This is a genomic window from Calothrix sp. NIES-2098 (assembly GCF_963875125.1).
Taxonomy (GTDB): Bacteria; Cyanobacteriota; Cyanobacteriia; order Cyanobacteriales; family Nostocaceae; genus Aulosira.
In genome coordinates this window covers 5,558,432-5,673,774 of sequence record NZ_CAWNKJ010000001.1, presented here as the reverse complement: position 1 = coordinate 5,673,774, position 115,343 = coordinate 5,558,432, and the positions used below count along the sequence as shown (strand labels likewise).

Sequence of the window (115,343 nt, the reverse complement as noted above, 5' to 3'; positions counted from 1 at the left end):
AATGCATCCACCCGACCCCTTAGTGTTGCCAATTCTGCGGCAAAGTTCTCTTGTAGTGTTTGCAGTTTAGCTAAGTCTTCTTTTGTCACTAAATCGGCTGTACCTGTGGCGATAAGTTCGTTGACACGATTGAGACAAGCATTTAAACCAGCAGCAAATTCATATCTTGTCATTGCGCGATTACCCCGGAATGTACCATTGGGATAACCTGCTATACAACCGTAACGTTCTACTAAAGATTGCAATGCCTGAAAGGCCCAATCTGTAGGCTGCACATCTGATAGTTGAGATACTGAGGTAACTTGAGACATTGACTGTTGTTGCAGGAAATTCTCAGTCTCTTGTTCTACATCAGCTGCAACAAGCGGCTCGCTAATTTCACCCGCCACTGCTGCTGCACTCAAAAATAGCATTGCACCGCCAACTGCTGAACTAGCCAGCAGAGACTTCCATACTTTCCGCATGTTTCCCTCACACCTATTGATAGTAAATGGCTACACTACCATGCTTTGAATTCAAGCTTATTAAAAACTATTCTCAATATAATATCAGGAAGCTGAGAATTTTTTTAAAACTTTCAGTCAGGAAACTATCATCAATCAAATAACCAAAATTTTGGATGTGATGGCTTACACCCCGATTGCATGAGAATGAGAATTATTATAATATGAGATTTAGAATCAATCTCATTGTCAATAGGCATTTTAACGAAGACAGCGCCAGCTAGTTTTCGGAGGGGAAAAACTGTGGTTCGCACTCATATAGAACCTAAAAAAGGCAGAACAAGAAGTGGTATTCTGCCTCTAATTGTGCTGTCGATATTATCAATAGCTAGTTGCAACCAATCGTTAACAGATCGGAAAGCAGCTTCCCAAGATTTACCATCTGCGAAAAAAACCAAAATAGTAACGACATTTTTACCGATATATTGGTTTACTAAAGCAGTAGCTGGAGATGCAGCAGAGGTAGAAATTTTAGTGCCGCCAGGTACGGAAGTACATGAGTATCAAGCCAAACCCGAAAATGTGAGAGCGATCGCTACTGCTAATGTATTAGTCAAAAACGGTTTGGGGCTGGAGAAATTTCTGGAAGAAACTGTCAAAAATGCCCAAAATCCCAAATTAACTGAAATCGACAGCAGTAAAGGTATAAAATCAATTGGTGCAATTTCACCCATTGTCAACACTGCTAAAAATGAAAAAGACCACGACCACGAACACGAACATACTGAGGGTAATCCCCACATTTGGCTAGATCCTGTTTTAGCAAAACAACAGGTAACAAATATTCGCGATGGGTTAATTGCAGCCGATCCTCAAAATCAAGCTACCTATGTGTCTAATGCAGCAGCTTATATTCAAGAATTAGATACCTTAAATAGGCAATTTCAGCAGACTTTGCAGAAAAATCCTAACTGCACCTTTGTCACTTTTCATGATGCTTATCCATATTTAGCTCAACGTTATAACCTCAAGCAAGTTGCAGTAGTAGAAATTCCTGAAGATCAACTCTCTCCAGCAGACATACAAAATGTAACTAATGCCGTCAAGAAATATCAGGTTAAAGCCTTATTGAGCGAACCAGGAACAGACAATAAATTACTAAAAAATCTCTCCCAAGACTTAAAGTTGAATTTGCAAACACTAGATTCCTTAGAAAATGGCGATCCAGATCCTCAGTATTATTTCAAGGCAATGAAAGCTAATTTGCAGACTCTGGAAGCAGCTTGTAAGTAAGTCAATCTAGTGATAGAAGAAATAGAGCACTTTTTATTCGTAATTATTAAGCATTTACCACTTTTATTTACTCATGATAAATGACAAGCAAGAAATAGCATCACCTATTTTAAAAGTAGAGGGATTAACTGTATATCAAGGCAGTTACCTAGCAGTGCGAGATGTTTCTTTTGAATTATTACCTGGGACAGATACAGCTATCGTAGGGCCTAATGGTGCAGGTAAAAGTACATTAGTAAAAGCAATTTTAGAATTAATTCCGCATAATGCAGGCAAGATTGAAATATTTGGTCGCCCAATGCAAAATTTAGGGCATCTACGCCATTTATTGGGCTATATGCCACAAAATTTTATCTTTGACCGCAGCTTTCCAATTTCGGTTAGTGAGTTGGTAGGATTAGGATGGGCTAGGATTCCCAGAGAAAATCAGCCTAAAAGTTCATTATGGAAAAGGTGGTGGAAACAAGATCGGGAAAAATCAGTAGCAGTGGTGCAAGCTTTAAAGCGAACTGATGCTTACCATTTGCGACATCAAGCTATTGGGACTCTCAGCGGCGGTCAGCTCAAACGGGTATTATTGGCTTACTGTTTAGTCACACCCCGAAAACTTTTAGTACTAGATGAAGCATTTGCCGGAGTAGATGTACAAGGTGCAGCAGATTTTTATCTCTTGCTCAACGAGCTAAAGCGTGAGGAAGGTTGGACAATATTACAAGTTTCCCATGATATTGATATGGTTAACCACCATTGCGATCGCGTTCTTTGTCTCAACCAAACAGTTGTTTGCACTGGTAAACCAGAAATTGCCCTTTCACCCAAAAACCTCTTAGCAACCTACGGCCCTGGCTTTAGTCGTTACCAGCATCATCACTAAAGAAGTAGGCCGTTGCAATGAAATCTAACTAGCATGAGTCGTCATTTGTGATTAATGAAAAAAATTACCGAGTAATCTGTGATAAATAAAAAGCTAATAAGTTAAAAAGCTTACAAATGAATTTATTCACTGATTGCCAGATAACTTGGCTCGCGATCGCCAATACGCAAGATTTGGTGAGTTTATTACAATTCCCATTTATGCAGCGTGCGATCGCGGGTGCTGTTTTAATGGGAATACTTGGCGGTTTGTTAGGCAGTTTTGTCACTTTACGCCAGTTATCTTTTTTTAGCCATGCTGTCGGTCATGCAGCATTAGTAGGTGTAGCGCTAGGTGTCTTACTACAATTAAATCCTACGTGGATGTTACTGCCATTTACCCTAGTTTTTGGTGTGATTGTTCTCTACTTGATCGACAAAACCGATTTAGCAAGCGATAGCGTACTCAGTATAGTTCTTTCCGGAGCCTTGGCGATCGGTGTTATTCTCACAAGCCTAATCAAAGGCTATCGCGGCAACTTGATGGGAGTGCTGTTTGGGGATATTCTCGCTATTGATGCCACAGATTTAATATTGACACTGCTTGTCTTAGTAAGTAGCAGTATATTCTTACTCTCAACCCTAAGACAGCAAATTTTGTTGACTTTGAACGCAGATGTAGCCCAGGTACAAGGTATTCCAGTTCAGTTGTATCGTTATGGTTTTGTAATCTTGCTTTCATTAGCTGTGGCTGTAGCCATTAAGGCTGTCGGCGTTTTGCTAGTCAACGCTTTTTTAGTGATTCCTGCTTCTACTGCCAAATTAATGAGTCACCATTTTACCCGTTTCTTAGTATTTTCAGTAACGATTGGTTCTATTACCAGTCTTGTAGGCATGATAGTTTCGGGTATTTTTAACTTAGCCTCTGGGCCTAGTATTGTTCTAGTTCAGTTTCTGGTGTTCGTGGCTGTATTCCTCTGGATCAAGTTGACGATGAAAGTAGCCTAAAAAATTTTTGCTCACAATACTTGCACAATCATTCTATGTTTGCTACATTAATTAATCGTGGCAGAAAAAAGCCCAGCCGGGATAGCTCAGTCGGTAGAGCAGAGGACTGAAAATCCTCGTGTCACCAGTTCAAGTCTGGTTCCTGGCATACATTACAGCCAAATATCCTTTCTGGCATAAGGCATAACTGGCATAAAACTGGCATAAGGAAAACCCTTGTGCCAGTGACTATTTTAGGGGTGTTCTACGTCATCCGTTCGGGTGTGAATATCCTCACATCAGCTTTGCGATAGCGCATGACCCGCGAAAACCTTATGCCAGTTTATGTCAGATGGTTTGATGGACAGCACAGGCACTTGTGGGGCAATGGAACAGATAGATAAGTTATTCTGATATCTTAGATACTAGAACAATGTTTTTGTTTATAACCTGTTCTGAGGGCATCCATCAGGGGAACTGGTAAATATAGTGTTCCCCTATAAGTGGCGCTTATCTTTATGAACGAAAGTCTCCAGCAACAGGTTTCACGTGTAAGTCAGTAGCAGCATTCCGCCTGCCAGTATCATGCTTTGCAATGGTCTTTGGCGCGTTAAACCACAAGTTACCTCTGTTATCTACTTCAGCGATTACGTCGATGTGCCCAACCGTACACCATGTAGTAGGAAGGATAAACTCTACTTTGTCGCCAACTTGCGGATACCATCTCTCTGGCTCAGTTTGTTCTGAAGCATCTGAACCTTCACTGAAGCATGACTGAAGCATTGTCTGAAGGATAGAACCATTGCCCTGTATGGATTCTGAAGGGTCTGAAGCATTTTCAGTAGTTACGCACGTAGGGAAAATATTTTTTTGTTCTAACAGACAACCTGTTTTTATTTCTATATCAATTGGATGTGCTAAAAATGCTTCAGATGCTTCAGTTTCCTTGTGCAGCAAGGATTCCATGCTTCGGGAATGCTTCAGTGATGCTTCAGTCCCCATGTATAATGCTTCAGACATCAACTCACTGGGCTTAAGAGCAGCATCTTCACTTGCTCTCAGTCTGATGCCCCATAGACAATTTTGTCCTTTGGTGTTTCTACCCTTTCGCACTCCCCAACCTAAGAATGTGAGATGTTCTTCCAGTTTTTTGGAAAAAGCTTTATGTGACTTAGGTTGTCTATGGGTCTGTTCGCAAAATGCCCCATATCTGCCATATAGAGTGTGGGTTCCAAAAAAGATATCCTCCCCTTTTTCTAATTCCCTTGCGTTAGCCCCTATTTGGACGTAGGACAGGCTTGACTGTACCAGATGTTCATTTATGAAGTCAGCCACGCTTTCTTCGCTTATATGGGCTTCCCAGTCGCGGAGTAGTGATGTTTGCCCTTTGTGCTTCAAAACTCGCTCTATGGTTTCCTCTGGGATGGTCAACAGGTAGTTAGTCCATGCTGGTAATTGGGCAGAAAGTTTAGCTCTTAACCTGCTATCTCTTTGTTCAGCAGGTAGTTGCTTATTGAAGTAGACAAGAATAGCTCGACGTAAGACGCTTTTTAGATTGTCGCCAGTGAAAGCAAGGATATTCATTGTTGCTGCTACCAAACCTTCAAAGATAAAATCTCTAGCATCCTTGCCCTTGCGTTCATATCTCAATGCACCCTCTCCAGTGGCAGAGAGAAAATTCTGTAGCCTGCCATTGTACTTGTCAGCATCGTCAAACATCAAAAGACGCTTACCTTTGGCATTGCTAGGTTCAAAGTTGTTCTCACAGAATGCTGGCAGTGTACTGTTGTGGCAATTTCTCCTGCCTACCAACTCTTGAAGTAATGCCGCATAAGTGCCCTTGCCAGTGCCAGGTTCCCCTATTAAGAATAAGCATTTTTGTAGGGTGTACATCCCCTTGAGTACAGCGGCAGCAAAACAATTGAGTATCTCGATATCACCCTTATTGCCATCTACCCAAAAATCAAAAGTGTCTTGGATGAGTGACCAGTCAGTCGCGCCAGGCTCATATTTTCTGGGCAATGACCATGTAAAGCGATTATTGGGGGAATGGTTAATAAATTCGTTATTGGAAGTGAGAACACCATTACTAAAGGGTATGCCATCATCCCATGTTGCGTTACCTTGCCATCTGAGACATAAGCGTAAAGTGTTACGCACTTCCTTGATAAATGATGCGCTGCTTTTCTGCTGATAAGTGTCCTTCACCTTGTCATATATAAGTGCATCAGCCTCATCATCATTAGCTTGACTCCATGCACCAGGCAATTCTTTTTCGTATATGAGCCATGAGCCAACACTGTAATCATACGCAAGGCAATCTTTCATTTGTCCAGACAGCGCATCAGCCACTTCTCCAGGCTCTAGTTTGTCATTGCGCTTGCTGTTGGATGCTTTGACATCAAACCGTTCAATGTACTCATCAAGAGTGAGCGCTCTTTCTAACCTTGCCCTCATCTCATCAACGCCATTCTTGCTAATAAAATCGTCCATCCCCTTACCTTCTGATACTTGCCATTGTCCTGTGGCTATTAGGCACTCAGCGCCAGCGTCAATAATGAGTTTCGCTAACTCTATAGATGCCTTGTGAACGTTGGGATTATCAGCACAATCAGCATCAAAAGCAATAATGAAACGCTTGATACCCATGCTTATTAGATGCTGAAGAAGTGGAATGAGTACCTTGGTTTCCTCATCGCGAGACTTCACTTTTGTTCGCCCATTCCATACGCCAGCTACTGATACAACTGGTAATCCAACACTTGCTGCTTTGATAGCCTTAAAATGCCCCTCGGTGATGATGCGGCAATTAGGGAAAGTTGTGTATGGGTTAAACTCTCCATGTGGTACTGATGGGATAAACAAGTCTGGTGTTTCACCTTTAGGCGATTCATACTTGATGTCTTTACCCTTGTTATCCTTCCTTGGTTCATCTCGTTTAAATTGCTGAGATTGCGAATTCTTCCCTATTATCCATCCTGTTCCTGGCTTACCTTCTAAGTCTCGGTTAGCGCATAAACAGTTCTCTTCTATCCACTTAGCTGAAATATCTCGTAGTGCTGCTAATGCTTCTACATCAGCGCTATAACCCTTTATCCGTCCAAGCAAGTCTGTAATGTATGCCATGTTCACCTTTTCTCGTTTGGTGGGTGAATGACATCTATGCCTGTGTGCCAGAAGGGGGGAAAGGTCATCCCCTTGATGACATCTACATCATTGAAGTGTTAACATCCCTATTGTGTATTGACGATGTTAACGCTTACAATAGTAGGCATAAAGTCATTTTATTTTCCTTCCCTAGGTCGTGCTGGTAACACTTCCTAGGGAAATTGCTTTATTAGGGTATCTGGGAGTGGTCACTATGTCTATCTTTACGAGTGACTAGAACTAGTCATTAGCAATAGACTTGATATCGATACCCAGTGCTGAAATCTTCTCTCTAATGGACTCAGCAAGCACCTTAGCCTTTGAATAGCGCGGATTTTTGGCTATGTCCTTTTCATTGATTTCCTGTTCCCACTGCTGAATCTCAGCATCCAGTTCAGCCAAGAACAAATACAAATCATCCAACTTTGGGGCAATGCTGGCTGGTACTCTTACCTGCTTGGTATCTTCCCCGTACTTTTTAGGTCTGCCACCTATACCTTTTCTGCTTCCTGGCTCATACGGTTTTCTCGGCATGACTGTTACTCTTGGGAATTTTGCGATCGCAATAGAAGCTGTGACTCGGTGTTTTCTGGAATCCTTATCTAATGCATATATTGAGTTTATGTGACAAAACTCAAGCCGTCAAGGGATGGTGGTATATTCAGTTTTCACTAATACTCAATATCCTTGCTAGTAAATCTTTTCCGTCGTTGTACTGTGCGCCACGATAACCAAGTACATCCTTAATGATTTTGCTATCGCTGTAGCCTGCCTCTTTCAAGGCTTTTACGGCATTTTTCAGCCCGTCTGAAACTGGTAAAATTGGCTGAACTTCTTGCTGTGGCGTGGTTTCAGTTTTTTCAACTGGTAAAAAAGGTTGTGGCACTGTTACCACCTTGTACCCTGATAGGTCTGGTAGCTGGCACGGTTCATCATCCACCATGCAACGGTACTTACCAGCCTGTAGCCATTGCACAAGTGACTCATCTTTCAGCTTCTTGGCATGAAGTACCGCGAACTTACCTAACCTTATATAGCGGAAATTGCTTCTCACCGCTCCATCACCTTCTATCCCCAGTGCTGTAACGCTATCGCTCTGGGATAGGGCAATAATGAACATCTTTGGCTTACGTCCTCTTCTGGCTATCTTCCCTAACCATTCGGGGGCAATAGAGCATTCATCTTTTAATATTGGGAATTCCTCAGCAATGATGCATAAATCCTTCCCTAGGTTGGCTTTGTCTCCATGCTTGGCACGTGAAACTATTCTTTCTTGCATTTCCCATAGGTCTTCATTCATTGAATTAGCAATAGTCTCGAAATCACCACCTTTTCCTATCACGTTTAAGCCTGTCCATTCATCGGGTGATGCATCTGGGTCATAGACTTTCACCTGTGAATTGTTCTGCTGTGCTAGCCATTGAGCTAGTGTGCTTTTACCTGTGCCAGTGTCGCCAATAATTAAGCAGTGTTTGCCAGCTATCGCTGATAAAATATCAATAGTCCTAACCATGTCAATTGTTGAATTATTCTCCTTGGTTGCCTCTACCGTGATAGCGGATAGGGGCATTCCATTTAAGGGCATAGCATCATAAAAACGCTCAAAGTGCTTTACACCTTGCTGTAATTTTTCGCATAACCAGACGATACCCTTGGCTGCAAATTTGATGATTGATAGGGATGTGTCTACCGCCATAAACGCTAATCTTCCACACATCCAGCCAGTGAAACGCGCCATCTGTCCAGCACTGGGAAATGGTTGATATACCCATGCATGACGCTCCATTCTTTGCATTGGAATATCAAGGTGAATAAGGTCGTTGTTGTCGTGGTTCATATTTGATATTTATTGATAGTTCAAAAGTGATTTGTGGCAGGCTGTAAAACAAAAAATATGCTGCTAGGAGACAGCAGCAAGCAGAAATACTCAAACGTAGGTGGGTCATAACTTTGAGTGTTATACCCCTGGCTGGATAATGACATCGAGTAATGGCATTTTGGATGACATTCAATATGTCATTAAATATGTCATTGTCAGATGCCATTATCGTCAGCAGGGTATCCTATCTTTGGTTTTGCAAGCAAAGTATTTCTTTTGTAAGAATATCAATCTGGGTAGAGATAATTCTTGCTTCATCCTGCCGTTCACTTTTACCCTTTGATGATTGATTGCTTAGTAATTTATGAAGTCGTCCACTTAGTCCATAAAGTTGGTAAGATTTCACTTTTAAATGTGCTTCCTTCTCAGAATTAGGCAGAGAAGCTAAATTTCCGTAATGTTCTGCTGGAGGATAATAACCGTTCATATTAATGGTTGGGGTTTGTAGGACTTGTACCTGTTAGGAATGCTGCTAATTGTTCCACTGGTGCTTCATAGATATGTTTGTCACCATTGGGTTGTGTTTCTTCCACGATTACGTGTTTATCATCTATCAGGTAATCGTCGGTGTATTCAGTGTTCATTTGTTATATTCTTCCTTCACTTGCTAACGTTTCCAACCATTTCACTCCCTTGATGAACAGGTTGATAGAGCAGTTAAAATCATTAAGGTCTTCTTGAAGTTGTTCATCACCTTTAGCTTCACAGTTGCCAAATGACAATTGGACGAGTTCCTGAAGTTGTTTGTTGGCTTCTAGCGCTTGTTGAATAATTTCTTGACGTGTCATGGTTGTGTCCTTTTGTGATGTGTCTTGTGTGTAAATGAGGGTAGGGTAGCGACTAACTTGTTAAAAATATTCCCAGTTTTCGTCAGTCAATTTATCAGCCATTGCCGACCATTCATCAGGGTTATGTTTGTGTTCTGGAAATGATGAATGGGCATCTCTGATAATGGTATAGATGAGTCTTCTGAACTCTGATGCCCTTTGAAACTTACTACCAGGTGGTAATGTTTCTATCAAAAAGTGTTGACCCGTCAGCATTGAGTCTTCAAGGATTAGTGCATTCATAAAACCACCCTGTAACAACGACCGCCTGCTACAAAATCGCTCTTCCCTGAGTGAAGGGAAGCATATTTATTTCTGGCTACTTTGACGTAAATACCGCCACTACCATCACTGGCAATGCAAAACATCGCGTACAAATCCAGTGAATCGAAGGAAGTAGGTGCAGTGTCTATCTTTGCGGGAATATCCAAGTCTTGTAGTGAACCAGCGTTAGCAGTGGGAAGAGTACCGTATTGTCTACGGACTCTAGGCTTTTTCTCTTGCTTTGCACTGGTAGAGCCATTGCCGTTGAGGGCAAGTTCTTTGGTTGTGTCCATATCAGGTGTATCAGGTGTATCTAGCGTATACTGTAGCTACACTCGATATGTTCTGTCAACGAGGAAATAGTATAGATATGGTAAACACTAGCAAAAAAGTGATGGCTAACAACCCGAAAGTCAGTGCCACGGTGGAATCTGAGGTAAGAGACTATCTTGCAAAACTTGCAGCAGAAGAGGACAGAACCATCAGCTACATAGTGGCTCGCGCTCTTACTCAGTATGTTGAATCGATAAAAAAGGAGCGTGGCGAAAAATAACAGATGCTATACCCCTATTCCTAGAATGCCATCTCGATATGTCATATTTAATGACATTTGATATGACATCAATAATGACATTCACTTATGACATAAAACTCAGGATAGGGGTATACCAATATCGCTCACATCACCCAAATATCTTTTAGCAATCATATTAGGAGAATTGCCTACCCACTTGGCTATCATGGTGCTGTCTACACCTGCTCTTACCATCAAAGTTATCGCTGTATGCCTCATCTGGTAAGGATTCCGATATTCAATATCGTCTAATGATTCTAATATTTTCTTCCATCCCCTGTTAGCAAAATTGTGCCAGTCCATCGGCTTACCTTCTTTACTAGGAAATACCAGGTCATCTGGCAAACTTTTTTCTGTTTTGATGCTCATCAAAACACTTTCTATTTGTTCGTTCATTGTGATAGAACGTTTCTTTTGTGTTTTAGTACCTGGCTCAATTTCTCTCTTGGCAGTGAGTTTTTGTTGAAAGGTTATTTTCCCGCCCTTAATGTGCTTCCATTGCAGTGCCAATGCTTCCTCTGGTCTACAGCCAGTGAGAAATAAGAATTCTATCAATGGTGCGTAATAGCTGTAATAATCGTGTTTTTTGAACGCCTCAATGATGGCATCCCGTTCCTGTCGAGTAAATGGATTGATATCGTCGTTGTTGCCGGAATTTTTGGTTCTCGGTATCAGTCTCTCTAGTCCATTAAACGGATTGCTTTGTAACTTCCCGTTCGCCACACCCCAATTGCAACAGGCTTTAATCAGCTTCAATTGTTTATCAAGACTGCTGGTAGATGTTCCTTTGTGGTCACTCACCAACCAGTTAACGATGTCCACTGCTTCCTTAGCCAGCTTGTAAGGGCATTTACTTAGTTTGTTTTTGATGAGTCGATAGTCAATCAAGCTATTGGACTTCAGTGTCTTAGACTTAAAGATTGTGAAATCTTCAAACAACGTCAGCAGATTTACTGCATTAACTGCTTCCCGTTCAGCCACTATCCGCTTTGCCTCCTCCATGTCGTCTAGGGCATCCTGAGCAGTTCTACCCTTCAGCGCCAGTGGCTTGTACTTGGTGAGTGTTGGGTCAAAATGTCCTGTAAGGCAGTCCTGATATACTTTTTGAGCTATCTCTACGGCTTTAGCAAGTGACAGTTTATCGGTGTAACTTCCGTTTGGGACTGGGTTAAAAGCATATCTTTTACCCTCAAAGCTGAATCGGAGGATTATTGAGCCGTTGTTGTCGCGGGGAGTAATTTGTCTCATACCAGTACCCTTGCCCATCACTTCTACGTGATTCTGGCATAAAGACTGGCATAAATGCTAGTGCTTGTGAACTACTTTTTGAAATGGATGTAGACTGCACAAGCTTTTTGGACGATATTTAGCAATGACTGAAAATCCTCGTGTCACCAGTTCAAGTCTGGTTCCTGGCATTATAGTCAAAACCCCTGCTGGCTAAAGCTGTCAGGGGTTTAAAGTTTCTTCAAAAAACCTATTTCAGCTTCTTTTATGGGTGTAAAGATGGTGTAATTAAATCTCATGTTGGATATTTTTGGACAAGGCTGGATAAATTATTGGGTAAATTTAGAGTAACTCAGACTTTCATAAATTAGTTGAACACCCAATATGCCTAAGCTATGAGCGCACTTGTCTTTGGAAGCCAATTAAGTTTCCATGTTACTTTACTAATGCCTGAATAATTTTCGGCAACATTTTTCACTATTTTAACTTTCATCTTTTACACTATATTGGCTTAATGTTGTATAGTTTCCTCATTGCTGAATCGGTGTGCTAGCTTCTTCATAAACTATAAATAATAAATCAGTTTTATGAGGTAAGGTCAAATAAAAAATTCTCGAAAATTGATAAAAAAATTTTCTCTAGTTCACGGAAATCTGGACGCTACTTGCTAACTGCGGGTTTTCTTTTGAAGTACATCCCAGGAAACGCTTTTAGTAGTTTCTCCTAGGAGAGTCCCGCTATAGCAGAATCCTGACGCCGCTACGTCGCTACCCCTACACTAACTCCAACTCAGTGGCTCCTCAAGCTGGGAAATACTCTTTATCTTTATAGTTATTTTATTTGAATAATTTATTTCTTGAAAATTGGTTATTTAGTAGCTTGACTATTGATGAGCGATAGTCTAACAGCGTGATTTTACGTATATTCCTTACTACCTTACTCAAAGTTCAGTATTTGTAGCATTTCCAGCATTTTAGGCAAGCCTTAATTACTGGTATTAATCAATAAAAAATCATAATAAATTGGTTGTTATCAGTATATATTCTGAAAAAATATAAAACTATCAGTAGAAGCTCTAATAAATTAATAATATAAAACCTCTGAATTAATTAAATCAATGAAGATTGAATTAAAAAGATTTTTTTTAATAAAGCTTATGCCATAATCCATTTAACATCTATCTCTATACACCGTACATAAGCTCAGAAAATCGTCAATTTCAAAGAATAACTCTATTTCTAAAGATGATTCTGCTGGTTAAGCTTTTGAATTAATGGTGTTTCTATCTCAAATTAAAAAATAAATTCCAGAAATTTCAAGCTGGATAATGAGTGAGCATAGGATACAAACTAGTATGGATTTTTAAGGGTGTACTACCAATTAAGGAATATTAGTTCTGCCAAAGAATCAGATAAGGCAATATGTTTTCTCAAAAAATAAATTTTCCATCTTTACAATCTCATCTATCTATAGTTTCTCTGCTTGATTTCGTTTGTCAAAAATATCCCTGCCAAGTGGCGCTGGTACTAGAAGATCGGCAGTTGACTTATGCAGAGTTATACCAAAAGGCAGAATATTTATCTAACTATTTGATAGCGCAAGGCCGATTAAAACCTAACACTTTAATAGGGCTGTGTATAGAGCCTTCTTTTGAAATGGTCATTGCTATTTATGCTATTTTGAAAGCAGGTGCAGCTTTTGTTCCCCTCGATCCAGATTTACCTCGTCAACGGCTTAGTTACATGATTGTTGATGCGAAACTAAGCACAGTTTTAACACAACAAAAGTTTGCATTTGATATTGAGCCTGCTCTACGGCAAAGTGGTATTGATGGGCATATTTGTTTTTTGGATACTCCTGTTGTCTGGCAGCATTCACCTGCACCCTCTACACCATCTCAAATAGTACAGCCTGAGCAATTAGCTTACATTATTTATACCTCTGGCTCTACAGGTGTACCAAAAGGAGTCATGCTGACCCATCAAGGGTTACTAAATTTAGCCTTAACAAGCTGTAGTACTTTTGACATCAAACCTGGATTGCGTTTACTTCAGTTTGCCTCAATTAGCTTTGATGCCGCAGTTTGGGAAATAGTAACAGCACTATGTGGTGGAGCAACTTTGGTTTTGGGTGCAAGAGAGCAAATGCTTCCTGGGCAACCATTAGCAAACTTTATAGCTAGACACAAAGTACATTGGGTAATGCTGCCGCCTTCTGTGTTATCAACGCTAACACAGTTTCGTGACCAATTACCTGATTTACAAATGGTGGTAGTAGGTGGTGAAGCTTGCCCCATATCACTTGCCAAAGCATGGGTTTCACCTTTGTTGGGAAAAATCAATACATTCCTCAACAAGACCTGCCCAACAGCACTTGCTCAATCATGGGTTTCACCATATACTCGATTTTTCAATGCCTACGGGCCAACGGAAATAACAGTTTGTTGTACCATTTACGAATTTCAACCAGAAGATAATACTGTACCTATTGGTTATGCATTACCAAATGTGGAACTCTACGTTCTTGATGAAGAACTGAAACTTTGTAATAAAGGTGAAAAGGGTGAATTATACGTAGGTGGTTTAGGAGTAGGCAAAGGCTACCTCGACAAACCAGATATCACAAATGCTCGTTTTCTAGATAATCCCTTCGGTTCGGGCAAGATCTACAAAACTGGTGATATCGTTTACGAAGACATCCATTATCCAGGACTACTACATTATGCTGGCAGAACTGACAATCAAGTCAAAATCCGAGGCAAGCGCATAGAAATCGAAGCCATTGAAATGTTACTTGCCCAACATCCTGGCGTAGAAGCGAACACAGTTAAAGCAATTAAAAATGTACAAGTAGAAAACGGCAATGTGCCAGAAAACTATGGTATTTCAATGCTTGTTGCTTATATTGTTCCCAGAACTGGACAATTTTTGACTGAAAAGCATCTGCAACGCTTTGCGGCAGAACAACTTCCAGATTATATGGTACCTGCGCGTTTTGTCTTCATTGACGAATTGCCTTTACTACCTAACCGTAGTAAGGTAGACCGAAATGCTTTACCGGAACTACCACAAACATCTTATTTCATCCCTAATACTATAGATAACGCTGTTAAAATCGCAGCGATTTTTGATCGAGCTTTACAGTTGCCTGTTGGGAGTTGTACTCCTCACAGTAATTTCTTTCATATGGGTGGTAACTCACTCTGCATAGCCCATATTTTATATGCACTCGAGCGCGATTTTAATGTGTCTATTCCTTCTCGCTTAGTTTATGAATACCCTACACCATCAGATTTAGCAAGACTCTTAGAACAATATAAACTGAAAATTAACGATGTAGCTGATGATAGACAAGTTGACTTACAAGCAGAAGCTAGACTTTCTTCAGAGTTGGATACATCTATTTGGCAACAAACACCACAACATAAATATGAATGTGCATTGATTACAGGTGCAACAGGTTTCCTAGGGGCACACTTACTGCATGAATTTCTTCAAAAAGACAGCTACCAAAAAATCTACTGTATAGTGCGAGCAGAAAGCGATACAGTAGCAATGGCAAGGCTGCATACAACCTTTGTTAAGTATCACTTACCAACAGCAGGGTTAGCACAAGTATATGCGATCGCGGGAGATATCCAGCAGCCACAGTTGCAATTACCGAAAGCTCTATTTGACAAATTGAGTGAAGAAGTCGATCAAATCTATCATGTAGCGGCTGACACTAATTACATCAAACCTTATTCTGTAATTAAAACATCTAATCTAGATGGTACTGCCAACCTGATAGCTTTTGCCGCACATCGGCGTCACAAAATTCTGCATTACCTATCTACCCTAGCTGTTTATGGGTCAGTAACTACATTATTAAGTATGAACGAGGTTGCAGAGGATTTCGATCTAGACCTGAGTGCACCAATTATGGCCGTAGAATCTGGCTATGTACGTGCAAAATGGGCTGCCGAACGCATGGTAATAGCAGCAAGAGAACAAGGATTAGCCGTCTCTATTTACCGTCCTGGTTTCATTTCTGGACACAGACAAACAGGCATTGCTAATGTCAATGACACATTCTACCGTTTTATTACAGGTTGCATTCAGATGGGTATGTACCCAGACTGGCCCGAGAAATATTGGACTCCCGTACCTGTTGACTACGTTGCTGCCGTCATCGCTCATCTTTCTTTAAAACCAAAATATATAGGTGGTAATTACAACATTGCTATTCCTCGGGAAGATGAAGTCAGCAATGTGCAGATATTTGAGTTAATTGACGAGTTGGGCTATCCCTTACAAAAAATGTCACCCAAAAACTGGTTGAATGCGCTCTCAACGTTATCATCAGTAAATTCCTTGTATCCCCTAACCTCCTTCTTCCAAGAAAAGGTGTATCAGAATCGCAGCACGATTCTGGAAGTACACCATCGAACTCCTATATGGAAAGTAGATAATACAATTAACGCCATACAAGATTCTGGCATCCAATGTCCAAAAATAGATAAGGCTTTGATTAGCCAATACTTACCTAACTTTGTGAAAGGGTTATCAACAGAAGCTGTAAATGCTAGTACACCATTTCTAGAAATAGCTTAATCATATTGGTGTGTTGTAGCCTTCTCAAGACTGATATCAGGTCTTAAGAAGGCTTACTCTTTCAGTCTATAGTTAATCACTTTTGCCACTCAGCTATACGTTGATTGTCACAAATAATACCATTTAACAAAATTCCTAATACACTTAACTCCCCAACTTTTCTAGCCTGCCTAAATGCATCAAATTCCAAGTGAAAGGGTATAAATGGGAGCATCTCACTTTTTAATCGATACGCTAAAAAGATGTTGCTATACGAATAAAGCCTGATGAACCAGGCTATAAGTGTTTATAGCTTGGGTCGTCAGGCTTCGTCTGTAGAGCCAGTGGCTTTTACTTTTAGCCTCTTACCGTCGATCGAAACTAAGATTACTTACTATATCTTTTGAAAAATAAAATTCTTGATTTGATTGAGTAATAGCAAAACTGGGAATTCTAAACTTATAACATCTTAATGTCATATCTACTGATAAGGGTATTGCAATGCTGACTTCTCCCTTGATGATGCCAAATTACGATCTAAACGAAATTCTCCATGAGGGAGATGATACGGTTATTTATCGCGCAACATCGCAAATTGACAAACAGTCTGTAATCTTAAAAATCCTTAAAGCAGAGTATCCATCTTTAGATGCAATTACTAGTTTAAAACATGAATACAAAATTACAGAAAATCTTAATTTAGAAAGTGTTGTCAAAGTTTTGAGGCTAGAAAACCACGAAAATCGTTTAGCTCTAGTATTTGAAGATTTTGGCGGAAAATCACTTAAGCAAATACTTAGCACTAAGAAATTAGAGTTAAATAGTTTTATGAGTATTGCATTGCAAATGACACAAGCTCTAGTATCAGTACATACTCACCAGATAATTCACAAAGACATTAAACCAGGCAACATTATTATTAATCCTGAAACAGGGATTGTAAAGTTGACAGATTTTAGTATTGCATCACAGCTAAATAAAGAAACAACACAATTAGCTAATCCCCAGCAATTAGAAGGTACTCTAGCCTATATGTCTCCGGAGCAAACCGGGAGAATGAATCGTAGCCTCGACTATCGGAGCGACTTTTATTCATTGGGAGTTACCTTCTATGAAATGCTTACTGGACAATTACCTTTTCAAAGCGACGATCCACTGGAATTAATCTACTGCCATATTGCTAAACAGCCTGTAGAGATTGAGGAATTAAATCCAGAAGTTCCGAATTCAATTGCAGCAATTGTTTGGAAATTAATGGCAAAAAATGCTGAAGACCGTTATCAAACAGCAAAAGGACTTTTAGCTGATTTAGAAATTTGTGCAGAAAATTTAAAAACAACAGGCCAAATCATTAATTTTACACCTGGTCGTTTAGATGTTTTAAGCCAGTTACTGATTCCTCAAAAGCTTTATGGTAGAGAAACTCAGGTTAATTTACTTTTGGATGCCTTTGAGCGAGCCAGCCAAGGTGGCTGCGAACTGATATTAGTTTCTGGTTATTCAGGAATTGGTAAATCTTCTGTAGTTAACGAAGTTAATAAACCCATTACTCGCGCTAAAGGCTTTTTCATTAGTGGAAAATTTGACCAGTTTCAACGAAGTATGCCTTATGCATCCTTAATTCAAGCTTTTAGCGGATTAATGCGACAACTTTTGACAGAAAATGTTACTAAACTTGAAGATTGGCGTAAGAAAATTTTAGCAGCTGTAGGCTCTAACGGACAAGTTATCATTGATGTAATTCCTGAAGTGGAATTGATTGTAGGCAAACAACCACTTGTAGCTCAATTAAGTTCATCAGAATCGCAAAACCGCTTCAATCAAGTCTTTAGTGAATTTATTAGCGTTTTTACTAAAAAAGAACATCCTTTGGTTATATTTTTAGATGACTTACAATGGGCAGACTCAGCCACATTGAAGTTAATGGAACTGTTGATGACTGACCTAAATAGTAAATATTTACTTTTAATAGGAGCTTATCGAGATAATGAAGTTAATTCCACACATCCATTAATTCAAACGATAGAAACAATTAATAAAAAAAATATTAATATTAACAACATTTTTCTAGAACCTATTTTACTAAATGATGCTAAGAATTTAATTACTGATGCATTAAATGAATCGCCAGAAAGGTTAGAAATACTAGCGAATTTACTTTATAACAAAACAGGTGGAAATCCTTTTTTTTTAATACAGCTATTACTAGTACTTTATCAAGAAAAGTTGCTAAAGTTTAACTTTACAACCTCATCATGGCAGTGGAATATAGATGAAATTCAAACAATTGGCATTACTAACAAAGGTGTAGTAGAACTGGTTGCTAGCAGAATTCAAAATTTACCACAATCTACACAAGAAATTTTAAAACTAGCAGCTTGTATAGGCAACAGATTTTCTTTAGATGTACTTTCTATAGTAAGCGAAAAATCTCCTGCCAGTAGTGCTAATGAACTTTATTACGCCTTACAAGCTGGTTTAATTTTGCCTTTAAACGATGCTTACCGTATACCTTTAGTATTTCAACAAGAAGATTCAGTTACTACAAGTTTTGATAGCAGAAAAGTTGGTTATAAATTTTTACACGATCGGGTTCAGCAAGCTGCCTATTCTCTAATTCCAGAAGATAAAAAACAGACAACTCATTTAAAAATAGGTCAGTTACTACTACAACAAACATCATCTGAAACCCTTATAGAAAATATTTTAGATATTGTTAACCAGCTTAACTTCGGCTTGGATTTACTAACTAAACAATCTGAAAAAGATGAACTAGCCAAACTTAATCTCATGGCTGGGAAGAAAGCTAAACAAGCCACAGCTTATGAAACTGCTACTAAATACTTAAATATAGGTTTGGGACTGTTAGCAGCAGATAGTTGGCAGAAAGACTATTCTTTGACACTCAATTTATATATTGAAACTACAGAAGCAGAGTATTTAAACGGGAATTTTGAACAATCAAATAATTTAGTAAATTTTACTCTAAAGCAAGCCAATAATATTTTAGATAAAGTTAAGGTATATGAAATAAAAATGCTAACTTGTATGGCAGAAAATAAAATGCCAGAAGTTTTAAAAATTGGTGTAGAAGTACTCAAAGAGCTAGGAGTAAAATTACCACATCAACCAACGCAATTAGATGTAATTTCAGCAGTAATTCAGACAAAATTCACATTATTAGGTAAATCAATAGAAGATTTGGCTTTGTTGCCGGAAATGTCCGATCCTCATAAATTAGCAGCTATGCAAATATTATTACAAATTGTTCCTGCTGCTAGTCAGGCTGGCTCTTTGATTTTTGTACTTGCTGTATTGGCAATGGTGAGATTATCTGTCAAATATGGTAAATCGCCTGTTTCAGCTTATGGCTATGTAGCTTACGCTTCCATTGTATCTGATAAATTTAGTGAGTTTGACACAGGATATAGATTAGGAAAGTTAGCAGTAGAGTCGGTTGCAAACATGAATGCTAACTCACTAAAAGCAACTGTTTACTTTGTATTTAATGGTACAATTAGGTTTTTTAAAGAGCCTGTTAAAGATACCATAGCTTCTCTTATAGACGGAATGCAGAGTGGAATAGAAATGGGGAATATAGAAAATGCTGGCTATTGTGCAGCGATCGCAGGCTACCATTCATTACTTTCTGGGGAAAGCTTAGAATTAGTAGACAAGAAAATTTTGGGTTACATCGAGTTGATGCAGAAGCTGAAACTTGAAACCTTAGCAGCAGCTACAAGCATTTTTAGACAAGCAGCTTTAAATTTACAAGCTATTTCACCGAATAAGTCTACTTTAATTGGCGAAGCATTCGATGAGATAAAGATGGTAAATGAAGTAACTAAAAACTACTCTTTTAAAGGTTTTTATTATGGTTGTAAGACAATTTTATGCTATTTTTTTAACGAATATGAATTAGCTGTAGAAAATGCAATAAAAGCAGAAGAAACTCATGCGAACAATGCAGGATTATTAATTTATATTGCCAATAATTTTTATTATTCTTTAGCTCTCTTAGCGCTCTGCACTCATGCCTCACTAGATAAAAAAAAGCAATATTTAAAGCAAGTCGAATCCAATCAGAAGGACATGCAAAAATTTGTTAAACAAGCACCATGCAACTTCAAACATAAATATGAATTAGTTGAGGCTGAGAAAGCACGAGTTTTAGGTAATATACAAGTAGCAATAGATTTATATGATATTGCTATTACAGGAGCAGAAGAGAATGGTTATATCCAGGAAGAAGCCTTAGCAAATGAATTAGCAGCACAGTTTTATCTAGGTTTAGGTAAAGGCAAGATTGCCAAAATGTATATGACCGAAGCCTACTATGGTTATATAAGTTGGGGTGCCATAGCAAAAGTACAAGATTTGGATGAACGCTATTCCAATTTGATAATTCGTAATGAAATAACTAAAGATACAGCAATAGATGTAACCAGAACTATTGCTACTGCAAAGATTAATTATTTAGACAGCAAAGGTCATAGCAATGGTATTTTAGATTTAGTTACGATAATTAAGGCTTTGCAAGCTATTAGTAGCGAAATAGTTTTAAATAAACTGCTAGATACCCTTTTAAGCATAATTCTCGAAAATGCTGCGGCTCAAAAAGGGTGCCTAATTCTGCTGAAAGGCAATGAATTATTCATAGAAGCAATCAAAACTACAAAAAATTCTTCTATCATTCGGCAATCAATCTCAGTTAATGATAGCCAAGATATTCCTGTTTCTATTGTTAACTATGTTGCTAGAACAGAGGAACCGTTGGTATCCAACAATGCTCTGATTGAGACGATTTCTCAATCAGATCCTTACATCCGACGCTATCAACCACAATCAATTTTGTGCGTTCCTATTTTCTATCAAGGTAAATTTATAGGAATCTTGTATTTAGAAAATAATATTGCAACAGGTGTATTTACTAGCGATCGCGTTACCATTTTAAATCTCATCACATCGCAAGCTGCTATTTCTTTAGAAAATTCTCGACTTTATCAGCAAGCACAAGACTATGCCAAGCAATTAGAAATCTCTCTTTCTGACCTCCAGCAGATGCAATTACAATTGGTGCAGAGCGAAAAAATGTCTACATTGGGTGGTTTGGTATCAGGGATAGCACATGAAATTAACAACCCAATTGGTTTTATTACTGGTAACTTACAACCCGCTAGTGAGTATGTCCAAGATTTATTAGAACTAATTGATTTATATCAAAAGCACTATCCTCAACCTATGGCAGAAATTACAAAAAAAATTAAGGCCATAGATTTAGAGTATGTACGAGAAGATTTGCCCAAACTCATTGCTTCCATGCAAGAAGGTATCAATCGCATTTATGATGTGAGTGTAAGCTTGCGTACTTTTTCTAGAGCAGATACTCAAAAACCAATTACCTGCAATATTCATGAAGTGATTGATAGTACGATTTTAATTCTTAAGCACCGTCTGAAAGCTTCAAACATTCGTCCTGCTATTGAAATAGTCAAACAATATGGCGATCTACCGCCAGTTCAATGTTTTCCTGGGCAACTTAGTCAGGTATTTATGAATTTGATTGCCAATGCTATTGATGCTTTGGAAGAGTCAAATATAGGACGGAGTATGGATGCTCTGAAAGCAAATACCAATTGTATTACTGTAATTACTAAGGCCAGTGAAGACCAGAATAACATTACGATTCAAATTAAGGATAATGGCCCGGGAATGACAGCAGAAGTCAAGCAGAAGATTTTTGATCATTTGTTTACTACCAAACCCGTAGGTAAAGGAACAGGGTTGGGATTAGCTATTTGTTATCAGATTGTGACAGAAAAACATGGTGGAATAATAGAATGTATTTCGTCTCCGGGAGAAGGTGCTGAGTTTATCATTCAGATTCCCATCAAGGTTTTAAATCAAGTAGAAAATCAGCATCAGTTTCATTGGAATTAAATATCAATACGGTTCAGATCAGAATAATTAATCGCCGATCTACGCTGATAAATCTAGATATTTACTTCGTTTTTGATGTCAAGTTCAATTAACTGAACTGTCTTGAATGAAATACTAAGTAATAATGTTCAAAAAAAAGGATGAAAATTTTTCATCCTTTTTATTTCACCCAACCCCGACAATGGCAATGAGCGATGTTTCAAACTGCCTTCAATGCCATAATCTGAATGATGAAAATTCGGTGTGCGGCTGGTGAGTAATCGGCGACATTACTCTACCTTTGACCATTGTTTCACCACAGTTAACAATTCTTACAATGCTTTTTGCTGCAAGCTTTCCAAGTTATCTAAAATTAATAACGCCGGTGTTTCTCCCAAAGCAGCAGTCTGCCCATCAAAGTGGACAATATCAATCGCTGGTAGGCGTTCGTATTCTAAACGGGCGACTAAATTATCCAAAGTCGCTGGACGCAAAAATTATACCTCAATTTTTCCTGCTGCTTCTTGAGCGATCGCATCTAAAACCGCCTTGGCTTCTCCACGGGGGTCAATAAATCCCCCATCACTGGGACGAATATCTTCCAAGCCTTTGGCTGTTAAGGGAGATGTAAAATTTAGTCTGTTGGTTTCTTGGTCATCAAGCCTGACAATAACTCGATGAATATCCGGAGAACGCAAATTTAATTCCTTTTAAAATGTTGATTTTCAAGTATGGACTCATGCCCATGCAAAAAACCTACACTTGTGAGGAAGGGGGAATGGGACAAGGGGGATGAGGAGACGCAAAGACGCGAGAAAATGACAATTGCCCAATGCCCCATACCCAAACCCCTGTAAGTTAAGATCGCCAAAAGTAAAACCTAAATATTACTGTTGAAAAATCGCGCAAAAGACCAGCTAGCGTGGAAAATATTGAGAGTGTTACCCAAAATTATGAATAATTTCCCTGCGATCGCTCAAGCAGATGCATCTCTACATAACTACAATCCAGAAACTACTGACAAAAGGATAGGGAGTGATTTTGATTCCCGGATGATGCGGCGGTGTTTGGAACTCGCCCGTCGCGCTTTGGGACGCACTTCACCCAATCCGTTAGTGGGTGCAGTGGTTGTCAAAGATGGGGAAATTGTGGGTGAAGGTTTTCATCCCCGTGCTGGCGAACCTCATGCGGAAGTTTTTGCTCTCAGAGCAGCAGGCGATCGCGCTCGTGGTGCTACTGTTTATGTAAGTCTCGAACCCTGCAACCACTACGGGCGGACTCCGCCTTGTTCCGAAGGATTAATCGCCGCTGGTGTCGCAAAAGTAGTGGTGGGTATGGTAGACCCGAATCCACTAGTAGCGGGTGGTGGTATTGCTCGTTTACGTGCAGCAGGTATAGAAGTTTTAGTCGGAGTAGAAGAAGCAGCCTGCAAAGAACTCAACGAAGGTTTTGTACATCGCATTCTCTACAAACGCCCTTTAGGTATTTTGAAGTATGCTATGACTTTGGATGGCAAAATTGCTACTACTTCCGGCCATAGTGCTTGGGTGACAAACCAAGACGCCCGCAGTGAAGTTCATCAACTGCGGGCGGCTTGTGATGCAGTAATTGTTGGCGGAAATACCGTGCGGCAGGACAATCCTTATTTAACCAGCCATCGGGTAGGAGCGCATAATCCCTTGCGAGTCGTGATGAGTCGCCATCTCAACTTGCCAGAAAATGCTCGCTTATGGCAAATATCTGAGGCTCCTACTTTGGTGTTGACAGAGGTAGGTGCTAACCCTAATTTTCAAGAAATTTTACGGCAACAGGGAGTGGAAGTGGTGGAGTTCACGTCACTCACACCAGATAATGTAATGGCGCACTTATATGAACGGGGTTTTTGTAGCGTCTTATGGGAATGTGGGGGGACTTTAGCTGCAAGTGCGATCGCGCAAAAAGCGGTGCAAAAAATTCTTGCCTTTATTGCTCCGAAAATCATTGGTGGTAGTTCTGCACCCACGCCCGTAGGCGACTTAGGTTTTACCACTATGACCGAAGCTTTACCCCTGGAAAATGTTCGTTGGCGTGTAGTGGGTTCTGATTGCTTGATAGAAGGTTATTTACCCCGATAAACTTCATCTTCAATTGTTCAGAGCGATCGCTTTTAATTACGGACTAATGCATTGTGACAAGCGATCGTTAACACTGTCGCTCGTAGGCCAGATCGCGAATTAAGGAGAGCCGAGATTGAATATAATCACACAGAAAATCGGTTTCACTTGGTTCTAACAGCGTTTGGGTATTAGTCTGTTTTACCAACCATTGCACTAAGTTAGCATCGTCTAGCTGTAATAGAGTCTTGGTATGGGCGGTTTCAACCACAGACCAAAGCTGACGCATAATTTTAGGAGTCATCAGACCTCAATTTCAGTATTAGCTTAACTGTCTTCAGATTACACAATTCCGATAACAGGTTACGACATGAATGTCGAAGCTGAGACAAGTATTATCAAAAGCTTAATAAACTGATTTATAACTTTATGTAGTTTAAGAATTAGCTATCACAATCGGCTGATATCTCTAATAATTTGACTAAGATTTTAGGGTATATATACTTAAAATATCCTAAATCCCGCTTTTTTAATTGGAAGAAAAAATAATATTATTCTGTTCGCTCAGAACTTCGGAACGCCAGGGCTTGACCCCTTAGTTAAACACGCATTGCATGATTTCATTTCAACTCCTTGATGGCAAGAGATGTGTCTGTGCCAAAAATGAAATCAGAAAAATTAGTGTAATTAATTTACATTTATTAAATGATTTCTATGCCCTTAGGAGGAAGAGAAATAACAAAATTCCGTTTTCTTGAGGAGCAGTATAACAAATTACTTTGTAATTTTGCAATATTTAGTTAATAGTTATTACTAACACCACAATTTTTAGCTATTTCTCAACCTCAAATCTAGTTAATCTTTATACTCTACCCAGCTGTTAGGTGTTTCGGAAACACGGACTTTGAGTTCCACATCTATTGGTAAACGCTTCTTAGTTTGATCGTAAATATACTTAGCAATCATCTCAGCAGTTGTTTCGTATTCTGGCGGTAAGACTTCGTTGAGAATGCTGTGGTCGAGTCCTCCTTTAGTTACATCTTGTTTAGCCCAACGTAAAGTTCTAAAGTCAGCTACCATAACCGGATGTGGGCAGTATTGTGAAGAGTACAACTGCGATGATTTTGCTTCAAGTCTCACCTTATAGGTATGTCCGTGCATCCGACCACAAGGGCCATCATAATCTTTGATGTAGTGGGCGCTATCAAAGGTGAATTCTGTGACTAATTTCCATTCGGGCATTTTGACATCACCTCTTGGTCGATTGTGAGATAAATACTCACGTCACCATATCTCATGAAAAACCTTAACAAGATATTTTCAAGTATTGCTTAATTCTTGGGGGCATGACTATGAGATGGTTTGCCAGATAAAGCATCGAAAAGCGCGATCGCTCTTGGAGTTAGGGTAGCATTGAGTGCGATCGCGCTATTATTTCCAGAGTAATTAACTAAACCTTGGCAACTCAAACAAAATTATGACTACATCTTTGTAGTAGCGGCTGTTCGCTTACGTTTCGCCCACCAACCTAAACCTAAAGCTAGCGCTGAACCACCTATCGTCAGAGGTTCGGGAACAGATTTCTCAATCCCAACTGTGAAACCGTGCCAGTACTCCGGATTAGGAGTAGTCCAACTGATTGAGGATATGTTTCCTAAGAATTGAATAACTCCATGTCCTTCGCGACCTTCCAACACGTTTCCTGGTAACTGAGCTAAGGTGCCGTTACCCCAGTATCCTTGACCGACACTCAGGATCTTGAATGGATTCTTAAAGTTGTACTGTACTGGGACTGAATACTGTCCCATACTAACAATAGCCATAACAGGATTTAAAACTGACTTAGAAAACTGAATCTTATTTACAGTGTTATTACCACCTTGCAGCGTGATAATATCGCTTGCAGGAGGAGCGTTAGATACAGTTGCGCTGATATAAGGTGTAGGCGGATTCCAGTAATTAGTTCCTCCCGAAGTTTGGGCAAAGGCAATTTCGCCATTGTAGTTGACTGAAATTGGAGACTCCCCAGCAGGGGTGATAGTACCCTGTGCAGATCCCGGATTACCTGCGGTTGCTGATGTCCAATCTGTCCAAGCGATAGTTGCGGCTGAAGCGGGTTTAGCACTAACAGCAGCAACACAGAGGGCAACACTAGTGCTAGCAATGGCCAGCTTTTGAGCTAATTTCATCTAATTCTTCTCAGGGAAAGTACAAAATTAAACTTTTGCGATCGCCAGACTCCACGCTTAAGCATTGGTAGCGATCGCCAGAGAATTCACCCATGAGTTGAGGAATGACTAAATTTAAAGTAATGAATAACACTACTTTACGCTAGTGCATTCACTGTCAGCATTTGTTATAGTTATGCGTTATTTAATTGATATCCTCCTAAGCAGTAGTTGATGAACTACTGCCTTCCAAAAATCCAAATTAAACAACCTATCTCACAAGCTAAATGCCTTTTATTCTCTAATTATCGTAATATTGCGGTAGGTGTTAGTGTAATATCTTACTATATTTAGATATTTCTGGTTTATCAAAAATACAACTTATACTTAAATTCTTCATTAAAAAAAACATATTTCATCCTTTGCTCTCTAAGGATGGAAATCTTCCAAAATAACGCAGAGTCAGATTTTTGATTGGTTACAGTAATTTTACTCATAATCCTTGCTAGTTATATAGTCAGGCGATCGCACGGGCAATAGAGAATAAAATTAGCAGGAGTATTGGTTTTCATGATGCCAACCTCACCTACAACCCCCCAATCTAAGCTCGCATCTTCACAATTTCCTCAGATTTAGTTGCTAAAAATACACCAGTAGTAAAACAAAGACAAAAATCACCCCGACCATTGCGCCGGGTTTTCTTGATTGTAGGTATTTTATGGCACAATCTCCTTGGGAAGACAAAGACAAATTTCTTTACCCTCACAGTCGCTACTACGGTCAATTTAACCCAGAGAATCTGGTGTTTAATGCCAATCTCCAAAGATTTGCTCAACAAGTAGGCTATATCACCGCATTAGAAACATCTGGTAAACTTTCTCCAGAGGAAGCTTATAAGCAAATAAAAGCGCTTTGGAAACAGTTGAAGCGTAGTAAACGGCAACTTAACATTGGTGACAATCCATCACACAACTGAAGATTGTTAAGGAGCATCGCTAATATCTGTATATTTACTGCATTAACTCAAAATCTGTGTTAAATCCAGGACAAAACTTAGTAATACATCCTCTCCTGACAAGCTAGTAGGAGATTGTAAAACTTCAACTTCCTGTCCTAGATGATAAATTTCTACTCGTTGGTTTTGGGGGTCAATTAACCAACCTAAACGCACGCCGTTTTCAATATACTCTTGCATTTTGTGTTGCAGTATCTCTAGGCTGTCTGTAGCCGAGCGTAATTCTGCTACAAAATCCGGTGCAATTGGTAAAAATTTAGTTGGATCTGGATTCAATGCTGTTATGCGTTCTCGCTTTACCCAAGATGCGTCAGGCGAACGATTTGCACCATTGGGGAGTGTGAAACCTGTGGAAGAATTAAAAAGCTAGGCCTGTACCATCAGCATCGGCCCAATTACCTAAGCGCTGCGTCAGTCGGCTATTGCGATTTCCGCTTTCCCATCCTGTTGGTGGCATAATTATTAATTCGCCTTCATCTGTCAACTCCAGACGTAAATCTCGATTATTTTGACAGATTTAGAAGAACTGCTCATCTGTTAGTTCAATGGTAGGATAGAGGTTGAGAATTACGGCATTCATACTTATACCATTTGGATTTTAGATTTTGCTCGCAATCATTTTTCAAATTGGTATTAGAATCTCAATCTTGCTAAGTGTAGCCTAACATTACATCTCCAAAGAAACACAAATTAGCAAAACAGTTAATTAATCTCCAAAAATGGGAAGCTGAATGATAAATTCTGCACCTTCGCCAGGGGAAGAGAAACACTTGAAAGTACCATGATGGGCTTCTGTAATTATTTGATAACTAATCGATAGCCCCAAACCCGTACCTTTACCTTCTGGCTTTGTGGTAAAGAAAGCTTGAAAAACTTTTTGTTTTACCGATTCGGACATTCCCGGCCCGTTATCAGCAATACAAATTTTGACTTGCTCATCGTCTGCTGTAGTAGTAATTGTGATGACATTGGGATTCTCTTCTACATAAGCATAAGTTTTTCCTTGATTAGACTCTTCCAATGCATCAATAGCATTCGCTAGCAAATTCATAAATACCTGATTTAATTGACCAGGATAACAAGCAACTTGAGGTACATTTCCATAATTCCGCACCACATAAATTTTGGGACGGGATGGATTAGCTTTCAGGCGATGGGATAAAATCATCAGCGTAGTTTCAATTCCTTCATGAATATCAACTGCTCTTTTATCTAAACCATCATTGCGTGAGAAGTTGCGTAGAGATTGCATGATATCGCGGATGCGATGGGTTCCCACCTTCATTGAGGAAATCATGTTTGGCAGGTCTTCTAGCAGGAAATCTAAATCTATAGACTCAATTTCATCGATGATTTCTATTGGCGGTTCGGGGAAATACTTTTGATAAAGATGCAGTAAATTAATTAAATCCTCAATATACCGTTTGGCATGAGTTAGGTTAGTAAAAATGAAGCTAACAGGATTATTTACTTCATGGGCAACTCCTGCTACTAGTTGACCTAAAGAAGAAATTTTTTCTGTATGTACGAGTAAAGTTTGAGTTTGTTGAAGTTTTAAAAGCGTTGCTTCTAAGTCTTGGGATTTTTCTTGTTCTTTAGCATAAAGGCGGGCATTTTTGATGGCGATCGCAGCTTGGGAAGAAAGAATTTTTAAAAGTTCTAACCGTTCGGGAGTAAATGCTCCAGTTATCAAATTATTTTCGAGATAAAATATACCGATAAACTTCCCTTGATAAAAAATAGGTATGCATAATATCGACTTACATTCATGCCGCTGAATGTATGGGTCTTTATTAGATATGGGGTCAAGTTTTGCATCTCTAATGACCAAGGGTTGCTGAGTTCTCGCTACATAGTTGATCGCTTTCTTCGGCACCAATTCGCTATCTTCAACCGGAGTTGATAGCAAAATAATTTCCGAATCTTCCATGCTGCTATCAATTGCTTCTATAAATAATTGATTATTTTTAACTAAAATTAAGCAACCTTTTTGGGCACCAGCATTTTCTAAAATGATATGTAGAAGGGTGCGCGGTAAACTTTCTAAGGAGATTTCATTATTAATTGCCTCACACGCTTTGACTACTGTAACTATATCTAGATTGCCACCAGTGTTGGTGGTAGCGTGCGTGCTGATGGAAACATCAGTTTTTAATTTTCGAGAGATGCTACCTGTGGTGGCGATCGCACTGGCACTGCGTAAAATTAAATCTGGGTAGCGCTTTTCTAAGTTTTTGACTTTGGCGGAACTACCCCAACGGTTGTAACCGTAGTAAGCCTCAGTCATGTAAAGTTGGGCAATTTTTTTCTTACCTAGTGACAGGTATAATTCTGCGGCGCGTTCGTTAGCCAGTGCTTCTTCTTGAATGTAACCGTTTTCAGCAGCTCCAGCAATGGCGCGATCGTAGTAGTCCATCGCTTCTAAATACTCTCCCAGCGCCCAGTGGTACTCAGCTTTGATTAAACAAAATTTGTGTTTGTGATTCATGGGCGCAATATCTGCCCATTGCTTCAGCTTCTCTTGGTTAGCCATGACTCGCAACCACAAGGTTTCTTTTTCTGGACTTGAGGTTTGAGATAAGATAGCAAGCTGGGTGAGAGAATCATAAAAATGAAAGACTGGCACCATAAAAGATCCAGTCACCCCATCTAAGTATTCCTTCCCTAGAGAAGCAACTTCTGCTGCTTGTTGATACTCTCCAAACAAGTAGCAAAGAATCAATTTGTTGACGTATAAAGTGCCGATCGCATAGCGGTCGTTAGCCTTTAAATGTAAGGGCAGCATGATGTCTTCGTTATATGCCACACCTTGCAACTTTCCTGGGAAAGGCACTTCACTGAATAGGTTTAATACAGATTGCCGAAATATTTTGAGATAATTATGGGCGACTTCTTGCTTGATTTTATCCAAAGCTTCGCTGTAAGTTGCCATCTCTGATTCTAAGACTCTCAGTTCTTTGCCAAGGAAATAAGAAAGAGAGCAATAATTGTAGGCACAGTAAGCAGAGTATTCTAAATCTCCAGTTTCCAAACCACTGTGATGTGCTTCTAGTAAGGGTAATAGAGATTCCTGAATATGATGCTTCCACGGCTTGACGAACGGGTAAACCATATTAAAAGTGCTAGTTTTCAGCGCTTTACCCTGGTGACGCGATAGTAAATCTAATGCCAATTGACCAGCGCGATCGCCTGTATCAATATCCCCGATGACTCCACAGAGAATCACTCCATACCAAGCATAGGCAAGAGTTGATTCTGGGGCATTGCCGTATTGTATTGATAGCCGCACCTGCTTAAATACAATTAAGGGCAGTAACATTGGTACTGCTTGATATACAGCCGCCGTGACTGTGGCAATAATCCGCATAACTGCGAGAATTTGCGGATCGGTCATCTCTGGTAGGTCAATTAAATCCGCAAAACTCCTTTCTGCTAAAATAGCCTGAGTTGCTTGCAAACTCTTGGTGATATCTGCTTGGCTAGGCGAATCGGGAAATTTAACACCCAAAAGTTCTAGAACAGTTAATGCTGTTTTGATAGCTTCCGGCTGTCTACTCTGCGCTACATAAGCCTGAATTTTTACTTCATAGATTTTCACTCGATCTAGTAGAGTGCGAGTATTTTGCAATACTTGACTCGCTAAACTCTCCATTAACTCATAATCGCCACCTAGATATGCTGCTTCTGCGGCTTCCACTACCAAGGCTAGAGTCAAGTCATATTCACTCAGCCAGCTATCGGGTGGGAGGAGTTGTAAACCTGTGGTTAAATATGCGATCGCCACTAGATAAGCGGTTGAGGCTTTAGCTTTTCTCCCAGCCAGCAAATTTAATTCAACTAGCCGTTGCTTTTGGTCTGGGTCTGTAATCAGGCTAGCACCCACATTTAATTGATTAATAATATTAAAAATATTTTCCTCCAATTGTTCGGGAGGTGTATTTTGCAATAACTGCTGACCAATTTTCAGATGGGTAACTTGTTTCTGGTCATCAGGAATTAGAGAATAGGCGGCTTGTTGGATGCGATCGTGTAAAAAGCGATAGGTGACATTCGATTTATCAAATCCTAAATCAGCTAACTCTTCGTTAGCAAATAGTAGAGGTATGCGGTATTCATTATTCAGCGGTAAAATTAGACCCAATTGCAAAGCTGGTTGTAATGCTTCGGCAATGTTTTGTAGATTCTTGATGCTGACTGTTGTCAATACATCTAAATTAAAGCGATTGCCAATACATGCAGCTAGTTGTAGCGCTGTTTGCGTAGCTTCTGGAAGCTTCTGAATATTTTCTGCCACTAATTCAATCACATCTCGATCTACAATATTAACATTTTGAATTTGCTCAATATCCCAAAACCAAATTCCTCGATTGAAATCAAATTTCAGCAAATTTTCTTGATAAAGTGCCTTAAGTAATTGATTTAAAAAGAAAGGATTTCCCTGAGTTTTTTTAAATAAAAGTCGCGCTAATTGGGTAATTTTTTCAGAATTGCCTAAGGTATCTGCAACCATCTGACAGACATGAGTAAATTCTAATGGACGTAAAATAATATTGTTAACAATCGTGTTTGCTTGTTGAATTTCTGCCAAGGTTTTTAGTAATGGATGACTGATGCTGACCTCGTTATCTCGATATGCTCCAATCAATAGCAAATATTGACTATCTGGGTTAGTCATTAACACCTGAATTAATTTCAGCGAAGCAGAGTCAGCCCATTGTAAGTCATCCAAAAAAAGTACTAAAGGGTGTGACTGTTTTGTAAAAACTTGAATAAAAGATTGAAATACTCGATTAAATCGATTGAGGCTTTCTGCTGCACCTAATTGAGGAAGAACTGGCTGTTTACCAATAATTAATTCTACTTCGGGAATCACATCAACGATCGCTTGAGCATTGCTACCTAGTGCTTGCAGCAGTTTTTCTTTCCACATTTCCAAGCGTTCGCTATTTTCAGTTAGTAATTGCTGCATTAAAGATTGAAAAGCCTGAATCACAGAAGTGTAAGGGATATTCCGTTTAAATTGATCGAATTTACCATTAATGAAATAACCCTTCTGTTTAACTATTGGTTTATGTACCTCATTTACTAGAGATGACTTACCAATCCCAGAGTAGCCAGAAACCAACATAATTTCGCTCTTACCTTGGCTAACGCGCTCAAAAGCCGCTAACAAAGTCGAGACTTCTGTTTCTCGTCCATATAATTGTTGGGGGATGAGTAATTGCGAAATGCGATCGCGTTGTCCGGGGATAAAATCAGGAATAGCACCGCTAACTTGCAGTTGCTCAAGACAGAATTCTAAATCCGCTAATAATCCCAAAGCACTTTGATAGCGGTCTTCAGCATTTTTCGCGATCAATTTCATCACAATAGCGTCTATCGTTGTCGAAATCTCTGGATTCAACTGCGTAATTGGTGTCACTGGCTTGGCAATATGACAGTGAACCATCTCTAGTAAATCGTCAGTTACAAAAGGCAATTGACCAGTCAGCATCTCATAAAATGTCATCCCCAACGAATAAAAATCGCTGCGATAATCGACAGTGCGATTCATTCTCCCAGTTTGCTCAGGAGACATATAAGCAACAGTTCCTTCCAATTGATGAGGATTAGTCAGTTGCGGAGTTTCTTTATTTAAATATGAGGCAATACTAAAGTCAGTAATTTTAACAATTCCAGTGTGGGGATTAATGATGATATTTGTAGGTTTAATATCTTTATGAATAATGCCTTGCTGATGTAACGCTAACAATGCCTTTGCTAATTGCACAGCAATCTTGAGAAAAGTAACTTCACAAAGCTGCTGCTGAGAAAGAAATTCCTTAAGATTGACGCCATCAAAATCTTCCGCTACTAACGCCAAACGGTTTTGGTAGCTTTCTAAGCGATAGATTTTAACAATACCTTCACAATTAAGATTTTCTGTAGTTTTATATTCGTGCTTGAAGCGAGTAATTTGCTCAAGAGAGGGATAATCAGCCTTCAGAACTTTCAAAATCACAGACTGCTGGGTGTTTTGCGCCCTAGCCCGGTAAACAATTGTGTTAATTCCTTCAGATATAATTTCTGTTAAGTCATAACCTGGAATAACCGAAGTTAACACTATCGTTTCTCCTTTCCCTAAACTTAAGCACTCACTTCATATATTTCCCAATCGGAAAGGCAGAATATAATAATTTACATTCATTTACAGAAGAAATTATATAATCTTTTAGTAAAGTAAAATTTATTAGCGCTAATAGGCGATTTTTCAAGTTAAATCATTTATTACTCCGTATTTTGGCATAAAATCGCTAAATATACGCTTTAATCACTAAAAAAGTCAAACAATCAGAAAGAAAAACAACAAAATCTCCGCTAATGTCATAGGTATTTCCACTCTGAGTTTTTACAACCAGAACGACTACACCGAATTGAAAAAGCTAATGGTAGAACAAGAAAGCTATTATCAAATTAATTTCTACTAGATGAGTAGTCAAAGACTATATTTACTCTTCACTACTCATTGTTTTCTGCTAATAGATTTTTATTAGATACTTGAATAAATAAATTGAATATGCATAATAGTATATAAGAACAAAAGTACTATTAAATAGTTAATGATAGAAGAATTTGTCATTCTGGGAAAATGGTGGCTTCCTAGCAACCCTGCGATTGTAGTTCCAGGAAAATTAAGCTTTTCACCTGAGAGTGGTGCAGAACTAGAACTAATTGGTTCCTTTTATAATTCAGAATTTCAAGAAATAGGTCAAGCAAGAGACTTTATCACGTCTGATGCAGAGAATTCCTTTTGGGATTCAACACTACTAGAAAGAGGAGTAGTAGTTGAATTTATTAAACCCCAAGAAACAATTATTCTTGGCTTATTAGAAAATAATGAAGAAATTACTCTGTATAACTGTTCTGGTAGGATCAAAAAATTCGAGTTCTTCAAAGGTAGAGCTATTGTTATATTTAATGTTAGGTATATCTTTAAAAAAATTCACTTTCAAGAAGAAGAAAGTATTAAATTAAAGTCTATTTCTGTTGAATATGCTTATTTGAGAGAGTGGATAGGCAAGTCTGGCATAAAAGCTATTATACCTCAAGAAGAAAACAAACTCTGGATCACATATCAACCACCTTCAAGTATTTCCTTGGCAAGAATTAATGATTTAGATGTATCTATTACTTTTTCTCGCATAAATCTCAACCCCTTTGATGTTTATTTGGGTGCAACTTACTATCAGGCTAATATCGAGCAGAAAACCTATTTGACAATAAAAAATAATTGTAATCAACCATTAGATAAATGTATTGAATTACTAATCCATTTTAGAGATTTATTAAGCTTTGCAATCTCGAAGCCATCATCAATAATTTCCATAACTGCAAATGTAGATGTTAATCATCCAAAGAATACAAGCCATGATGACGGAACATTTATGACAGAAGAGGATGTTTTGGAAAGCCAGATTATTATAATGTTCGGTCTCTGGAATTCTGGAAAGCACTTAGATATAAAAGTAACTCCTTATGAAATGCTATTTCTATTTACTGATGTGGGAGATAGATTTGGAGAAATTTTTATAGAATGGCTAAATAAGAGACAAATATACGAGCCAGTCTTTAATTTGCTGATGACCACAATGTATACTCCTGATCTCTATTTAGATTATGGTTTTTTAAATATAATTCAAGCTCTAGAGGTGTATCATGGCAACAAATATAAAGGTACGTATCAGGATGATAAAGTATACAAAAATGGTATCTACAAGAAACTTTTAGAAGTTATCCAAGAATTTCCAAGTGATAGTAGTGATAATCAATATGGAATTACTAATGATTTTAGACAAGCTTTGAAAGGAAAGCTCAATTTTCAAAACCAAGTTAGTCTCCAAACAAGGCTAAATGAAATATTGGCAGATATTTCACATTTACTTCCTGATAATTTTATAGGCAGTGATAATGATAAACAAAACTTTGTTAGTAGAGCTTCTAATACTCGTCATGCACTAGCACATCATAATAAAAAACAACGAAAGAAGGCTGCAAGAGGTAAAGAACTATCTCAACTTTTTCATACACTAAGTGTAATACTTCATATTTCTTTGTTAAGAGAATTAAATTTTACAGACGATTTAATAAAAGCTCTGATAGCTCGTAACAGACAATATCAGAGAGAATGGCAGTCACCGCAAAAATTAAATTAGCATATTACAAAGTTTTTACTTTTCTGGAGAAGCCATGATATTAGTTTGTGAATAAGCCAGAGTACAAGTAGTGCATAGTACTTGTAGTCTATCCACAGCAGAGTGATAATTAACGCTGTTGATTTTGCTGCAAGGGTGGAGGACATTATGAGGCAAGATTTTCAAGAACTGGCTGAACTATACAAAAACGCGCTTCTCAATGATGTACTCCCTTTTTGGGAAAAACACTCGATTGATTGGGAGCAAGGTGGCTATTTTACTTGCCTCGATCGCACAGGTAAAGTGTATGACACAGATAAATTTATTTGGCTGCAAAACCGCCAAGTCTGGACATTTTCTATGCTTTACAACCAGCTAGAAAAACGCGAAAACTGGTTGAAAATAGCTACTAATGGTGCTAATTTCCTTTCTCAGCATGGCAGAGATGCTGATGGTAACTGGTATTTTGCCCTCACCCGTGAAGGTCAGCCTTTAGTACAGCCCTACAATATCTTTTCTGATTGCTTTGCAGCGATGGCTTTTAGCCAATACGCCCTCACCTGCGGTGAAGATTGGGCTAGGGATATAGCAATGCAAGCTTATGACAACGTTTTGCGCCGCAAGGATAATCCCAAAGGCAAATATACCAAGACTTACCCAGGTACACGCCCGATGAAATCGTTGGCTGTACCGATGATTTTAGCCAATCTCACTCTAGAAATGGCATGGTTGCTACCTAGCGAAACCTTAGAGAATGTCTTGGATATGACTGTTCAGGAAGTGATGAGCGATTTTCTTGACCAAGAACGGGGGTTGATGTACGAAAATGTTGCGCCTGATGGTTCGCACATTGATTGTTTTGAAGGTAGATTAATTAACCCCGGTCACGGGATTGAAGCGATGTGGTTCATTATGGATATTGCCAACCGTCGTCAAGATGCGAAGACAATCAACCAAGCTGTTGATGTAGTGCTAAATATCCTAAATTTTGCCTGGGATAGTGAGTATGGCGGATTGTATTACTTTATGGATGCGGAGGGATATCCACCACAACAACTGGAATGGGATCAAAAGTTGTGGTGGGTTCACCTGGAGTCGTTGGTTGCATTGGCAATGGGCTATCGCTTAACGGGGCGTGACGCTTGTTGGGAATGGTATAAAAAAATGCATGATTATGCTTGGTCACACTTTGCAGATGCCGAGTATGGTGAGTGGTTTGGCTACCTCAATCGGCGTGGAGAAGTGCTATTAAACCTCAAAGGCGGTAAATGGAAAGGTTGTTTTCACGTACCGCGTGCGCTGTATCTTTGCTGGCAACAATTTGCTGCATTAAGTTCGCAGACAAAGCGATCGCATTCATAACCAAAGAGATCGGGTTCTCTATCAACGAGTACTCATCCATAGACAAGGCGATCGCATTCATAACCAAAGAGATCGGGTTCTCTATCAACGAGTACTCATCCATAGAGAACGCGATCGCATTCATAACTAACCCGATCGGGTTCTCTATTAACGAGTACTCATCCATAGACAACGCGATCGCATTCATAACCAACACGATCGGGTTCTCTATCAACGAGTACTCATCCATAGACAAGGCGATCGCATTCATAACCAACTTGATCGAGTTCTCTATTAACGAGTACTCATCCATAGACAAGGCGATCGCATTCATAACTAACCCGATCGGGTTCTCTATTAACGAGTACTCATCCATAGACAACGCGATCGCATTCATAACCAACACGATCGGGTTCTCTATTAACGAGCACTCATTCATAAAGAAAGCGATCGCATTCACAACCAAAGAGATCGGGTTCTCTATCAACGAGCACTCATCCATAGACAACGCGATTCCATTCACAACCAATGAGTTGAGTGTTGATTGTTGACTGTAATTAATTTTGTGTGGTTACACGAATTTGAGCAGAATTTTGCTATTGAATAAGAATTACTGCCTCTTGTACTTTGGTGGAAAGGGCTTTTTCCAAACCTTGCTCAACTTTGGCTATCAGTTCGTCAAAAGCCTCTTGATTCGCTGTCAGTTGTTCTCGCAGCACCTTTTCTAACTCCGGCTTAATTTGCTGGCACATATCATCAATTTTTTTGTCGCTCAAAAAACTAGAACGCAGCCAACCTGGAACATCAACATTTGTCTTGATTGCTTCTTGGACACCCTTACGATTTAACTCCATTCCTGCTGCCATAACTGAAGCACCATATACTAATGCGATCGGCCATGTAAAATGTCCGGTTAATATCAAAGTAATAATGCTGGCAAGAGTTCCCCCACCAATGATTACGTTAACAATCAACGCTACTGTGTCAGCCAGAATCGCATCGCCAATTCTAAGTTCTGGATTAACAAAAGCTGGGTCAATGCTATCCTCAAATCTTAAACTACTTCTAGGAATTTGAAACTTTCGGCAGATAGGATCGGTTTGAGCGGCTAAATCTGGTTGGATTTTATTATTAAACCAATTAATGCATTGTTTGTTAATTATCTGCTGCGCGATATTGCCTTGTAGCCACTGTTCTGCTCGATTTGTCATTGAAATTTCCAGATCGGCTAAAGTTTTTATTTTGTTCTTCTGCCAGTCTTTTACTCCTGGTCGAACTGCGTTTTCAATCAAACTATTTGCAAGTGGCTGAGTTAACAATTCAATTAACTCTGGAATATGTCTTTCAATTAAGTTTTCTAGTTTGTTTGATTCAATTAGTTTGTTAACTTCTTTTTGGAAAGCAGTAGCCCGTAAATCCCATCTACCTACACGCGCTAAACCCAATGCAATACAACGTTCTGGCTCCGGATCTGGACGCAGGAGTGTTTCTGGTTCGGGAAAGATTTCTTGACAGATTTGGTGTGTAAATTTCATCCGAGATGCACCACCTGTCATCAGCAGAATTTTTGGTACGATTCCTTGTTTATCTAGCTGTTCTTTCGCCTCTTTGACTGCTTCGCGAAATGATTGCATCCAACTCTTTTGTTCTAGTTCAGGCAAAGGTTGATGCAAGATTTCCTCCATAATTGATTTGTTAACTTGAGGAATAAAATATATTTGTTCGTTGATAGATTCAAATCCACGAGCAAAAGATTGAGCATCACTATATAGTTGTTCGTTAGAAAAGTAATCTTCTTTAGTTTTGCGACAAGCAAGTTCACAACGCGCTTGGTGATGAGGATATTCTGCAAAGACTTTTTCTAATAATGCTTTTTGCTCGTGTTGGGCAAGAGTGCGTTCAAAGATAGCCTTATCAATTAATGATGCGCCTAAAGTATTGCTGCCAAAATCTATGGGGATTTCTTGTAAGCTTTTAACTAAGGTAAAATCTGTGGTCGAGGAGCCAATATCGACAATTAGTACTGAAGAAAGTAGTTTTTCATATTCTAATTTCCCGGCTTCTTTGGCTTGCATAAAAGCAGCTCGCGATTCGGGGACAACATTTAGTAGATCGATGCCTGCCGATCGTAGTAGCTTTTGATATTCTGCGCGATCGCTCGCTGACCATCCAGAAGGACAACCCACATAAAAATAAGTATTTTCTCCACCTTCAATTTGTTTACTTTCTTTTAAAAGGTGGTAGTAAGTGGCAACAAATGTGCTAATTGTCTCTTGATATTTGGGGTCGTTATTTGGTTTTTGCTTGAAAGAAATTGCTAGTTGGGTAACGCCAGCTTGAATTAAAGCTTGTTCTCCTACAAGATAACCCAATCTAGGATGCCAACCCAAAGCCGTAATTTGGTTTTTCTTATTATTAATCTCTAGCATTTGGGGAGGTTCAATGCTTTCTACTATCGCTTTTGCTACAGCTGTTTCACCGTGTCCCAAATCAAAACCAATTGTCTCTAAAATTTCCATAGTCTTATTGTCTGTTATTCTCTAGCCTGGGAATATGCTGGCTCAATGACTCGACCGCGCCGCAATAAGCGATCGCCTTTTAACAATGCAGGTGTTAAAGTTACGTAATCTTTGGTGTCAGGGTCGATACTTGGCTCAAAGTCAAAATAATTGCGATCGCTTTGAGGGTCGTTAGCTCGGTAAATTTGGGCGCGAATGCCCTGTTCCATTAAAATTTGAGGTAGAAGTTGCGCTAGTGCGATCGCCATTTGGGGTTTATTTAGAAATGATGCGCCCATGAGCTTTTGTAGAAAACCTAATAACTCTGGAACTTCTTCTATACCCAGATCGCCTTCTTGCTTGTTTCCTTCTTCAAATCTAGCGACTGCTAGGTCAATGGTATGGAGAGCATCAACAAGGTTATCTAAAAGAACTTTACTATCAACTCGCAGGACAGCTTGAGGTAATTTTAATATCTCTTGTGAGGTGGAATTGCCTTCTTGATTGTTTTTGTCGAGTTGCAGCACAACTTCCAATCCCAAAAGCACAGAAGCTAGTAAAATAGCCATCCATGCACCTGGTGTAGTTTTACTTAAATAAAATAACCAACCTAAAATGCCTATATATAACAGTGCTTTTAATAGTTTCAGAATGGCTCTATTCGGAGAAAAGTTGGGAATTGGGCGATCAATTTGCTGTGTTGAAACGGTTTGAGCAAGGTTAGCCGCAGCCAAAGTACTAATAGACTGGCGCAGCATATCTAAGAAAAAAGCAGCCAAACGGACTTGAGTTAAATTTAGCTCGCTAATATAAATTCTTTCAAGATTATCAAGTCGGGTTTGAACCAGCTTAACTACTTGTTCAATACTGTTTGTGTTTTCAATATCTATCTGGAGTTGGTTGCGTTCTTCACTAAAAAGCGTAGTAATCTTTTTCATATCATTTTGTTTAAAGGCAGAGCGCAGAGAGCAGAAGAAATTATTACTCTACAAGGCATTTTAGGTTTAATCAAGTCTATCTACTTGGCAGAGTAATTTAAATGAGCTTTATTAAGACAAAGTTAATTTGGATATTAATCTATTACCCCTACTCTGGGTATGAAAAATAAGTTATATCAAATATTATTTTCGTGCGTGTAAGTTTTGTAATGCGCTGATGTTAAGGTTATTTTTCCGCAATACTTATATATTTACCTGTAATCTTTTGATTTTCTCAAAAGCATTTTCTGTCAAGTGCAGTTATTTATATGTTTATCTACACAACTACATAATACACCTGCAATGACTGACTGGACATCGCCCTCTTGGGGTAATGCTAGTACTTGCGGCAGATTTGAAAGCTGCGACGAGGATTTATCGCATAAATAACAGCAAGGTTTAGGGTTTACCGAACTAATAATTTGCAGTTTTCTACACCTAAAATTATAGCTTTAATTAGGTTCGGTAATCATCATTAAATAATGTGTTATTAGCCGAACTAACACTAGGTTTTACAAACAATACTATAAGAATCAAAGCAAGGCAAACAAAGACTACTGCTAAGAAGGAAATTGATATGTTAGTTCGTTACAACCCCTGGCAAGAATTAAACGCTATCCAACGCCAACTCAATAGCTTGTTTGAAGATACAAGAGTACCATCCACAGTGTTTGAAAAAGGCTTGGTTAGAGTTCCGGCTGCTGAATTGCAAGAAACTGAAGATGCTATTCATCTCAAGCTAGAACTTCCAGGACTAGATGCTAAAGACCTAGATATTCAAGTGACTGAAAAGGCTGTTTCTGTAAAAGCGGAACGCAAGACAGAAAACAAAACTGAGGAAAAAGGCGTTACCAAAACCGAATTTTACTATGGTAAATTCCAACGTGTAATTCCTCTACCTGCGCCAATTCAAAATGACAAAGTACAAGCAGATTACAAAGATGGCATTTTGAATTTGACATTGCCTAAAACTGAGCAAGCGAAGAACAAAGTTGTGAAAGTAAATCTTGAGCAACCTGCTGCTTAATGAGTTGTAATAAGACTACATTCTTCGTTAGATAATGTGACATAGCTAAAAGCCCGGTCAGTCTTAGACCGGGCTTTTTTTTATATAATTCATGGTTTAGGGTGTAAGGCTTGCTAGATTTACAGCGAGCATTCAGCAAGCGTTGTCTACCAGCAACAGATATTAAAGTTACGTCTGGCTAAAGCCTAGACTTATTTAGCGATCGCCTATTTTTAGAGTGTAACTCGGTTATAACAGTAGCGATGTCTTTGACAACCTCTTTGGGGAACGCACTGGGAATAATGAGCAAGGGAATTGTTGTCTTTCTTAATAAGCTGGAAAAGGAGATACGATTTGGGATGGACGCTGCATATTGTTTGTATCAGACACGCAAAAAATTTCAGGAGCAATGTCAAGGATTTTCCTTCAAGCGATTCTTGTATAACTCCTTGATACCTCCTTGGTGGATGATTTTAGAACGCGATCGCAGATTTTGCGCGTTATACCGCGACCAAAATATTCTTTTAAGAAAGGGTATGGTCGTTTGGGGACAAATAGTTCAAGCAAATAATTTACTTTTTCAGCCAGGAAAGTGGGATCATCCAGCAGTTATCGTCTGTAGTCCTGCTCCAGTATTTGATAGTAACCTCAAGGAACTCACAAGAATCGCCAAAGACCTTTATGAACTGAAAGATAAAAAGCTTGAGCATCCAGAGATGGCAGATTTCGTAACTTTTGCTGAAGTCATTACTAATGAAATGGACTGTCTATTTAATATCGAAATTCCCGACTCATTAACATTTAATCAACTCGTATATTTCACATCGATTATGGTATATCGAAAACATCTCCCTGGAGGATATTTAAAATCTCCTTGGTTTCCTATTTTGATAGCTCCGGAAAAAACTCCGGCTGCGATGATTTTGCCATCAAAATATTGGTTCGCCGAACTACGGCAGATTTGGTATGCTGAGTAAAAAGGCTATAAAATAAATGCTAGAGGTAGATAAAAAGGAAAATTGTATAATGTCATCTCTAGCAATTAGTACTGTAGTTAAAATGATGGAATCTTTACCAGAAGATGTACAAAATAAAATTGCAGAACATCTTCAAGAATATATAAAAGACTTACAAGATGAACTTCAGTGGGAAGAGTCATTTAAAGCAACTCAACAAAAGCTTGTGACAGCTGCTCAACGTGCTAAACAGGAAATTGCTGAGGGGCTTGTTCAGCCAATGGACTACAACCAGCTATGAAATCCGCAACTCTCCCTTCATTTTGGGCTGGTTATCGGTCTCTAGATGAAAATATTAGGCAGAGTGCTAGAAAAGCCTATGAAATTTGGAGAGAAAATCCATTTCACCCATCTTTACATTTCAAATGTATCAATGACCAGGAGAACATTTGGTCTGTCAGAATTACACGTAGTTATCGAGCTATTGGCATTTTAGAAAGCGATACAGTGACATGGTTTTGGATTGGTAGTCATGATGATTATGAGAGATTCTTCGGATAAGGTAGTGCAGCTTTCATACCTTACTGTCAAGTAAGAAAGATTTGCGATCGAGTTTGTTTTATCCAATGTATTTCCAGTCTTGCCATTTACTATTATTGGCTTAATTTTGATAGTTATGTCTGCGCGATCGCTTTGGAGGTCGCATCGAGCAAAACAATGGGTACAAACCATCGGTCTAATTTTCAATGTGAGGGTTGAAGAACGCTCTATCAAAGCTCGAAATCGAAAGCTATACCAAATTGTTGTGAGAAGCTCTCATCAAAAGACAAATCGACAGCAACACCTACTCTTTACTAAAAATTGGTAGTGTATTGCTGTTATTTGGGTTGGTTTTCGGTTTATTTATTATGTTTAATGAATTAAAAGATTGCGGTATTACCTTAAACTCAAATCATCCTCAACTTGGTGCAAAATCTTGATGTTATCTTTGAAGCGAAATACGTATGTTGGTACTAAGTTACGGTCAGCCGTAGTACCTGAAAATTAATAAGATTGTTTCCTTGACTACGTTACAGTCGCAATGACTTTACTATGTTTGATTGCAACTTGGTATGAATATAACAGCGTTAGCAGTTGATAGTTTTGACTAAATAAAGAGCCTGTATATTGTTAGAGTTTTATGACAATAAATTCCCGATCTAACTTATTCAAAAAAGACGACACCTGATAACTTGTGAGTTCTAGAAGGAATTAAATTGTGCATTTAAGCCGATTCAAGCACCCCTGGCGGAATTGGTACGAGTTGAGGAGTAGATATGCAGGTTCCTTGCCTGTACCAAATCCCTTCAACCTCGAAAGCTTCAAATTGAGTAGTCAAGATTGCCCAAGCTTGCTCATTTAAACCGGCTGAGTAAGTCCAAGTAAATTGGCAGTCATGGTGTAATCTTTGCTCTAGTTCAGCCAAATCTTCCGGTAGCCAAAATTTGGTCATTACCCGTTGAGTTGCAATCTCTGGGGGAGTTTGCAGCATCTCAACCATTGGCTGATTCACAATAATCTGCTTGCGGTTATCTTGTCTGACGATGCTGACAGGACGCTCGTTATCAGCAGCAGCAACCATGCGATACAACAACTCATCAGGGAGGTGCAGCTGGCTGCAAAACACTTTACCGTCAGTCTGTAAGATACGTTCGGCAGTTTCGGAAGCTGTAGGTGGTTGGCTCGCCATCCATCCGAAGAACTCGATTGGTTGCTTACAACCACGCCATTTGATCCTTACCTTACCGTTAATTTTCGCCGCTGTCTCACTGAGTTCCTCTCCGTAGCTTTGAGCTAGCTGTGTAGCATCGCGTTTGGTTGGGGCCAGAATTGACAAGCCATCATAGGACATTTTATAGTTCCAACCCGGTAAGTTGAGAATTTTAAGAATACTCACACTCATCTGCTTTTACACTTTCAGCAACTCTATATACTTTTACACCCTTAGTATTGTGATACACGGACGCTTCATAGGTTCCTTGCCAAATCTTCATCCTTTCTTGTTCTGGGATAGCTAAAGCCGAGGTGATGATAGCAAAATCTCCAGGTGTTGGTAAGACTTCTCCTTCAGCCAGCGCTTGTAAATTCTTTACTCCGCAGCGCTTGAGCTTTTTCATGTTCAACCTGACTAGATCGGCAATTGTTTTAGGTACTTCTGGAAGAGTGTTTTTTGCACTAGAACTTGTAGTTTTACTGAGCCACTCCTGAATCATCTCTTCTATGGCATCGCTTTGAGATATACCTAAGCGAGCACAAATACTTTTGAACTCTAAGGCTAGTTCTCGTGGAATATAACCACTGACCTGCTTGTAATCGTCGGAACGCCTTCTGTCAGCCATATATATGTAGATGTTAAATAATATTACTTACTTCACCTTCTCTCTTTGTGACCCGAAAAATCAAGGCATATTTTTATGTCTTTTTTAAATGACATGTAAAGAAACAAAAAAGTCTTTTACTGCTTAGGCATCAGTTAACTTCACTATCTTGACTTTATTTAAAGCTGTGCTTTGACGATCAAGCTACTAACAAACTGATAACTCAAACCACGTAGAGACTTTACATCTAAATTTCTCTACATAGTTCTAACCTTTAAGTTTGTACTTAATAACATATTGTGCGATCTAATCTTTAAATATTAGTACCAAAACTCATTTGTTCAAAGCTGAAGTTTTGCTACTAACAGGTAGGAATACTAAAATAATTAAGATTAATATTATAGAGCTATGAAGGTGATTCTATCTCGATCTACTTCAATCATTTTAAGTAAGATCTCATAACCGTCATTTAATTTCATATATCCAACGCTCAAATAACTAAAAGGTTTGTGTGCGATCGCTTACTACCCTTACTGTTTTTTATCAAATCTGTTTTTGGCTGACATCGATCCGCATACGCTGTATAACTTGATTTTAAATGGCTGACGCGTTCAAAAATCCTTCACTACAGAGATGTTACGCGATTTACAAAGCGGCTATCCTAGGCGATCGCAAAAACTGCAACACTTATACACAGACCAAACAGGCAACTTAAGCTACGATATCCCCTAATTCCTTTTGGGACGTTACGTGGGGAGTAGGGCAGGTTAAATTATGAATACGATAGAAAATATCAAAACCCAAAGCACAAACAATCTCACTGCTATTGCTGAACAATTTACATTTCAGGGCAAAGTAAAGAGTATTCAAGCATTTGGCAGCGGTAATATTAATGACACTTTTCTAGTAACGCTGGATAGTTCGCAAGAACAGCATTTTATTCTGCAACGTATTAATACACAAGTGTTTCGTCAGCCGCACTCGATCATGCAGAATATGTGTACTTTTACAGGGCACGCTCGCAAACGGCTACAACAAAACCCACTCAATCGCCGTTGGGAAATTCCTCGCGTACTTTTTACCAAGGACGCACAAGACCACTGGATAGATGCAGATGGTGCCTTCTGGCGGGCGATTAGCTTTATTGAAGGTTCGCAGTCTTTTGACACGATACGCGATCGCTCGCAAGCAGGCGAAGTCGGCTATGCTTTGGGGATGTTCCACAATTTGATCGGCGATTTACCACCAGAAAAACTCGCTGATACCTTAGAAGGATTCCACATTACACCGCGCTATCTCCAAAATTACAACGAAGTTCTGGCGAAAACTTCTGTACAAAAGACTCCTGAAGTAAATTATTGCTTGCAGTTTGTGAGCGATCGCCAAATCTTTGCATCTATCCTCGAAGATGCTAAAGCTACAGGTAAGTTACCTCTGCGTTTGATGCATGGCGATCCTAAAATCAATAACGTATTATTTGACGCTATAACCCATCAAGCTGTCAGTGTTATAGACCTGGATACTGTGAAGCCAGGTTTAGTACATTACGACATTGGCGACTGTTTGCGCTCTGGTTGCAACCCGGTTGGGGAAGAAACAGAAGATTGGGAAAGTGTTGGTTTTGATACTGATATTTGTCAAGGCATATTGCAAGGCTATCTCTCAGTAGCTAAAGCCTTTCTTACCGAGAATGACTATGCATATATGTATGATGCCATCCGTTTGATTGCCTTTGAGTTGGGACTGAGATTTTTTGCAGATCATTTAGCAGGCAATGTCTATTTCAAAGTCAAGCACCCAGAACACAATCTTTATCGGGCGCTGGTGCAGTTTGCGCTAACAAAAAGCATTGAGTCTCAAGAAAGTGCAATTCGCGCCATTATTCAGGATGTAAAATGAACAATCAGTCATTTTCCCTGCAACCTTTTCCTGCAACTGGGCAACTGCTGAAGATCAAAATTGCAGGTAATATTGCCCGAAATGTCAATAAACTGACTATTCAATATACGCTGTTTGGCGATATTGAAAAAATAGCGCTTGCTTCTCCATCAGCAACACCATCAAGGAAACACGAACTTTGGCAAGAGACTTGCTTCGAGTTTTTCCTTGGTATCAAGAATTCTCAACGTTATTGGGAATTCAACCTTTCCCCCGCCGGAGATTGGAATGTTTACCGCTTTGATGGTTATCGTCAAGGAATGCAAGAGGAAGCAGCTTTCTCCACACTCCCGTTTATTATTCAGCAACAAGCAGATAGTTTAGAACTGACTCTAGATGTCGATTTGGATAAAATTATCCTGCAAGAGCAAGCCTTGGAAGTTGCAATTACCACCGTCATTAAACAAACAGATGTTGAAGTAACTTATTGGGCATTAAATCATCGAGGTGCTGAGGCTGACTTTCACCGACGGGATAGTTTTATTTTGGAATTATGAGCTGAACTTGATACACTCAAAACGCGATCGGACTCAATCATTTCGCTTCAGCCTGTGGATGTTCTCACTAATATTAAACCTGGCCTTTTGGCTGCTGCTGAGACTGCTACCTGCTGAAGCTACCTACACTCTGCGCGGCTTCTGGAGTATACTGGCTCTTCCTTGCTTCGGGTTGCTGACATTGATAATTTCTTGGTTGGCGCTCAAGAAATTGCCAGCTACATCTTTGTCCAAAACCTGGCAAAGCCTGATTTATTTACTGCACTTTCCTGCTTTGCTGTTTTTGCCGTTTTACCTAATGGGTTTTTGGCTAGGAATCTTCGCTGGATTCATTGGCCCCGATCTGATGAGAGAATACGTTTCTCCTAGCGGACAGCGCTCAATCACCATTGAGCGTCAGGGGATAATCTGTAAGCATGAGGTTTATCTCAATCGCTTTCTGGTAATGCAGCGAGTGGGTAGCTTTCGCATTGGTACAGCTAAGTGTCGCCGCAGCGCTAGTGCAGCAATTACTTGGAAAGCAGATGAAACTGCAATTGAATGGCAATATAGCGATCGCCGGGGAATCATCTCATTGCCTGACAATTAACAATATCACTTTCTATATATTTTCAGTAACTTTTGTTACTTTTAGCTTAAAAACCGATTATCGTGCCAAACTGCTGCGGTTTCCTACATCTTGACAACAGTCTGGTTTCATTGTTCTGTCCGAATGTAGTTGCATTCCTTAATCTAGGATTCTACGGATAATTAAAAATTAATCGCGAACAATTATTACAATACAAACTTATTACTGAACCAAGACAAAAGAGAAAATCACCTACTTTATCTTTTACCGATGTGTCTCCCGCCACTGAGTAAAAAAAGTATCCTTAAACCCTCAAGAAAACTATGATAAAAAATCGGCAGATGCATGGTAAGTTTTAAATCCATCGTCCTCGCTTAGAGCTTTGCCTTATGCATCTGCACTATTTACACCCCCAACACCTTGAGGAATTAGTCAAGAGCAGTGGCATAAATTTACACATTGCGAAGCTCAATTTTTTATCCCTCCAAGGAATCAACGCCTATGAATACCTGTTGATTTCTGAGTTACTTCCCCGCACCAATACCGGAATGGTGAAGAATGCCTGGTTGCAGCGTTACGCCCATATTACAGAAGGCGGTTGGTGGTGTTCGGGACTAGATCCGCTAAATGATTGGCAAACGATGGAATGGGGATGCTTTAAGCCAAATCAACCCCGGATGAATCAGAATGGTAAGGCTATCAAGTACGAACATCCCCCCAGCACACCAACGCGTGTTTTTTGTCTGCGGGTTCCCCTATCTGTTTGGCAGCAAGTCGCCCAGCGTTACAATCTCTCCATACCCAACAATATCAGTACTGGTTCCAATGGCGAAGCTGTAGGGTTTTGGCAATGGGTGCTGGAACAGAACATACCTATAATTGTTTGCGAGGGTGCAAAGAAAGCAGCGACACTATTAACACAAGGATACGCTGCGATCGCTATTCCTGGAATTACTAGCGGTTATCGAGTAGTTAAAGATGACTTTGGTAAAGTGACTCGTCGCCAGCTAATTCCTGACTTAGGCATTTTTACTATTAAAAAACGCACCTTTTATATTTGTTTTGATTTTGAAACTAAACCCAAAACCATCGCCGCAGTTAATAACGCTATTTCCCAACTGGGTTTTTTATTCCAAGAAAAAGACTGTCCGGTAAAAGTTATTGAACTTCCGGGAATGGAAAAAGGCGTTGATGAATTTATCGTTGCTAAGGGTGCAGGTAGTTTCGAGAAAGTTTATCGTCAAAGTGTTGATTTAGAAGTTTACTTAGCTCAAACCAAACCCCATACAGAGTTAACTATTCCGGCTACACTCACTGTTAATTCTCCTTATTTAGGTGAAATACCTTTTCCTACCTCTGGATTAGTAGGAGTAAAATCAGCAAAAGGCACGGGTAAAACTACCGGATTAAAAGCTGTTGTCAATCGAGCTAAAACTAGAAATCAACCAGTTTTGTTAATTACCCATAGAATTCAACTAGGAAGATTTTTATGTGAAAAAATTGGCATCAACTGGGGAATCAACAACGGTTCGCATGAAGAAAATCTTCATCAATGCCCCATGCCCAAATCATTCGGTTTATGTGTTGACTCGATCTGGAAGCTAAATCCAGAAGATTGGCAAGGTTCGATAGTTATTTTAGATGAAGTAGAGCAATCTTTATGGCATCTACTTAATAGTAATACTTGTAAACAAAAGCGCGTTAAAATTTTAAAAATCTTCCAACAGCTTATTGCTACAGTTTTGACAACTGGAGGATTAGTTATTGCTCAAGATGCCGATTTATCTGATGTATCCCTAGAATATTTACAGGGACTAGCGGGAATTAAATTAACACCTTGGATAGTTTTAAATCAATGGCAACCCCAGCGAGGATGGGATGTAACTTTCTTTGATTCTCCTAACCCAACGCCGTTAATTCATCAATTGGAATTGGATTTAATTGCCGGACGTAAATGTTATGTTACTACCGATAGTCGAACTGGGCGTTACAGCTGTGAAACTATTGAAAGGTATCTCAAAGAACGTTTAGAAAAATTACGCCGACAATTTCCAAAAACTCTAGTTGTGAGCAGCCAAACGACGAATACGCCTGGACACGCAGCAGTTGATTTTGTAGCCGCAATTAATCAAAAGATTCCGGAGTATGACACAGTATTTGTTACTCCGAGTATTGGTACAGGAATTAGTATTGATGTTCAACATTTCGATAGGGTTTATGGCATTTTTCAAGGTGTAATTCCTGATTCGGAAGCACGACAAGCATTAGCAAGAGTACGAGATGATGTACCACGTGTTGTTTGGTGTGCGAAGCGAGGTATTGGTTTAATTGGTAGTGGTAGCACTAATTATCGCTTGCTTTCTTATTGGTATCAGGAAAATCAAAAAGATAATTTAGCTTTGCTCAGTCCCCTACATAAAATAGATGTAGATTTACCATTAGTTTTTGACCCCATCCATTTACGCACCTGGGCAAAGTTATCTGCTAGGGTAAATGCTTCTATTCGTCTTTATCGCCAATCTTTACAAGAAGGTTTAATTGCCGATGGTCATCAGATATGGGCAAGAAGCAATGCAGTACATAATAATATTATTCGAGATTTACGCCTAGCATTTTTAGCAACCGATCCGCAAGATTTAGCTAACCGCCGCAGATTAATCTTAGAAATTGTCAAAGTCCAAAAAGAGTGGGCAGAAAAACGCCAAAAAGCTAAAGAGATTAAACGTAAAATTAAAGAAATTAAGCAGCAGAATCAATTAGGATCGGCCGCTGCTGTAGCTAATGCTAGAGATATTGATTATGTGGAATACGAACAATTATTAGCCAAACATTCCCTGACTCAGGATGAACGTAACGCTACCCAGAAATATATTCTCAGACAAAGGTATGGTATAGCAGTTACGCCCCTGCTGAAATTACAAGATGATAAAGGCTATTATGGGCAACTATTAACTCATTATTATTTAACCCACGAAAGCGAGTATTTTCACATTCGCGATCGCCAGGAGTGGAATCAGCAATTATATTGGGGTGATGGTCAAGTTTTTCTTCCCGATTTAAAGACCTACACCTTGAAAGTTGAGGCGATGCGAGCCTTGGGAATGGTAGACTTTCTGGAAGTAGGACGAGAATTTATGGAGAACGAGCCAGATTTAATCTTAATGAAAAATTTGGCTGTGCAAAATAGCAAACATATTAAAAGAGTGTTGGGTATTAACGTAGGAAGCGAAACCGAAAATATTTCCGCAATTAAAATACTCAGCCGACTGTTAAGTTTATTGGGATTAAAGCTGAAGAGAGTAAATGAAGCGTATCAAATCGATCTAGAAACCCTTGATGATGGTAGGCAAAAAATCTTTGCAATTTGGCAGCAACGAGATGAGTTAATGTTGACTCATCTCAGAAATATGGGAGATACCGTGGTTGATATTTCTTCAGATTGGCAATTATTGGTTCATGCAAATAAACAAAAAATCTTGCACTAAGACTTTAGAGACTTCTAGAAAATAAATTATCTAATTTACTAAGGTAATATTTGCCTTTCTCTCCCTGCTCCCCTTCGGGTGACGCTCCTTCGTCGCTCTAAGCGAAGCTATGCCGAAGGCTTTACGCTGCGCTAACGCCACTTTGCCAACCCTGTGGGAAGCCGCTTTGCGTCTACGTGACGGGAACCGCCCGCCGAAGGATGCCCGAAGGGCTGTAGACGGCAAGTGGACTCACCTGCTCCCTGCCTACGCAGCGATGGGATATTTTTTTAATTGGAAGTCTCTTAGTCCTGAGTCCGAAGCAGTTGGATGATAGCCAAAATTAATAAATCTGGGTCAATCGGCTTAGATAAATGTCGCTGAAATCCTGCTTCTAAAGCTTGTTGCTGATTAATTTCACCAGCATAAGCTGTCAGGGCGATCGCCGGAATTTTACCTCCGCGTTCTTCTGGGAGGGAACGCACCTGTTTCAGTAAAGTATAACCATCTACTTCTGGCATACCGATGTCACTTACCAAAATATCTGGCTGAAATAATTCTACGGCTGTCAAAAATTCTGCGCTGGATGCAACTGTCATGACTTCTGCATCGTACTCAGCCAACAAGAATTCGATTAAATCGCGGCTGTCTGGTTCATCATCAATGGTTAATATTTTAATTCCTGCGAGATTGAATGCATCTGCGGACAGTTCCTCAACCCGATCGCTCTCTGGTTCTACGTGCAATAAAGGTAATCTAACTGTAAAGGTGGCTCCCTGTCCTTCCCCCGGACTGTCTGCGGTGACTGTTCCCCCATGCGCTTCGATTAAGTGACGCACGATCGCTAACCCTAACCCTAGTCCACCATATTTGCGCGTGACAGAAACATCTTCTTGGCGGAAAGATTCAAAGATATGGGGGAGAAATTCTCGATTAATACCTTTACCTGTGTCAGCAACGGTAATCTGTGCTTCTTTGCCTACTCTTTCTAGCCAGATGTCTATCTGTCCGCCACTAGGGGTAAACTTGATGGCGTTGGAAAGCAAATTCCAAACTATCTGCTGAAGCCGAACGGCATCGCCGGATACTTGCCCAATATTCGGTAGCACTGGATGAATCAAAATCGATTTGGCGACTGCGGCGGTTCTCACTGTATCTATGGCAGCTTCAATCACAAATGCTAAATTCACCGGGTCAGCATTTAAGCTGAGTTTACCACGCAGAATCCGAGCAATATCCAACAGGTCATCAATGAGTTGGGTTTGGAGGTTGGCGTTACGTTCAATTGTGGCCAAAGCTTCAGCGGTTTTACTGTCATCTAGCTTGCGACTTTGCAGCAACTTTGTCCAACCCAAAATCGGGTTGAGGGGCGAACGTAACTCATGGGAGAGAATCGCCAAAAACTCATCTTTAATCCGGTTCGCTTTTTCCGCTTCATTACGGGCAACTTGTTCTAATTGCAAAATGCGATCGCGTTCTATTTCCAATTGCTTTTGATCGTCAATGTCAGTACAAGTACCGAACCATTTCACTATCCGTCCTTGTTCATCTTTCAGTGGTAAGCCTAAAATTAAATGCCAACGATAGCTACCATCACTGTTGCGTCGGAAGCGGTATTCATGTTTATAGAAAGTGCGATTTTGGATAGCATCTTCCCACAATTCTTGAGATAATTGCCGATCGTCTGGATGCACTGCGGACAGCCAACCAAATCCCAAGGCTTGTGCAAATGTCAATCCAGTATATTCACATAGGTTCTTATTCACATAGTCACATTCACCATCAGCATTACAAGTCCAGACGAGGTGAGGGATTGCTTCTGCGAGGTAGCGGTAACGGGCTTCACTTTGGCGAATAGCTTCCTCAGCGTTTTTGTAGTCAGTAATATCGCGGGAAATACATAACAGTTGTACTACTTGCCCTGCGGAGTTGCGTATGGGGGTCAGCACCACATCCCACCATTTTGGCGTCCCTTTGGCAGTGGGACAATAGCCTTGAAATCTGCCCAATTCCCCTACTTTAGCTGCGGCGATCGCCTCCTCAGCCATTTGTCTAGCGTCGTCTTGCCAAAAACAGCGCCATTCACTGTTAAGCAGAGGTGTGAGATCGTCGATTTCTAAAAGACAGATACCGCCTGGATTTATGTATAAGAGTCTGCCATCTAAGTCTAGGACTTTGATACAGTCGCTACTGCTAGCCAGCATCCGTTGGTTAAATTCTTCACTTTGGCGTAATTCTTCTTCGGCGCGTTTGCGATCGCTAATATCTAAGTTAATACCACTCATTCGCACAGGTTGGCCGCGATCGTCAAAAGTGATGCGCCCTAAGGCTAGTAACCAGCAAATACCCCTTTGTGGGTGAACGATGCGGAATTCGCAGTTAAATTCTGGCAGACGTTGCTCTATAACCCGCTTGACTTCGGCATCAGCACCTGCGCGATCGTCTGGGTGCAGAGCATTGTACCAATCTGCATATTGAATTTGACTTTTACTGGGGTCAAACCCATATAAATCATAATTTTCTGGCGACCAGATAATTTTACCTGTGTGAATTTCCCAATCCCAAGAGCCAGCATGAGCACCCGACAACGCCAGTCGTAGCAGTTGTTCGTTGTCTTGCAAAGCTGCTTCAGCGTGTTTGCGAGCTGTGATATCCATTGAGAAGCCAATCATGCCCACAGGACAGAGATCGCGATCGCGTAGTAAGGAGAGTGAGAGTAGGACAGTTATGAGTTCGCCAGATTTGCGCTGCACAGTTACTTCTACTTCATGCTTACCTTTGGCTTTCAGGGGCGCAATTACCTGATTTTCCAGAACACTGAGCATTTCTGGTTGTGGATAAATTAGCTGAATATGCTTACCGATTGCTTCTTGAGCAGAGTAACCAAAAACTCTCTCAGCGCCTTGATTCCAACTTGTGATGTAGCCATTGAGATCGGTGGAGATAACACTATCATGGGTTTGGGCGAGAACTTGAGCTTGTAGTCTGAGTTGCTCTTCTACGTGCTTGCGTTCGGTAATGTCTAAATCTACACCTGCCATGCGTACAGGTTGCCCTGTTTGGTCGTAAAACACTTTACCTTGACTGAGTGCCCAACGAACATCACCATTGGCATAAAGCACTCGAAATTCAATTTTGTAGTCTGCACCTGTAGTAATGGCAGCATTGATAGACTCAAGAACGCGATCGCGATCGTCTGGGTGTATTCTAGAAATAAACGTTGCATAAGTACCATCAAACTCTCCCGGTGCAAACCCAAACAAAGCTTCTAAGTTGCTAGACCATTGAATTTGATTGGTGAGAATATTCCAGTCCCAAGTGCCCATGCGAGCAGCTTCTAGAGCTAATCGCAGGCTTTGTTGATTGTCTTGTAAAATTTTCTCAGTTCGTTTGCGCTCTGCTAGTTCATCTTGTACCTGCTGTAATGCTTGTTGCAGTTGATTGCGTAACTGCATATTCTCAATAGCTGCATTCACTGCTACTCGCAATCCATCCGCAGTGATGCTCCCTTGGACTAAGTAATCTTGGGCACCAGCTTTAATTGCTTGAACTGCGATCGCTTCATTTCCCTGCCCTGTGACTACAATTACAGGTAAGAACAACTGGCCTGTCTTGAGTTGCAGTTGGCTCAGAAATTCTCTCCCATCTAAGTCGGGTAAGAAATAATCCACCAATACAATATCTGGCTGGTGTTGCTGCCATAAATCTAAGCCTAAATGCCCCAATTCTGCTTGGACAAAGTGATAGTCATACTCCCGATCTTCCCGTAAATATCGCAGATACAGCTCGCGGTCTTCTGGGCTATCATCAACAATCAAAACAGTCCGTTGTTGCTGGCTCATGACTACTTTGGCAAATTATGCAGAAAATGAATCATATCAGCGCAATAATGCGCGAATTAGGAGAATTTTGCGCTAAAGAACACGCTTTACTGAAAATATCTACCTCTAAAGTCCTGACAGCATCAGGATATTATCATATATACACCCTCAGCAGGTGTCACAGCTTTGCGTCCGACAATCGTCTTCACAGGCTCGAAAAATGGGTGTCACCCCCCATCCTTAATGACATCGGAAATGATAAAAGTACAACCTTGGTAGAAGAGTTTCTGTCGTCTATAATGAGCCTTTATTCACATCTTGCATTCTAGATAAGAAGAGACATGCTGCGTGCAACTGGCATGTGACTTCCCAGCGTTCAGGCTGATTGCAAGATTTACTTTCTATTTTAAATATTTATGAATGCCGAAGATTTTTTAACTCAGGGATTAAACAAAAACTTTCAAGGAGACTATCAAGGAGCGATCGCCGCTTATACTCAAGCAATACAACTTAAGCCGGATTTTGCCGAAGCCTACTATAACCGAGGGACGATCGTTAGCAGCGAACTTAAAGATTACCACGGTGCGATCGCAGATTTCGATCGGGCTGTAGAAATTAACCCTGATTTTGCGGAAGCCTACTGCAATCGGGGTAACGTGCGTTTCTTATTAGAAGATTATGAAGGAGCGATCGCCGATCATAACCAGGCTGTACAAATTAATCCCAATTTAGCTGAATCTTACCATAGTCGGGGTAAAGCCTATTTTGCCCTAGGCGACTATGAAACAGCGCTGCTAAATTTCCACAATGCAATTAAAATTAATCCACACTTATCTACTTATATTAATGTTGATATTGCCAATGCTTACCATAACCGCGGTGTAGCACGTTGCGATCGCGGCGATAATCAAGGAGCGATCGCGGATTTCAACCAAGCTTTGCAGTTAAACCCAAATTTCGCCGCCGCCTACACTAATCGCGGCAATGTTTATTATATTTTGGGAGAATATATCCAAGCTGTTGCCGATCACGACCAAGCATTACAGCTAGATGTCAATTTGGCGGAAGCTTATCATAACCGGGGAAATGCGCGTTATGCTCTGACAGACTATCAACGCGCCATTGAAGATTACAACAGAGCCTTAGAATTAAATCCCCATTTTGCCGGAGCTTATTATAATCGCGGTTTGGTCTATGCTCACCTAGAAGAGTATCAGCAAGCAATGACAGACTTTAATCAAGCGATCGCCTTAAATCCTGATGATGTGCAAGCATATTACGAAAGAGGTTTAGTAAGCAGTGCTTTGGGAGATTATCAAGGGGCAATTGCCGACTATAACCGCGCATTGCAAGAAAATCCCACTCTAGATTTAGTATACGGCTTAAGAGCCAATGTGCGACGCCGCATGGGAGATTATCAAGAAGCAATTAAAGATAGTACAAAACTCCTGCAACTCAATCCCTTGATGGCTGAGGGATATTGCGATCGCGCGGCGGCTCGTCGGAGTTTAGGTGATTACCAAGGGGCAATTAAAGATTACGATTGGGCATTGATGTTTAATGCCAATTTAGCCGAAGCTTACTATGGTCGAGGTATTGTTCGGGAAGCCTTGCAAGATTACCACGGAGCCATTACCGATAACACTCATGCCATAGAAATTGCACCTAACTTTTCTCAAGCCTACTGCAACCGAGGCAACGTCCGCCGCCAAATGGGCGACGAACAAGGAGCAATTGCCGATTACAACCAAGCGTTACAAATCAATCCCGAATTAGTAGAAGCTTATTACAACCGAGGTTCTCTGCGCTATGCCTTAGAAGATTACGAAGGTGCGATCGCAGACTATACCCAAGCATTACAGCTAAATCCCAACTCCGCCGCATTTTATAGCGATCGCGGTAACGCTCGCTATGCCATAGAAGACTATCAAGGGGCGCTAGAGGATTATAATCAAGCAATAGCGATCGAGCCTAGTTTTGCTGAAGACTGGTTCAATCGAGGCCGTAGCCGTTCTTGGTTAGGTGAATTAGAAGAAGCCCTCAAAGACTTAAACCAAGCCTTACAACTCCAACCGCATTGGACAGAAGCATACCTAGTACGCGCTGATGTTTACCGCAATCTCGGAGATTACGAAAGAGCAATTGCTGATTTCCAAGAATCCGCTAACCTGTATTACAAAGAAGGTAACATTCAATATTACCGAGAAATTCTCAATTTAATTGCAGAACTTGAGTAGTTTGTAGTTAGGATTTTAGTGCTTGAAAATTTAGGACTAAAGTCCTGAATAAGAACTTATGTCCCTACTTCCCAAACGTTGATGATTTTTTAATTTGGAAGTCCCTTATACTCGCCGTAACTTCCATAAATAGCTAGAAATTAAATTCGTAATAATATGAGCAATAATTGGCACTAATAAATTGCCAGTAATCAGAGCGCCATACCCTAATATTAGCCCGACAATAGTCGCCCACAGCACGTAAGGCCATTGTTCCGAACCACTCAGGTGTAAAACGCCAAAGCAAAGACTGGATACAATTACAGCTACATGATCGGCTCCTAAGGCTGGTAGCATTACACCACGGAATAATAATTCTTCACTTAACCCCGGTAGTAAACCTAGCCAAATTATGTCTGGTAAAACTAAAGGCTTGAGTACCAAATCTAAATAATAATCTGCACTTTTACGGTAAGGTGGCACAAAGCGATAAGTTAAACCACTCAAAACAGTAATAATTAATCCTAACCCTATCCCCACTAGCAAATCATTTCCATCCCAGTTCCAAGCAAATAGAGAAAAATTACCGAAGCGCAACCATAATTTCGCGACTATCCACAAAATGATAGCAGTCGCTCCCATCGCCCCCAGTACTTGGATGCGTGTTAAGTATGGAATTTCTGGTTCTTGTTTTTGTTGTTCTACCACGGGTGTTTAGAGGAGGGAAGGGGACAAAGAAGCAGGGGGAAATGAAATGCTTGACTTTTGACTTTTGACTCTTGACTAATTATTTAAGTTGCTGCAACGAATTTATTTGCGGACGTAGAACAGATGGATTCACACCTGCTTTGTGTGCTGCTAAAACACCTACTGCTTCTAAATATGAGTTTACCTGTATGGGCTTAATCCCTAAAGGTTGAGGAGGAACTTGGATTTGAGTTTGATTTTCCTCCACAGTGATAATTTGGCATCGCTTCTGATTTAAGCTCAGAATTGCACTACTACCACAAGCAGTTGCTGGTATTATTGCAGCATCGATTTGCTCTGCCCAGATATCTTCTGGTAGATATTGGACTGTTCCTTTCTCTATGATAAATTGCGGTGCGCGACTTAAACCGACAAGTACGCACGGTAAAAAAGTATAACCTAATTCTTCTGCGGCAGAACGGGGAGATAAATTAGGATTTGGGGGTGCTGAGGCTAAAGCTGGAGAATGGGCGCAAGGAATTTTAAAGGTACGCACGATTAAATGGCTAATTACCGCTTCTGCACCTGCTAGGGGATCTACGCCTTTACCTTGGCGGTAGTTTTCTACAGCTTCTTCTTCCATATCATCGGGGAAACGTGCAACCACTGCGATCGCATCTGCGCCAGCTTGTTTAATTAATACTTCTGCTGCTCTTAATAAACTATCGGGATTCCCAATTGTTCCCCAACTAATTCCCGATGGCGAAGTGCGTAATTCTATATTTAATGGCGTATCTGTAATTACATAATCTGTCAAAGTTAACCCAAGGGTGGCCCTGGCTGCATCCGCTACTTGTAGGTGTCGCAGCCGCAATTCCGGCTCTATGCCCTGGTCTAAAAGCAAACCTATTTTATTACTATGCACCGGACGCAATCCCCAGCATCCAGCGGCAAATTTGTCAAGTCCGTAACCTTCAACATAGAAAGTATTAAGTAGATTCCAGTACAAACTTGCGCCATTGAGGACATTGGGATGAGTGATGAGGCGATCGCACACCTGTGATATAACTCTGGCTACTGGTAAAGCATCCCCAGCATAACCTCCGATTGCTGCCCCTACACCAGTTGGTACAATTAAAATAGCAGTATATGGACGTTGCATACCAATTCCAGAGTGCTGAGTAGTCAGATTAGTCATTAGTAGCTTAACTTTTGTTTCATTTTTAACTACTCAGAACTCATTACTAATTACTCTGCACTTGTTGTAGTGACAACAGCTTCCACAGTAGCCTTTTGCTGTTCTGTATCCACAGAGGTAATTGCCCAACGTAAAGGTTCACCCTGTTTTTGTAATTCTGCGGTAATTGCTTGCTCTAACTCTGTGGGAGTTTCTTGAAGGTCGATTTCTGCGGTAATAAAATGAGTTGTCATTCTCGCCTATCCTCGTTATTAGTGCTTTCTAGAATAGCTGATAACAGCATAAAGGATGAAGTATTAAAAGAGAAATTTCATCCTTTAGCCTTGATACTTCATCCTTTAATTAGTCTTTGCCAAATTGCAGTTGATAAAGTGTATCTTCTTTTTCTGTTTCCACTTTTATATCAGACAGAGGTCTAGCGACACAAAGCAACACGTAACCTTGTTTTTGTAAATCTGGACTAACGCCCATACCATCAGTTTGATCGACAGATCCGGAGATAATTTTACCTGCACAAGTTGTACAAACACCTGCATGACAAGAACTAGGTAATTCTAAACCAGCTCGGTCGGCAACTGCTAAGATAGTTTCATTTTCAGGGACTTGTAAAGTGTGACTCTTGCCTTGATGGATAACTTCAACGGTGTATGTTTTGGACATATACAAATAGGAGTGTAACTTAACTAACAAAGGAAATATTTTATCTGATGAATAGACACACAACCAAGTCGAGAAATGCCAACCCAAGAATTATTTTCAAATAGATTTATTGGCAAAAGTAGCTATACAGTGATAATTATAAGTCCTAGCCAGACCAAAAACTTCAAGTAGGGAGACTTATTAGCAGTTGATACTGTCGATAAAGACTTGTAAGCTAAAATTCTCCTGAAATATAGGCAGTGATTATAAACACTAAAACCATCTGTGGCTAATATTTGGAGTCTAGAATGTTGGAATCATATCGTCAACACGTTGTCGAAAGAGCCGAATTAGGAATTCCCCCCTTACCGTTAGATGCAAAACAAACTTCAGAACTGTGCGAATTACTGAAGAATCCGCCCAAGGGGGAAGAAGATACATTATTGCATTTATTGCGCGATCGCGTACCCCCTGGAGTTGATGCCGCAGCTTACGTCAAAGCAGGGTTTCTCACAGCCATTGCCAAAGGTGAAACAAAAAGCCCCTTAATTTCACCCATCCAAGCAGTAGAATTACTGGGAACGATGGTAGGCGGCTACAACGTGCAATCTTTAATTGAATTGCTGCAAACTCCTACCACCTCTGTCTCAGAGTCTTCCGAAACCCCCTTGGTGATGGGGGGACAAGGAAAAGAACCCATTGCCGCTTATGCCGCCAACGCCCTCAGCAAAATCCTGTTGGTGTATGATGCTTTCCATGATGTTTTGGAACTATCAAAAACCAATCCCTACGCCAAGCGCGTGATAGATTCTTGGGCGGAAGCTGAATGGTTTACCGTTCGTCCCCAACTCCCCAAAGCAATTACCGTTACAGTTTTCAAAGTTCCTGGGGAAACCAACACCGATGACTTATCCCCCGCCACCCACGCCACTACTCGCCCGGATATTCCCTTACACGCCTTAGCAATGCTAGAGTCACGGCAACCGGGAAGCTTAAAAACCATTGCCGAATTAAAGAAAAAAGGACATCCCGTTGCTTACGTTGGGGATGTAGTGGGTACAGGTTCATCCCGTAAATCTGCTATCAACTCGGTATTGTGGCACATGGGCAATGATATTCCCTTTGTGCCCAACAAGCGCGCAGGGGGGTATATTTTAGGTGGTGCGATCGCGCCTATTTTCTTTAATACAGCTGAAGATGCCGGTGCTTTGCCGATTCAGTGTGATGTCACCCAGTTAGAAACAGGTGACGTGATTACCATCCATCCCTACAAAGGCGAAATCGCTAACGAAGCCGACGAAGTCATTTCCACCTTCACCCTCAAACCTGATACCATTCTCGATGAAGTCCGTGCAGGTGGACGCATTCCTTTATTAATAGGACGTACCCTCACCGACAAAACCCGCCAAGCACTAGGTTTAGAACCCAGCACCTTATTTATCCGTCCCCAAGCACCTGAAGATACAGGTAAAGGCTACACCCTCGCCCAGAAAATGGTAGGGAAAGCTTGCGGTTTACCCGGTGTCCGTCCTGGTACATCTTGCGAACCCATCATGACTACCGTTGGTTCTCAAGATACCACAGGCCCCATGACCCGCGACGAGTTAAAAGAACTCGCCTGTCTCGGTTTTAGTGCAGATTTGGTGATGCAGAGTTTCTGTCATACCGCAGCTTATCCCAAACCAGTCGATATCAAAACTCACCACGAACTTCCCGACTTTTTCGCCCAACGTGGCGGCGTTGCCCTACGCCCTGGTGATGGTATCATCCACTCTTGGCTAAACCGGATGCTGCTACCCGACACCGTAGGAACTGGCGGCGACTCTCACACCCGCTTCCCCTTAGGTATTTCCTTCCCCGCAGGTTCTGGGTTAGTAGCCTTTGCCGCAGCTTTGGGTGTCATGCCTTTGGATATGCCAGAGTCAGTTTTGGTAAGATTCAAAGGAGAATTGCAACCAGGTATTACCCTCAGAGATATTGTTAACGCCATTCCCTACGTCGCCATTCAAAAAGGATTGCTAACAGTAGAGAAAGAGAACAAGAAAAACATCTTCTCTGGGCGGATTTTAGAAATGGAAGGCTTGCCCGATTTAAAAGTTGAACAAGCCTTTGAATTAACAGATGCATCAGCAGAACGTTCTTGTGCAGGTTGCACAATTAAACTGAGTACAGAAACAATTGCCGAATATCTGCGTTCTAACATCACGCTGTTAAAAAATATGATAGCCAGAGGCTACCACGATGAGCGTACTATCCTCCGCCGCATCGCCAAAATGGAAGAATGGTTAGCCAATCCCGTATTACTTGAAGCTGACGCAGATGCAGAGTATGCCGAAATAATTGAAATTGATTTGAACGAAATCAAAGAACCAATTGTTGCTGCTCCCAATGACCCTGATAATGTGAAATTATTATCAGAAGTTGCTAACGATCCGGTGCAAGAAGTATTCGTTGGTTCTTGTATGACAAATATCGGCCATTATCGCGCAACTGCGAAAGTTTTAGAAGGCGCAGGTGAAGTAAAAACACGCCTGTGGATAGCACCCCCAACCCGCATGGATGAATACCAACTCAAAGAAGAAGGTGTATATAGCGTTTTTGGTGCAGCAGGTGCTAGGACAGAAATGCCAGGATGCAGTTTGTGCATGGGTAATCAGGCGCGAGTTGCTGATGGCACAACTGTATTTTCTACCTCTACCCGCAATTTTAATAATCGCATGGGTAAAGGAGCAAGAGTGTATTTAGGTTCCGCCGAATTAGCCGCAGTTTGTGCATTGTTAGGACGCATTCCCACAGTGCAGGAATATCTTGATATTGTGGCGAAGAAAATTAATCCTTTCGCTGACAATTTGTATCGTTATTTGAACTTCGATCAAATCGCCGGTTTTGAGGATGAAGGGCGAGTAATTACTAAGGAGCAGCAGGCTTTATTGGTATAGTTTTATCAGGGTGGGTGTAATACCCACCTGACTGTTATTAGCAGGGTGACAATGCCAGCAAAAGATCTCTACCATGATGCAGTCAAAAATGCCTTAATTAAAAATGGGTGGATAATTACAGCCGATCCTTATCCAATTAAATATGCAGAAGTTAAGCTGTTTGCGGATCTTGCAGGTGAAAAAACCATTGCAGCGACTAGACAAGGACAAAAAATTGTTATTGAAATTAAAAGTTTTCTCAGTCGTTCTCCTATGCGCGATTTTGAAACTGCATTAGGACAGTATCTCATTTATAAAGCTTTACTTACTATTGACCATCCTGAACAGAAATTATATTTAGCTATAGGTCAAAAAATTTACGAGGATTTCTTTCAACAAGTCGCCATCAAGTTTATTGTAGATAAGTATCAAGTATTACTATTAATTATTGATTTACAGCAAGAGGAGATTATTCAATGGATAAACTAACCCATTATCAAAATTTAATCAAACAAATCCTCACCGAGTATGACAGAATTTCATCACAAGTACCCGATCCAGATATAGATGAGGTATTAATGTTTGACGATCAAAGAAGCCAATATCTTTGGTTTAATATTGGCTGGAAAAATGATAAAAGAGTCAAGGCAATTTCGGTTTATGTTCGCATTAAGAATCAGAAGATTTATATTGAGGAAGATTGGACTGAGGAAGGAATCGCTACTGAGTTATTAAGGGAAGGTGTACCGAAAGAGGATATTGTTTTAGCTTTTCACGATCCAGAAACTCGTAAATTGACTGAGTTTGCGATCGCTTAAAAAGCTAAGTTTGATGACGAAATAAGTTTTTTTACATTAATTTAAGTCAAAAGGTTAAATTATGTGCAGTATCAAATAGAATTTAAACCCAAAGCTATTAAAGATTTAGCGCAACTTTCCACCGATATTAAAGAACGGATAATTTCTAAAATCGAAGCGATGCAAGATAATTTGCAAGGCGATGTTAAACACTTAACTAACTTTACTCCAGAATACCGATTACGAGTTGGTGATTATCGAGTTTTGTTTGAAATTGAAGAACAAACTATAATGATTTATAGGGTGAAACATCGCAGTAAGGCTTATGAGTAAAAGGATAGGCTCAAAATGATTGAATTACATCCAGAATTTATCTCAAAAAATGGTCAGAAGGAATTTGCTGTTTTGCCATACGAAGAATTTTTGCAAATTCAAGAATTATTAGAAGATTTAGAAGATTTGAGAGATTTACGCGAAGCTAAAAAAGAAGAAAAAGACAATCCTTCTGTACCTTTAGATGAAGTCAAGAAGATATTAATCTTTTGAAGATGGAAGATGCAACATTCCGTTATAAGAAATTTCCTTGAGATAATTTAGGTATGCTTACGGCAACAAGGTAGTCATAATTGTGATTAGATGTCCGCAGACTAAAGCCTAGAGATTGATTAAAAAAGCCCACCCATGCGAGCTTCAATTTTCCATCTATCTTATTAAGCTTGCAATTCAAAATTTAATAATAACTATACACAATTAGTATCATTGCAACCGAGAGCATCCTTAAGCTTACGCTTCAAATCACTAGAAATAGGTAAATTGTCAATTTCATCACACAATTTGGCTTTAGGCTCATTTCTCCTACGCTCTGTATATATTCCTATTAAAAGACCATCAATACCATATTTACCTATAGCATCTGCTACTAATCCTACTATTCCGAGAGCTGCTATACCACCAATCATCCCAAAAGGCCCGCCCAATGCTGCTAAAGCTGTTGTTATTGCAGCACCTCCTGCAAGCCCTGTAGCTGCCATTGTTACTACAAGTAAAACTCCAGGTAAACCCAAAGCTGCAACCTTTCTAACTACTTCATCCATAAATGATTAACTCATTGATTAGATTTAAGAATAATTTTATACAGAGCTATTAAGAACAACATTAGTAATTTTGCTTAAATAAAATGAGATGAATCTAGTTGAAACCTCTTATATGACACATCAACTCTTTCTTTCATACTGAAGAGGGAGAAATGTAGCTCCAGACTTCGGACAAGAGTTAGGAGAGAGGTCAATTTGTGCGATCGCATTTAGGAATTGAGGAATGCGATCGCTTTCAACTATATTATTCAATTTCCCAATCTTCTATTTTTAACCCTTCAACTCTGGCAAATTCTTTAGTATTATGAGTCACTAAAATTAAGTCATGAGACAGTGCAATAGAAGCAATTAATAAATCATTATAGCCAATAGGAGTACCAGCATTAGTTAATTGAGCGCGAATCCTACCTGCATTTAAAGCTGAAATATCATCTAAAGGTAAAGAAATAAATACTTTTAAAAATAGTTTTACGTTTGTCCATACTAGGTCAGGATTATCACTTCTCATCGCTCCATAAAACAACTCTAGTTTTACAATTGAACAAACCGCAATATCTTCTAAATCCGTATTTTCTAGTTTCCGGCGAATAATCGAGTCTTCATTGAGATATTTAATACATACATTTGTATCTAGTAAATATCTTATGACAATTTAAATTCTTCTAAATCATCAAAAACGCCTTCAGAATCTATGACTAAAGGAGTCTCTTTCAAACATCCTGAAGTTTCTTCAAAAAAATTAGCAGGCCAACCTTTTCCTTTAGATTGATTTTCCGGCTGAGAATCACTAACGGATTGTAAAATTACAGTAATAGTTAAATCAGCATTAGTGACATCCACAGGAATATCTAAATGTAATATTCCATCTTGTCCAACATGAGAGTTTATAGTTATTTGTCGCATAGTATTTAATTAGGTTAGATCAACGGATTTCTACTAAACATATAGCTGATTGTATTTTATATAAATAATTGTGATTAGGAAAAGGGATGAGAAAAATCAATACTTGCTCAAGAAATATAGCTTTAACACACCTTCTACTTATGTAGCGATCGCACCCTTACCCCAAAAAGTGCGTAGACGTAAAGCTTCTTGTTGCTAGACATCGCTTCAATTTTCAGCAATAATCCATTCAACTAAAATTATTCCTCTTCTGAATCTTCCCAGAACAGCCTGACAAACTCCTCAGATGCAGCAGGCTCAATTTCTTGAAGAGCCTTGCGAATTTTTACTACCGTATCACCTGGTGGATCTGCAATTTCATTTACCCAGCCAAAAACACTAGAACGATTGACTCCCATCACTACAGCCAATCGATTTTGAGTAATGCCATAAATTTCTAGTACCCGTTTGAGGGCTTTTCCTGCTTTTCCCATACCTCCGATTTTGTCAGAGGCTTATAAACAAGTAAATGTTCGGAGCTACGAACAAAATGTTAAACTAATTATGTTCGTAGTTCCGAACATAAACTTTTAGGTCAAATATAATGAACAAAAGCACTCTACCTTCTATACAACCAGACTCAGACAGAGAACCTGTGAGTGTCCTCGTCATCGGTTCGCGTCAGACTGTTACTAATACTATTCACACACTTTATAGACTGGGTTTTGCTGAGATTAACGACTGGAGTCCACTGTTAGCGGCTGCTGAACCAGGAAAAGTGATGAAAATTTTAACTCGCAACGTTTCAACAAGCTGATTATTGTATTGCTAATTAAGCAGCGATCGCACTTCTCAATTCCCAAGTGCGATCGCTTTATACTGAAGTATTCTTACCTCAAAAGAAAACACAAGATACAGTGGAATGAAATATATTAAACGTCACGCTAAAGGGATAGAACTCTTTGTCGAGGTTGCTTTCTTAATAGCCTTATTTATTTTTGGACTCTTCCTCGATTATAAATTAGCTGCTTCCTTGTTCTGGCAGTTTTACTTATTGATGGCTGTGTTAGCCCTAATCTTACTGTTGCCAGTATACTTACAATCTCGGCGTCAACAACAATTGTGGCTTTTCCTCGGGTTTAATATTAGTCTATTAGTTCTGCACTTTTTGACTCTCACTCCTGTAAAACCCTTCACAAAGTTTTATCTCGATATTAAAAATGGTATGACAATTCCGGAGGTTCAAAGCTTATTTAACCAGCGTTTTCCAAAAGGGGGAAAATTTCGCCAACCGGAATGGGAACTACGTTATGGACATAATAGCGTGCTGGAAAATCGTGACCCTGCTGAAAAAGGCTTTGTAGCTATACCTGACCAGAATCTACATTACATTCTTGACCTAAGCGATGGTCGTTACAATGCGGAATGGGTGACTGTTTATTTTAAGGATGGCAAAGTGGTAGGAACTGAGTATTCGCCCGATTGATTCTGATTTATCGAACTCATGTTAACAATTTAGGCGATCGCACTCCCAAATCCCAAATGCGATCGCCTGCTTCTCAGAGGCTCATCATCGCTACTTCAATCAGAGAGATTGTTAAAATCCTGTTATCCTCATAACTACTCACGCACAAGGCCTCAGAAAAGCGATCGCTATGCTTCAGTATCCCAATCTCGAACAAGCGCTAAAATATCACTTCGGTTACGACCGATTCCGCCCCGGACAACGGCAAATTATCGAAGATGCGCTGCAAAATCGGGATTTGCTGGTAGTTATGCCTACGGGTGGAGGTAAATCTTTGTGCTTTCAGTTACCAGCGTTATTGAAGAAGGGTTTAACTGTGGTGGTGTCGCCACTGATCGCTTTGATGCAAGACCAAGTAGAAGCACTGCGAAATAATAATATTAGCGCTACATTCCTCAATAGCAGTCTTAACGCCTACAAAGTGCGATCGCGCGAAGAAGCCATCCTGAAAGGTAAAGTCAAATTACTCTACGTCGCGCCAGAACGTCTTCTAAGTGAAAGATTTCTCCCGTTTCTTGATTTAGTCAATCACCAAGTTGGTATTTCTACTTTTGCTATTGATGAAGCGCACTGCGTTTCTGAGTGGGGACATGACTTCCGCCCAGAATACCGCCAGTTAAGATCTGTGCGTAAACGTTACCCAAATGTTCCGAGTCTTGCCCTTACCGCCACAGCAACAGATCGCGTCCGTAGTGATATCATCCAACAATTAGGATTAAAGCAACCTAGTATCCACGTTGCTAGTTTTAACCGCCAAAACCTTTATTATGAAGTCCGTTCTAAAACTAAATATGCTTACGCTGAGTTATTAGAATTAATTCGCGAAACAGAAGGTTCAGTAATTGTTTATTGTTTAACTCGTAAAAAAGTTGAGGAACTTACTTTTAAACTGCAAAATGATAAAATAGCTGCCTTACCTTATCATGCCGGATTACCTGATGAAGAACGCAGCAAAAATCAAACGCGGTTTATTCGAGATGATGTCAGAGTAATGGTAGCAACCATTGCCTTTGGTATGGGCATTAATAAGCCAGATGTTAGGCTAGTAGTTCATTTTGATATTCCCCGAAATTTAGAAAGTTACTATCAAGAATCAGGTAGGGCAGGTAGAGATGGCGAACCATCACGCTGTACAATCTTTTTCAGCTTTGGTGATATTAAAACAATTGAATGGAGTATTGACCAAAAAACAGATCCGCAAGAACAGTTGATTGCCAAACAACAATTACGGCAGATGATAGACTATGCAGAAGGTACAGATTGTCGGCGCACAATTCAATTAGGTTATTTTGGCGAAAGGTTTGCGGGAAATTGCGGTAATTGTGATAATTGTCGTCATCCGAAACCGATACAAGATTGGACAATTGAAGCAATGAAATTCTTATCTTGTGTAGCGCGTTGTAAAGAAAGATTTGGAATGTTGCATATTATTGATGTGTTGCGAGGAGCAAAAAACCAGAAAATTACTCAAAACGAACACGACAAACTTTCTACCTACGGTATTGGTAAAGATAGAAGTATCGATGAGTGGCGAATGCTGGGGCGATCGCTTTTACATCAAGGCTTATTAGAACAAACCAGCGATGGTTATTCAGTGTTGAAACTTAACGCTTTAAGTTGGGAAGTGATGCGAAGACAGCGCACAGTTAATTTAGCTGTTCCTGTAATACAAAAGATTAGTTGGGAAGAGGGAAGTGAAAAAGCTGCTGAGGTGGAAATCCTCATGCAAAGATTGCGATCGCTCCGCAAACAACTAGCTGATGAACAGTCTGTACCGCCTTACGTGGTATTTCAAGATTCTACTTTGAAATTAATGGCACAGGTACAACCCAAAAACCTCACTGAATTTGCAAAACTTTCCGGTGTAGGCAGTCACAAACTTGCCCAATATGGGGAGAAATTCCTAGCAGAAATTCGTGCCTATCGTCAGGAACAAGGTGTAATAGATCCGCAAGATAATTCCAAACCTGTGGTTCGGCTTAGTTTACCTTCCGACACTGAATTATTAACATTACAATTACATCAACGAGGTTTGAGTATTGACGAAATTGCCCAAAAAAGAAATATTCGCTCTACTACAATCATCCGCCATCTTGCAGACTTAATTGAGAAAAATCAGCCTGTAGATTTAAATCAGTTGGTTCCTTTAGAACGCCAAAAAAAGATTTGGCAAGTTTTAGAAGTGCTAGGTGATATTTCTCTAACTCCAATTCGCGATCAACTGGGTGAGGGTTATACTTATGATGAAATTCGCTTAGTACGGGGAAAATGGCGACGCGAAAATCGTAAGTAATTTGATTTTAATGAGTTAAATCCATCCCCATTCTTTTAAAGCTGAGTTACGACTTTGATTGTTGAGTGCGTGTTTCTGCTTGTTCAAGTACACCCAGCACTATACTCAAAGCTAAATTTCTTTGCTTTGGTTCATTCCAATTCAAATCTAAAGCTGCTTTCAAGCTTGATGAGCCAAGGATAGATCCTCCCATCTTAAATGCATGAGCGAATAACAACGAAAGTTTTTTCAGTGCAATTTCTGTAGCAATCTGCTCTACTAATTTCTCATTAACGTATTCCATTACTAGAGGCTGTTGAGTATAGCTACTGGATTTTTTTTCTATTAGCGATCGCCCATTCAAAGCCTCTAACGCTTCTAACAACCTTGCTCTAGAAACAGTCGGCAAAATATCCTTTTGTAACCGATCGATTGTTGTCCATTCCCGATTAATTGCTAATCGGTACATTACAGTTTGTTCTAATGTAGATAAGCGATTGAATTGTTGCTCTAATAGACGACGGATACCATTGAACACCATTGTGTCTTGTTTTAAAAAATCCTCGATACTATTATCAAAGAGGTCTTGAATGGTAGTTGCAATAATTTTGAGAGCTAATAAATTGTTACCGTAGCGTTCGCATAATACTTGCTTTTCCCGTGGAGAACCGGCTAATCCCTTTGCTTGTAGCAAAGCGATCGCTGCTTCCTTGGAGCCTTGCAATTTCAAAGTACGAACTGCTAATTCTACACCTTCAAAAGTAGCTATTTCCGCTGGCTTTTCGCGGCTAGTAAGCATCACACAACTTTTATGGCTAGTTTCCCCTACTACGCGCAGCAGTTCGCCATATCCTTCATAGCCTGGGATATACTGTCCGGCTTGCTCTGCATCTAAAATCGTTTCCAAGTTATCCAAAATTACAAGACATCGCGCACTACGCAGGTAATGAATCAATTGTCCTATGTCTGTCTTAGTGCTTTGCTGATTTGATAAAAACAGTACTAAGTCAGTTAAAAGAGTTTCTAAAGGCGGAGCGTTACTCAGGCTACGCCAGATAATAAACTCAAACTCTGCTTGCAGAAGTTGAGCTAACTTCACGCTACAAGCACTCTTACCAATTCCACCCATACCTAAAAGTGCAATCAATCGACATTTATCTTGCACAATCCACTGTTTCAGAGTAGCAAGCTCACATTGTCGTCCGTAAAAAAACGACACATCAACTGCTTCACCCCAATCTTGGGCTGAGGAACTGAATAATTCTGTTTTGCTGTGTGAATTTGGTGTTAGAGGGATTGATTGAGCCTCTTTTTCTTCACTTTTCAGCAACAGCAATCTTCGCTCCAATGCTGTTTGAAAGTTGGTTTTGCTGACTTGTTCCCCCAATGCTTCAGAAAGCATCTTCCACAGCTTTGGCCCAACATCACGCCGGACATAACTTTCAGAGTATCCAGAATCTTCTGCAATCTTTTCGTAGGTTTGCCTTTGAAGAGAACCGATCAGAATTGCCGTTTCGACATCATTGAGATATCTGCCAAAACGCTCAAAGAGCGCAGCGTTTACTGTAGAGAGTTTTGGCTCAAAGTCCATTTTTTCATTTTTTATACCGACATCCTTATCATACCTGACATTTTCAGACATTTATAAACAACGGAGTCTAACTTATCTTTTGATAAACCTAATATTGTCGGGCAACAAGCTAATCTCTAAGATTTAAAAGTTTAAAACAATGTTTAAATATATTTCATTGTTTTTCTAAAATACCTGACTTTATTAGCCTTAAAAAGCAGACATTTTCTGCAATGACATAAATAAAATCTCGAATTAAGTTAATAGCAGGAATACAAGATATACCAAAAATATGGATGAATTTGGTAATAAAGTCGCGCTAATTACAGGTGGTAATTCAGGTATTGGTCGAGCAACAGCATTAGCTTTTGCTCAACAAGGAGCAAAAGTAGTAATTGCTAGCCGCAGAATTCAAGAGAGTGAAGAAACAGTCTCATTAATTCAAGACAAAGGCGGTACAGCAACATTCATACAGACTGATATAACTCAAGCCGTTCAAGTTAAAAACTTAATTGCTCAAATAGTTAACAATTACGGTCGCATCGACTATACATTTAATAATGCTGGTGTTGAAGAACCTGTTACTTCTAGTGTGGAAAAAACTGAAGAGATTTGGAATTCAGTTATTGATACTAATCTCAAAGGAGTTTGGTTATCTATGAAGTATCAAATTACCCAAATGTTAAAACAAGGTGGAGGAGTAATTATCAACAATTCCTCTATTCTTGGATTAGTTGGCTTTCCTCATGTTCCTATTTACGCTGCTAGTAAACATGGCGTTATTGGTTTAACCAAATCGCTAGCTTTAGAACACGCTAAAGACAATATTCGGATTAATTGCCTATGTCCTGGTGGCATAGAAACAGATTTGCTGGCTCGTAATTTAGATAGTTTAGGTGAAGAAGGTAAAAGCAAATTTATCTCTTTACATCCTATGGGTCGTTTAGGTAAACCAGAAGAAATTGCTAATAGTGTTATCTGGCTTTGTTCGCAGTCCGCTAGTTTTGTTACTGGACAATCCTTTGTTATTGATGGTGGCTTTACAGCCCAGTAGTTTTAATTTCTTTTATTGACTTAGATTCAGGTATTAATCCGAAGTATGCGATTCAATCAAGCCGCAGGCTTTCTGCATTCTTAATGAGATTTGTTAAGCAAGGAAAAAGGTAATGACAACAGTAATAGCAACACAAATTAGAAGAGTTGATTACTCAAACCGCGATCAAAAAGGTAAGGTAGCTTTCTACTTGTGTTTGTGGAAACGCAAAGGCATTTCCCTAGAACTTTTCAATAACTATTGGAAAAACGTGCATGGCCCTGTCTGTGCGCGTCTTCCAGGACAGTATCAATACTGGCAGTTTCACCTAGCTCAAAATGAAGCTGGCATTTGGCCGCAAACTATCGGCGTAGATTACACCTGTACTGAAGAAGAACAATTTCCAGCAATTGCCGAATTAACTTTTGAATCAGAAGCTGAACGCGATATCTGGTTCAAATCTGCCGCCATTCTCATGGATGATGAACGCAATATATTCAGCAAAGCAATTGGTTACATAACTAATGCTGGCAATTCCAAAACCTATATTGATAGCATCCCCACAGGAGATCCCAACGGAAAATTGGGTGTGGTTAAGTTCCACATCATGGTGAAGAAATCTCATGCTGTGAGTGTGGAAGCTTTTCGCAGATACATGACAGAAACTTTTGCCCCAGCAGTTATCCAAAATAATTCTGTGCTGAAATTCCGGCTGCATTTATTGGAGGAAGTAGATACTTCTCGCCCAGATGCACCTGGGGTATCTCATTATGAATCTCCAGAAAAACAGTATCAAGCTGCCTTTGAAATTGCTTTTGCCAATCGTCTGGAAATGGAAAGATTTTTTGCTTCAAAAGAATATGCTGTTGCTGTGCAAGATAAGGCTAAGTATATTCAGCGATTTTTACCATTTCCAGAGCAAGCTGCTTACACTTTTGTTTACGAAGGCAAGATGACGCTGGCGGGACAGCGGAGTTCTACAGTCGCAGAACTGATCGTTAATATGGGTGCAACCAACCAATTGAGAGAGGATATAGTTTCTCTAATGCTGGAACACAAACCGATCTCTAACTCAAAGGGTTTTGGTACTTGCTAAAGAAAATGTCACCTAGATTCACCGCGGTCATAGAGGCAGTGTTACCTCAAAACTGAGCAATTAACTTTCTATCGTAATGTTTTTGCTCCAAGTGGATTGTTGAAGTTAATCGCAACAGCCTAATATCATGTTGGATTGTGAAAAGCTTTGAAGAACGTAGTCAAGTTTTGAGGAGAGATTCTTGATAACTTGAGAGTACCTCCATAGATGGAAGGGAAAGCTATTCCTGAGGCGGAAGGAAAACTTCTGCCTCAGTAGTTACCTTTGCGATCGTAAGCAAATACAAATTGAGTCGATGGTAAATGTCCGATGGCGAACAGGTGAAAGTTTCCTCAAGGAAGCGATTTCACCAATTCACCAAAGGTAGGCTTGATGGCAATCATCATTGTTCAAAGTTTCAAACAGAGCAATATCAATGCATATGCTGAATCGCACAAAGGGTTTCAAAAAGATTATTGGTAGCTTTCTCGGAGTTGCTGCTTTTATTAGTCTTCCAGGATTAGCACAAGCTAATTTGAATGATGTTAATAACACTTCTAGCCATTACATTTTGGCTCAGAATACCTCTACACCGATTTCTCCTGGAAGTTCCACACCCAACCAAGGGTCTACGGATGGTAATACTTCAGTAACTACACTGGATGCAGAATTCATGACTAAAGCAGCGCAAAGTGACTTGACCGAAATTCAAACCAGTCAGCTAGCACTACGAAAGTCACGAAACAAAGCTGTTCGTAACTATGCACAGCAAATGATTCAACAACATACAGCTTCCAGCAAAAAACTGGCTGCGATCGCAAAAAATAAAAACTTCACTCTACCGACAGATATTGGCCCAGAAAATAAAGCCTTGTTGACAAACCTGCAAAAAGCCTCTGGTAATACTTTCAACCAAGCATATCTGCAAGGACAAACTCAAGCTCATCAAAAAACCTTAGCTGAGTACCAAAAGTACCTACAAAATGGACAAGATCCGGATTTGAGAGGTTTTGCAAATCAAATTTCACCACTTGTTGCTCAACACTTACAGATGGCTCAAAAGATGACAGCAAGACGTTAACGATTACTACAGTTGTAGATTTCATAGCCAGTTTGCCGTTATGTCTAGAAAAATCATTCTTGTTTTGATTTGGTTGGGATTTGTGGCTTACACGATCTGGTTGGCTCCACTAGATCAAGCTGATACATGGTCGTTAGCGTGGAAGTTGTTAACCTTTCAATTGGGAGAACTCAACGCGATCGTTCCCACGATTTTCTGGCTGATGGGCATCTGGCCTATGATCTACGCTTGTTTGATGTTTGCTGATGGCAGAATGCAAAACTTTCGCGCTTGGCCATATTTCATTGGCTCAAATTTTACGGGAGTAATTTGCCTTTTGCCTTATTTAATTTTTCGTCAATCAAATCAAGAGTTCTCTGGGCCAATAGATAAGTGGCTTTCAATTCTTGAACAACGCAAAACAGGAGTTATCCTACTAGGCACTACGATGGGACTGTTGGCTTATGCAGGAATTGCAGGAAACTGGCAAGATTATGTTCAACAGTTTTTTTCACGGCCTTTCGTTCATCTCATTAGTATCGATTTTTGTCTGATGTGCCTGGTATTTCCATTGACTTCACTATTTGATGATGACATGGCACGTCGAGGTCTTAAGGATGGCTGGATTTTTTGGAGTGTTGCGCTTGTTCCTTTATTTGGCCCTTTAATTTATCTTTGTTTGCGCCCATCTTTACGAGAAACTGAACTCCAAGAATACAACGCTACAGTAACTACTGCTTATTAAAACGCGATCGCCCCTACAATCCATGACAATCGATCGAGAGAAGCCCTCACTATCACAGTGAGGGCTTTATTTAGGAAATGCTCAAGAATGCGAGATACTTGTCAGCTAATCATTAATATCTTGTTGAGCCGGAACCTGTGCCTGTAGTTTGATTGGGATCTGTATAAGCGCGGGGTTTTTCGCGATTACGAGCTAAACCAGCTAAACCCGCTAAACCAAGTAATCCTAACCAACCCCAGTCAAAACCGCGATCGCCTCTTACATCGCTAGTTCCTCGCACAGAAGGGTTAGTTGTGGTACTAGTTCCTGTAGTTGTGTCAGTACCAGTACCTGTAGTACCTGTGGTCGTGTCAGTACCTGTGGTGCCTGTACCTGTAGTATCTGTGCTGCTACCTGTGCCTGTAGTGCCTGTGCTGCTACCTGTACCTGTAGTACCTGTGCTACTACCTGTACCCGTAGTACCTGTGCTGCCACCTGTGCCTAGACCATTAGTACCACCTGTGCTGCTACCTGTACCCGTAGTACCTGTGCTACTACCTGTGCCCGTGGTACCTGTGCTACTACCTGTACCTAGACCAGTAGTACCACCTGTGCTGCCACCTGTGCCTAGACCAGTAGTACCACCTGTGCTGCTACCTGTACCTGTAGTCCCTGTAGAGCCTGTGCTGCCTGTACTACTACCTGAAGAACTACCGCCAGAAGAACCTGTTTGGGCAGAAACGGACATAGATAAAGGTACAGCAGTAAAACTCAGAGCAAAGATACCAGCCAAAACATATTTAGATAAATTCAAAGGTCTCATGATTATTATCCTTAAATGGTCTAGATTTCTGTGGTTGAGAGATTGTCAATAACGCCGTTGGCAACTCAATCTGCTACTAAATTCAGTATTTTTAGGCACTACAGATTAAAGACCCTAAGGTCTGAAAACATGGGAATAAATGAGATTAAGAAAAAGCCTAGGCAGTTTTCAGCGATATTTAGGCAAGATGAAGATTCACACTAGATTCATAATTATCTCGATCTTCTGAAAAATTTCTGCTTTGAGTATGAGCTTGGTAATGGACTGATGGAATCAGCATTATTAGGATCGCTATTTCTGCACCCTCGTAAAAACCCCCACGACGGTTTGCTATACGTCGAGGTAACTTTGACTAAGAATAACTTTTGCGATTTTCCTCAACGTCTACCATAGGATCAAAATCACTTCTATCAAAAGTATTAGGATGCTATCCCTACCAATTTATATTTCCAGTTGACATAATTTATTCTTTGGTATCTTGAATATTTATGAGTAATAGCAGTACAGTTGTTCATATCAAATTAAGATTAACCAATTTCAGTTAATGATTTCGGTCGCAAACAGCTTAAATCAAGGCTTGATTAGTTTAGATTGCTTTCACTATCAGCAATCATAAATCGAATTTTTAAAGATAGTTAAATTTATCGTCATAGAAAATTATACTTTCCCAACAAAAACTGCTTGCATTACATCTAATGGGGGATATGAATTTAATAAAAACTTGCTCTAGTAATTTTGATTCTGATAGCTAAAATCTCTGACTTAAGACACTCATAATTTAATATCTCAAAATTTTAAGATACCCGTATGACGATAGTTACCAGAAATAATCTGCCTCAACCACTAATATCTCCTGAGAGATTAGCTCATCAGCGTCTTGCAGCAGAAAGAATGCAAGATGTTAACCTTTTACTACAAAATTTAGCTAATAGTGAAGAAGCGACTATTAAGCTAATTATTGATTGTCTATATGATGTTGGTTCCGTAAACTTAATTAACCGCAGGCTGCGATCGCGTCCTTTAAACCGGACAATGAAACAAATCGCCAAAATGTCTAAGCCTGTATTTAGAATTATTGCATGGCATTGGTTTAAAAAAAATTGTCCTGAGTTAATTGCTAAGTGGCTGGAAACCAAGGTTGCTTTTGAAGACCCCACAGATCTACCTCAAAAAGTTGCTGTGGAAATTTCAGAAGTCAAACCCTATTCCCAGCTAGAAGTAGATAACATGAGCCGAGAAATTAAATATTTGCGTCAGCAAGTCAGATGGCTAGTTGGGGTTTCCATAGCCGCGCTTTCGGCTTTAGGTGTCACAGTCACGGCACTCAACCGCAGTCCAGATGCACCATTACAAACTACACAGCAAATTCAATCGCTGATGCATCGGTAGTTTTATGGTGTTATCGATAAAGTACTGAAACACTTGAATAAAAGCGATCGCTCCCTACTCCCTCTTAAGCTAAAGTTGCAAATGAGCGTGGATCTAGCTTAAGCCAGGAGGAAAGAGTTATGAAAGCAGTCTTAATGACAGCAGCAGGTAGCCCTGAGGTGCTACAACTACAAGAAATCACAAACCCTGGTGTTCCTGTAGGAGATACTGAACTTTTAGTACGCTTGGTAGCAGCTGGTATAAATCCCATTGATACAAAACTTCGCCAACGCGGTACTTTCTACCCCGAACAAATGCCTGCTATTCTCGGATGCGATGGTGCAGGTGTAGTTGAAGCTGTCGGTGCTGGCGTACAGCGCTTTCGACCAGGCGATGCGGTGTATTTTTGCTATGGCGGCTTAGGCGCACATCAAGGTAATTATGCTGAATATACTGTTGTTGATGAGCGCTTTGTTGCGCATAAACCCGCTTCCGTATCCTTTGCTGAAGCCGCAGCCGCACCTTTAGTACTAATTACTGCTTGGGAAGCTTTATACGAACGAGGACGACTGGAACCCAGAGAAAACGTTTTAATTCATGCTGGTGCTGGTGGAGTTGGCCATGTAGCCATTCAACTCGCAAAACTCAAAGGTGCTAATGTTGCTACTACAGTCGGTTCGGAAGATAAGGCTAACTTTGTTAAACAACTAGGTGCTGATGAGGTAATTTTTTATAAACAAACTGACTTTGTACAAGCCGCTTTAGATTGGACTAATGGTGAAGGTGTAGATTTGGCCTTCGACACTGTAGGTGGAGAAACCTTTCACAAAACCTTCCCAGCCGTGCGGGTATATGGTGATATTGTGACAATTCTCGAACCAAGTGCTAATACTATTTGGAAAGTTGCGAGAAACCGTAATCTTCGCATTGGTTTGGAATTGATGTTGACACCGATGTTGCAAGGAATCGTGGAGGGACTTCAGCACCATGCCGAAATTCTCCAACAGTGCGCGACTTGGATCGATCAAGGTAAGTTAAAAATCCATGTCAGCCATAAATTCCCTTTAGAAGAAGCAGCTAAAGCACATCAATTACTTGAAACTGGGTCTATCACAGGTAAAATTGTTCTGCTGATTAGCAATGAATAGTTAAAAACAATTTGAGTAAATTATTTTTGAAACGCAAAGTGTCGCCAAGGGAAGCGCAAAGGTTCGCAGAGAAATTACTCTGTGTACCTCTGCGTTCAACCTTTGCGCTCCTCTGCGTTTTATTAAGTCTTCTTTTCTTCTTTCCTCTACCAGCTTTTGCTGTACAAACATCACTAGAACGCACACCTTTAACTCTTGCTCTCTTACAAGAACGAGTACGTACGCCAATACTCCGCGAAGGCAATTTAACAATAGATTTGCGGCAAATGGTAATCGATCTACGCCCAGAAAACGCTAGCTTTCGCGATGCTTTTTATCAATTGCTGCGTAAAGAATTACAAAAAACTGGTGCAAAACCTTTGGGGTTAGACCTTAGTTATTCTGTAATTCAAGGAGATTTTATGGGTAACGAGTTAGGATTAAGAACTCCCCTCTATGCCCAAGAAATTGCACCTATTTTTACCTCAACTGAACAAGAACAATTAGAAAGTTTGCGCCTCGTTTGTTTGCAGTCACTCGCAATTGCTTTACCCAATTCTAAAGACTGTCGATCGCTTTTAGGAACGCAATCAGCAGCATCTAGCGACTTTACGGTATTTCGTGGTTCTCTGACACTGATACAAACTCGTTTTAATGGCGAAGTATGGTTTCCTAATATCTTCTTTCTTCAATCTGTAGATGCTCAAAGCGCAACTTTTATTCAACCAACTAACTGGAATGAAACCAGATTCAGCCGTGCTGTTAGCTTTACTGGTGCTACTTTCCGACATTTGAGCAATTTCCAGGGAAGTATTTTTTTCAACAAAGCTAGTTTTAAGCAAGCCCAATTTCAAGAAACTGCTGATTTTCAACACAGTATATTTGAAGATACTGCCAACTTCAATCAGGTAAATTTTAAGCAGTTGGCTAAATTTAATAATGTGCAATGGCTAGGAAGTGCTGATTTTTCTAATGTGCATTTTTTGAGTCAAGCACAGTTTACTAAAGCTAATTTTGAGCAATTTCTATTATTGTCAGAAGCAACTTTTGACCAAGCAGTGATATTTCGAGAAACCCAGTTTGAGCGAGCTATAAGTTTACAAGGTGCGAGCATTCTTAATCTCGCAGATTTTAGCGATGCCAAGTTTTCAAAGGAAGCATTTTTAGCTGTATCTGGTCTTAGCTTTAATTCTAATCAAGCAAAAATTTTAGGTAATTCTGGTGAGATTGGTAAGAGATTTTGCGTTCCTACCCTACAAGGAAATCAAAACGTCTTGCGTAATTTAGGACAGAATTTTCGTCAGCAACAGCAAATAGCAGATGCTAATCAGCTGGAGTACACTAAACAACGATTGCGACTGACGGAATTAGGCCATCGTCTGATATCTACAAATATTAATACTGCTCCTCTAGCCAATTTGAAAAGATTAGGTTTTTCCGCAAATCAAGCGGAAGCGATCGCCCAGCGTCGTCAAGTTAAACTATTCCGCAACAATAGCGAATTACTAACTTTAGCAGACATTGATTTAGACACCTACGGTCAATTGCGCGATCGCATCATTGTCAGCGAACCACTTTCATTAGGTGGCTGGTTACTCCAAGCTTGGAGTTGGTTAGCTTTGAGCGTGCTACTGCTATTGAGTGGCTATGGTACAAATATTTGGCTAGTATTTGGCGTTGGCGGAGTTGCGATCGCTTTTTTTGGCTTGCTATTTTGGCTAGTCGATCGTTATCGTCGTCTGCATCCCGTGCCAATTATTCCCACATACTACGAAACAATTTCTATATTGGTGAGTTTTAGCTGTTTAGAATTTTTTAGTCTATTCGCCATCTTTCGGAGTGCCGAACAACCTTGGCTTACACTAGGGTGTCTGTTAATTATTATTGTCCCCGTACCGATAATTTTATTGATGCGACTGTACCAGCAAGGTCGCTATCACAATTTATTAGATGTTTCTTACTTCACAGAAGACGGAACTCTGCGCCAATTACGATTACTCATTGGACGCCTACCAGTCATTCCCAGAAATCCCACATTTCGCGAACGATATATGCCTTTGTTGTGGACTCGGCGCTGGAACTGGCTCAACTACTACGACTTTAGCCTCAATAACTTAGTGAGATTAGGGTTTAACGATATTCGGATGCGAGATGAACATCTACCTAGCATCATCGCGACACTTGGCTGGTATGAGTGGAGTCTAGGTTTACTTTACATTACCTTAGTGTTGTGGACTCTCTCGCGTACCATTCCGGGATTGAACTTGCTGATTTATCTTAAGTAAATACTGTTTGGTCTAATGACGATGAAATCAGAGAAAAAATCAGTTAAAGGCAGGAAACCCTACCTCTAACCGAAATCAAAGCATTTTGTAACCAAATACCAACTTCAATATCACACATGATTTTGACGTAGGTATTACAAAATCATGACAACGGTGCGACCTAGCAAAGCTGTCATTTGTACTCAACAAGTAGTTTTATAGTTAAGAGGTCGTGGCGTCAAAAGGAATTCCTGCGGATATTGTTGCTCGCGCTGTTGTCCGTGCACTCACCGCAAGACATCCCAAAACACGCTATCTCGTAGAACAAGACGCCAAAATTTATGCCATGCTCAAACATCTTTTACCCGATAAACTGTATGAGCGTGTGGTTTTACATTCTATGGGTTTGTAGATGTTGTTAACTCACCTTTGCTTCTAAAGATTTGAGTAATTCGGTATTTACACCCGATTCCCGCGTCAGCGCAATTTTGCCAGTCCTGGCTATTTCCCTTAAACCAAATTTTTGCAGCACCTGAACAATTGCCACCATCTTACCGGGATCGCCTACTACTTCTAGCGTGAGAGAATCTTCTGCCACATCTACCACTCGCGCCCGGAAAATCTGTGATAGTTCAATCACTTCTGAACGGTTGCTGCTGGTAGCGTTCACCTTAAGGAGCATTAATTCTCGCTCAACGCAGGGAGTTTCCGTAATGTCCTGCACTTTGAGGACATTGACTAACTTATATAGTTGTTTGGTAAGTTGTTCGATCACGCGATCGTCACCAGGTACAACCATCGTAATCCGGGAAACTCCTCCCTGCTCAGCTGGCCCAACAGCAAGACTTTCTATATTAAAACCGCGACGAGCAAATAAACTAGAAATGCGGGACAGAACCCCCGCCTCATCTTCTACCAGAACTGAAAGGGTATGTTTCATCTTTGCCAACACAGGCTCAGGCAGCTTTTTACTAACACAATTATTAGCTAATGACTGCCCTACACTTACTGCCCACTAATTGAATAAGTAAATCCGATCTTTAATTTTAAACTTAAGACTGCACTCATTACACTTCTAGATAGAAGTTAAACTTCCATAGAAATCATCCTGCAAGTAGAAACCTTTAATAGTAGATATATTTTCACTGGCAGATGTAGATAATCTGTAAAAATTTTATCCTCAATATGTATGAACCTCTTATAGGAGAAAATTTTTTATGGGTTGGCTCAAAAGACTGTTTGGATTAGAAAAACCTCAAAACGCAGAAGTAAACCCTACTCCCCAAGCTGTACCACAAGCTTCTAATGCTAACTTTGCTCCTGACACTACTGCCCCTTCTACTGCTACACAATCTATTCCCCCAGAACGTTTAGGGTTAAACGGAGAATACGATCAAAGTGGTTTGGCAAAACGGGTAGCACTCGCATTTGACCAAGATTCCCAACTTGACGATATCGATACGCTTTGGGTGGCTCAGACTGGTGGGACTGTAGTTCTTAAAGGTAAAGTTCCCAGCCAAGAAATTCTCAACAGAATGGTTTCTGTCGCGCGTTCTGTTAATGGTGCCACAGGTGTTGAAACTAACCAAGTGACGATTGGCTAGCTTTTACGTAGTAAGCACTCCCATGCTTCAAAATCAGGAGTAAAGTCCTTACTACGACCAACTTATTTATTTGGGGAAGTCGCTAACTGTTGGGTATCGTCAAAGCACTGATTAATCCAATCTAAAATAGCCTGGTTGACTTGTTCGGGACTTTCATCATGGGGACAATGCCCCACATCCTCTAAGTTCAGCAGTTGCAATTTCTCATTGTACTGAGCAAATTGGTTAGCAAGTACTGGGGGAACAAATCGGTCTTTCTGTCCCCAAATCAAGAGCATTGGTATGGTTAAGGTTGGCAGTACAGTCTTGACGCTAGGACTAAAGTTCACCCCCATAGCAGCTTTGAACAGAGCACTAAAAGCACGGGCAGAACCTCGATCTTGAGGAGGCCCGGCTAAAATCTCTATAAGTTCATCGGTAATTGCCGCTGGGTTAGCATAGGCGAGACTAGCCCAGCGGCGCAGTATACTTGGTTGGCGCACAAAATGAAAGACGGGTTTTAGTATAACTGGGGAAGCGACTATCTTTTTAATTGTCGTAACGATTGGCATTAAAATTGGTCGCAGTAAAGCTGGGATCGCCTCTTGCTCTAAAGTAGGATCGGGCAAACTCATCATGACTATACCTCGCACCATCTCCGGATGGGCGGCAGCAGCAGCTAAAGAAATCAGCGATCCATTAGAATTACCAATTAAGATCGCTGGTTGACGAATAAAGGCTTTCCAAAAGTCGTAAACCTGCTCTACCCACATTTCTATGCTGTAGTTAACTGAGGCTTTTTCTGAAGCACCAAAACCCAACATATCTAGAGCATAGACTGTGTGATGTTCTGCCAATACTTCTAAATTATGCCGCCAATGACCAATAGAAGCACCAAACCCATGTAACAAAATCAAGGGTATTGTCTTTTGGTGCTGTTGGGCAGAACGGATATAAGTATAGCGGGTTTGCCAACCTCGCCAAATCCAATCTCTTTGATTACCAACTCGCTGTTGCCAGTGTATTCCAGTAGTCACACTTCTCTCCCATTCCTCAATAGCGAAATCCTCTTAATTCCAATCTTAAGAGCTCGATCTTAACTATTTGGGATGGATTGCAAGATTCTCGACTTTTTGCAGAAGCTGGCAAACTAACCATAGTTACTTTTGTCAATTGTAAATATTTGTATAAAATATTACAATTTATTGGTAATAAAGTATTTTATCTGTAATCTTGTTATTCTGGAAATATGCTTGGAGAACCGAATGTCAATCAATTCTTAACCAGTTGATACAATAATTAACGTTCTTCCAGTTGTGTAGTTTAGATTAATAATTTCAGAGAAATTCTCTCAGAATGAGTAGAATGACAAATACAAACTAAGTCACAACTGCCTTATGGATTAGTTAAGCTAGAACTGTCAGACTGTTTTTTAAGTCCTCAGCTAGTTTGCTACTTTATCCTGAGGCTTACCAATCAAACACTCAGCCAATCAAGACCAAGCCAAATTCTTAAATAAAGAGCTCCCACGAATCATAATGCCTGTGATTGAGAAAAAAAGAACTCGCGATCTGCCCCAAATTAACGAACGTATTCGCTTCCCGAAAATTCGAGTTATTGACACTGATGGCGCTCAATTGGGGATTATGCCCCCCCAAGAAGCACTACAACTAGCTGAAGAAAAAGAGTTGGATTTAGTGCTACTCAGTGACAAAGCTGACCCGCCAGTTTGTCGGATTATGGACTATGGGAAATATAAGTTTGAACAAGAGAAGAAGGCGCGGGAAGCCCGGAAGAAGCAGCACACGGCTGATGTCAAAGAAGTAAAAATGCGCTACAAGATAGAAGAACACGACTACAACGTGCGTGTCAAACAAGCAGAGCGCTTTTTGAAAGACGGCGATAAAGTCAAAGCTACGGTGATGTTTCGGGGTCGAGAAATTCAACACAGTGACTTAGCAGAAGATTTGCTCAAGCGGATGGCAACTGATTTGGAGCCATTTGGCGAGGTGCAGCAAGCACCGAAAAAAGAAGGAAGAAACATGATGATGTTGATATCTCCCAAAAAGTAATCTTCTAACTGTTCTGTGCAATAAGTATAAATCGGAACTGAAGATTTACTACCGTTACTGAAGTCTGTAAAATTTATCGAAAAATGATAGTCCTGAACGCTGAGTGGGAAAAATAATACTCAGTTGTTCAGGACTTTTGCAATTTCAAGGACACAGGGAAGAATGAGGAGGATAAGGAAGATTAACATTGTTCATTTGCTGATGTTGCCCTCGATCTTCCTGTGCTTCATTATCTCTATTCTTCAAAATGCTATTTCCAAAAACAACTCTGATTCTTTTTACTTGCCCTTTGCACGGTAAAGATACCAGAAAGAAAAACTGAATGGAACTAAAAAATAACTGGTTGGCTGCAAATAGAGGCACTCTGGCACGGCTGCTACAGTGGTTAAATCTCCGACCTGAGGAGAGCGAACGGACGTGGATGATGTTTGCCTTTTATACAACTGTATCTGTAGGATTGCGATGGGCAGAAGACAGTACAGTAGCACTATTTTTAGATGAATATGGGGCTGGGCCACTGCCTTTAATGTATATTGCCAGTGCAGCCATCGGTTTTGGACTGGTTTTTTTATATTCTTGGCTACAAAAGACTTTTCCTTTGCGCTGGGTAATTGTGGCGATCGCACCTTGCATGGTCACGCCATTAATTTTATTAGTATTCTTACATTGGAAAATACATATTTCCTACTTAACAGTTATTATTGTATTTTTGATGCGGCTATGGGTAGACGCACTTTATGTAGTCAATGACCTCAACACTTCCATTGTCGCTAATCAACTATTTAATATTCGTGAGATTAAGCGCACTTATCCACTGGTAAGTAGTGGTTTATTAGTAGCCGATGTAATTAGTGGCTTTAGTTTGCCGTGGTTGCTGGAATTCGTCAAGCTGAATAAAGTCATTGTCATCGCTTGCGTAGTGATGATTTTGGGGTCAGGAATTCTTTTATATCTAAGTCATAACTATAGAGAAGCATTCCCTGACGCACCGCAAAGACTAAATTCTCAAGAACCAACTTCTCGACACCGCCGCCTGGAAACACCACTAAAAACTTATATATGGCAACTGTTTGCTTTTGTTGGTCTTTTACAAATTATTGGGTTATTAATAGATTTTCAATATCTAAGCGAATTAAAGTCTAATTTCGGTGACAAAGACCTTGCTAGTTTCTTAGGACTATTTGGTGGCATGGTGGGACTGTGTGAATTAATGACACAGTGGTTTATCTCCAGCCGCTTGATAGAACGTATTGGAGTGTTTTTTGCCGCGGCGATCTTACCAATTACTGTAGGTTGTTTTATCCCTGGTGGGATCGCTGTATTTAATTTATTTCCCGGACTGCAATTGTCCAGCTTTTTTTGGGGGTTAATAATTCTCAAATTCTGCGATGAACTTCTGCGCTACACCTTTATCATGAGTAGCGGCCCCGCACTCTACCAACCGATACCCGAACGCATTCGCAGCCGGACGCAAATATTATCGGGGGGAACAGCAGATGCGATCGCTACAGGTTTTGCAGGAGTAGTAATTTTTATTACCTTGTTGTATTGTCGGCAGTTTGTTCCCGAAGCATTACAAAAATGGGTGTTTATCGGCGAAACAGTAATAGTAGCTGGTATCTGTTTAAAAGTAGTTTTAATGCTGCGATCGCGCTATGTTGACTTATTAGTTCTCAGTGCAGATCGGGGTGAACTGAGTGCCACAAACGTCGGTCTGCGAGTTTTGCAGCAAGGTGTAGTCAAGGCTTTAGCAGAAAAAGGTAGTTTGGCAGATAAGCGTTCTTGTATTGAACTTTTAGCCCAAATAGATCTCCAAGGTGCGGCGGAAGTATTAGCACCTTTGCTAGCGAAATTACCTGCCGATCTGCAATGCCAAAGCTTAGAAGTCATGTTAATGGCGGAAGCCAATCCGATTTATTTGCCTTATGTGCGTCCTTTATTAGAACAGCCTCAAGGTACTATCACCCCAGAGGTGTTTGCACTTGCTTTGCGCTACGTTTGGTTGGCTGAACCACATCCGAATTTAAGTTTATTAGAAGAGTATCTACACCCGCGGCAACACTCACTCATCCGCGCCACTGCCGCTGCCTTACTCTTACGTCAGGGTACGCCCATCCAAAAGGTCGCAGCTACCAAAGCCATGCGTCGGATGCTAACTCATAAAAACGAACGAGAACGGGTAAATGGAGTCAAAGCGTTAAGGGAAGCTGTTTATTTGCAAGCCTTGCGGATTCACATCCCGAATTTATTGCAAGATGAGTCGTTACGGGTGCGCTGTGCTGTTTTAGAAATGATTGCAGCTACTCGTTTAGAAGAATACTATTCGGCACTGTTAGCTGCACTACACTATAAGTCCACCCGCACCACTGCAATGCGTGCCTTAGTGCAACTAGAAAATGAAGCTCTAGAAATGCTGTTACGCCTAGCTACCAGTACTTACAAACCCGAAATCGTCAGAATGTACGCTTGGCGTACTATTGGTCAAATAGGTACTTTGGAAGCTGTGGATTGTTTATGGCAAAACTTGGAACAATCATGGGGTGCTACTAGGTATCATATCCTTCGCAGCTTATTAAAGATACATAAACAGCCAGAAATTAGAAGTTTAGAAGATCAATTTTATGAAGGTAGAGTAGAAACTTTAATTAAGGAAGAATTAAAGTTTTTAGGTAATATTTATGCAGCGCATATAGATTTTACACAACAACAAAATCTGGAAACTGAACAAGCAAAAGTAGTTTTTGAATTATTACAACGCGCATTATTAGAGCTAGAAATAGATGTCAAAGAAAGATTAATTTTGCTCTTAAAGCTGCTTTATTCCCCAGAAAAGATGCAAGCAGCAGCATTTAATCTTCGCTCAGAGTCAGGAACCAATTTAGCTAGAGGTTTAGAAATTTTAGACCATACTGTGAATCTGTCTTGCAAATCGTTGTTGTTGAATATTTTAGATCGGCGATCGCACGAAGAAAAACTCTATCTGCTGAAAACAGCAGGGTTAGGAGAATATCAACAGTTATCAGTCAGCGAGAGGCTACGTAAGTTGTTGATGCTGTCTAATTACTTATCTGACTGGTGTTTAGCTTGCTGTTTTCATTTTGCCCAAGTTAGCCACATTCGATTGACAATTCCAGAAATTATGATTTCCCTGCGCCACCCTACAGGCTTTGTGAGGGAAGCTGCGATCGCTTATCTTAGTGTAGTATCAAGACGTGTGATTCTAGAACTCCTTCCCCAACTACAAAAAGATAAACACCCACTTGTGGCAGCTCAAGTTAAAAAGTTGATAGCAAAATATCAAGTCCAAAATTATAAAGTAGAGCAGGAAGTTTAAAAAATTGGGTATGGGGCATTGGGAAGATGAGGGGATAAGGAGGATGAGGAAGCAGGGGGAGGAATAAAAAGCAAGGGAGCAGGGGAGAAATAATTAATGACTCTGGGCAAAGGACAAATGACCAATGACAAATGACAAATAACTATTTAGATTGAGAATCTACTGCGCGAACCTCTTCTACTTGACCAACTTCAAAAATTAGGGTGAATGGTTGCCCCATCTCACGTTCAACAAATTTTTCTAATAACTGCACTTGTCGAGGCGTGACAGGTTCCTGCGCTCGCACAATCAAACGGACTTCGGGCGGATTTGCCAGCCAGTTGGTATTACTGTTGATTAACCGTAAGCGTTGAAAGGTGACAGTTCGATTCAATAATGCCCTTCGTAAGCTGAGTTCTAACTGTCCTTGTCGCACAAGCCGAGCAAAGCTGACACCCAAAGGAATCAGCAAAACCGCCGTCAAAGCCAATGTCCAAAGTAGAGGGCGACGTGCCCGTGATAAAGTTGTGTATCCTGCTACCAAGAATGTCAGCATACAGGATAAAGTAATGCCCAGCAAATTAGTGAGGTAAAGTAGAGTTGCTCCCAAACTCAGAGACAAGTTTCCTTGCGCCAAGCCTAATCCAATCACACAGATAGGGGGCATAAGCGCAACTGCGATCGCAGTTCCCGCCACACTACCAGATATTTTTGGTTGCACCTTAGCGTAGCCACTGATACCACCTGCTGCTACTGCAATTCCCAAATCTAATAGTGTGGGTTCAGAACGAGCAAGTACTTCACTACCGTAACTGGGTATAGGTACTAGCATTCCCAGGCTATAAGCCATGACTACGGCTAGGAGTGTTCCCACCACCACAGCAATTATGCCTTTGCGGAAGAGAATGATATTACCTTCCAAAGCACCAAAAGCTAACCCCCGAATTGGTAACATTAGGGGTGCAATAATCATGGCACCGATAATTACGGCACTACTGTTTGACAATAAACCGAAAGTAGCGATCGCACAGGAACCAACAATTAAAGTTATGTAGGATAGGTCTAAGGTTGATTCAGCAAGCAAATCTGTTTGTAGCTGTTGAAGTTGCTCTGGTTGAGATCCTCTGCGACGAAAATTTTCAAAGCGATCTCGAATATTAATACCCAAGACCATCCTCCTGAATACATAAATTAACTGTGTAATTTTAGTTATTTGCTAATTAAAATCCTATATTTGGTCGATGTCATCTGGAAATGGTTAGATGCAAAGTAAGTAAGCAACTTTACTGAGATTCTCTTTATGACGCTTGCATCAACCATTGGTGAAGAAGTTATTGCGGCTAATATAAAGCAATTTCTTATAGTACTTTCACTATCTTTAGGAGTAGCAACTTTACCGCAAATATTTAGCTGGCTGCGCCAAATTCCTTATACGCTACTATTAGTAATTGTTGGATTGGGGTTGGCATTTTTTGATATTCGCTTAGTCAATCTTTCGCCTCAATTAATTTTATTAATCTTTTTACCACCCCTGTTATTTGAAGCCGCATGGAATTTAAAATGGTTGGATTTGAAGCGGGATTTGCTGCCAATTTGCTTGTATGCAGTATTGGGAGTCATTATTTCTATTCTTGGGGTAGCAATAGGTCTTAATCAATTTGCTGGGCTGTCATTAACTACAGATCTCTTAATTGGAGCGAGTTTGTCAGCTACCGATCCGGTTTCTGTGACTGCTTTGTTTCGAGAAGTAGGTGTAGGTAGCCGTCTTGTAACCTTGATGGAAGGTGAAAGCTTATTTAATGATGGCATGGCAGTCGTTGCTTTTGGTTTTTTAGTAGCCTTACCTTTGGGAAATGCCCAATTGGAACTTAAACCAATTGTGCTAGATTTTTTTACAGTTGTTGGTATCGGTGTGATAGTGGGAGCCTTAATTGGGTTTGGAATTTCCTACCTCACTCAACGCTTTGATTTACCAATGGTGGAACAATCTTTAACTTTAATTTCGGCTTACGGTACTTACCTAATTACAGAAGATTTGGGTGGTTCAGGAGTGATTGGCGTTGTCATCACAGGCTTAATTTTGGGGAACTTTGGCTCTCGTATAGGAATGAATCCCCGTACCAGAATTATTGTTTCTAAATTTTGGGAATTCTTGGCTTTCTTTGTGAACTCAATAGTCTTTTTGTTGATTGGCGACCAAATTCACTTTACAGGTTTAGCAGAAAACTTGCATCTCATCGCTATGACTGTGATAGCGATGATTTTGATGCGCTTAATTGCGATTTATCTTCTGAGCTACTTGAGTACTAAATTTACTAATTCAGCAATTTCTTTACCTGACCAAACTATTCTGTGGTGGGGTGGCTGGCGTGGCTCCGTTTCGATTGCCTTGGCATTAAGCGTACCAACAATACTACCAGAACGCGAAAAAATCATCGCCACAGTGTTTGGAGTAGTGCTATTTACTCTGTTAGTTCAGGGATTAACTATTAAACCTTTGTTGCAAAAACTCAATCTTTTAGGTGATGCGCCTTTACGCGATCGCTATTTAGAATTAGTTGCTCGACATATAGCTTTAGAACGAGTTTTGCAACACCTCGAAACCGATCGAAACCCAGCCATAGATAGAGAATATTACCGTTATCAAGAAACACTAATCAAAGGTGAACTTGAAGATTTGCAAGTAGAAATAGACAAATTACAAAAAGAGTATCCGAATCTTCAAAGCTTCGCATTAGAACAGTTTCGAGGAGAACTCTTGGCAATCGAGGCAGATACCTATGCGGAATTGGTTAAGTCTGGTAGGTTAAATAAAGAGCTTGCGCCTATAATTCCGGCAGTTTTACAGAATGGTAACAAAAATTTTTTGTCAAGAGTTAAGAGCCAATAAGCAAAAATTATTAGTTGTGTCTGCTTTATCTATCTATCAAAAATAAGTCAGATAGAGTCAAGTAAAACCCAACAAATCTTCATCGTTTTGTTGGGTTTCATTAGTTATCGCAACGAAACTACTTGCGAGTGGCTTGATAAATTTTCAGTTGCTGTTAAAACTTCTTGTCTTGCCCATTTATCTGCTGCCACAATGTCATCTAAAGAGGGATTTTTACAGTTATCATTTTGATGGCGATCGCACACCAATTCGATACAACGGGGAATATCTAAAAAGCGAATTTTTTCTTCTAAAAATAAAGCCACAGCTTGCTCATTAGCAGCATTTAATACAGCAGGCATCGAACCACCAGCCTGTCCCGCAGCATAAGCTAGCCGCATACAAGGATACTTTTGATGGTCTGGTTCGCGGAAGGTTAAGTTTCCAGCTTTCACCAAATCCAATCTTTCCCAGTCAGTGTAGATGCGATCGGGCCAAGATAAAGCATAGAGTAAGGGTAAGCGCATATCTGGCCAGCCGAGTTGAGCTAAAACGGAAGTATCTTGTAGTTCAATCAGCGAGTGAATGATGCTTTGGGGATGGATGACAATCTCGATTTGGTCATAATCCAAACCAAAGAGAAAGTGCGCCTCAATTACTTCTAATCCCTTATTCATTAAAGTTGCAGAATCTACGGTGATTTTACGTCCCATTGACCAGTTAGGATGCTTGAGAGCATCGGCAACAGTTACTTCTGCTAACTTTTCTACCTCCCAATCTCGAAAAGCTCCACCAGATGCAGTGAGCAAAATCTTCCTTAAACCGCCTTTTGGTACACCTTGGAGGCATTGAAAGATTGCGGAATGTTCTGAGTCTGCGGGTAGTAGTTTTACACCGTGTTTTTCTACTAAAGGTAGAACTACAGGCCCACCAGCAATGAGAGTTTCTTTGTTTGCTAAGGCGATATCTTTACCAGCTTCAATAGCAGCGATGGTGGGGAGTAATCCTGCACATCCAACGATACCAGTGACTACTGTTTCAGCATCACCATAACGAGCAACTTCTATAACTCCCGCTTCGCCAGCGAGAAGAATTGGCTGGGGATCGAGGTCTTTGATTGCTTCTTGCAGCGCTGGCAATTTGTCTTCTACACAAATAGCTGCTATCTGCGGTCGAAACTGCCGAATTTGAGCAGCCAACATTTCTACATTACTTCCCGCTGCCAATCCTACAATCCGAAACTGATCTGGGTACTGGGAAACAATATCTAAAGTCTGAGTACCAATAGAGCCAGTGGAACCAACAAGAGTAATAGCTTTCACAATTGTTTAAGATTTACAGACAACTCTCACTATAAATTGCTGAGGACTCCTTCATCAAAGCGATCGCTAGAATTGTTGCAACTTGGGATCAAAGCAAAACGTCAATATTTATCGGTGGTTTGATATCCGAAATCTTGATTTATGCAAAGAAAAGATGAACTCTAGTCCACAATGCTAGTTATGCGGCTTTCCATCTCATCTGCTGCGCTACCTTTTCTAGTAATATATCTAAATTGCAACTTGGTAAGCCTGGTTTTTTCCACTCGAAATTTCTAATCGCTTCTTGATGGCATGGGAAAAAAACTAAATCAGCTTGCTCCCGTTAGTTGGATGATTGGCGTTAGTGCCTTAATTTTGTTTGCTTGTAGTAGCTTACGACATCAGCTATTTCAATCAGGTGCTTGGGATTTAGGATTTTTTGACCAAGCGGTTTATTTAATTAGTCAGGGAAAGCCACCTATTTCATCTTTTGCGGGTTTTCACGTTCTAGCTGACCATGCTGCTTGGATCTTGTATCCCTTGGCTTTACTGTACAAAATTTACCCCAGTGTCTACTGGTTATTTGCTGTGCAGGCAATTGCTTTGTCATTAGGTACTTTACTGACATGGTATTTAGCTTTGCAAGCGGGATTGAAGGAAAGTCAAGCCATTGCTGTAGCTACGGCTTATTTGCTATATCCACTAATTTTTAATATCAATTTGTTTGATTTCCATCCAGATGTAATTGCTGTACCAGCACTTTTATTTGCAGTTCTAGTAGCAAGAGGCGGAAACATTTGGTTGTTTTGTGGCAGCATTCTCATAGTGTTGGGATGTAAAGCAGTATTTGCTCTCAGCATCGCCGCACTAGGAGTCTGGCTATTAATATTTGAAAAACGACGGTTATACGGTGCGATCGCTCTTTTGAGTGGTCTTGCTTGGTTTGCGATCGCTACCAAAGGCATCATCCCTTATTTTGGTGGCTCTGCCGCATCAGTCGAACGTCATATTTATCGTTATAGCTATCTCGGAAAATCTTTTCCAGAAATGGCTCACACTTTTCTTTTTCAACCAGGGATTGTCTTAGAAAAGCTACTGTCATTTGATAACCTTTCTTATTTAATTTTGCTATTTGTACCTGTAATTTGGGGGCTGTCTCTACCAGCTATGACACCTTTGGTAGCTGCTATTCCTCCTTTAGCAATCAATTTGATAGCCGATTATCATCATCAAAAAGATTTGGTATTTCAATACTCTTTACCAATTTTGCCTTTTCTATTATTAGCAGTAATCAAAAGTTTGGCAGCAGGTAGAGGATTACTACAAAATAAAAGAGCAATTATTCTATGGTCATTAATAGCTTTTTTAAGCTTAGGTAAATATGGCTTTTTTTGGACAAAATATTTGAGTTACCTCGATACATTGCAAGCTACAAGAGAAGCGATCGCCCAAATTCACACAACAGGAAGTATTTACACTACAGATATCATTGCCCCCCATGTTACCCATCGACAAACAATCAAGCTGATAGATGCTAATTCCCCTATTAAAGATTTAAAAGAGTTTGATTATGTGTTGCTGAACGTGCGCCATACTGGACTTTGGGCTTATCAGCCAGAATTTTCTCAGAGCTTGGTACAACAACTCCAAAATATCTCAGAATTTAAGTTGACTTATCAACGTGATGATGTATATTTGTTTGTTAAAAAATTAATTATTTAGCACCGATGATATATTAAAGACTATTCTAATTATCTTCTTTGTTGTTCGTTTAAAAAATAGTTTTTATAATCAATTGACTATTTCATTTAGTTATTAATTTAAAATTGATGAGCAATCAAGTAAAAGAGATTAAAAATATATCATTAAATTCGATCGCAAATCCTCTAGTTTCAATAATAAGTATCAGTGCCTTATTTTTATTTATATCCAGCATTTTTAGACATGAGAAGTTTGATTCAGGCGCTTGGGATTTAGGAATTTTTGACCAAGCAGTTTACTTAATTAGCCAAGGACAACCAGCAATTTCATCTTTTTTAGATTTTCATATTCTGGCCGATCATGCTGCTTGGATATTGTATCCTTTGGCTTTACTCTACAAAATTTACCCTAGTGTTTATTGGTTATTTGCTGTACAGTCAACTGCTTTAGCTTTAGGTGCTTTACCTATATGGTATTTAGCGTGTCATGCTGGACTGAAAAAAAGCCAAGCAGTTGCAATGGTACTAGTCTATTTACTGTATCCATTAGTCTATAACGCCAATTTATTTGATTTTCATCCAGATACAATCGCTGTTCCAGCGCTGTTATGGGCAGTTTTAACAGCAAGGTTAGGAAAAATTGCTTGGTTTTGTTTCAGCATACTTGTAGTTTTGGGCTGCAAAGCCGTATTTTCTCTGACAATTGCGGCGATGGGAGTTTGGTTATTCTGGTTTGAAAAAAAGCGTTTATGTGGTGCGATCGCTATTTTTACAGGTATTGTCTGGTTTGCGATTGCGAACAAATTTATTATCCCTCTATTTGGTGGTGAAGCAGCATTACTAAATCGTCATTTCTATCGATATAGTTATCTAGGCAACTCTTTTTCAGAGATGGCTAAAATTCTGGCACTGCATCCAGAAATTATGTTAGAGAAAATTTTTTCTGTAACTAATTTAGGTTACTTACTGCTACTAATAGTACCTGTGATTTGGGGACTCGCACCTCCAGGTTTTACGCCTTTGATTAGTGCTATTCCTTGCTTATTACTCAATATTCTTGCAGATCATCCATCACAAAAAGATTTAATTCGTCATTATTCGCTACCAGTTTTACCATTTTTGATGGTAGCTATAATTGCTAATATCGCAGCAAACAGAGTATGGCTACAACAAAAACGAGCTATTATTTTGTGGTCTTTAGTAGGGTTTTTAGCATTAGCGAAAATTCCTTTTATTAGCTCAAAACAAATGTGGTATGCAGACACCATGCAAGCCACAAGAGAAGCGATCGCCTTAGTTCAAACTCAAGGCAGTGTGCTAACTACTTATAATATCGCTCCTCATTTAGCCCATCGACCATTAATTAAGTTAACAGATGCAACTGCTCCACCAGTAGATTTAAATATATTTGATTATGTATTACTAAATCTTCGTCATCATTTTAGTAACCAAGAATTTGCCGATAGTTTAGCTAATGAATTAAAAAATAATCAAAATTTTAACTTAAAATATCAACGCGATGATGTTTATTTATTTAAAAAAATAAGCAGCTAGAAAAATTAGTTTCGATAAACTTGCTTAATTTATCTAAATAGCATGGAGAAAAAACAAGAATTTGGTGGTTTAGCTTGGATAATAGGCATCAGTGCCTTAATTTTATTTGCGTGTAGTAGTTTACGACATGAATTATTTCAATCCCTTGCTTGGGATCTAGAAATTTTTGACCAAGCAGTTTATTTAATTAGTCAAGGAAAATCACCTATTTCTTCTTTTATTGGGTTTCATATTCTTGGCGATCATGCTGCTTGGATTCTCTATCCTTTAGCTTTACTGTACAAAATTTATCCTACTGTTTATTGGTTATTCGCTGTACAGGCGATCGCTTTATCATTTGGTGCTTTGCCAACATGGTATCTAGCACATCAAGCTGGATTGAAGGATAGCCAAGCTTTAGCAATGGCATTTGTGTACTTACTTTATCCAGTCATTTTTAATGTCAACCTTTTTGATTTTCATCCAGAAGTTATGGCTGTTCCAGCATTTTTAGGGGCAGTTTTAGCAGCTAGATGCGGAAAAATTTGGTGGTTTTGCGCCAGCATCCTTCTAATTTTGGGTTGTAAGGCAGTTTTGTCTTTAACTGTTGCGGCGATGGGAATTTGGCTGCTGATATTTGAAAAGCGACGCTTATATGGTGCGATCGCTATTTTTGCAGGTATTACTTGGTTTATAGTCGCAACTAAAACCATCATCCCTATATTTGGTACCGAAGCAGCTTCAATAGAACGTCATATTGGGCGCTATAGCTATTTAGGTAACTCTTTTTCAGAGATGCCTCAAAACTTGTTAAATAAATCAGGTATTATATTTGGAAATTTATTTTCAACTGAGAACCTAGGATATTTAATTTTACTCATAGCACCCATTATTTGGGGATTGTCACTTCAAGGAATAACACCTTTATTTGCTGCTATTCCTTCTCTAGCTATTAATCTATTGGCTGATTACCAACCTCAAAAAGAATTACTGCACCAGTATTCTCTACCAATTTTACCATTCCTATTATTAGCTGTCATTAAAACTCTAGCCACAGGACGGGGATGGTTACAGAAAAAACGAACGATTATCTTGTGGTCTTTAGTTGCTTTTTTAAGCCTAGCAAAATTTACATATTTCAGTGGTAAATATTTGAAAAATCTCGATAATTGGCAAGCTACAAGAGAAGCGATCGCCCTAGTAAAAACTCAAGGTACTGTTCTGACAACAGATGAACTTGCCCCTCATTTAAGCCACAGACAATTTATTTATTTGATTAATCGTGATGCTCTGCCAAATAATTTTAACATTTTTGATTATATACTAATTAACACTAATAAACCTGGTCTATCAATGTCTAAAGAATTAGCATCCACCTTAGTTGGAAAACTACGAAACCAACCAGGAATTCAATTGCAATATCAACGTGATAACCTTTATGTCTTTGCCAAAAACTAGCATTTATGAATTCTCTGCGTCTCTGCGTCTCTGTGGTTAATTTTTTTTAATTGAAATTATTAAACAATTTATGCAAGAAAAACTTAAGTTAGGTGGTGTGAGTTGGATGATAGGCATTAGTGCCTTAATTCTCTTTTTATCTAGCAGCTTACGACATGAATTATTTCAATCAACCGCTTATGATTTAGGAATTTTTGATCAAGCAGTTTATTTAATTAGTCAAGGAAAACCGCCTATTTCTTCTTTCATGGGTTTCCACATACTTGGAGATCATGCTGCTTGGATATGGTATCCCTTGGCTTTACTGTACAAAATTTACCCCAGTGTTTATTGGTTATTTGCTGTGCAGGCAATCGCTTTAGCTTTCGGTGCTTTACCAACATGGTATCTAGCACGTCAAGCAGGATTAAAAGACAGCCAAGCCTCAGCAATGGCAGCTGTTTACCTTCTATATCCATTAGTATTTAATGTAAATTTATTTGATTTCCATCCAGAAGTCATAGCCATCCCAGGACTACTGGCGGCTGTTTTGGCAGCAAGAAGCAGAAAGATTTGGTGGTTTTGTGCCAGTATTATCCTCATATTAGGATGTAAAGCTGTCTTATCTCTCACAGTTGCGGCGATGGGAGTTTGGCTACTGGTATTTGAGAAGCGACGTTTATATGGTGCGATCGCTATTTTTGCAGGTATTGTGTGGTTTGCGATCGCCACACAACTGATTATTCCTTTTTTCAGTGGTGCAGAAGCAGCAGCAGTGGGACGTTACAGCTATTTAGGTAACTCAGTTTTAGATATTGCGAAAAATCTTGTAACTCAGCCGGGAATTATTTTATCCAAGGTTTTTTCTCTAGATAATTTAGGATATTTAATTCTATTGGTAGCACCTGTAATTTGGGGGTTATCACCTCAAAATATGCAGCCATTAATTGGTGCTATTCCTTGTGTAGCTCTCAACATTCTTGCAGATTATCAACCTCAAAAAGATTTGGTACATCAGTACTCTGTACCAGCAATACCATTCCTGATTTTAGCTGTAATTTCTAGCCTGGCTCAAGGTAGAGGATGGCTACAAAACAAACGTGGAATTATTTTATGGTCATTAGTGACATTCTTGAGTCTAGCGAAGTTTACTCATTTTGGTGGAAAATATTTAGAGTCTGTAGATAATTGGCAAGCCACAAAACAAGCAATCTCTCAAGTTTCAACTCAAGGAAATGTTTATACTACAGCACAAATTGCTCCCCATTTAAGCGAACGAGAATTTATACAGTTTACAAATACTGATTCACTACCAGGCGATTTTAACAGTTTTAATTATGTATTGTTGAATGTTCGCCATCCAGGTTGGGCAAGTAATCGAGAGTTTGCTATGAGTTTAGTAAATAAACTGCGAGCTAATTCTAAATTCCAACTGCAATATCAACGTGATGATGTATATTTGTTTTTGAAAAGATAGTAATTATTTATCAGTTTATTAACTAGTTTATAAAATTATTGCTTAGGGAGACATAATATTAGGTGTCCAAGAAAAAAAATCTTATTAGTTGGGTTTTACCTTTAATTATCTGCATTGCCTTTATTCTTTGTGCTGCTGTGGGAATGTTAATTTATCCAGATGCTTTTCATAAGTTCTTTTCGGTATCTAGACTATTTCGCGAAATACCCCCGGTTGCACCCCATAAAAGTTACTACTGGGACGTAGAAGCTTATGCAGAAATGGCTATAAATCCTAGTTGCAAAGCTTTTTATCCCCTATGGCCTTTCCTCATCCGTAATATCTTTCATCCCCAAACAATAGAACAAGCTGCTCACTATTTCTTAGTTACTGCAACTATTTTATTCTTTATTTCTACATTTTTATTTTTTTGGCTTTCACAAAAAGCTTTTCAAAGCTTTTATTTAGCATTTCTTGTGAGTTTAGCTTACGCTATTAATCCTATGGCAATCTTTCGAGCTATAGGTTATACAGAAAGTCTATTCACGTTTTTAAGTATCTTTTTTATTTGGATATGTTTGCCAAATTTTAAAATTAATCAAAATTTAAAAATATATTTTTTGTTTTTTATCACATTTTTAATGTCTTTAGCTAGACCAATAGTAGTTCAAATAGTTTTCTCAACATTAGCAGCAATTCTGACAGTTATTACATGGGAATGTTTAGATTTAAAAAATTATTCTGTAAGGACTATATTAAAGAATCTACAAAAATATCGGCATGAGCTGAAACTAACAATCGCTATATGGATATCAGCATTATTAGGATATATTGTCTATGGCACTTTCTGTTGGCAGACTAGAGGTGATTTTTTTGCACCTTTCCATGACCAGAGTCATTGGGGAAAAAGTTTTGGCTTGCATTTAGAACTATTATTTTTACCCAAAACTTTGCTTATAGATTTATTAGGTCTTTATCTACCGTTGATTGTTTTATCTTCAGCATTATTTTTCATTTATCTAAAAAAGATTAAACTTGAATCGCAGATAATTCTTCCTAAATTTATCAGCTGGTGGAATATTTTATTTTTGTATCCTCCTTTGTTAATTGTTGTATATTTATTTAACTTTTTCAAAGTCAATCTAAAGAGATTAAAGACCGATTCTGCTAATGCAATACCATCAAATTATGCCCATACCTTAGCAAAAAATTATATATTTTGGGTTTGTGTTTATTTCACTCTTGCTCACTCTGTTATAGTATTTTTAACCCAAGGTAGTCTATTTAGTTTAGGAAGATATGTTTTTGCTATGCCATTTTTATTTGTTGCTATCGGATATTTATATCGCTGTATACCTGGAAATACAAAATACAACACGCTATTCTGCTTAATTTCAATTTCAGCAATTATTTTAATTCAGCAATGGATACGCTATGGTCAAGATAAGTGGCTAGGTTAAATACATTTTTATTTAGACTATTAATTTAAAAATAAGCTATTTCAATGATACCAAATAAAGAATTACTAAAAAATGGTTTATTTTTTGGCATAGCAATGTGGTTATCTAGCCGTCTGATAATCGTTATTGCTATGTTATTGATTGCTCCTTCATTACCAACTCCAACCAACGGGATCGCTGCTACATTTAGTTGGAATGTTTTTTCCGCTTGGGATAGTATTTGGTATCAAATAATTGCCACTTTTGGTTATGGATATACTAATGAATATGGGCAGAGTGCTGTTGCTTTCTTTCCACTGTTTCCTTTATTAATTCATCTCATTATGCGCCTCGGTTTGCCTTATGAAGTCGCAGGCGTGCTGTTAAATAATTTGGCATTTTTAGCAGCTTTGATTGTGCTGTATTTTTGGGTAGAAGAGAAGTACGGTACAAATGCAGCAAGGTGGGCTACAGCAACTTTAGCATGGTGTCCTTATTCTGTTTATGGAACAGTTATATACACTGAAGGTTTGTTTTTATTATTCACTACAGCTGCCTTACGCGCCTTTGATAAACAGCAATATCTCTCTGTTGCATTATGGGGTGCATTATCCACCGCAACAAGATCCCCAGGAATGGCGCTGATACCTGCGTTTTTATTTGTTTCTTGGAAAGAACGCAGAGGTATAAAGGCTTATCTTGCTAGTTTAGCAGTGGGATTAGGTGTATCTATTTATAGTTTGTATTGCCAACTTAAATTTGGTGATGCGTTAGCTTTTATCCACGCACAAAAAGGATGGCGTTCTTCAGCAGGGTTTGACTGGCAAGGTTGGTGGTATAACCTGATGTTAGTTGTAATAGGCCCGGTTAATCCACAGTCTGGTCAGATTCGAGAACCATTACATCCACTACTGTTTACAATCTGTATTATTAGCGGTTTTTTATTATGGCGCTTCCGTCATAAGTTGACTTCTATCAAACTGATATGTAGTTTTTCTTTATTAAATTTAATACTATGGCTATTAGGAGGAGATCCATATATTAAAATTTTGCTGGTTTTTGGTGGTATTTATTTTTTATGGATTTCAAGAAAGAAGATTCCTCTAGCGGCTGTTATCTATGGCTTTTGCTCTTTTTTGTTAATCCTCAATATTGGGAATACATTGTCTGTTGAGCGCTATGCTTACGGTATTGTCTCACTTTCAGTAGGATTTGGATTGTTACTTGCCCGTTATCCTCGTTGGGGATATGCAATTATTGGTTTCTTCGCTATCCTCATAGCAACATTTGCTATCAGATTTTCTCAAGATTTATGGTTAGCTTAGATGGGATATCTAGCTACAAGTTTCTAGTTAACTGTGGGGAAGCCTCTAAACCTGCAAATGTGCTAACGCCTAGCTTGCTTCCCCGCACGTATACGAGGGAAGCAGAACGCCTCAAGTGTAAGTCGAACGAACCTACTTAAGTGATTTATCAGATATACAGTATACTAAAATACTATTTTGGCAATAAACTACTACATGAGTACTGGTGACAGTTAATTCATTAGAATTTATATTTGAATCTGTTCCCGGTTATGATATGATTACAGCCAACAAAATTCCTTTTCTCAGTAGTTTTGCGGTTATAGCGAGTATTTCTATTAGTTTAAAATATGCAAAAATATCATATTAATTGAGTAATACATATAGTAAAAGGTGGCTGATATAAGTTCTTAATAGTAAAAGTAACTCAATAATTACTCAACAGTTCAGGTATCATGTCATTCTATCGACACACGATAGCAATATAGATTCCAGAAAAATTTTTCTGAGTGAATGAGTAAAGAGTATATTGATTAACGAATAACTTAAGTTGGGAAATGGGAAACTATATTCCATTAGGAGTCGTCCACCCACTTAAGGGAAGATAACGGTAATACCTTAGAAATTGAAAATTTAACTTTTTCTTAAAAAAGAAAAAATCACTGTCAGCCTTACAATATACTCTGTCACCTATGAAATTGAATAATTTGTTAAATGCTTTTTGGGTAGATAGCACGTCCCTGATTGGCTAACTAAATACCTTACTTCTGAATATTTAGTGGGATATATATTTATTTATATGCCCAATTAACAAGAGGTAAAGAGTTGCACAATTAATTAACTAATAGCTTAAGAAGTCTGAGTAAATTCAGTATTCTTACTCCAAAATTTTTAAAGGTGCAGTCAATCACTAGATTGTTATGTATCCTTGTTTGAGCTATTGATAGATACAAATTCAAGGTTGAAACCTTGAAAATTGCATATTTGACATTAAATAGTAGCAAATATCGTATAGATAATGCTTCTCACGAAACCATAATCTGAGTTTGCATGGAACTTTTTAATCTATATGACTAATTGCTAAATTTCTGTTAATCTTGATTCAATTTTTCAAGATTACTAGACAGTGTCACTGTATCTAAGTCTGTAAAAAAAATGTGTTATGAAGTACCGTCAGATACTTAGTTGATGGTTCGACTATTAAAGGAGCTATTAAGTGGAACACAATAAGTCATTTTTTTGGCCGCAAGGACTATTAATTGCACTAGTTGCTTTAGTTGGTAGCTTTAGTCTTGGCTTGATGATGCTTGTCAAACCAAATGCCTCTGAAGCTCAGAGCCAGAATAATATAAGTGAAACCCCTACCTCTGCTAAATTAGGTACTCAAGAGCGTATTGAAAGCTTAAAGACAACTATGCTTTCAAGTTGGCAGCAACAAGCCAAAGCTAAGGGTTTCGCTTATGCTATCCCACCAAGTTTTTTAGGAAAAACTATTGAAGCGGCAAAACTAAGTCAAGGTAAGAAAGTTATTGCGCTTACTTTTGATGATGGCCCTTGGCCTGAGAGTACTGCACAAGTACTCGATATTCTTAAACAAAATGATATCAAAGCGACATTTTTTGTCGTTGGGCAGAACGTCAAGAATTTTCCCGATCTTTTAAAGCGAGTCGTAGCTGAAGGACATACTGTTGCCAATCATACTTGGCATCATTGGTATCATTTTATGAATCCACAAACAGCTGCCTATGAAATTGATAATACTACCAATTTAATATTTCAACTTACTGGTGTAAAAACAAATTTGTTTCGACCACCAGGAGGAATTATGCATAATGGAGTAGCTGCTTACGCTAAAAATAGCAAATACGCCATTATTATGTGGTCTTCTGACTCTATGGATTACTCGCGCCCTAGCGTGCCACGGTTAATCAATAATGTGTTTAGAGAAGCAAAACCTGGTGGTATCGTGCTAATGCATGATGGCGGTGGTAATCGTTCTCACACTGTGCAAGCTTTACCTAATATTATTGCCGACTTTCGCAAGCAAGGTTATAGTTTTGTAACTGTTCCAGAACTGTTAGAAATGCAAGCTAAAGACCAACAATTTATTGCAAATAAAAAGTAATGGTCAATTACTAATAACTTAAGTAAATAAGCTTAATTAAAACTAAAGTATTAGATTAGACTTCTGGGAAAAATCTAAATAAGTTCAAAATAAAAGATGAATGCAGATAAATATAAGTTTTTATCTGCATTCATCTATTTTTTTATCTTATAACTGAATTGGTATGTTAGCCATTAGTTTAGTAAACTATTGAGAACTAATGGCTAAACTCAGCAATTAAACTGTACTTAGCTGCTTGATTTGAGGATTTGCTTCTGGACTGTCGGCCTCTGAGGGTGGGACTAATTGCCAGAACTTAGGCAGAAATTCCTGCCAGTTTTGCAGAATCATCTTCGCTTTTGCCGATCCAGTGCGATCGCAATGTGTTTGAATTAATTCTTGCAATTGCTTTTCACCAGCTTCTGAAGTTACCCGTTGGATTTTGACGATATCCTTGTTGACTAATTCCGGGAAGGAATCATCTTCATCCAAGAAGTATGCCAGTCCTCCAGTCATCCCCGCTGCTACGTTGCGTCCGACTTTACCGAGGACGACAATTACGCCGCCAGTCATATATTCACAGCAGTGATCCCCAGCGCCTTCAATGACTGCTACGCCTTTGGAGTTGCGCACAGCAAAGCGTTCTCCTGCTAAACCGTTGGCAAATAACACCCCACCAGTAGCACCGTAGAGGCAGGTATTGCCAACGATGACATTTTGCGCAGGGTTATAGGTGGCATTAGCTGGGGGTTTGATAATGATTTCACCACCGTGCATTCCTTTGCCTACATAGTCGTTGGCTTCTCCTTCCAACCGAAGAATTATCCCAGGAAGGTTGAATGCGCCAAAACTCTGTCCTACACTTCCTTGGAAGTTGAGATGAATTTGTCCTGCAAATCCACTATCGCCATATTGAGAAGCGATCGCTCCTGCTAATCTAGCACCTACTGTTCTGTCGGTGTTGACTATCTTCAAGGTTTTGCTAATTGTAGATTGGTGACGAATCGCTGCTTGAATATCTCGATCGGCAAGCAACTCATCATCTATAACCGCACCGTTACTGTGAACCTCTTCATGCACCAACCAGCTACGGTTTTCTTTAGTATCTGGTAGCTGAAGTAAGCAGTTGAGATTTAGCGATTGCGTTTTGGTGAGTTTGACATCCTCACGCAATTTCAATAAATCTGCACGTCCAACTACTTCTGATAGCGAACGGTAGCCTAGTTTCGCCAAGAGGCTACGTACTTCTTCTGCCACAAAGTAGAAGAAGTTAACGACGTGTTCGGGCATACCAGTAAACCGCTTCCGCAGTTCTTCTTTTTGAGAAGCGACACCTACAGGGCAGTTGTTGGTATGGCAGATCCGCGCCATGATACAACCTTCGGCAATCATGGCGATGGAACCAAAACCGAATTCTTCACCGCCCATTAAAGCACCAATTAGCACGTCCCAGCCACTCTTGAGACCGCCATCTACCCGTAGAATTACGCGATCGCGCAGGCTGTTTTGCATCAACACGCGATGTACTTCACTTAAACCGAGTTCCCAAGGCGAACCAGCGTGTTTAATAGAACTCAGCGGCGATGCACCCGTACCGCCGTCGTGACCGGAAATCTGGATGATATCGGCGTTAGCTTTAGCTACCCCAGCTGCGATCGTCCCGATGCCGATTTCTGCTACTAGCTTCACCGACACCTGCGCTTTGGGATTGATTTGGTGCAGGTCAAAAATTAACTGGGCGAGGTCTTCAATCGAGTAGATATCGTGGTGCGGAGGTGGAGAAATTAGAGTTACACCAGGCTTAGAACGGCGTAACATCGCAATATAAGGACTTACCTTCGGCCCTGGTAATTGTCCACCTTCTCCTGGCTTGGCACCTTGGGCAATTTTGATTTCAATTTGTTTGGCGCTGGCTAAGTAACCAGGTGTGACACCAAAGCGTCCCGATGCAACTTGCTTGATCGCGCTAGAAGCAGTATCACCATTCCGCAATCCTTTGAGGTGGGGAAGGGTGGGTGAATGACCGGATTCGTCTACATCATCTAAAACTTTATAACGTACTGGATCTTCGCCACCTTCACCAGAGTTTGATTTACCGCCAATGCGGTTCATAGCGATCGCTAAAGTTTCGTGTGCTTCGCGTGACAAAGCGCCCAAAGACATCCCGCCGGTGCAGAAGCGTTGGACAATTTCACTAACTGACTCTACTTCTTCTAAAGGAATTGGCGAGCGATCGCTTTGGAAGTCTAGCAAATCGCGCAAAGCTGTTACTGGTCTACCTTGTAAATGCTTTTTGTAAACCTCGTAGTGGTCGTATTGCTTGCCATCTACAGCCTTATGCAATGCTTTTGCCAGTTCGGGGCTATTCATGTGGTACTCACCGCCACGACGGTACTGGACAAAGCCCAAGTTTTCTAACTTCTTGCTTGTTAGTTCTGGGAAAGCTTTGTGATGGAAAGAAAGTATTTCCGTAGCTAGTTCACTCACACTTAAGCCACCAATACGGGAGGCTGTACCTTTGAATCCTAGTGCTAACAAATCTCCACCGATACCGATGGCTTCAAAGATTTGTGCTGCTTGATAGCTGGAGAGTAAAGAAATTCCCATCTTGGAGAGAATCTTCAGTAATCCAGATTCTACAGCTTTGCGATAGTTGGCTATAGCTTTCTCTAGGGTGATGCTAGCGATTTGTCCCCGTGCCATAAACTGTTGGGTTTTAGGATCTGACCACCAATCGCGGACAGTATCTAAAGCCATATAAGGACAAACTGCACCAGCACCATAGCCAATTAGACAACCAAAGTGATGGGTACTCCAACACTGAGCAGTATCGACAATTAGGGATGCTTTCATCCGCAACCCTTCGCGGATCAGATGATGGTGTACTGCACCCACTGCTAACAGAGGAGGAATGTAACTATATTCTGTACCTAGAGGAGAGCGATCGCTCAATATCAAAATCTTCGCACCCGCCCGTACCGATTCAGCTGCTTTGGCTTGTAAAGCTTCAACTGCTTTCTTCAAACCTTCTGGGCCTGTGGCTATTTCAAACAGAGTTGATAATTCGGCAGTGGCAAATCCTGAAAGTTTAATCGCTTCTAATTCTGCCTCTGTCAGTACTGGCGATTCTAGTTTAATTCTGCGAGCGTACTCTGGCTTAACTTCTAATAAGTTACCTCGTTCGCCCAGTTCAACTTTCAGCGACATTACTAGCTTTTCCCGTAAAGGATCGATTGCTGGGTTTGTCACCTGTGCAAAGCGCTGTTTGAAATAGTCATAAAGCAAGTGGGGTTTTTCTGACAGCACTGCTAGAGGAATATCATCTCCCATACAGAAAGTAGGTTCAGAACCTTGCATCGCCATTGGCTGAATCACCATTTCTACATCTTCTGTGGTGTAGCCAAAGGCAACTTGATGTTGCAGCAAGGTTTGTCTATCGATTTTTTCTGCTGTTATGTGTCCATTATCGCTGGCAACATGGCCATTACCATTGGTGTTAATAGCCTTATGAGCATTACCATTGGTCGATGCCGCATGACCATTAACTAGGTCTTTCAGATCTTGACGGTGGTGTTTCAACCATTCCCCGTAAGGGTGCTGTTTGGCGATGCGCTGTTTAATTTCCCAATTTTTCAGCACCTCATTCGTGGTTAAATCCACGGCAATCATCTGTCCAGGGCCAAGCCTGCCTTTTTCAACAATGTTAGCTTCTGGGAGGTCTACTACACCTGCTTCGGAAGCTACAACAATGTAGTCGTCTTTAGTGATGGCGTAACGAGCTGGTCTTAAGCCATTGCGATCTAATGTGGCTCCGACTTTTTGCCCGTCACTAAATACCAAAAGTGCCGGGCCGTCCCACGCTTCTTGCAAACCACTGTAGTATTCGTAAAAATCGGTAATCTCTGGATAGTCCTTGAGAGAAGGCTGATTTTGGTAAGCTTCTGGAACCAGCATCATCAAGGCTTCCAAGGGGCTGCGTCCAGAACGCACCAACAGTTCAAATACGTTGTCTAGAGTGGCTGAGTCGCTATTGTCAATGTGGACTAATGGCTTGAGTTCATTAATGCGATCGCCCCACACAGGATGTTCTAGACTAGCTTCTCTAGCCATCATCCAGTTGATATTGCCTAACAAAGTGTTGATTTCGCCATTATGACCCAACAACCGCATTGGTTGAGCTAAAGGCCACTTGGGCATGGTGTTGGTACTAAAACGGCGATGATAGACTGCAAAAGCGCTTTTGTAAGCAGGATTTTTGAGATCGTCATAAAAATCTCCCAACACCGCAGAACGCACCATGCCTTTATAGACAATTGTGCGGCTCGATAAGGAGCAAACGTAAAAGTCATCCGAGATACTTTTTGCCGCTTTAAAAATCCGACGGCGGGTAATATACAGTTCCCGTTCTAGTTCTTCACCGCTTTTAGTTGCAGAAGATAAAAAGACTTGTTCGATTTGGGGTTGATTTTCTTTTGCTTGTATCCCTAATGAATGAGGCTGCACTGGTACTACTCGCCAGCCCAGTACGGTTAATTTTTCCTCAGCCGCAATTTGCTCAACCATTGCTCGCGATTTTTGCGCTGCTTCGGAGTCTTGTGGTAAGAAGATCATGCCCACAGCCAAATTACTGCTGGATAAAGCTTCTATTTCTTTGGGGATATAGTCTGCTTGGAACAACTCCCAAGGTATAGCGGTCAATATCCCTGCACCATCGCCTGAGTCTTGGTCAGCGCTACAACCACCCCGGTGTTCTAAGCAAGTTAAAGCAGCTAAAGCTTTGGCCACAATTTCGTGGCTGGCAAAATTCTGGCGATGGGCGATAAACCCTACACCACAAGCATCTCGTTCCTCAACTAACCACCTTTGCCCCTGGTAACTATCCCTTGAGTCAGTATGTGAAAATGACATTTTCTGCACTTGATTCATTGGTTTATTATGCATAGCCTGTTCCTGAAATGCTGAGTTACGAATTTTGCCGCTGCTTGTGAGAAAAATTTCTCAGATTGAGCAATGGAGGAAAACAAAAATCACCGAAATTTAAGGAAAAAAAATTTTAACTTCGGTTTTACGTTTTGTTTTACCGTGTTAAAATAATCGCGTTATTTTTTATGTGTTTATGCTGAGTTAGACAAATTACCTTTGCCCTGTAGCTTTTTATTTATATCGTGAAGCTAAGTATTCTCTCAATTCTTTACCAGATGACAGCTAATTTCCAGGTAAAGTTAGTGATAACCAACCCGAAACAAAAGTTGCCAAAATTACCCGGATGCGGTAATAAAATTAGCCTATTACACTATATGCCCATTTGACAATTCCTAAATATTTCTGTTGTTATCTAGATTTTTGTTGATTTTATTGATTGCCACTTGCGTTACTACTAGCTATACCTCACTTGAGTAGCAACAGTAGCAAACATCGGTGAGGAGGGAATATTTTAATCCAGCTTCTATTACCAAGACTTCCGTCTTGGGCTGCTGGAAGCGCCAGTGAAAACACTGAGTTGCAGTAGTTTGATGAAGAAATACTTGTTTGTTTCTACAAGAGATAGCAAGCCATCATATATATTATCACGTTTGAGTAAAGCTCAGATCGTGATTTTTTAGGAATTTTAAATCATCAATGAACCTAGCTCTTGGGTGATAGCTTTCCAAAGTACCTCGTAAATAATGTTGAAAATGCCAAATAGCGATCGACCAAAATACCTTACTGCTTTTGTAAATCAGGGTCATAGCCGAGTTTTTTGGACTAATATTTCACCAATTATTGCCACAGCACTGTGTTTATATACTACCAGTGCAACGAATGCACAGCAGTTACCCACGCTGACCAGATCGCCAAATTTAACGTCTCAGATGCCAACAGTTCCCACCTCTAGGGTATTGACCTCTGGTAATCAAATTTCCCTAAATGGGCGTACTTTATCAGGAGCTTGGTTGCAGCGTCCAGGAACTGCGGATCGAGCAACAATTTATCTTAGTGATGGCGCACTCAGGCAGTTAATAGGAGTAGATTTATTAAATACTAACGAGCCTGTCAGACAACCAGTTGAGTGGTTTTCACCAAGTAAAACGCCAGTAGTTCTAGGCGCTTGGCTGCAAAGAGGATACCGCTATTTAGATATTACTAATTTTGCCCAAAAAGCAGGCTGGCAGATTCAAGCTAATGGCAATATTTTGGTGATTTCTACGCCAGCAGCGACAGTTAAAGAAATTATTCAAAGTCAACAACCTGTGGGCGTTAGCGAAGCTCCTCCAAAGGAGGCTCGCATCTTTGTAGATTTAGATCGCCCAACTCCTTGGCAAGTATCACAAGAGTTACCAGTCAAAAGTCCTCAAGATCCTGACACGCCAACACCTAAACCCTCTAAAATCCCTAATCGAATTTGGAAAGTTAGCTTAGATGGAATAGCTGACCCCGCTTTGATACAACGGTATACGCCCCTCCCAACTGCACCGATACCAACAACACCACTGCTAAATCCACTCAAACAATTATTACCAATACCAGTATCACCAGCGCCCACTCCAGAATCAGAACCATTAATTAAGCAAGTCGAGGTAGTCAATAACCAAACAGTGATTAGTTTGAGCGTCCCTTTTGGTATGGCTCCTCGGATTAGTACTCTCGCTAACCCTAATCGCTTAGTTATAGAGATTCGTCCTGATGCACTGGTAGAGAAAAATATTGCTTGGGCTAGAGGATTGCAATGGCGACAGCAGTTTTTCAATTTAGGTAAAGAACGCTTTCCGATCGTTTGGTTAGAAATTAATCCACGCGCCTTTGGGTTAACACTGAAACCGATGCGCAGTAACCTCAGTTCTCTAGCTGGTACTGCTCCCTTAATGCAAATAGCACCAAAATATTCAGCAGCAGCAGCAATTAATGGTGGTTATTTTAACCGCAATAATCGCTTGCCTTTGGGTGCAATTCGTCAGGATGGTCAATGGGTGTCAGGGCCGATACTCAACCGTGGAGCGATCGCTTGGAATGATTCTGGACAATTTTATTTCGATCGTCTCACATTAGAAGAAACTTTAATTGCTTCAAATAACCTGAGGTTGCCAATTCTCTTTCTCAACAGTGCTTATGTACAAAGTGGTATTGCTCGTTACACCCCAGTTTGGGGAGCAACTTACACTCCCCTAACAGATAACGAAATTATCCTCACTGTCCAAAAAGACCAAGTTACTAATCAGTTACCAGGCGGTAAAGCCGGTCAAACCAACTTTCCTGTACCTCAGGATGGCTATCTATTAACCTTACGCGGTAACGCTGTGAATACAGCTGCACAATTGCCCATTGGTACTGCACTCAGCATTACCAGCACTACTGTACCTAGTAACTTTAGCCGTTATTCCAACATCATCGGTGCTGGGCCACTATTGGTAAAAAATCGTCAAATTGTCCTTGATGCTAAAAGCGAAAAATTCAGCAATGCCTTTATTGCCGAAAAAGCAATCCGTAGCGGCATTTGCACCAATAGCACAGGGAATTTGATGATTGCTGCCGTACATAATCGTGCTAGCGGCCCCGGCCCTACTTTGGCGGAACATGCTCAACTCATGCAACTTCTAGGTTGTGTAGATGCTCTAAATTTAGACGGTGGTAGTTCTACCAGTCTTTACCTAGGAGGACAACTCATTGACCGTTCACCCAGTACTGCTGCACGTGTCCATAACGGCATTGGTATTTTTCTGGAACAGAAGCAATAAATTAAGGCATTTGTCAAGAGTCAAAAGTCAAAAGTCAAGTATTTCAATTCTCCTGCTCCCTTGTCCCCCAGAGCCCGTTCCCAATCTCTAGCCTGTTTTTAAAGTTGAGAATAAGCTGGGATTTTGATTGATGAAGAATTCATATAGACGCAGTAGTTTAATGAATGGAGTTTTACAGCATCAAAGTTGATTTTGCTATGTTGGGCAAAGTGCGGCTCAATTACAGATTTTCGCTACTGCAAGATAACGCCAGATTTTTCATCAATGGTTCATAGAGTACAGACGGTTTGTTATATCTCCAAACGAGGTCACTATGGTTCAATTTTCAGAAGCAACACAAACTAACACTCTGCCCTTACCGCCAGCCATTAATTCCAGAGGCGTTGCAGCTACTGAGTTACGCCCTTGGGGTTCTTTTACAGTTTTGGAAGAGGGGCGCGGATATAAAATCAAACGCATTGAAGTTAAGCCGGGACATCGCCTCAGTTTGCAAATGCATCATCATCGCAGCGAACACTGGATTGTTGTTTCTGGTACAGCTAGGGTAGTTTGTGGTGAAAAAGAAGTTTTGTTAAGTAACAATCAGTCAACCTATGTACCTCAATGTACAACTCATCGTCTGGAGAATCCTGGTGTAATTCCCTTGGTTTTAATTGAAGTACAGAATGGTGAGTATTTGGGTGAAGACGATATTATCCGTTATCAAGACGATTATGCTCGTAATAGCGAGCCAAACCGTTAAATTACTTTGACTTAGCAATATTTTCACTCATCCCACTTGGTTGTCAGGTGGGATTTTGCGTTATTTTCCTCTGTAATTCTTCACTTTCCTTCTTCATACCTCAATCACCATATCAACCCATCTGTAATACTCTAAAGATGGGGTTTAAAATGACTACAATAAATTCTATGATTCAGTTGAGTCCAGCCGCGGCTAGTGAAATTCAGCGATTAAAGTTAAAGCAGCCGCAAAATGTTCTATTTCGATTAGCAATTAAAGCTGGTGGTTGTTCTGGGTGGTTTTATGAAATGTCATTTGATGAAACAGCAAAAGTAGGCGATCGCACTTTTGACTTGAATGGCATCCAATTAGTTGTAGATGCAGAAAGTGTAAAATATATTCATGGGTTAACAGTGGATTATTCAGAAGATCTGATGGGTGGTGGCTTTCGCTTCCAAAATCCAGGGGCGATCGCTACCTGTGGTTGTGGTAATTCTTTCGACTTCACTCAAGAATATTTAATCAATCATCAATAGTCCAAAACATTCAATAACCCTTAAATTACTGAGAAATACTAATTGACAGGGAATCTTGAAAAAAGTTATAATTAGGATTTGTTAAAACTTAGACCCTAAGCAGCTTCACGCGCTGTAACTCATGCCAACTATACAGCAGCTCATACGTAATGAACGCGAAAAAGCGCGTCAGAAAACCAAGTCTCCGGCTCTGAAACAATGTCCCCAACGTCGGGGTGTTTGTACCAGGGTATACACGACTACGCCTAAAAAGCCTAACTCAGCACTCCGGAAAGTGGCAAGAGTCAGGCTGACTTCTGGATTTGAAGTTACAGCTTACATTCCAGGAATTGGTCATAACTTACAAGAACACTCAGTTGTGATGATTCGTGGCGGTCGGGTTAAGGATCTACCAGGTGTGCGATACCACATCATCCGTGGCACCTTAGATACAGCCGGAGTGAAAGACCGCAAACAAGGCCGTTCCAAGTATGGAACAAAGCGTCCAAAAGAAGCGAAAAAATAGGAACTAGGCGATTAATCGCATCAAAGTACGATTAATCGTCTAACCTAGAATAGCTCAGGGACAAACAAAGGGTATTCGCGATCGCAGCATTAGTTATACTTCTTGTATCTGTATCAACAAATCAAGTCCTGCACTAAGCGAGCAAGTGTAGGAACTTTTGATCCGAATTGGATAAAGTGACAGCAACGCTTTAATCTAGATATTAAGGTTTATTAATGTTGTCGCCTTGTTTATCTGGTGTCAGGTAACAAGTGAATTATGTTTACCTGGCTGCATCTGTAAAAGAAAAATTGAGGAAGTTTGAGCGGCGGTTCGTACCGCTTTTAGTTTCCGGTGTCTGATAGCATATAATTTCGTTGCCAAAACCGAATTAAGGGTGAAGTATGTCTCGTCGTGGTGTTAGTCAAAGGCGCCCAGTTCCGCCTGACTCAGTTTATAATAGCCGCCTCGTTAGTATGATAATGCGGCGGGTAATGCGTCATGGAAAAAAATCACTGGCCGCACGTATCGTTTATGATGCCCTAAAAACTATTGAAGAACGCACGGGTAATCCGGCGTTAGAAACCTTTGAAAGAGCAGTGCGCAATGCAACGCCGTTAGTAGAAGTGAAGGCCCGCCGGGTGGGTGGAGCCACTTACCAAGTACCAATGGAAGTGCGTTCAGAACGAGGTACAACCCTGGCACTACGTTGGCTGGTACAATTTTCTCGTTCTCGCCCCGGACGGACAATGGCTGGCAAATTAGCCAATGAGTTAATGGATGCTGCCAACGAAACCGGAAACGCTATTCGCAAGCGGGAAGAAACACACCGCATGGCGGAAGCTAACAAAGCCTTTGCTCACTATCGTTACTAAATTTATGAAGCGATATATCGGCATAACAGCGATATATCGCGGATTTTCAAAAAAGACGGTTTTCCGTAAAAGTATAGAATCTTAACAAAGAGTAATATACAAGATATCATGAGGCAAAAACTATAGGAGGCTACTGTGGCACGTACGATCCCGCTAGAGAGAGTACGCAATATCGGTATTGCGGCGCATATAGATGCGGGCAAGACAACAACAACAGAGAGAATATTGTTTTACTCTGGGATAATTCATAAGATTGGCGAAGTCCACGAAGGAACCGCCGTCACCGACTGGATGGAACAGGAGCGGGAGAGAGGTATTACCATCACTGCTGCTGCTATTAGTACCAGCTGGAAAGATCATCAAATTAACATTATCGATACTCCAGGTCACGTTGACTTCACTATCGAAGTTGAGCGCTCCATGCGTGTGTTGGATGGTGTAATCGCCGTATTTTGTTCTGTAGGTGGTGTACAACCCCAATCGGAAACAGTGTGGCGTCAAGCAGACCGCTATAAAGTGCCGCGGATAGCCTTTATTAACAAAATGGATCGCACAGGCGCGAACTTCTACAGAGTTCACGAGCAAATGCGCGATCGCTTGCGAGCAAATGCTATTGCCATTCAACTGCCAATTGGTAGCGAAACCGAATTTAAAGGCATCGTTGACCTGGTACGGATGCGTGCCTATATTTACAACAACGATCAGGGAACAGATATTCAGGAAACTGAGATTCCCGCCGACTTGCAAGAGCAAGCAGCAGAATACCGCACCAAACTCATCGAAGCGGTAGCAGAAACCGATGACGATTTGATGACTAAGTACTTCGAGGGCGAAGAACTTACAGAAGCGGAAATTCAAACTGCACTGCGGAAAGGAACAATCGCAGGTACGATTGTTCCAGTACTTTGTGGTTCAGCCTTCAAAAACAAGGGCGTACAGCTGATGCTGGATGCAGTTGTAGATTACCTGCCAGCACCAATTGATGTCCCCGCAATTCAAGGCACTTTGCCTAACGGTGATACCGTTGAACGTCGGGCTGATGATAACGAACCTTTATCAGCTTTGGCATTCAAAATTATGGCTGACCCATACGGTCGCCTAACCTTTGTCCGCGTTTATTCTGGCGTCCTGAAGAAGGGTAGCTACGTTCTCAACGCAACCAAGAATAAGAAAGAACGGATCTCCCGCCTCGTGATTTTAAAAGCAGATGAACGGCTAGATGTCGAAGAAATGCGGGCAGGAGATTTGGGCGCAGCGTTAGGTTTGAAAGATACCTTGACAGGAGACACCCTAAGTGATGAAGGTGCGCCAGTCATACTGGAATCTCTATTCATCCCTGAGCCTGTAATCTCGGTGGCGGTTGAACCCAAAACCAAGAACGATATGGATAAATTATCCAAGGCGTTGCAATCCCTCTCAGAAGAAGACCCGACTTTCCGCGTCAGCGTCGATCCTGAAACCAACCAAACAGTGATTGCAGGGATGGGAGAGCTACACCTAGAAATTCTCGTAGACCGGATGTTACGTGAATTTAAAGTGGAAGCAAATGTGGGTGCGCCCCAAGTAGCTTACCGCGAAACAATTCGTAAACCAGTCTCTAGAGTTGAAGGTAAATTTATCCGTCAAAGTGGTGGTAAGGGTCAATACGGTCACGTTGTGATCGATTTGGAACCAGGTGAACCAGGAAGCGGCTTTGAATTTGTTTCTAAGATTGTGGGTGGTGTGGTACCGAAAGAGTACATTGGCCCTGCCGAACAAGGAATGAAAGAATGCTGCGAATCCGGGATTTTAGCTGGCTATCCACTCATTGATGTGAAAGCCACTTTAGTTGATGGCTCTTACCATGATGTAGACTCTTCAGAAATGGCTTTCAAAATCGCCGGTTCTATGGCATTGAAAGAAGCGGCACACAAAGCTTCGCCCGTCCTGTTAGAGCCTATGATGAAAGTCGAAGTCGAAGTTCCAGAAAACTTCCTGGGCGATGTCATGGGCGACCTCAACTCCCGTCGGGGACAAATTGAGGGTATGGGATCTGAGCAAGGTCTTGCTAAAGTGACTGCTAAAGTCCCATTGGCAGAAATGTTTGGCTACGCCACCGATATCCGGTCTAAAACCCAAGGTCGGGGCATCTTCTCAATGGAGTTTAGCCACTACGACGAAGTGCCTCGCAACGTGGCTGAGGCAATCATTGCAAAAAGCAAAGGGAACGCTTAATTAAAAAAGGAAACGAGCATTCATGGCACGCGCAAAGTTTGAAAGAACCAAACCCCACGTTAACATCGGTACTGTTGGCCACGTTGACCACGGTAAAACAACATTAACAGCAGCTATCACCATGACCTTGGCAGCTCTGGGCCAAGCTGTAGCTAAAGGCTACGACCAAATCGACAACGCACCAGAAGAAAAGGCGCGGGGTATTACCATCAATACAGCTCACGTTGAGTACGAAACCCAAAATCGTCACTATGCTCACGTAGACTGTCCCGGACACGCTGACTACGTGAAAAACATGATCACTGGTGCAGCGCAGATGGATGGAGCCATTCTTGTAGTTGCTGCTACCGATGGCCCTATGCCCCAAACCCGCGAACATATCCTGTTAGCAAAACAGGTAGGCGTTCCCAGCTTGGTTGTCTTCTTAAACAAAGAAGACTTGATGGATGACCCAGAACTCCTAGAGCTAGTAGAACTAGAACTGCGTGAACTGCTTTCTAGCTACGATTTCCCTGGTGACGACATCCCCATTATCAAAGGATCTGGTCTCCAAGCTTTAGAAGCA

Annotated in this window: 97 protein-coding genes, 1 tRNA gene and 1 pseudogene (2 of these 99 running past the window's edge); 59 read left to right on the top strand and 40 right to left on the bottom strand. The window is 40.2% G+C overall.

The window, feature by feature from the left end; translation table 11 throughout:
* Window positions 1–464: the start of an iron uptake porin gene (locus tag AACU33_RS23845; protein WP_096591163.1), read on the bottom strand. Its footprint begins 1,174 nt before the window's first position; only the first 464 of its 1,638 coding nucleotides appear in the window; it begins with the start codon at window positions 462–464; its stop codon lies beyond the left edge, outside the window.
* 282 nt (window positions 465–746) lie between these two features.
* Between AACU33_RS23845 and AACU33_RS23840 the strand changes: the two genes are divergently transcribed.
* The 4 genes from AACU33_RS23840 (at window position 747) to AACU33_RS23825 (ending at window position 3,744) form a co-directional block, all read left to right on the top strand.
* Entirely contained in the window at window positions 747–1,736 is a 990-nt protein-coding gene (locus AACU33_RS23840) for a metal ABC transporter substrate-binding protein (protein ID WP_096591161.1), read from the top strand.
* Between the two features lie 94 nt (window positions 1,737–1,830).
* Window positions 1,831–2,610, top strand: a complete 780-nt coding sequence (locus tag AACU33_RS23835) for an ATP-binding cassette domain-containing protein (RefSeq protein WP_096595366.1) — start codon at window positions 1,831–1,833, stop codon at window positions 2,608–2,610.
* Between the two features lie 116 nt (window positions 2,611–2,726).
* Complete coding sequence (locus tag AACU33_RS23830) at window positions 2,727–3,596, top strand: metal ABC transporter permease (RefSeq protein WP_096591159.1); 870 nt, start codon at window positions 2,727–2,729, stop codon at window positions 3,594–3,596.
* A 75-nt stretch (window positions 3,597–3,671) separates the two neighbouring features.
* Window positions 3,672–3,744, top strand: a tRNA-Phe gene (locus tag AACU33_RS23825).
* A gap of 347 nt (window positions 3,745–4,091) precedes the next feature.
* On the opposite strand, the gene AACU33_RS23820 is transcribed toward AACU33_RS23825, so the two are convergent.
* The 8 genes from AACU33_RS23820 to AACU33_RS23785 form a co-directional block, all read right to left on the bottom strand.
* Complete coding sequence (locus AACU33_RS23820; protein ID WP_096591157.1) at window positions 4,092–6,701, bottom strand: DUF3854 domain-containing protein; 2,610 nt, start codon at window positions 6,699–6,701, stop codon at window positions 4,092–4,094.
* 261 nt (window positions 6,702–6,962) lie between these two features.
* Complete coding sequence (locus AACU33_RS23815) at window positions 6,963–7,256, bottom strand: hypothetical protein (RefSeq protein WP_096591155.1); 294 nt, start codon at window positions 7,254–7,256, stop codon at window positions 6,963–6,965.
* A gap of 127 nt (window positions 7,257–7,383) precedes the next feature.
* On the bottom strand, window positions 7,384–8,517 hold the full coding sequence (locus AACU33_RS23810) for a hypothetical protein (RefSeq protein WP_096595365.1): 1,134 nt from the start codon (window positions 8,515–8,517) through the stop codon (window positions 7,384–7,386).
* Window positions 8,518–8,785: 268 nt separating this feature from the next.
* A complete protein-coding gene (locus AACU33_RS23805) occupies window positions 8,786–9,028 on the bottom strand; it encodes a hypothetical protein (RefSeq protein ID WP_096591153.1) in 243 nt (80 codons plus the stop codon).
* Between the two features lies 1 nt (window position 9,029).
* The gene (locus tag AACU33_RS23800; protein WP_339376253.1) at window positions 9,030–9,185 is read right to left on the bottom strand and encodes a hypothetical protein; all 156 of its coding nucleotides are present in this window, start codon (window positions 9,183–9,185) and stop codon (window positions 9,030–9,032) included.
* 3 nt (window positions 9,186–9,188) lie between these two features.
* Window positions 9,189–9,389 (bottom strand): hypothetical protein, encoded by a 201-nt coding sequence (locus AACU33_RS23795; protein WP_096591151.1) that lies wholly within the window; start codon window positions 9,387–9,389, stop codon window positions 9,189–9,191.
* A 60-nt stretch (window positions 9,390–9,449) separates the two neighbouring features.
* On the bottom strand, window positions 9,450–9,671 hold the full coding sequence (locus AACU33_RS23790) for a hypothetical protein (RefSeq protein WP_096591149.1): 222 nt from the start codon (window positions 9,669–9,671) through the stop codon (window positions 9,450–9,452).
* The gene (locus AACU33_RS23785; protein ID WP_096591147.1) at window positions 9,668–9,985 is read right to left on the bottom strand and encodes a hypothetical protein; all 318 of its coding nucleotides are present in this window, start codon (window positions 9,983–9,985) and stop codon (window positions 9,668–9,670) included. Before AACU33_RS23785 ends, AACU33_RS23790 begins: the two co-directional genes overlap by 4 nt.
* A gap of 77 nt (window positions 9,986–10,062) precedes the next feature.
* On the opposite strand from AACU33_RS23785, the gene AACU33_RS23780 reads away from it, so the two are divergent.
* Entirely contained in the window at window positions 10,063–10,245 is a 183-nt protein-coding gene (locus AACU33_RS23780; RefSeq protein ID WP_339376252.1) for a hypothetical protein, read from the top strand.
* A 99-nt stretch (window positions 10,246–10,344) separates the two neighbouring features.
* Here the strand turns inward: AACU33_RS23780 and AACU33_RS23775 are convergent, their stop codons facing one another.
* Complete coding sequence (locus tag AACU33_RS23775; RefSeq protein ID WP_339376251.1) at window positions 10,345–11,514, bottom strand: tyrosine-type recombinase/integrase; 1,170 nt, start codon at window positions 11,512–11,514, stop codon at window positions 10,345–10,347.
* A gap of 1,400 nt (window positions 11,515–12,914) precedes the next feature.
* On the opposite strand from AACU33_RS23775, the gene AACU33_RS23770 reads away from it, so the two are divergent.
* Both AACU33_RS23770 and AACU33_RS23765 read left to right on the top strand, forming a co-directional pair.
* On the top strand, window positions 12,915–16,085 hold the full coding sequence (locus AACU33_RS23770) for a non-ribosomal peptide synthetase (RefSeq protein ID WP_339376250.1): 3,171 nt from the start codon (window positions 12,915–12,917) through the stop codon (window positions 16,083–16,085).
* Between the two features lie 480 nt (window positions 16,086–16,565).
* The gene (locus tag AACU33_RS23765; RefSeq protein WP_339376249.1) at window positions 16,566–22,004 is read left to right on the top strand and encodes a trifunctional serine/threonine-protein kinase/ATP-binding protein/sensor histidine kinase; all 5,439 of its coding nucleotides are present in this window, start codon (window positions 16,566–16,568) and stop codon (window positions 22,002–22,004) included.
* A gap of 311 nt (window positions 22,005–22,315) precedes the next feature.
* Here AACU33_RS23765 and AACU33_RS23760 read toward each other — a convergent pair whose 3' ends face one another.
* Both AACU33_RS23760 and AACU33_RS23755 read right to left on the bottom strand, forming a co-directional pair.
* Window positions 22,316–22,477, bottom strand: coding sequence for a hypothetical protein (locus tag AACU33_RS23760; protein ID WP_339376248.1), 162 nt, complete (start codon window positions 22,475–22,477; stop codon window positions 22,316–22,318).
* Window positions 22,478–22,480: 3 nt separating this feature from the next.
* A complete protein-coding gene (locus AACU33_RS23755; protein WP_096591139.1) occupies window positions 22,481–22,681 on the bottom strand; it encodes a hypothetical protein in 201 nt (66 codons plus the stop codon).
* A 255-nt stretch (window positions 22,682–22,936) separates the two neighbouring features.
* Between AACU33_RS23755 and ribD the strand changes: the two genes are divergently transcribed.
* Window positions 22,937–24,097, top strand: coding sequence for a bifunctional diaminohydroxyphosphoribosylaminopyrimidine deaminase/5-amino-6-(5-phosphoribosylamino)uracil reductase RibD (ribD, locus tag AACU33_RS23750; RefSeq protein ID WP_096595363.1), 1,161 nt, complete (start codon window positions 22,937–22,939; stop codon window positions 24,095–24,097).
* A 67-nt stretch (window positions 24,098–24,164) separates the two neighbouring features.
* Here the strand turns inward: ribD and AACU33_RS23745 are convergent, their stop codons facing one another.
* The 5 genes from AACU33_RS23745 to AACU33_RS23725 all read right to left on the bottom strand — a co-directional run bounded on the left by AACU33_RS23745 (window position 24,165) and on the right by AACU33_RS23725 (window position 26,398).
* A complete protein-coding gene (locus AACU33_RS23745) occupies window positions 24,165–24,380 on the bottom strand; it encodes a hypothetical protein (RefSeq protein WP_096591137.1) in 216 nt (71 codons plus the stop codon).
* A 551-nt stretch (window positions 24,381–24,931) separates the two neighbouring features.
* The gene (locus AACU33_RS23740) at window positions 24,932–25,318 is read right to left on the bottom strand and encodes a 6-pyruvoyl trahydropterin synthase family protein (protein ID WP_096591135.1); all 387 of its coding nucleotides are present in this window, start codon (window positions 25,316–25,318) and stop codon (window positions 24,932–24,934) included.
* 89 nt (window positions 25,319–25,407) lie between these two features.
* On the bottom strand, window positions 25,408–25,545 hold the full coding sequence (locus AACU33_RS23735) for a hypothetical protein (RefSeq protein WP_339376247.1): 138 nt from the start codon (window positions 25,543–25,545) through the stop codon (window positions 25,408–25,410).
* A 12-nt stretch (window positions 25,546–25,557) separates the two neighbouring features.
* Window positions 25,558–26,265 (bottom strand): PEP-CTERM sorting domain-containing protein, encoded by a 708-nt coding sequence (locus AACU33_RS23730; protein ID WP_096591133.1) that lies wholly within the window; start codon window positions 26,263–26,265, stop codon window positions 25,558–25,560.
* A gap of 10 nt (window positions 26,266–26,275) precedes the next feature.
* The gene (locus AACU33_RS23725; protein WP_339376246.1) at window positions 26,276–26,398 is read right to left on the bottom strand and encodes a hypothetical protein; all 123 of its coding nucleotides are present in this window, start codon (window positions 26,396–26,398) and stop codon (window positions 26,276–26,278) included.
* 564 nt (window positions 26,399–26,962) lie between these two features.
* On the opposite strand from AACU33_RS23725, the gene AACU33_RS23720 reads away from it, so the two are divergent.
* Window positions 26,963–27,220, top strand: a complete 258-nt coding sequence (locus AACU33_RS23720; protein WP_096591131.1) for a DUF7219 family protein — start codon at window positions 26,963–26,965, stop codon at window positions 27,218–27,220.
* Window positions 27,221–27,262: 42 nt separating this feature from the next.
* Here the strand turns inward: AACU33_RS23720 and AACU33_RS23715 are convergent.
* Both AACU33_RS23715 and AACU33_RS23710 read right to left on the bottom strand, forming a co-directional pair.
* A pseudogene (locus AACU33_RS23715) lies at window positions 27,263–27,776 on the bottom strand (Uma2 family endonuclease).
* 189 nt (window positions 27,777–27,965) lie between these two features.
* Complete coding sequence (locus AACU33_RS23710; protein ID WP_339376245.1) at window positions 27,966–33,362, bottom strand: trifunctional serine/threonine-protein kinase/ATP-binding protein/sensor histidine kinase; 5,397 nt, start codon at window positions 33,360–33,362, stop codon at window positions 27,966–27,968.
* 496 nt (window positions 33,363–33,858) lie between these two features.
* Here AACU33_RS23710 and AACU33_RS23705 point away from each other — a divergent pair, with 496 nt between their 5' ends.
* The 3 genes from AACU33_RS23705 to AACU33_RS23695 all read left to right on the top strand — a co-directional run bounded on the left by AACU33_RS23705 (window position 33,859) and on the right by AACU33_RS23695 (window position 37,322).
* Entirely contained in the window at window positions 33,859–35,451 is a 1,593-nt protein-coding gene (locus tag AACU33_RS23705; RefSeq protein ID WP_096591127.1) for an ApeA N-terminal domain 1-containing protein, read from the top strand.
* A 147-nt stretch (window positions 35,452–35,598) separates the two neighbouring features.
* A complete protein-coding gene (locus AACU33_RS23700) occupies window positions 35,599–36,792 on the top strand; it encodes an AGE family epimerase/isomerase (RefSeq protein ID WP_096591125.1) in 1,194 nt (397 codons plus the stop codon).
* A complete protein-coding gene (locus AACU33_RS23695) occupies window positions 36,738–37,322 on the top strand; it encodes a hypothetical protein (protein ID WP_096591123.1) in 585 nt (194 codons plus the stop codon). Before AACU33_RS23700 ends, AACU33_RS23695 begins: the two co-directional genes overlap by 55 nt.
* 45 nt (window positions 37,323–37,367) lie before the next feature.
* Here AACU33_RS23695 and AACU33_RS23690 read toward each other — a convergent pair whose 3' ends face one another.
* Both AACU33_RS23690 and AACU33_RS23685 read right to left on the bottom strand, forming a co-directional pair.
* Window positions 37,368–39,290: an Hsp70 family protein gene (locus AACU33_RS23690; RefSeq protein WP_096591121.1), complete on the bottom strand. Its 1,923-nt coding sequence runs from the start codon at window positions 39,288–39,290 to the stop codon at window positions 37,368–37,370.
* A gap of 14 nt (window positions 39,291–39,304) precedes the next feature.
* On the bottom strand, window positions 39,305–40,207 hold the full coding sequence (locus AACU33_RS23685) for a hypothetical protein (protein WP_096591119.1): 903 nt from the start codon (window positions 40,205–40,207) through the stop codon (window positions 39,305–39,307).
* A gap of 616 nt (window positions 40,208–40,823) precedes the next feature.
* Here AACU33_RS23685 and AACU33_RS23680 point away from each other — a divergent pair.
* The 4 genes from AACU33_RS23680 to AACU33_RS23665 all read left to right on the top strand — a co-directional run bounded on the left by AACU33_RS23680 (window position 40,824) and on the right by AACU33_RS23665 (window position 42,769).
* Complete coding sequence (locus AACU33_RS23680; RefSeq protein WP_096591117.1) at window positions 40,824–41,273, top strand: Hsp20/alpha crystallin family protein; 450 nt, start codon at window positions 40,824–40,826, stop codon at window positions 41,271–41,273.
* 242 nt (window positions 41,274–41,515) lie between these two features.
* Entirely contained in the window at window positions 41,516–42,229 is a 714-nt protein-coding gene (locus AACU33_RS23675; RefSeq protein ID WP_339376244.1) for a hypothetical protein, read from the top strand.
* Between the two features lie 49 nt (window positions 42,230–42,278).
* Window positions 42,279–42,509 (top strand): hypothetical protein, encoded by a 231-nt coding sequence (locus AACU33_RS23670; protein WP_096591113.1) that lies wholly within the window; start codon window positions 42,279–42,281, stop codon window positions 42,507–42,509.
* A complete protein-coding gene (locus tag AACU33_RS23665) occupies window positions 42,506–42,769 on the top strand; it encodes a ParE family toxin-like protein (protein ID WP_096591111.1) in 264 nt (87 codons plus the stop codon). The genes AACU33_RS23670 and AACU33_RS23665 overlap by 4 nt, the downstream gene beginning before the upstream one ends.
* Before the next feature lie 703 nt (window positions 42,770–43,472).
* On the opposite strand, the gene AACU33_RS23660 is transcribed toward AACU33_RS23665, so the two are convergent.
* Window positions 43,473–44,150 carry a hypothetical protein gene (locus AACU33_RS23660; RefSeq protein ID WP_096591109.1) on the bottom strand — a complete coding sequence of 226 codons (678 nt, stop codon included), beginning with the start codon at window positions 44,148–44,150 and terminating at the stop codon, window positions 43,473–43,475.
* Window positions 44,131–44,586 carry a ribbon-helix-helix domain-containing protein gene (locus AACU33_RS23655; protein WP_096591107.1) on the bottom strand — a complete coding sequence of 152 codons (456 nt, stop codon included), beginning with the start codon at window positions 44,584–44,586 and terminating at the stop codon, window positions 44,131–44,133. The genes AACU33_RS23660 and AACU33_RS23655 overlap by 20 nt, the downstream gene beginning before the upstream one ends.
* Before the next feature lie 753 nt (window positions 44,587–45,339).
* Here AACU33_RS23655 and AACU33_RS23650 point away from each other — a divergent pair.
* The 4 genes from AACU33_RS23650 to AACU33_RS23635 all read left to right on the top strand — a co-directional run bounded on the left by AACU33_RS23650 (window position 45,340) and on the right by AACU33_RS23635 (window position 51,053).
* The gene (locus tag AACU33_RS23650; RefSeq protein WP_096591105.1) at window positions 45,340–46,464 is read left to right on the top strand and encodes a phosphotransferase enzyme family protein; all 1,125 of its coding nucleotides are present in this window, start codon (window positions 45,340–45,342) and stop codon (window positions 46,462–46,464) included.
* The gene (locus tag AACU33_RS23645) at window positions 46,461–47,000 is read left to right on the top strand and encodes a DOMON-like domain-containing protein (RefSeq protein WP_096591103.1); all 540 of its coding nucleotides are present in this window, start codon (window positions 46,461–46,463) and stop codon (window positions 46,998–47,000) included. The genes AACU33_RS23650 and AACU33_RS23645 overlap by 4 nt, the downstream gene beginning before the upstream one ends.
* Window positions 47,001–47,007: 7 nt before the next feature.
* Entirely contained in the window at window positions 47,008–47,589 is a 582-nt protein-coding gene (locus AACU33_RS23640; protein WP_339376243.1) for a hypothetical protein, read from the top strand.
* 368 nt (window positions 47,590–47,957) lie between these two features.
* The gene (locus AACU33_RS23635; protein ID WP_096591099.1) at window positions 47,958–51,053 is read left to right on the top strand and encodes a plasmid replication protein, CyRepA1 family; all 3,096 of its coding nucleotides are present in this window, start codon (window positions 47,958–47,960) and stop codon (window positions 51,051–51,053) included.
* 284 nt (window positions 51,054–51,337) lie between these two features.
* Here the strand turns inward: AACU33_RS23635 and AACU33_RS23630 are convergent, their stop codons facing one another.
* Window positions 51,338–54,874, bottom strand: coding sequence for a PAS domain-containing protein (locus AACU33_RS23630; protein ID WP_096591097.1), 3,537 nt, complete (start codon window positions 54,872–54,874; stop codon window positions 51,338–51,340).
* A gap of 395 nt (window positions 54,875–55,269) precedes the next feature.
* On the opposite strand from AACU33_RS23630, the gene AACU33_RS23625 reads away from it, so the two are divergent.
* Window positions 55,270–57,090 carry a tetratricopeptide repeat protein gene (locus AACU33_RS23625; protein WP_096591095.1) on the top strand — a complete coding sequence of 607 codons (1,821 nt, stop codon included), beginning with the start codon at window positions 55,270–55,272 and terminating at the stop codon, window positions 57,088–57,090.
* Between the two features lie 105 nt (window positions 57,091–57,195).
* Here the strand turns inward: AACU33_RS23625 and AACU33_RS23620 are convergent, their stop codons facing one another.
* The 4 genes from AACU33_RS23620 to AACU33_RS23605 form a co-directional block, all read right to left on the bottom strand.
* Entirely contained in the window at window positions 57,196–57,777 is a 582-nt protein-coding gene (locus AACU33_RS23620; protein WP_096591093.1) for a CPBP family intramembrane glutamic endopeptidase, read from the bottom strand.
* A gap of 79 nt (window positions 57,778–57,856) precedes the next feature.
* Complete coding sequence (locus tag AACU33_RS23615; RefSeq protein WP_096595362.1) at window positions 57,857–58,918, bottom strand: DUF3326 domain-containing protein; 1,062 nt, start codon at window positions 58,916–58,918, stop codon at window positions 57,857–57,859.
* 86 nt (window positions 58,919–59,004) lie between these two features.
* On the bottom strand, window positions 59,005–59,187 hold the full coding sequence (locus AACU33_RS23610) for a hypothetical protein (protein WP_096591091.1): 183 nt from the start codon (window positions 59,185–59,187) through the stop codon (window positions 59,005–59,007).
* A 109-nt stretch (window positions 59,188–59,296) separates the two neighbouring features.
* Entirely contained in the window at window positions 59,297–59,614 is a 318-nt protein-coding gene (locus AACU33_RS23605; RefSeq protein WP_096591089.1) for a 2Fe-2S iron-sulfur cluster-binding protein, read from the bottom strand.
* A gap of 287 nt (window positions 59,615–59,901) precedes the next feature.
* On the opposite strand from AACU33_RS23605, the gene acnB reads away from it, so the two are divergent.
* From acnB to AACU33_RS23580, 5 genes are all read left to right on the top strand, one after another.
* Window positions 59,902–62,532, top strand: a complete 2,631-nt coding sequence (acnB, locus tag AACU33_RS23600; RefSeq protein WP_096591087.1) for a bifunctional aconitate hydratase 2/2-methylisocitrate dehydratase — start codon at window positions 59,902–59,904, stop codon at window positions 62,530–62,532.
* Between the two features lie 51 nt (window positions 62,533–62,583).
* The gene (locus AACU33_RS23595) at window positions 62,584–63,000 is read left to right on the top strand and encodes a XisH family protein (protein WP_096591085.1); all 417 of its coding nucleotides are present in this window, start codon (window positions 62,584–62,586) and stop codon (window positions 62,998–63,000) included.
* Window positions 62,988–63,329: a XisI protein gene (locus tag AACU33_RS23590; RefSeq protein ID WP_096591083.1), complete on the top strand. Its 342-nt coding sequence runs from the start codon at window positions 62,988–62,990 to the stop codon at window positions 63,327–63,329. Before AACU33_RS23595 ends, AACU33_RS23590 begins: the two co-directional genes overlap by 13 nt.
* 63 nt (window positions 63,330–63,392) lie before the next feature.
* Entirely contained in the window at window positions 63,393–63,641 is a 249-nt protein-coding gene (locus tag AACU33_RS23585) for a type II toxin-antitoxin system RelE family toxin (RefSeq protein ID WP_096591081.1), read from the top strand.
* Window positions 63,642–63,656: 15 nt separating this feature from the next.
* Window positions 63,657–63,854 carry a prevent-host-death family protein gene (locus AACU33_RS23580; RefSeq protein WP_096591079.1) on the top strand — a complete coding sequence of 66 codons (198 nt, stop codon included), beginning with the start codon at window positions 63,657–63,659 and terminating at the stop codon, window positions 63,852–63,854.
* Window positions 63,855–64,048: 194 nt separating this feature from the next.
* On the opposite strand, the gene AACU33_RS23575 is transcribed toward AACU33_RS23580, so the two are convergent.
* The 4 genes from AACU33_RS23575 to AACU33_RS23560 form a co-directional block, all read right to left on the bottom strand.
* Window positions 64,049–64,402 carry a hypothetical protein gene (locus AACU33_RS23575; protein ID WP_096591077.1) on the bottom strand — a complete coding sequence of 118 codons (354 nt, stop codon included), beginning with the start codon at window positions 64,400–64,402 and terminating at the stop codon, window positions 64,049–64,051.
* Between the two features lie 120 nt (window positions 64,403–64,522).
* Entirely contained in the window at window positions 64,523–64,654 is a 132-nt protein-coding gene (locus AACU33_RS23570; protein ID WP_339376242.1) for a hypothetical protein, read from the bottom strand.
* Window positions 64,647–65,048, bottom strand: a complete 402-nt coding sequence (locus AACU33_RS23565; RefSeq protein WP_096591075.1) for a PIN domain-containing protein — start codon at window positions 65,046–65,048, stop codon at window positions 64,647–64,649. Before AACU33_RS23565 ends, AACU33_RS23570 begins: the two co-directional genes overlap by 8 nt.
* Window positions 65,045–65,305: a hypothetical protein gene (locus AACU33_RS23560; protein WP_096591073.1), complete on the bottom strand. Its 261-nt coding sequence runs from the start codon at window positions 65,303–65,305 to the stop codon at window positions 65,045–65,047. The genes AACU33_RS23565 and AACU33_RS23560 overlap by 4 nt, the downstream gene beginning before the upstream one ends.
* A gap of 70 nt (window positions 65,306–65,375) precedes the next feature.
* On the opposite strand from AACU33_RS23560, the gene AACU33_RS23555 reads away from it, so the two are divergent.
* Window positions 65,376–65,504, top strand: a complete 129-nt coding sequence (locus tag AACU33_RS23555; RefSeq protein ID WP_339376241.1) for a hypothetical protein — start codon at window positions 65,376–65,378, stop codon at window positions 65,502–65,504.
* A 40-nt stretch (window positions 65,505–65,544) separates the two neighbouring features.
* Here AACU33_RS23555 and AACU33_RS23550 read toward each other — a convergent pair whose 3' ends face one another.
* On the bottom strand, window positions 65,545–65,778 hold the full coding sequence (locus AACU33_RS23550; protein ID WP_096591071.1) for a helix-turn-helix domain-containing protein: 234 nt from the start codon (window positions 65,776–65,778) through the stop codon (window positions 65,545–65,547).
* A gap of 110 nt (window positions 65,779–65,888) precedes the next feature.
* On the opposite strand from AACU33_RS23550, the gene AACU33_RS23545 reads away from it, so the two are divergent.
* The 4 genes from AACU33_RS23545 to recQ all read left to right on the top strand — a co-directional run bounded on the left by AACU33_RS23545 (window position 65,889) and on the right by recQ (window position 69,102).
* A complete protein-coding gene (locus AACU33_RS23545; protein WP_096591069.1) occupies window positions 65,889–66,101 on the top strand; it encodes a hypothetical protein in 213 nt (70 codons plus the stop codon).
* A 105-nt stretch (window positions 66,102–66,206) separates the two neighbouring features.
* Window positions 66,207–66,770: a hypothetical protein gene (locus AACU33_RS23540; RefSeq protein WP_096591067.1), complete on the top strand. Its 564-nt coding sequence runs from the start codon at window positions 66,207–66,209 to the stop codon at window positions 66,768–66,770.
* Window positions 66,767–66,904, top strand: coding sequence for a hypothetical protein (locus AACU33_RS23535; RefSeq protein ID WP_339376240.1), 138 nt, complete (start codon window positions 66,767–66,769; stop codon window positions 66,902–66,904). Before AACU33_RS23540 ends, AACU33_RS23535 begins: the two co-directional genes overlap by 4 nt.
* Window positions 66,905–66,939: 35 nt before the next feature.
* Complete coding sequence (gene recQ / locus AACU33_RS23530; RefSeq protein ID WP_096591065.1) at window positions 66,940–69,102, top strand: DNA helicase RecQ; 2,163 nt, start codon at window positions 66,940–66,942, stop codon at window positions 69,100–69,102.
* Window positions 69,103–69,148: 46 nt separating this feature from the next.
* Here the strand turns inward: recQ and AACU33_RS23525 are convergent, their stop codons facing one another.
* Complete coding sequence (locus AACU33_RS23525) at window positions 69,149–70,672, bottom strand: NB-ARC domain-containing protein (RefSeq protein ID WP_096595361.1); 1,524 nt, start codon at window positions 70,670–70,672, stop codon at window positions 69,149–69,151.
* Window positions 70,673–70,943: 271 nt separating this feature from the next.
* Between AACU33_RS23525 and AACU33_RS23520 the strand changes: the two genes are divergently transcribed.
* The 4 genes from AACU33_RS23520 (at window position 70,944) to AACU33_RS23505 (ending at window position 74,564) form a co-directional block, all read left to right on the top strand.
* Complete coding sequence (locus AACU33_RS23520) at window positions 70,944–71,705, top strand: SDR family oxidoreductase (RefSeq protein ID WP_096591063.1); 762 nt, start codon at window positions 70,944–70,946, stop codon at window positions 71,703–71,705.
* Between the two features lie 112 nt (window positions 71,706–71,817).
* On the top strand, window positions 71,818–72,780 hold the full coding sequence (locus AACU33_RS23515) for an EthD domain-containing protein (RefSeq protein ID WP_096591061.1): 963 nt from the start codon (window positions 71,818–71,820) through the stop codon (window positions 72,778–72,780).
* Between the two features lie 421 nt (window positions 72,781–73,201).
* A complete protein-coding gene (locus tag AACU33_RS23510; protein WP_096591059.1) occupies window positions 73,202–73,840 on the top strand; it encodes a DUF4142 domain-containing protein in 639 nt (212 codons plus the stop codon).
* 40 nt (window positions 73,841–73,880) lie between these two features.
* Window positions 73,881–74,564, top strand: a complete 684-nt coding sequence (locus AACU33_RS23505; protein ID WP_096591057.1) for a DUF2834 domain-containing protein — start codon at window positions 73,881–73,883, stop codon at window positions 74,562–74,564.
* A 112-nt stretch (window positions 74,565–74,676) separates the two neighbouring features.
* Here the strand turns inward: AACU33_RS23505 and AACU33_RS37635 are convergent, their stop codons facing one another.
* Entirely contained in the window at window positions 74,677–75,366 is a 690-nt protein-coding gene (locus AACU33_RS37635) for a WGxxGxxG-CTERM domain-containing protein (RefSeq protein ID WP_096591055.1), read from the bottom strand.
* A gap of 267 nt (window positions 75,367–75,633) precedes the next feature.
* Here AACU33_RS37635 and AACU33_RS23495 point away from each other — a divergent pair, with 267 nt between their 5' ends.
* From AACU33_RS23495 to AACU33_RS23475, 5 genes are all read left to right on the top strand, one after another.
* Window positions 75,634–75,759 carry a hypothetical protein gene (locus AACU33_RS23495; protein ID WP_339376239.1) on the top strand — a complete coding sequence of 42 codons (126 nt, stop codon included), beginning with the start codon at window positions 75,634–75,636 and terminating at the stop codon, window positions 75,757–75,759.
* A gap of 414 nt (window positions 75,760–76,173) precedes the next feature.
* A complete protein-coding gene (locus tag AACU33_RS23490; protein WP_096591053.1) occupies window positions 76,174–76,755 on the top strand; it encodes a hypothetical protein in 582 nt (193 codons plus the stop codon).
* Window positions 76,756–76,874: 119 nt separating this feature from the next.
* Complete coding sequence (locus tag AACU33_RS23485) at window positions 76,875–77,882, top strand: zinc-dependent alcohol dehydrogenase family protein (protein ID WP_096591051.1); 1,008 nt, start codon at window positions 76,875–76,877, stop codon at window positions 77,880–77,882.
* A 266-nt stretch (window positions 77,883–78,148) separates the two neighbouring features.
* Window positions 78,149–80,146, top strand: coding sequence for a pentapeptide repeat-containing protein (locus AACU33_RS23480; protein ID WP_339376515.1), 1,998 nt, complete (start codon window positions 78,149–78,151; stop codon window positions 80,144–80,146).
* 211 nt (window positions 80,147–80,357) lie between these two features.
* The gene (locus tag AACU33_RS23475) at window positions 80,358–80,537 is read left to right on the top strand and encodes a hypothetical protein (protein ID WP_339376238.1); all 180 of its coding nucleotides are present in this window, start codon (window positions 80,358–80,360) and stop codon (window positions 80,535–80,537) included.
* Between the two features lie 6 nt (window positions 80,538–80,543).
* On the opposite strand, the gene ilvN is transcribed toward AACU33_RS23475, so the two are convergent.
* The gene (ilvN, locus tag AACU33_RS23470) at window positions 80,544–81,065 is read right to left on the bottom strand and encodes an acetolactate synthase small subunit (RefSeq protein WP_096591047.1); all 522 of its coding nucleotides are present in this window, start codon (window positions 81,063–81,065) and stop codon (window positions 80,544–80,546) included.
* A 277-nt stretch (window positions 81,066–81,342) separates the two neighbouring features.
* Here ilvN and AACU33_RS23465 point away from each other — a divergent pair, with 277 nt between their 5' ends.
* Window positions 81,343–81,729: a BON domain-containing protein gene (locus AACU33_RS23465; RefSeq protein ID WP_096591045.1), complete on the top strand. Its 387-nt coding sequence runs from the start codon at window positions 81,343–81,345 to the stop codon at window positions 81,727–81,729.
* 62 nt (window positions 81,730–81,791) lie between these two features.
* Here the strand turns inward: AACU33_RS23465 and AACU33_RS23460 are convergent, their stop codons facing one another.
* Window positions 81,792–82,745 (bottom strand): alpha/beta fold hydrolase, encoded by a 954-nt coding sequence (locus tag AACU33_RS23460; RefSeq protein WP_096591043.1) that lies wholly within the window; start codon window positions 82,743–82,745, stop codon window positions 81,792–81,794.
* 501 nt (window positions 82,746–83,246) lie between these two features.
* Here AACU33_RS23460 and infC point away from each other — a divergent pair.
* Window positions 83,247–83,780 carry a translation initiation factor IF-3 gene (infC, locus tag AACU33_RS23455; RefSeq protein ID WP_086687969.1) on the top strand — a complete coding sequence of 178 codons (534 nt, stop codon included), beginning with the start codon at window positions 83,247–83,249 and terminating at the stop codon, window positions 83,778–83,780.
* A 322-nt stretch (window positions 83,781–84,102) separates the two neighbouring features.
* Window positions 84,103–87,114 carry an MFS transporter gene (locus tag AACU33_RS23450; protein ID WP_096591041.1) on the top strand — a complete coding sequence of 1,004 codons (3,012 nt, stop codon included), beginning with the start codon at window positions 84,103–84,105 and terminating at the stop codon, window positions 87,112–87,114.
* Between the two features lie 142 nt (window positions 87,115–87,256).
* Here AACU33_RS23450 and AACU33_RS23445 read toward each other — a convergent pair whose 3' ends face one another.
* Window positions 87,257–88,267: a DUF389 domain-containing protein gene (locus AACU33_RS23445; RefSeq protein ID WP_096591039.1), complete on the bottom strand. Its 1,011-nt coding sequence runs from the start codon at window positions 88,265–88,267 to the stop codon at window positions 87,257–87,259.
* Between the two features lie 126 nt (window positions 88,268–88,393).
* Here AACU33_RS23445 and AACU33_RS23440 point away from each other — a divergent pair, with 126 nt between their 5' ends.
* Window positions 88,394–89,983, top strand: a complete 1,590-nt coding sequence (locus AACU33_RS23440) for a cation:proton antiporter (RefSeq protein WP_096591037.1) — start codon at window positions 88,394–88,396, stop codon at window positions 89,981–89,983.
* A 104-nt stretch (window positions 89,984–90,087) separates the two neighbouring features.
* Here the strand turns inward: AACU33_RS23440 and dxr are convergent, their stop codons facing one another.
* Window positions 90,088–91,284 (bottom strand): 1-deoxy-D-xylulose-5-phosphate reductoisomerase, encoded by a 1,197-nt coding sequence (gene dxr, locus AACU33_RS23435; protein ID WP_096591035.1) that lies wholly within the window; start codon window positions 91,282–91,284, stop codon window positions 90,088–90,090.
* Between the two features lie 291 nt (window positions 91,285–91,575).
* Here dxr and AACU33_RS23430 point away from each other — a divergent pair, with 291 nt between their 5' ends.
* From AACU33_RS23430 to AACU33_RS23395, 8 genes are all read left to right on the top strand, one after another.
* Window positions 91,576–92,985, top strand: a complete 1,410-nt coding sequence (locus AACU33_RS23430) for a DUF2079 domain-containing protein (protein ID WP_096591033.1) — start codon at window positions 91,576–91,578, stop codon at window positions 92,983–92,985.
* Between the two features lie 107 nt (window positions 92,986–93,092).
* Window positions 93,093–94,517: a DUF2079 domain-containing protein gene (locus tag AACU33_RS23425; protein WP_096591031.1), complete on the top strand. Its 1,425-nt coding sequence runs from the start codon at window positions 93,093–93,095 to the stop codon at window positions 94,515–94,517.
* A gap of 42 nt (window positions 94,518–94,559) precedes the next feature.
* Entirely contained in the window at window positions 94,560–95,954 is a 1,395-nt protein-coding gene (locus AACU33_RS23420) for a DUF2079 domain-containing protein (RefSeq protein WP_096591028.1), read from the top strand.
* 70 nt (window positions 95,955–96,024) lie between these two features.
* Complete coding sequence (locus AACU33_RS23415) at window positions 96,025–97,410, top strand: DUF2079 domain-containing protein (RefSeq protein WP_096591026.1); 1,386 nt, start codon at window positions 96,025–96,027, stop codon at window positions 97,408–97,410.
* Between the two features lie 62 nt (window positions 97,411–97,472).
* Window positions 97,473–98,849, top strand: a complete 1,377-nt coding sequence (locus AACU33_RS23410) for a mannosyltransferase (protein WP_096591024.1) — start codon at window positions 97,473–97,475, stop codon at window positions 98,847–98,849.
* A gap of 44 nt (window positions 98,850–98,893) precedes the next feature.
* Window positions 98,894–100,153, top strand: coding sequence for a mannosyltransferase family protein (locus AACU33_RS23405; protein ID WP_096591022.1), 1,260 nt, complete (start codon window positions 98,894–98,896; stop codon window positions 100,151–100,153).
* A complete protein-coding gene (locus AACU33_RS23400; protein WP_339376237.1) occupies window positions 100,141–100,293 on the top strand; it encodes a hypothetical protein in 153 nt (50 codons plus the stop codon). Before AACU33_RS23405 ends, AACU33_RS23400 begins: the two co-directional genes overlap by 13 nt.
* Before the next feature lie 1,055 nt (window positions 100,294–101,348).
* On the top strand, window positions 101,349–102,257 hold the full coding sequence (locus tag AACU33_RS23395; protein WP_096591020.1) for a polysaccharide deacetylase family protein: 909 nt from the start codon (window positions 101,349–101,351) through the stop codon (window positions 102,255–102,257).
* 216 nt (window positions 102,258–102,473) lie between these two features.
* Here the strand turns inward: AACU33_RS23395 and gltB are convergent, their stop codons facing one another.
* Complete coding sequence (gene gltB / locus AACU33_RS23390) at window positions 102,474–107,177, bottom strand: glutamate synthase large subunit (protein ID WP_096591018.1); 4,704 nt, start codon at window positions 107,175–107,177, stop codon at window positions 102,474–102,476.
* 734 nt (window positions 107,178–107,911) lie between these two features.
* Between gltB and AACU33_RS23385 the strand changes: the two genes are divergently transcribed.
* The 7 genes from AACU33_RS23385 to tuf form a co-directional block, all read left to right on the top strand.
* Window positions 107,912–109,948 carry a phosphodiester glycosidase family protein gene (locus AACU33_RS23385; protein ID WP_096595360.1) on the top strand — a complete coding sequence of 679 codons (2,037 nt, stop codon included), beginning with the start codon at window positions 107,912–107,914 and terminating at the stop codon, window positions 109,946–109,948.
* A gap of 313 nt (window positions 109,949–110,261) precedes the next feature.
* Entirely contained in the window at window positions 110,262–110,690 is a 429-nt protein-coding gene (locus AACU33_RS23380; RefSeq protein WP_096591016.1) for a phosphomannose isomerase type II C-terminal cupin domain, read from the top strand.
* Between the two features lie 167 nt (window positions 110,691–110,857).
* The gene (locus tag AACU33_RS23375) at window positions 110,858–111,205 is read left to right on the top strand and encodes a HesB/IscA family protein (protein ID WP_096591014.1); all 348 of its coding nucleotides are present in this window, start codon (window positions 110,858–110,860) and stop codon (window positions 111,203–111,205) included.
* 121 nt (window positions 111,206–111,326) lie between these two features.
* Complete coding sequence (gene rpsL, locus AACU33_RS23370) at window positions 111,327–111,710, top strand: 30S ribosomal protein S12 (RefSeq protein WP_086687982.1); 384 nt, start codon at window positions 111,327–111,329, stop codon at window positions 111,708–111,710.
* A 383-nt stretch (window positions 111,711–112,093) separates the two neighbouring features.
* Window positions 112,094–112,564, top strand: a complete 471-nt coding sequence (gene rpsG / locus AACU33_RS23365) for a 30S ribosomal protein S7 (RefSeq protein WP_096591012.1) — start codon at window positions 112,094–112,096, stop codon at window positions 112,562–112,564.
* A 135-nt stretch (window positions 112,565–112,699) separates the two neighbouring features.
* A complete protein-coding gene (gene fusA / locus AACU33_RS23360; RefSeq protein WP_096591010.1) occupies window positions 112,700–114,778 on the top strand; it encodes an elongation factor G in 2,079 nt (692 codons plus the stop codon).
* 22 nt (window positions 114,779–114,800) lie between these two features.
* Window positions 114,801–115,343, top strand: the start of a protein-coding gene (gene tuf, locus AACU33_RS23355; RefSeq protein ID WP_096591008.1) for an elongation factor Tu. 687 nt of this gene lie beyond the right edge of the window; only the first 543 of its 1,230 coding nucleotides appear in the window; it begins with the start codon at window positions 114,801–114,803; its stop codon lies beyond the right edge, outside the window.

Bases quoted from the DNA above. Each gene is read 5' to 3' on its own strand.
- AACU33_RS23830 (WP_096591159.1), top strand. From the start codon at position 2,727: ATGAATTTATTCACTGATTGCCAGATAACTTGGCTCGCGATCGCCAAT.
- AACU33_RS23820 (WP_096591157.1), bottom strand. From the start codon at position 6,701: ATGGCATACATTACAGACTTGCTTGGACGGATAAAGGGTTATAGCGCT.
- AACU33_RS23815 (WP_096591155.1), bottom strand. From the start codon at position 7,256: ATGCCGAGAAAACCGTATGAGCCAGGAAGCAGAAAAGGTATAGGTGGC.
- AACU33_RS23810 (WP_096595365.1), bottom strand. From the start codon at position 8,517: ATGCAAAGAATGGAGCGTCATGCATGGGTATATCAACCATTTCCCAGT.
- AACU33_RS23805 (WP_096591153.1), bottom strand. From the start codon at position 9,028: ATGAACGGTTATTATCCTCCAGCAGAACATTACGGAAATTTAGCTTCT.
- AACU33_RS23800 (WP_339376253.1), bottom strand. From the start codon at position 9,185: ATGAACACTGAATACACCGACGATTACCTGATAGATGATAAACACGTA.
- AACU33_RS23795 (WP_096591151.1), bottom strand. From the start codon at position 9,389: ATGACACGTCAAGAAATTATTCAACAAGCGCTAGAAGCCAACAAACAA.
- AACU33_RS23790 (WP_096591149.1), bottom strand. From the start codon at position 9,671: ATGAATGCACTAATCCTTGAAGACTCAATGCTGACGGGTCAACACTTT.
- AACU33_RS23785 (WP_096591147.1), bottom strand. From the start codon at position 9,985: ATGGACACAACCAAAGAACTTGCCCTCAACGGCAATGGCTCTACCAGT.
- AACU33_RS23780 (WP_339376252.1), top strand. From the start codon at position 10,063: ATGGTAAACACTAGCAAAAAAGTGATGGCTAACAACCCGAAAGTCAGT.
- AACU33_RS23775 (WP_339376251.1), bottom strand. From the start codon at position 11,514: ATGAGACAAATTACTCCCCGCGACAACAACGGCTCAATAATCCTCCGA.
- AACU33_RS23770 (WP_339376250.1), top strand. From the start codon at position 12,915: ATGTTTTCTCAAAAAATAAATTTTCCATCTTTACAATCTCATCTATCT.
- AACU33_RS23765 (WP_339376249.1), top strand. From the start codon at position 16,566: ATGCTGACTTCTCCCTTGATGATGCCAAATTACGATCTAAACGAAATT.
- ribD (WP_096595363.1), top strand. From the start codon at position 22,937: ATGAATAATTTCCCTGCGATCGCTCAAGCAGATGCATCTCTACATAAC.
- AACU33_RS23745 (WP_096591137.1), bottom strand. From the start codon at position 24,380: ATGACTCCTAAAATTATGCGTCAGCTTTGGTCTGTGGTTGAAACCGCC.
- AACU33_RS23740 (WP_096591135.1), bottom strand. From the start codon at position 25,318: ATGCCCGAATGGAAATTAGTCACAGAATTCACCTTTGATAGCGCCCAC.
- AACU33_RS23730 (WP_096591133.1), bottom strand. From the start codon at position 26,265: ATGAAATTAGCTCAAAAGCTGGCCATTGCTAGCACTAGTGTTGCCCTC.
- AACU33_RS23720 (WP_096591131.1), top strand. From the start codon at position 26,963: ATGGCACAATCTCCTTGGGAAGACAAAGACAAATTTCTTTACCCTCAC.
- AACU33_RS23705 (WP_096591127.1), top strand. From the start codon at position 33,859: ATGATAGAAGAATTTGTCATTCTGGGAAAATGGTGGCTTCCTAGCAAC.
- AACU33_RS23700 (WP_096591125.1), top strand. From the start codon at position 35,599: ATGAGGCAAGATTTTCAAGAACTGGCTGAACTATACAAAAACGCGCTT.
- AACU33_RS23690 (WP_096591121.1), bottom strand. From the start codon at position 39,290: ATGGAAATTTTAGAGACAATTGGTTTTGATTTGGGACACGGTGAAACA.
- AACU33_RS23685 (WP_096591119.1), bottom strand. From the start codon at position 40,207: ATGAAAAAGATTACTACGCTTTTTAGTGAAGAACGCAACCAACTCCAG.
- AACU33_RS23680 (WP_096591117.1), top strand. From the start codon at position 40,824: ATGTTAGTTCGTTACAACCCCTGGCAAGAATTAAACGCTATCCAACGC.
- AACU33_RS23675 (WP_339376244.1), top strand. From the start codon at position 41,516: ATGTCTTTGACAACCTCTTTGGGGAACGCACTGGGAATAATGAGCAAG.
- AACU33_RS23670 (WP_096591113.1), top strand. From the start codon at position 42,279: ATGTCATCTCTAGCAATTAGTACTGTAGTTAAAATGATGGAATCTTTA.
- AACU33_RS23665 (WP_096591111.1), top strand. From the start codon at position 42,506: ATGAAATCCGCAACTCTCCCTTCATTTTGGGCTGGTTATCGGTCTCTA.
- AACU33_RS23660 (WP_096591109.1), bottom strand. From the start codon at position 44,150: ATGAGTGTGAGTATTCTTAAAATTCTCAACTTACCGGGTTGGAACTAT.
- AACU33_RS23655 (WP_096591107.1), bottom strand. From the start codon at position 44,586: ATGGCTGACAGAAGGCGTTCCGACGATTACAAGCAGGTCAGTGGTTAT.
- AACU33_RS23650 (WP_096591105.1), top strand. From the start codon at position 45,340: ATGAATACGATAGAAAATATCAAAACCCAAAGCACAAACAATCTCACT.
- AACU33_RS23645 (WP_096591103.1), top strand. From the start codon at position 46,461: ATGAACAATCAGTCATTTTCCCTGCAACCTTTTCCTGCAACTGGGCAA.
- AACU33_RS23635 (WP_096591099.1), top strand. From the start codon at position 47,958: ATGCATCTGCACTATTTACACCCCCAACACCTTGAGGAATTAGTCAAG.
- AACU33_RS23630 (WP_096591097.1), bottom strand. From the start codon at position 54,874: ATGAGCCAGCAACAACGGACTGTTTTGATTGTTGATGATAGCCCAGAA.
- AACU33_RS23625 (WP_096591095.1), top strand. From the start codon at position 55,270: ATGAATGCCGAAGATTTTTTAACTCAGGGATTAAACAAAAACTTTCAA.
- AACU33_RS23615 (WP_096595362.1), bottom strand. From the start codon at position 58,918: ATGCAACGTCCATATACTGCTATTTTAATTGTACCAACTGGTGTAGGG.
- AACU33_RS23610 (WP_096591091.1), bottom strand. From the start codon at position 59,187: ATGACAACTCATTTTATTACCGCAGAAATCGACCTTCAAGAAACTCCC.
- AACU33_RS23605 (WP_096591089.1), bottom strand. From the start codon at position 59,614: ATGTCCAAAACATACACCGTTGAAGTTATCCATCAAGGCAAGAGTCAC.
- acnB (WP_096591087.1), top strand. From the start codon at position 59,902: ATGTTGGAATCATATCGTCAACACGTTGTCGAAAGAGCCGAATTAGGA.
- AACU33_RS23595 (WP_096591085.1), top strand. From the start codon at position 62,584: ATGCCAGCAAAAGATCTCTACCATGATGCAGTCAAAAATGCCTTAATT.
- AACU33_RS23590 (WP_096591083.1), top strand. From the start codon at position 62,988: ATGGATAAACTAACCCATTATCAAAATTTAATCAAACAAATCCTCACC.
- AACU33_RS23580 (WP_096591079.1), top strand. From the start codon at position 63,657: ATGATTGAATTACATCCAGAATTTATCTCAAAAAATGGTCAGAAGGAA.
- AACU33_RS23575 (WP_096591077.1), bottom strand. From the start codon at position 64,402: ATGGATGAAGTAGTTAGAAAGGTTGCAGCTTTGGGTTTACCTGGAGTT.
- AACU33_RS23560 (WP_096591073.1), bottom strand. From the start codon at position 65,305: ATGCGACAAATAACTATAAACTCTCATGTTGGACAAGATGGAATATTA.
- AACU33_RS23550 (WP_096591071.1), bottom strand. From the start codon at position 65,778: ATGGGAAAAGCAGGAAAAGCCCTCAAACGGGTACTAGAAATTTATGGC.
- AACU33_RS23545 (WP_096591069.1), top strand. From the start codon at position 65,889: ATGAACAAAAGCACTCTACCTTCTATACAACCAGACTCAGACAGAGAA.
- AACU33_RS23540 (WP_096591067.1), top strand. From the start codon at position 66,207: ATGAAATATATTAAACGTCACGCTAAAGGGATAGAACTCTTTGTCGAG.
- recQ (WP_096591065.1), top strand. From the start codon at position 66,940: ATGCTTCAGTATCCCAATCTCGAACAAGCGCTAAAATATCACTTCGGT.
- AACU33_RS23525 (WP_096595361.1), bottom strand. From the start codon at position 70,672: ATGGACTTTGAGCCAAAACTCTCTACAGTAAACGCTGCGCTCTTTGAG.
- AACU33_RS23520 (WP_096591063.1), top strand. From the start codon at position 70,944: ATGGATGAATTTGGTAATAAAGTCGCGCTAATTACAGGTGGTAATTCA.
- AACU33_RS23515 (WP_096591061.1), top strand. From the start codon at position 71,818: ATGACAACAGTAATAGCAACACAAATTAGAAGAGTTGATTACTCAAAC.
- AACU33_RS23510 (WP_096591059.1), top strand. From the start codon at position 73,202: ATGCTGAATCGCACAAAGGGTTTCAAAAAGATTATTGGTAGCTTTCTC.
- AACU33_RS23505 (WP_096591057.1), top strand. From the start codon at position 73,881: ATGTCTAGAAAAATCATTCTTGTTTTGATTTGGTTGGGATTTGTGGCT.
- AACU33_RS37635 (WP_096591055.1), bottom strand. From the start codon at position 75,366: ATGAGACCTTTGAATTTATCTAAATATGTTTTGGCTGGTATCTTTGCT.
- AACU33_RS23495 (WP_339376239.1), top strand. From the start codon at position 75,634: ATGGAATCAGCATTATTAGGATCGCTATTTCTGCACCCTCGTAAAAAC.
- AACU33_RS23490 (WP_096591053.1), top strand. From the start codon at position 76,174: ATGACGATAGTTACCAGAAATAATCTGCCTCAACCACTAATATCTCCT.
- AACU33_RS23485 (WP_096591051.1), top strand. From the start codon at position 76,875: ATGAAAGCAGTCTTAATGACAGCAGCAGGTAGCCCTGAGGTGCTACAA.
- AACU33_RS23480 (WP_339376515.1), top strand. From the start codon at position 78,149: ATGGTAATCGATCTACGCCCAGAAAACGCTAGCTTTCGCGATGCTTTT.
- ilvN (WP_096591047.1), bottom strand. From the start codon at position 81,065: ATGAAACATACCCTTTCAGTTCTGGTAGAAGATGAGGCGGGGGTTCTG.
- AACU33_RS23465 (WP_096591045.1), top strand. From the start codon at position 81,343: ATGGGTTGGCTCAAAAGACTGTTTGGATTAGAAAAACCTCAAAACGCA.
- infC (WP_086687969.1), top strand. From the start codon at position 83,247: ATGCCTGTGATTGAGAAAAAAAGAACTCGCGATCTGCCCCAAATTAAC.
- AACU33_RS23450 (WP_096591041.1), top strand. From the start codon at position 84,103: ATGGAACTAAAAAATAACTGGTTGGCTGCAAATAGAGGCACTCTGGCA.
- AACU33_RS23445 (WP_096591039.1), bottom strand. From the start codon at position 88,267: ATGGTCTTGGGTATTAATATTCGAGATCGCTTTGAAAATTTTCGTCGC.
- AACU33_RS23440 (WP_096591037.1), top strand. From the start codon at position 88,394: ATGACGCTTGCATCAACCATTGGTGAAGAAGTTATTGCGGCTAATATA.
- AACU33_RS23430 (WP_096591033.1), top strand. From the start codon at position 91,576: ATGGGAAAAAAACTAAATCAGCTTGCTCCCGTTAGTTGGATGATTGGC.
- AACU33_RS23425 (WP_096591031.1), top strand. From the start codon at position 93,093: ATGAGCAATCAAGTAAAAGAGATTAAAAATATATCATTAAATTCGATC.
- AACU33_RS23420 (WP_096591028.1), top strand. From the start codon at position 94,560: ATGGAGAAAAAACAAGAATTTGGTGGTTTAGCTTGGATAATAGGCATC.
- AACU33_RS23415 (WP_096591026.1), top strand. From the start codon at position 96,025: ATGCAAGAAAAACTTAAGTTAGGTGGTGTGAGTTGGATGATAGGCATT.
- AACU33_RS23405 (WP_096591022.1), top strand. From the start codon at position 98,894: ATGATACCAAATAAAGAATTACTAAAAAATGGTTTATTTTTTGGCATA.
- AACU33_RS23400 (WP_339376237.1), top strand. From the start codon at position 100,141: ATGGTTAGCTTAGATGGGATATCTAGCTACAAGTTTCTAGTTAACTGT.
- gltB (WP_096591018.1), bottom strand. From the start codon at position 107,177: ATGCATAATAAACCAATGAATCAAGTGCAGAAAATGTCATTTTCACAT.
- AACU33_RS23385 (WP_096595360.1), top strand. From the start codon at position 107,912: ATGCCAAATAGCGATCGACCAAAATACCTTACTGCTTTTGTAAATCAG.
- AACU33_RS23380 (WP_096591016.1), top strand. From the start codon at position 110,262: ATGGTTCAATTTTCAGAAGCAACACAAACTAACACTCTGCCCTTACCG.
- AACU33_RS23375 (WP_096591014.1), top strand. From the start codon at position 110,858: ATGATTCAGTTGAGTCCAGCCGCGGCTAGTGAAATTCAGCGATTAAAG.
- rpsL (WP_086687982.1), top strand. From the start codon at position 111,327: ATGCCAACTATACAGCAGCTCATACGTAATGAACGCGAAAAAGCGCGT.
- rpsG (WP_096591012.1), top strand. From the start codon at position 112,094: ATGTCTCGTCGTGGTGTTAGTCAAAGGCGCCCAGTTCCGCCTGACTCA.